This is a genomic window from Scatolibacter rhodanostii (assembly GCF_900197595.1).
In the GTDB taxonomy this organism is placed as follows: Bacteria; Bacillota; Clostridia; order Oscillospirales; family Acutalibacteraceae; genus Scatolibacter; species Scatolibacter rhodanostii.
Map to the genome: position 1 here is coordinate 692059 of NZ_FZLO01000001.1, position 115343 is coordinate 807401.

Annotated in this window: 107 protein-coding genes and 3 tRNA genes (2 of these 110 only partly in view); 44 read left to right on the plus strand and 66 right to left on the minus strand. The window is 39.9% G+C overall.

What is annotated here, in order from left to right:
• The 16 genes from CS931_RS03070 to CS931_RS03145 form a co-directional block, all read right to left on the minus strand.
• Positions 1-975, minus strand: the 5' portion of a protein-coding gene (locus CS931_RS03070) for an aminopeptidase (RefSeq protein WP_242964884.1). It extends 258 nt beyond the left edge of the window; the window shows 975 of its 1233 coding nt (coding positions 1-975); its start codon is at positions 973-975; its stop codon lies off the left edge, out of view.
• A gap of 65 nt (positions 976-1040) precedes the next feature.
• A complete protein-coding gene (gene purE, locus CS931_RS03075; protein ID WP_099204282.1) occupies positions 1041-1541 on the minus strand; it encodes a 5-(carboxyamino)imidazole ribonucleotide mutase in 501 nt (166 codons plus the stop codon).
• A 70-nt stretch (positions 1542-1611) separates the two neighbouring features.
• Positions 1612-1944: a phenylpyruvate tautomerase MIF-related protein gene (locus CS931_RS03080; RefSeq protein ID WP_099204283.1), complete on the minus strand. Its 333-nt coding sequence runs from the start codon at positions 1942-1944 to the stop codon at positions 1612-1614.
• Between the two features lie 289 nt (positions 1945-2233).
• Entirely contained in the window at positions 2234-3577 is a 1344-nt protein-coding gene (gene rimO / locus CS931_RS03085) for a 30S ribosomal protein S12 methylthiotransferase RimO (RefSeq protein ID WP_099204284.1), read from the minus strand.
• Positions 3578-3606: 29 nt separating this feature from the next.
• Entirely contained in the window at positions 3607-4533 is a 927-nt protein-coding gene (locus CS931_RS03090; protein ID WP_099204285.1) for an alpha/beta hydrolase, read from the minus strand.
• 80 nt (positions 4534-4613) lie between these two features.
• Positions 4614-6020: a cysteine--tRNA ligase gene (gene cysS / locus CS931_RS03095; RefSeq protein WP_099204286.1), complete on the minus strand. Its 1407-nt coding sequence runs from the start codon at positions 6018-6020 to the stop codon at positions 4614-4616.
• A gap of 121 nt (positions 6021-6141) precedes the next feature.
• Positions 6142-6810 carry a serine O-acetyltransferase EpsC gene (epsC, locus tag CS931_RS03100; RefSeq protein ID WP_370738175.1) on the minus strand — a complete coding sequence of 223 codons (669 nt, stop codon included), beginning with the start codon at positions 6808-6810 and terminating at the stop codon, positions 6142-6144.
• A 156-nt stretch (positions 6811-6966) separates the two neighbouring features.
• Complete coding sequence (tsaD, locus tag CS931_RS03105) at positions 6967-7974, minus strand: tRNA (adenosine(37)-N6)-threonylcarbamoyltransferase complex transferase subunit TsaD (RefSeq protein ID WP_099204288.1); 1008 nt, start codon at positions 7972-7974, stop codon at positions 6967-6969.
• A gap of 18 nt (positions 7975-7992) precedes the next feature.
• Entirely contained in the window at positions 7993-8454 is a 462-nt protein-coding gene (gene rimI, locus CS931_RS03110) for a ribosomal protein S18-alanine N-acetyltransferase (protein ID WP_099204289.1), read from the minus strand.
• Between the two features lie 15 nt (positions 8455-8469).
• On the minus strand, positions 8470-9009 hold the full coding sequence (locus tag CS931_RS03115) for an arsenate reductase/protein-tyrosine-phosphatase family protein (RefSeq protein WP_099204290.1): 540 nt from the start codon (positions 9007-9009) through the stop codon (positions 8470-8472).
• On the minus strand, positions 8993-11584 hold the full coding sequence (gene polA, locus CS931_RS03120) for a DNA polymerase I (protein ID WP_099204291.1): 2592 nt from the start codon (positions 11582-11584) through the stop codon (positions 8993-8995). Before polA ends, CS931_RS03115 begins: the two co-directional genes overlap by 17 nt.
• 38 nt (positions 11585-11622) lie before the next feature.
• The gene (dusB, locus tag CS931_RS03125) at positions 11623-12594 is read right to left on the minus strand and encodes a tRNA dihydrouridine synthase DusB (protein WP_099204292.1); all 972 of its coding nucleotides are present in this window, start codon (positions 12592-12594) and stop codon (positions 11623-11625) included.
• Between the two features lie 130 nt (positions 12595-12724).
• Positions 12725-13312 (minus strand): uridine kinase family protein, encoded by a 588-nt coding sequence (locus CS931_RS03130; protein ID WP_099204293.1) that lies wholly within the window; start codon positions 13310-13312, stop codon positions 12725-12727.
• Positions 13313-13380: 68 nt separating this feature from the next.
• A complete protein-coding gene (gene xylB / locus CS931_RS03135; protein WP_099204294.1) occupies positions 13381-14904 on the minus strand; it encodes a xylulokinase in 1524 nt (507 codons plus the stop codon).
• Positions 14905-14934: 30 nt separating this feature from the next.
• Entirely contained in the window at positions 14935-15198 is a 264-nt protein-coding gene (locus CS931_RS03140; protein ID WP_099204295.1) for a hypothetical protein, read from the minus strand.
• A gap of 218 nt (positions 15199-15416) precedes the next feature.
• Positions 15417-15770: a winged helix-turn-helix transcriptional regulator gene (locus tag CS931_RS03145; RefSeq protein WP_099204296.1), complete on the minus strand. Its 354-nt coding sequence runs from the start codon at positions 15768-15770 to the stop codon at positions 15417-15419.
• 227 nt (positions 15771-15997) lie between these two features.
• On the opposite strand from CS931_RS03145, the gene CS931_RS03150 reads away from it, so the two are divergent.
• The 6 genes from CS931_RS03150 to CS931_RS03170 all read left to right on the plus strand — a co-directional run bounded on the left by CS931_RS03150 (position 15998) and on the right by CS931_RS03170 (position 20228).
• Positions 15998-18487 (plus strand): heavy metal translocating P-type ATPase, encoded by a 2490-nt coding sequence (locus tag CS931_RS03150; RefSeq protein ID WP_099204297.1) that lies wholly within the window; start codon positions 15998-16000, stop codon positions 18485-18487.
• A gap of 98 nt (positions 18488-18585) precedes the next feature.
• Positions 18586-19089, plus strand: a complete 504-nt coding sequence (locus CS931_RS03155; protein WP_099204298.1) for an RrF2 family transcriptional regulator — start codon at positions 18586-18588, stop codon at positions 19087-19089.
• Positions 19090-19257: 168 nt separating this feature from the next.
• Positions 19258-19333, plus strand: a tRNA-Thr gene (locus CS931_RS03160).
• Between the two features lie 30 nt (positions 19334-19363).
• Positions 19364-19448, plus strand: a tRNA-Tyr gene (locus CS931_RS03165).
• A gap of 260 nt (positions 19449-19708) precedes the next feature.
• Complete coding sequence (locus tag CS931_RS13035; RefSeq protein WP_278277642.1) at positions 19709-19837, plus strand: hypothetical protein; 129 nt, start codon at positions 19709-19711, stop codon at positions 19835-19837.
• Positions 19838-20012: 175 nt separating this feature from the next.
• Positions 20013-20228: a hypothetical protein gene (locus tag CS931_RS03170; RefSeq protein WP_099204299.1), complete on the plus strand. Its 216-nt coding sequence runs from the start codon at positions 20013-20015 to the stop codon at positions 20226-20228.
• Between the two features lie 282 nt (positions 20229-20510).
• Here the strand turns inward: CS931_RS03170 and rpmB are convergent, their stop codons facing one another.
• Entirely contained in the window at positions 20511-20699 is a 189-nt protein-coding gene (gene rpmB, locus CS931_RS03175; protein WP_099204300.1) for a 50S ribosomal protein L28, read from the minus strand.
• Between the two features lie 166 nt (positions 20700-20865).
• Here rpmB and CS931_RS03180 point away from each other — a divergent pair, with 166 nt between their 5' ends.
• The 10 genes from CS931_RS03180 to CS931_RS03225 all read left to right on the plus strand — a co-directional run bounded on the left by CS931_RS03180 (position 20866) and on the right by CS931_RS03225 (position 28268).
• Complete coding sequence (locus tag CS931_RS03180; RefSeq protein ID WP_242964885.1) at positions 20866-21573, plus strand: site-2 protease family protein; 708 nt, start codon at positions 20866-20868, stop codon at positions 21571-21573.
• Positions 21573-22292 carry a segregation and condensation protein A gene (locus CS931_RS03185; RefSeq protein ID WP_099204301.1) on the plus strand — a complete coding sequence of 240 codons (720 nt, stop codon included), beginning with the start codon at positions 21573-21575 and terminating at the stop codon, positions 22290-22292. The genes CS931_RS03180 and CS931_RS03185 overlap by 1 nt, the downstream gene beginning before the upstream one ends.
• On the plus strand, positions 22289-22840 hold the full coding sequence (scpB, locus tag CS931_RS03190) for an SMC-Scp complex subunit ScpB (RefSeq protein ID WP_099204302.1): 552 nt from the start codon (positions 22289-22291) through the stop codon (positions 22838-22840). Before CS931_RS03185 ends, scpB begins: the two co-directional genes overlap by 4 nt.
• Before the next feature lie 14 nt (positions 22841-22854).
• On the plus strand, positions 22855-23523 hold the full coding sequence (locus tag CS931_RS03195) for a hypothetical protein (protein ID WP_099204303.1): 669 nt from the start codon (positions 22855-22857) through the stop codon (positions 23521-23523).
• A gap of 22 nt (positions 23524-23545) precedes the next feature.
• Positions 23546-23944 carry a GerW family sporulation protein gene (ytfJ, locus tag CS931_RS03200; RefSeq protein WP_099204304.1) on the plus strand — a complete coding sequence of 133 codons (399 nt, stop codon included), beginning with the start codon at positions 23546-23548 and terminating at the stop codon, positions 23942-23944.
• Positions 23945-24015: 71 nt separating this feature from the next.
• Positions 24016-25152 carry a D-alanyl-D-alanine carboxypeptidase family protein gene (locus CS931_RS03205; RefSeq protein ID WP_099204305.1) on the plus strand — a complete coding sequence of 379 codons (1137 nt, stop codon included), beginning with the start codon at positions 24016-24018 and terminating at the stop codon, positions 25150-25152.
• 151 nt (positions 25153-25303) lie between these two features.
• Entirely contained in the window at positions 25304-26110 is an 807-nt protein-coding gene (locus tag CS931_RS03210; protein WP_099204306.1) for a pseudouridine synthase, read from the plus strand.
• On the plus strand, positions 26040-26423 hold the full coding sequence (locus CS931_RS03215; protein ID WP_099204307.1) for a hypothetical protein: 384 nt from the start codon (positions 26040-26042) through the stop codon (positions 26421-26423). Before CS931_RS03210 ends, CS931_RS03215 begins: the two co-directional genes overlap by 71 nt.
• A gap of 18 nt (positions 26424-26441) precedes the next feature.
• Positions 26442-27122 (plus strand): YjjG family noncanonical pyrimidine nucleotidase, encoded by a 681-nt coding sequence (locus CS931_RS03220; RefSeq protein ID WP_099204308.1) that lies wholly within the window; start codon positions 26442-26444, stop codon positions 27120-27122.
• Positions 27123-27419: 297 nt separating this feature from the next.
• Entirely contained in the window at positions 27420-28268 is an 849-nt protein-coding gene (locus CS931_RS03225) for a pyridoxamine kinase (RefSeq protein WP_099204309.1), read from the plus strand.
• Positions 28269-28371: 103 nt separating this feature from the next.
• Here the strand turns inward: CS931_RS03225 and CS931_RS03230 are convergent, their stop codons facing one another.
• Together CS931_RS03230 and CS931_RS03235 are read right to left on the minus strand one after the other, a co-directional pair.
• Positions 28372-28812 (minus strand): YaiI/YqxD family protein, encoded by a 441-nt coding sequence (locus CS931_RS03230; RefSeq protein WP_099204310.1) that lies wholly within the window; start codon positions 28810-28812, stop codon positions 28372-28374.
• Positions 28813-28918: 106 nt separating this feature from the next.
• A complete protein-coding gene (locus tag CS931_RS03235) occupies positions 28919-29755 on the minus strand; it encodes a DegV family protein (RefSeq protein ID WP_099204311.1) in 837 nt (278 codons plus the stop codon).
• Between the two features lie 344 nt (positions 29756-30099).
• Between CS931_RS03235 and CS931_RS03240 the strand changes: the two genes are divergently transcribed.
• The 6 genes from CS931_RS03240 (at position 30100) to CS931_RS03265 (ending at position 37883) form a co-directional block, all read left to right on the plus strand.
• Complete coding sequence (locus tag CS931_RS03240) at positions 30100-31686, plus strand: spore germination protein (protein WP_099204312.1); 1587 nt, start codon at positions 30100-30102, stop codon at positions 31684-31686.
• A gap of 38 nt (positions 31687-31724) precedes the next feature.
• On the plus strand, positions 31725-32951 hold the full coding sequence (locus tag CS931_RS03245; RefSeq protein WP_099204313.1) for a Ger(x)C family spore germination protein: 1227 nt from the start codon (positions 31725-31727) through the stop codon (positions 32949-32951).
• Positions 32948-34114 carry a GerAB/ArcD/ProY family transporter gene (locus CS931_RS03250; RefSeq protein ID WP_099204314.1) on the plus strand — a complete coding sequence of 389 codons (1167 nt, stop codon included), beginning with the start codon at positions 32948-32950 and terminating at the stop codon, positions 34112-34114. Before CS931_RS03245 ends, CS931_RS03250 begins: the two co-directional genes overlap by 4 nt.
• The gene (locus tag CS931_RS03255; RefSeq protein WP_099204315.1) at positions 34111-34338 is read left to right on the plus strand and encodes a hypothetical protein; all 228 of its coding nucleotides are present in this window, start codon (positions 34111-34113) and stop codon (positions 34336-34338) included. Before CS931_RS03250 ends, CS931_RS03255 begins: the two co-directional genes overlap by 4 nt.
• A 238-nt stretch (positions 34339-34576) precedes the next feature.
• Positions 34577-36319: an adenine deaminase gene (ade, locus tag CS931_RS03260; RefSeq protein WP_370738176.1), complete on the plus strand. Its 1743-nt coding sequence runs from the start codon at positions 34577-34579 to the stop codon at positions 36317-36319.
• A 157-nt stretch (positions 36320-36476) separates the two neighbouring features.
• Positions 36477-37883: an alanine/glycine:cation symporter family protein gene (locus CS931_RS03265; RefSeq protein WP_099204317.1), complete on the plus strand. Its 1407-nt coding sequence runs from the start codon at positions 36477-36479 to the stop codon at positions 37881-37883.
• A 98-nt stretch (positions 37884-37981) separates the two neighbouring features.
• Here the strand turns inward: CS931_RS03265 and CS931_RS03270 are convergent, their stop codons facing one another.
• The 19 genes from CS931_RS03270 to CS931_RS03365 form a co-directional block, all read right to left on the minus strand.
• Complete coding sequence (locus tag CS931_RS03270) at positions 37982-38578, minus strand: zinc metalloprotease (RefSeq protein WP_099204318.1); 597 nt, start codon at positions 38576-38578, stop codon at positions 37982-37984.
• On the minus strand, positions 38578-38937 hold the full coding sequence (locus CS931_RS03275; RefSeq protein WP_143826223.1) for a hypothetical protein: 360 nt from the start codon (positions 38935-38937) through the stop codon (positions 38578-38580). The genes CS931_RS03270 and CS931_RS03275 overlap by 1 nt, the downstream gene beginning before the upstream one ends.
• On the minus strand, positions 38922-40397 hold the full coding sequence (spoIVA, locus tag CS931_RS03280; protein ID WP_099204320.1) for a stage IV sporulation protein A: 1476 nt from the start codon (positions 40395-40397) through the stop codon (positions 38922-38924). The genes CS931_RS03275 and spoIVA overlap by 16 nt, the downstream gene beginning before the upstream one ends.
• A gap of 37 nt (positions 40398-40434) precedes the next feature.
• Positions 40435-41970 (minus strand): DUF3794 domain-containing protein, encoded by a 1536-nt coding sequence (locus CS931_RS03285; protein ID WP_099204321.1) that lies wholly within the window; start codon positions 41968-41970, stop codon positions 40435-40437.
• 602 nt (positions 41971-42572) lie between these two features.
• Positions 42573-43211 carry a thiamine diphosphokinase gene (locus CS931_RS03295; RefSeq protein ID WP_099204323.1) on the minus strand — a complete coding sequence of 213 codons (639 nt, stop codon included), beginning with the start codon at positions 43209-43211 and terminating at the stop codon, positions 42573-42575.
• Positions 43205-44089: a ribosome small subunit-dependent GTPase A gene (rsgA, locus tag CS931_RS03300; protein WP_200814930.1), complete on the minus strand. Its 885-nt coding sequence runs from the start codon at positions 44087-44089 to the stop codon at positions 43205-43207. Before rsgA ends, CS931_RS03295 begins: the two co-directional genes overlap by 7 nt.
• Before the next feature lie 21 nt (positions 44090-44110).
• On the minus strand, positions 44111-46192 hold the full coding sequence (gene pknB / locus CS931_RS03305; RefSeq protein ID WP_099204324.1) for a Stk1 family PASTA domain-containing Ser/Thr kinase: 2082 nt from the start codon (positions 46190-46192) through the stop codon (positions 44111-44113).
• Positions 46193-46254: 62 nt separating this feature from the next.
• Entirely contained in the window at positions 46255-46983 is a 729-nt protein-coding gene (locus CS931_RS03310; RefSeq protein ID WP_099204325.1) for a Stp1/IreP family PP2C-type Ser/Thr phosphatase, read from the minus strand.
• Positions 46983-48026, minus strand: coding sequence for a dual-specificity RNA methyltransferase RlmN (rlmN, locus tag CS931_RS03315; RefSeq protein WP_242964886.1), 1044 nt, complete (start codon positions 48024-48026; stop codon positions 46983-46985). The genes CS931_RS03310 and rlmN overlap by 1 nt, the downstream gene beginning before the upstream one ends.
• A gap of 16 nt (positions 48027-48042) precedes the next feature.
• Entirely contained in the window at positions 48043-49374 is a 1332-nt protein-coding gene (gene rsmB / locus CS931_RS03320; RefSeq protein ID WP_099204327.1) for a 16S rRNA (cytosine(967)-C(5))-methyltransferase RsmB, read from the minus strand.
• Between the two features lie 40 nt (positions 49375-49414).
• The gene (fmt, locus tag CS931_RS03325; protein WP_370738177.1) at positions 49415-50437 is read right to left on the minus strand and encodes a methionyl-tRNA formyltransferase; all 1023 of its coding nucleotides are present in this window, start codon (positions 50435-50437) and stop codon (positions 49415-49417) included.
• A 42-nt stretch (positions 50438-50479) separates the two neighbouring features.
• Positions 50480-50974: a peptide deformylase gene (def, locus tag CS931_RS03330; RefSeq protein ID WP_099204329.1), complete on the minus strand. Its 495-nt coding sequence runs from the start codon at positions 50972-50974 to the stop codon at positions 50480-50482.
• Between the two features lie 141 nt (positions 50975-51115).
• Complete coding sequence (gene priA / locus CS931_RS03335) at positions 51116-53554, minus strand: replication restart helicase PriA (protein WP_099204330.1); 2439 nt, start codon at positions 53552-53554, stop codon at positions 51116-51118.
• 7 nt (positions 53555-53561) lie between these two features.
• On the minus strand, positions 53562-53774 hold the full coding sequence (locus CS931_RS03340; protein WP_099204331.1) for a DNA-directed RNA polymerase subunit omega: 213 nt from the start codon (positions 53772-53774) through the stop codon (positions 53562-53564).
• A 2-nt stretch (positions 53775-53776) separates the two neighbouring features.
• Positions 53777-54373, minus strand: a complete 597-nt coding sequence (gmk, locus tag CS931_RS03345; RefSeq protein ID WP_099204332.1) for a guanylate kinase — start codon at positions 54371-54373, stop codon at positions 53777-53779.
• Positions 54370-54627: a DUF370 domain-containing protein gene (locus tag CS931_RS03350; RefSeq protein ID WP_099204333.1), complete on the minus strand. Its 258-nt coding sequence runs from the start codon at positions 54625-54627 to the stop codon at positions 54370-54372. The genes gmk and CS931_RS03350 overlap by 4 nt, the downstream gene beginning before the upstream one ends.
• A 79-nt stretch (positions 54628-54706) precedes the next feature.
• Complete coding sequence (locus tag CS931_RS03355; protein ID WP_099204334.1) at positions 54707-55585, minus strand: YicC/YloC family endoribonuclease; 879 nt, start codon at positions 55583-55585, stop codon at positions 54707-54709.
• A gap of 157 nt (positions 55586-55742) precedes the next feature.
• Positions 55743-58106, minus strand: coding sequence for a homocysteine S-methyltransferase family protein (locus CS931_RS03360; protein WP_143826225.1), 2364 nt, complete (start codon positions 58104-58106; stop codon positions 55743-55745).
• The gene (locus CS931_RS03365; RefSeq protein ID WP_099204336.1) at positions 58078-58770 is read right to left on the minus strand and encodes a methionine synthase; all 693 of its coding nucleotides are present in this window, start codon (positions 58768-58770) and stop codon (positions 58078-58080) included. Before CS931_RS03365 ends, CS931_RS03360 begins: the two co-directional genes overlap by 29 nt.
• 327 nt (positions 58771-59097) lie before the next feature.
• Between CS931_RS03365 and CS931_RS03370 the strand changes: the two genes are divergently transcribed.
• The 3 genes from CS931_RS03370 (at position 59098) to CS931_RS03380 (ending at position 61020) form a co-directional block, all read left to right on the plus strand.
• Positions 59098-59565, plus strand: coding sequence for a DUF4430 domain-containing protein (locus CS931_RS03370; RefSeq protein WP_099204337.1), 468 nt, complete (start codon positions 59098-59100; stop codon positions 59563-59565).
• Positions 59562-60071, plus strand: a complete 510-nt coding sequence (locus tag CS931_RS03375; RefSeq protein ID WP_242964887.1) for a hypothetical protein — start codon at positions 59562-59564, stop codon at positions 60069-60071. Before CS931_RS03370 ends, CS931_RS03375 begins: the two co-directional genes overlap by 4 nt.
• A 211-nt stretch (positions 60072-60282) precedes the next feature.
• Positions 60283-61020, plus strand: a complete 738-nt coding sequence (locus CS931_RS03380) for an AAA family ATPase (RefSeq protein WP_099204338.1) — start codon at positions 60283-60285, stop codon at positions 61018-61020.
• A gap of 118 nt (positions 61021-61138) precedes the next feature.
• On the opposite strand, the gene CS931_RS03385 is transcribed toward CS931_RS03380, so the two are convergent.
• From CS931_RS03385 to CS931_RS03420, 8 genes are all read right to left on the minus strand, one after another.
• A complete protein-coding gene (locus CS931_RS03385) occupies positions 61139-62047 on the minus strand; it encodes an SPFH domain-containing protein (RefSeq protein ID WP_099204339.1) in 909 nt (302 codons plus the stop codon).
• A gap of 16 nt (positions 62048-62063) precedes the next feature.
• Positions 62064-62501: an NfeD family protein gene (locus tag CS931_RS03390; RefSeq protein ID WP_099204340.1), complete on the minus strand. Its 438-nt coding sequence runs from the start codon at positions 62499-62501 to the stop codon at positions 62064-62066.
• A gap of 96 nt (positions 62502-62597) precedes the next feature.
• Positions 62598-64751 carry a methyl-accepting chemotaxis protein gene (locus CS931_RS03395; protein ID WP_159459728.1) on the minus strand — a complete coding sequence of 718 codons (2154 nt, stop codon included), beginning with the start codon at positions 64749-64751 and terminating at the stop codon, positions 62598-62600.
• A 216-nt stretch (positions 64752-64967) separates the two neighbouring features.
• On the minus strand, positions 64968-66017 hold the full coding sequence (locus CS931_RS03400) for an ABC transporter permease (RefSeq protein WP_099204342.1): 1050 nt from the start codon (positions 66015-66017) through the stop codon (positions 64968-64970).
• On the minus strand, positions 66014-67669 hold the full coding sequence (locus tag CS931_RS03405) for an HlyD family efflux transporter periplasmic adaptor subunit (protein WP_099204343.1): 1656 nt from the start codon (positions 67667-67669) through the stop codon (positions 66014-66016). Before CS931_RS03405 ends, CS931_RS03400 begins: the two co-directional genes overlap by 4 nt.
• Positions 67670-67676: 7 nt before the next feature.
• Positions 67677-68534 carry a carbohydrate ABC transporter permease gene (locus CS931_RS03410; protein WP_242964888.1) on the minus strand — a complete coding sequence of 286 codons (858 nt, stop codon included), beginning with the start codon at positions 68532-68534 and terminating at the stop codon, positions 67677-67679.
• A gap of 19 nt (positions 68535-68553) precedes the next feature.
• Positions 68554-69432: a carbohydrate ABC transporter permease gene (locus tag CS931_RS03415; protein WP_099204344.1), complete on the minus strand. Its 879-nt coding sequence runs from the start codon at positions 69430-69432 to the stop codon at positions 68554-68556.
• A 155-nt stretch (positions 69433-69587) separates the two neighbouring features.
• The gene (locus CS931_RS03420; RefSeq protein ID WP_099204345.1) at positions 69588-72116 is read right to left on the minus strand and encodes a type 2 periplasmic-binding domain-containing protein; all 2529 of its coding nucleotides are present in this window, start codon (positions 72114-72116) and stop codon (positions 69588-69590) included.
• A 322-nt stretch (positions 72117-72438) separates the two neighbouring features.
• Here CS931_RS03420 and CS931_RS03425 point away from each other — a divergent pair, with 322 nt between their 5' ends.
• From CS931_RS03425 to CS931_RS03440, 4 genes are all read left to right on the plus strand, one after another.
• Positions 72439-73413, plus strand: a complete 975-nt coding sequence (locus CS931_RS03425) for a Gfo/Idh/MocA family protein (protein ID WP_099204346.1) — start codon at positions 72439-72441, stop codon at positions 73411-73413.
• 117 nt (positions 73414-73530) lie between these two features.
• Entirely contained in the window at positions 73531-74181 is a 651-nt protein-coding gene (locus CS931_RS03430) for a response regulator transcription factor (protein ID WP_099204347.1), read from the plus strand.
• 10 nt (positions 74182-74191) lie between these two features.
• Positions 74192-75652 carry a sensor histidine kinase gene (locus CS931_RS03435; RefSeq protein ID WP_099204348.1) on the plus strand — a complete coding sequence of 487 codons (1461 nt, stop codon included), beginning with the start codon at positions 74192-74194 and terminating at the stop codon, positions 75650-75652.
• Positions 75649-76713 (plus strand): hypothetical protein, encoded by a 1065-nt coding sequence (locus CS931_RS03440; protein ID WP_099204349.1) that lies wholly within the window; start codon positions 75649-75651, stop codon positions 76711-76713. Before CS931_RS03435 ends, CS931_RS03440 begins: the two co-directional genes overlap by 4 nt.
• Before the next feature lie 8 nt (positions 76714-76721).
• Here CS931_RS03440 and CS931_RS03445 read toward each other — a convergent pair whose 3' ends face one another.
• Positions 76722-77291, minus strand: a complete 570-nt coding sequence (locus CS931_RS03445; protein ID WP_099204350.1) for a uracil-DNA glycosylase — start codon at positions 77289-77291, stop codon at positions 76722-76724.
• Between the two features lie 194 nt (positions 77292-77485).
• Here CS931_RS03445 and pduL point away from each other — a divergent pair, with 194 nt between their 5' ends.
• Positions 77486-78055 (plus strand): phosphate propanoyltransferase, encoded by a 570-nt coding sequence (pduL, locus tag CS931_RS03450; protein WP_099204351.1) that lies wholly within the window; start codon positions 77486-77488, stop codon positions 78053-78055.
• A 161-nt stretch (positions 78056-78216) separates the two neighbouring features.
• Here the strand turns inward: pduL and CS931_RS03455 are convergent, their stop codons facing one another.
• From CS931_RS03455 to aroE, 15 genes are all read right to left on the minus strand, one after another.
• Complete coding sequence (locus CS931_RS03455; protein WP_159459729.1) at positions 78217-79887, minus strand: type 2 periplasmic-binding domain-containing protein; 1671 nt, start codon at positions 79885-79887, stop codon at positions 78217-78219.
• A gap of 69 nt (positions 79888-79956) precedes the next feature.
• Positions 79957-80853 (minus strand): carbohydrate ABC transporter permease, encoded by an 897-nt coding sequence (locus CS931_RS03460; protein ID WP_200814931.1) that lies wholly within the window; start codon positions 80851-80853, stop codon positions 79957-79959.
• 16 nt (positions 80854-80869) lie between these two features.
• The gene (locus CS931_RS03465) at positions 80870-81817 is read right to left on the minus strand and encodes an ABC transporter permease (RefSeq protein WP_099204353.1); all 948 of its coding nucleotides are present in this window, start codon (positions 81815-81817) and stop codon (positions 80870-80872) included.
• 216 nt (positions 81818-82033) lie between these two features.
• Positions 82034-83059 (minus strand): LacI family DNA-binding transcriptional regulator, encoded by a 1026-nt coding sequence (locus tag CS931_RS03470; RefSeq protein ID WP_143826226.1) that lies wholly within the window; start codon positions 83057-83059, stop codon positions 82034-82036.
• Positions 83060-83211: 152 nt separating this feature from the next.
• Positions 83212-83559 (minus strand): type II toxin-antitoxin system PemK/MazF family toxin, encoded by a 348-nt coding sequence (locus CS931_RS03475; RefSeq protein WP_099204355.1) that lies wholly within the window; start codon positions 83557-83559, stop codon positions 83212-83214.
• A gap of 223 nt (positions 83560-83782) precedes the next feature.
• On the minus strand, positions 83783-87361 hold the full coding sequence (rpoC, locus tag CS931_RS03480) for a DNA-directed RNA polymerase subunit beta' (protein WP_099204356.1): 3579 nt from the start codon (positions 87359-87361) through the stop codon (positions 83783-83785).
• A 13-nt stretch (positions 87362-87374) separates the two neighbouring features.
• Positions 87375-91124, minus strand: a complete 3750-nt coding sequence (rpoB, locus tag CS931_RS03485) for a DNA-directed RNA polymerase subunit beta (RefSeq protein ID WP_099204357.1) — start codon at positions 91122-91124, stop codon at positions 87375-87377.
• A 384-nt stretch (positions 91125-91508) separates the two neighbouring features.
• Positions 91509-91910: an RrF2 family transcriptional regulator gene (locus CS931_RS03495; RefSeq protein ID WP_099204359.1), complete on the minus strand. Its 402-nt coding sequence runs from the start codon at positions 91908-91910 to the stop codon at positions 91509-91511.
• Between the two features lie 17 nt (positions 91911-91927).
• On the minus strand, positions 91928-93016 hold the full coding sequence (gene rpoD / locus CS931_RS03500; RefSeq protein ID WP_099204360.1) for an RNA polymerase sigma factor RpoD: 1089 nt from the start codon (positions 93014-93016) through the stop codon (positions 91928-91930).
• A 2-nt stretch (positions 93017-93018) separates the two neighbouring features.
• On the minus strand, positions 93019-94785 hold the full coding sequence (gene dnaG / locus CS931_RS03505) for a DNA primase (protein WP_099204361.1): 1767 nt from the start codon (positions 94783-94785) through the stop codon (positions 93019-93021).
• Positions 94786-94843: 58 nt separating this feature from the next.
• The gene (locus CS931_RS03510; RefSeq protein ID WP_099204362.1) at positions 94844-95851 is read right to left on the minus strand and encodes a deoxyguanosinetriphosphate triphosphohydrolase; all 1008 of its coding nucleotides are present in this window, start codon (positions 95849-95851) and stop codon (positions 94844-94846) included.
• Between the two features lie 159 nt (positions 95852-96010).
• Entirely contained in the window at positions 96011-96643 is a 633-nt protein-coding gene (locus CS931_RS03515) for a YigZ family protein (RefSeq protein WP_099204363.1), read from the minus strand.
• A 70-nt stretch (positions 96644-96713) separates the two neighbouring features.
• Positions 96714-96926 carry a 50S ribosomal protein L31 gene (rpmE, locus tag CS931_RS03520; RefSeq protein WP_099204364.1) on the minus strand — a complete coding sequence of 71 codons (213 nt, stop codon included), beginning with the start codon at positions 96924-96926 and terminating at the stop codon, positions 96714-96716.
• Between the two features lie 254 nt (positions 96927-97180).
• On the minus strand, positions 97181-97690 hold the full coding sequence (locus CS931_RS03525) for a shikimate kinase (protein WP_099204365.1): 510 nt from the start codon (positions 97688-97690) through the stop codon (positions 97181-97183).
• Between the two features lie 9 nt (positions 97691-97699).
• Positions 97700-98572, minus strand: coding sequence for a shikimate dehydrogenase (gene aroE, locus CS931_RS03530; protein WP_099204366.1), 873 nt, complete (start codon positions 98570-98572; stop codon positions 97700-97702).
• Between the two features lie 245 nt (positions 98573-98817).
• Between aroE and acpP the strand changes: the two genes are divergently transcribed.
• The 5 genes from acpP (at position 98818) to CS931_RS03555 (ending at position 103490) form a co-directional block, all read left to right on the plus strand.
• Positions 98818-99051 (plus strand): acyl carrier protein, encoded by a 234-nt coding sequence (gene acpP, locus CS931_RS03535; protein ID WP_099204367.1) that lies wholly within the window; start codon positions 98818-98820, stop codon positions 99049-99051.
• A 212-nt stretch (positions 99052-99263) separates the two neighbouring features.
• Positions 99264-100703 (plus strand): proline--tRNA ligase, encoded by a 1440-nt coding sequence (proS, locus tag CS931_RS03540; RefSeq protein WP_099204368.1) that lies wholly within the window; start codon positions 99264-99266, stop codon positions 100701-100703.
• On the plus strand, positions 100700-101092 hold the full coding sequence (locus CS931_RS03545; protein ID WP_242964889.1) for a hypothetical protein: 393 nt from the start codon (positions 100700-100702) through the stop codon (positions 101090-101092). The genes proS and CS931_RS03545 overlap by 4 nt, the downstream gene beginning before the upstream one ends.
• Positions 101093-101508: 416 nt before the next feature.
• The gene (locus CS931_RS03550) at positions 101509-102627 is read left to right on the plus strand and encodes a Gfo/Idh/MocA family protein (protein WP_099204369.1); all 1119 of its coding nucleotides are present in this window, start codon (positions 101509-101511) and stop codon (positions 102625-102627) included.
• A gap of 11 nt (positions 102628-102638) precedes the next feature.
• Complete coding sequence (locus tag CS931_RS03555) at positions 102639-103490, plus strand: sugar phosphate isomerase/epimerase family protein (RefSeq protein WP_099204370.1); 852 nt, start codon at positions 102639-102641, stop codon at positions 103488-103490.
• Between the two features lie 147 nt (positions 103491-103637).
• Here CS931_RS03555 and CS931_RS03560 read toward each other — a convergent pair whose 3' ends face one another.
• Together CS931_RS03560 and CS931_RS03565 are read right to left on the minus strand one after the other, a co-directional pair.
• Positions 103638-104075 (minus strand): GNAT family N-acetyltransferase, encoded by a 438-nt coding sequence (locus CS931_RS03560; RefSeq protein WP_099204371.1) that lies wholly within the window; start codon positions 104073-104075, stop codon positions 103638-103640.
• Positions 104076-104102: 27 nt separating this feature from the next.
• Positions 104103-105416, minus strand: a complete 1314-nt coding sequence (locus CS931_RS03565; RefSeq protein ID WP_099204372.1) for a peptidoglycan-binding protein — start codon at positions 105414-105416, stop codon at positions 104103-104105.
• Positions 105417-105849: 433 nt separating this feature from the next.
• Between CS931_RS03565 and CS931_RS03570 the strand changes: the two genes are divergently transcribed.
• The 8 genes from CS931_RS03570 to CS931_RS03605 all read left to right on the plus strand — a co-directional run bounded on the left by CS931_RS03570 (position 105850) and on the right by CS931_RS03605 (position 112146).
• A complete protein-coding gene (locus CS931_RS03570; protein ID WP_099204373.1) occupies positions 105850-107052 on the plus strand; it encodes an ABC transporter substrate-binding protein in 1203 nt (400 codons plus the stop codon).
• A gap of 172 nt (positions 107053-107224) precedes the next feature.
• Positions 107225-108115 (plus strand): branched-chain amino acid ABC transporter permease, encoded by an 891-nt coding sequence (locus tag CS931_RS03575; protein ID WP_099204374.1) that lies wholly within the window; start codon positions 107225-107227, stop codon positions 108113-108115.
• Between the two features lie 3 nt (positions 108116-108118).
• Complete coding sequence (locus CS931_RS03580; RefSeq protein WP_099204375.1) at positions 108119-109093, plus strand: branched-chain amino acid ABC transporter permease; 975 nt, start codon at positions 108119-108121, stop codon at positions 109091-109093.
• A gap of 1 nt (position 109094) precedes the next feature.
• Positions 109095-109853, plus strand: a complete 759-nt coding sequence (locus tag CS931_RS03585) for an ABC transporter ATP-binding protein (RefSeq protein WP_099204376.1) — start codon at positions 109095-109097, stop codon at positions 109851-109853.
• Between the two features lie 15 nt (positions 109854-109868).
• On the plus strand, positions 109869-110576 hold the full coding sequence (locus CS931_RS03590; RefSeq protein WP_099204377.1) for an ABC transporter ATP-binding protein: 708 nt from the start codon (positions 109869-109871) through the stop codon (positions 110574-110576).
• A 125-nt stretch (positions 110577-110701) separates the two neighbouring features.
• On the plus strand, positions 110702-111325 hold the full coding sequence (locus tag CS931_RS03595; protein ID WP_099204378.1) for a cytidylate kinase-like family protein: 624 nt from the start codon (positions 110702-110704) through the stop codon (positions 111323-111325).
• Positions 111326-111493: 168 nt separating this feature from the next.
• Positions 111494-111580, plus strand: a tRNA-Leu gene (locus CS931_RS03600).
• A gap of 113 nt (positions 111581-111693) precedes the next feature.
• On the plus strand, positions 111694-112146 hold the full coding sequence (locus tag CS931_RS03605) for a GNAT family N-acetyltransferase (protein WP_099204379.1): 453 nt from the start codon (positions 111694-111696) through the stop codon (positions 112144-112146).
• A gap of 46 nt (positions 112147-112192) precedes the next feature.
• Here the strand turns inward: CS931_RS03605 and CS931_RS03610 are convergent, their stop codons facing one another.
• Entirely contained in the window at positions 112193-113053 is an 861-nt protein-coding gene (locus tag CS931_RS03610) for an AraC family transcriptional regulator (protein WP_099204380.1), read from the minus strand.
• A 222-nt stretch (positions 113054-113275) separates the two neighbouring features.
• Between CS931_RS03610 and CS931_RS03615 the strand changes: the two genes are divergently transcribed.
• A complete protein-coding gene (locus tag CS931_RS03615) occupies positions 113276-114745 on the plus strand; it encodes an alpha-glucosidase/alpha-galactosidase (RefSeq protein WP_099204381.1) in 1470 nt (489 codons plus the stop codon).
• Positions 114746-114891: 146 nt separating this feature from the next.
• Here CS931_RS03615 and CS931_RS03620 read toward each other — a convergent pair whose 3' ends face one another.
• On the minus strand, positions 114892-115343 hold the 3' portion of the coding sequence (locus tag CS931_RS03620; RefSeq protein ID WP_099204382.1) for a 2-oxoacid:ferredoxin oxidoreductase subunit gamma family protein. The gene runs 85 nt beyond the window's last position; the window shows 452 of its 537 coding nt (coding positions 86-537); its start codon lies off the right edge, out of view; it ends in the stop codon at positions 114892-114894.

Consider the following 115343-nt stretch of genomic DNA (forward strand, 5'->3'; position numbering starts at 1 on the left):
AGGTGAATCATCGGGCACCAACGCAAGCTCGCCAATCATTGCAGAGCCCTCGTCCATGGCAATCATTCTCTCTAAAAGCTCTTGATTTTTTTCAGCCTTGCATGAAACAGCACGTCCATTTTCAAAGGTAATCGAAAAATTCTCAATTAAATTTCCTTGATAAGACAGCGGTACTGTTGCCACTAGCGTTCCTTCACACTTGCCTTTCATGGGCGAAGTAAAGACTTCCTCTGTCGGCATATTGGGATTGAAGAAAATGCCGTTTTTAAGCTCTTCGCCGCCGCCCATCCAGTTGGCTTCTGGAATCAACCAGCATTTAAAATCAGTGCCGTTTTCACACTCATAGTGCAAATAGTCAAATTGATACGAATTCAGCTTTTCATATTTAGTTTTAAGCTTTGCATTGTGCTCATTCCATTCAGCAATAGGATTATTAACCTCGCTTACACGCACACTTTGCAAAATGGCTTCCCACAACTTTTCAACACCAGTGCTAACCCGATCATTGGGAAATACTTTCTTCGCCCACTTTTCAGAAGCAACAGCTACAATTGTCCATTGATGAACATTTTCCATTTGATCTCGATAAAGCTTTGTAATCTTAGATACAGAGGCGTTGGCTTTTTGCATTTTTTCTATATCCAGACCCTTTAAGCCGTCGGGATCAGCAGATTCCAAAATAATTCGTGCTGGAAGTTGATCGACAAAATATTGTAGACGAGCTTCTTCCCAATCTTGCACCTTCGAAAGTGTATCTAAGCTTTCATTTTTGTATTTCAACTTTGTGGAGGGTTGATCCAGCCACATCATCATCACCCAGCCAGCACCTGCTTTATAGGCCTCTTCTTCGACAACACGAGCAAATTCATATTGCTCCACCTGGGCATAAATTAAGCACCCCTGCCCCTTTTGCAGATTCACACCCGAACGAACAATAAGCTGTGCATATTTTTTTAATACCATCTTTTTAATCATGATGACCACCCTTTTCCGTCGATAGGAAGGTTTAATCCTCAATTAATACTATTTTAAACGCTTCCTTATAATTCGGCAATTTTTGCTTGCAATGCTTTATCTTTTTCGATAACAGCATTTTGCATTTCTTCTTTCATTCTGTCCAATTTTTCTGCTAATTCTCCATCAGAAAGTGCCAGCATTTGAGCGGCCAATAAGGCTGCGTTTTCCGCCCCGCCAATTGCCACTGTTGCAACAGGAATTCCAGCCGGCATCTGCACCGTTGCCAAAAGAGCATCCAAACCATCTAAGGTGGAAGACTGGATGGGAATGCCAATTACAGGAAGAGTTGTGTGAGCGGCTAAAACACCGGCAAGATGTGCGGCTTTACCAGCGGCGGCAATAATCACACCAAATCCATTTTTCTTGGCGTTCTTAGAAAACTCGGCCGATAAATCAGGTGTACGGTGTGCTGACATGACATGTACCTCTACCGGAATATCCAAACCTTTTAAACGCTTAACAGCACCTGAAACCACCGGGAAATCACTGTCACTTCCCATAATAACTGCTACTTTCTTACTCATCTCATCTTCCTCCTGTTTCGCTACAAAATATAAAAAATAAAAAACGTGTATGAAAATACACGTCACAATATCATCCCCAACACCAATCGGGAACTTCCTCAAATTTAACATAAGTATTGGCTGCGGGCACATCCATTTCTTGTTGGAATAACTGAATTAACCCACCAGTCAATGCATCATAAGAATCTTTTGACGCCTTTCCAAGTAACATAACATTTACAAAGGCAATTGGTTCTTCATTTTTGCCATTATACCACAGACGACAGCAATCCTTAAATTGAATCATCAAACTGCTTTCTGTTTTGCCTGGAATCAGTGCAATCAGCTGACCGATTTCTTTTTTTAAAATAGTTTCTTTTTCTACTGACAAAGCAGAGCTAAGATTCACATCAATATATGGCATACTGCAACCCTCTTTCTGGCTTTATATGCTGAATTTTATTTGTAAAACTTACAAAGTGCGAGGAGTTCTACAAACAAATCCTTAACAAGTATACACGGTATAGCTAAAAATATCAAGGGATTGCCGATGAGCTTATCGCAAAAAAATATTCCTCAAAGAGACAAAAAGTTGTCAGTTTAGTTCAGAAACCATTTTAAATTAGCAAGTGAAATGCCTTTGCTCTCATTTTATTTTTCTTAAATTAATAAAAAAAGGAGCTAGGAAGATTTCTCCCTACTCCTTTTTTATTTCACTGGATTAATTCGCCAAATAAATCAGCATCTATACATTCATTAATTTGAACTTTTGCAATACTTCCTAGTACTGGCTTTTTATTTTCTACCGTGAAAAATATTTTGCCGTCGATTTCGGGCGCGTCGCGGAAAGAACGGCCAAACCAACATTCAGCATATCGATCAAAACCTTCTACCAAAACATCAAGTTCAGTACCAATCAGTTTCTCGCCATCTTCCTGCAAAATATTCATTTGCTTTTCCATTAGAATTTCTGCTCGGCGCTCTTTTATTTCGGCATCAATTTGGTTGTCCATTTCAGCTGCAGGCGTTCCTTCTTCTTGAGAATACGGGAAGCAGCCCATGCGCTCAAAACGCATTTCTTTCACAAATTCAGAAAGCTCAGCAAAATCCCCCTCCGTTTCCCCGGGGAAACCTACCAAGAAGGTTGTTCTAAGCACAATACCTGGCACTCTTTCTCTGATTTTGCCGACCAACGCTGTTAAATAGGCTCTGTCACCTACTCTGCGCATAGACTTGAGTACCGCACCAGAAGCATGTTGCAACGGAATATCAATGTATTTAACAATCTTTTCTTCCGAAGCCATTACATCTAAAAGCTCGTCTGTGATTGCTTCGGGGTAGCAATAAAGTGTACGTATCCAACGAATACCATCGACTTTGCACAGTTTTTTCAGGAGCTTTGCAAGGCTATATTCTCCATACAAATCTTGCCCATAACGTGTCGTATCTTGCCCAATCAAAATGATTTCTTTTGCTCCGTTTGCCGCAAGTTCTTTGGCTTCTTGTTCAATATCTTCCATTGTTCTGCTACGGAACGGGCCGCGAATCGCTGGAATAGCGCAGAATGCACACTGGTTATTACAACCCTCTGAAATCTTTATGTATGCGAAATAAGAGGGCGTTGACATCAAGGAAAAGTCACGTTCACCGCAAATGGGAAGTTCTGTTTTTTCTGGAAAAGCTTCTGCATAACCGTCTGACAGCATCTCACGAATTACACCGCCAATGCGAGCATTTGCACCGATACCCACAACAGCATCTACTTCAGGGATTTCTTCATGAATCTCTTTTTGATAGCGCTCTGCTAAGCAGCCTGTCACCACAATTTTATGAATTTTACCCTCTTCTTTTAGTCTAGCTAATTCTAAAATTTCGTCAACTGCTTCTTTCTTGGCAGCGTCAATAAAACCACAAGTATTGACAATCGCGACTTGAGCAAGCGCAGCATCTTCTTTAATGATAAAGCCATCTTTGCGCAAGGCAGTTAAAATTGCTTCACCGTCTACCTGATTTTTGGCACAACCCAAATTGACCATACCGACCGTCGTTTTTTTCATCTTCCATTCCCTTTTCTATCTATAAAATTTCACTTGTTAACCGCATATTGATTCACAAAATCTAGAATGGCCTTCTGACAAAGTTCTGTATCTGATAAATAAGATGTAGCATGTGCTGCACCTCGAATAACCAAGAGTTCTTTTGGTGCTTTACAAGCCTTATAATTTTGCATCGTCATAGTAATTGGGACAAAATCGTCTGCATCTCCATGAATAAACAAAATCGGCAGCCTATTCAACTTCATGGCATCTAAAGTAGAATACTCTTTCAAATCAAATTTTGCAAGTCTTTTGGCAAAGAAATTTACGCCGTACACGAAAGGAAAGCACGGCAAGTGCATATCTTTTTTGCCAACTCTTTTTACGATTTCCCATGCTGATGTAAACCCGCAATCAGCAATAATTCCTCTTACATTAGACGGTAAATCTAACCCAGAAGCCATTAGCACAGTCGCAGCCCCCATCGAAATCCCCGACAAAAAGATATCTTGTTCATTACCAAATCTTTTTGCAACATACTCTGCCCACATCTTACAATCAAAACGCTCTTTTACACCAAAAGTGATGTACTTTCCCTCACTTTCGTCATGGCTTCGCTGCATGACAACCAATAAATTGTAGCCTAAACCATTCAGAAACTCAACTTCCGGCACAAAATCCATATCCGAGCGAGAGCGATAACCATGCATAACGATAATTGTGCCTTTTGGGTTTTCAGCAGGAACAAACAAACTGATCAGCTTCAACCCATCGAAGGATGTGCATTCTATTTTTTCTGTTGTGTGATCTCTAAGCCACTTTCGGCAGTCATAAATACGATCCGCATATTTTTTCCAAGTGCCTGCCGGTTCATCTGAAAGCGTATATACTCTCACACAAGCAAAATAGAAAAGGCAATAAGAAACCAAGACAAATAAGAGAAACAAAACTGACAACACGAGGATTGCGGGGATCATTTTATCACCTCAAATTAAATTGAATATCTTATTGATACTATATGCATTTATAGCAGCCAAAATCGCTGTTTGTCATTTTTTTAAGATTGAATTCGCCATTTAATACCGCTGGGTGTATCTTCTAAAACAATTTTTCTCTGCGTCAACTCATCACGGATTGCGTCTGCTGTTGCCCAATCCTTATTTTTGCGAGCCTCATTACGTTTTTGAATCAGTGCTTCAATTTCTTTATCTAGTTCTGATTCATCGCTTTTATAAAGAATACCTAGCGTATCATTTAATTTCAAGAAAAGATTAAGTGCATTTTGGCACAGCTCTTTAGACGGCATCGTGCTCAAATTTAGTTTTGTGTTAATTTCTCTTGCCAACTCAAAAATGGCAGAAACCGCATCGGCTGTGTTCAAATCATCATCCATCGCTGCAATAAATTTATCTTGATAAGAAAGAAGTTGTGCTTCAATTTCTTTTTCGCCATCTTTTAACCCTGACTCTGCTTTTTCAAGCAAGAACAATAGATTATCGCGGCAATTGTAGAGTCTTTCAAGCGAAGCAACTGCTTGTTCAATGCTTTCTACACTATAATTCATGGGTGAACGATAATGAGAAGAAATCATGAGGTAACGAATCGATTCATATCCATATTTATCTGCGACCTCACGCACAGTAAAGAAATTGCCGAGAGATTTGCTCATTTTTTTATTGTCAACGTTTACGTGACCGTTATGCACCCAATAGTTTGCAAGTTCAGCGTCATTGCAGCATTCACTCTGAGCAATTTCATTCTCATGGTGCGGAAAAATTAAATCTTGGCCGCCGCCGTGAATGTCAATTGTCTTGCCAAAATAATGACGAACCATTGCCGAACACTCAATATGCCAACCCGGTCTACCTTTTCCCCATGGTGAATCCCAATAAGGTTCTCCCGGTTTCGCTGATTTCCAGACAGCAAAATCAACAGGTTCTCTCTTTTCTTCGCCTGCCGTAATTCTGGCACCAGCCTTTAGATCTTCTAACGGTTGATGAGAAAGCTTACCATAATATTCATCGTGAGCCGTACTGAAATAGACATCGCCACTCTCTGTAGCATAAGCATAGCCTTTTTCAATTAGTACACTAATAATCTCAATGATTTCTTGAATATTTTCTGTCGCTTTAGGATGAATATCAGCATCTCTTATATTCAATCCATGTGCATCTATAAAGTATTCTTCAATGTATTTGCGAGAAATTGCCAAATAATCTGTTCCCTCTTCATTGGCACGATTGATGATTTTGTCGTCAATATCAGTAAAGTTCTGCGCATAAGTCACTTTTATGCCCCTGAACTCAAAATAGCGGCGCAAAGTATCAAACACGCAAATTTGACGGGCGTTGCCCACATGCATCAAATTATAAACAGTCGGACCACAGGCATAGATAGTCGCTTCACCTGCTTTTAAAGGAACAAATTCTTCTTTTTGTCTGGTTAATGAATTGAAAATTTTCATGGAATATGACGTCCTTTCTTCTGTTAATGTCAAAAGTATTGCACATACATTATCACTATTTTAAATCTAATTTCTCCTTTATTGACAAAAACAAAAGGAATTTATAGTTATAGATAAATATCTATTTATTTCGATTTCGCTCTTCACATTCTTCATGCAGTTTTCTCAGTTTTTTAACTTCTTCGCCCAAGTCTTGCAATTCAACCGAGACTGGGTCAGTAATGTGAATCTGGTCTAACAGACTGGTCTGTAATTTTTCACCATTCACTCTCACTACTTTAGCAGGAACACCTACCGCTGTGGCGTTTTCAGGTACTTCTTCCAATACAACCGCGCCCGCAGCCACTCTAGCATTATCTCCCACTTTAAAAGGACCCAGTACCTTAGCACCTGCACCAATCAACACATTGTTGCCCAGAGTAGGATGACGTTTGCCGCAGTCTTTTCCTGTTCCCCCTAAAGTCACGTTTTGATACAGCGTACAATTGTCACCAATTTCTGTTGTTTCACCAATGACTACGCCCATACCGTGGTCAATAAAAAGTCCTTTGCCAATTGTAGCACCTGGATGAATCTCAATACCTGTTTTTCTGCGAGATCTTTGTGAAATCAATCTAGCTATAAAACGATGATTATGACGATAAAACCAATTAGCCAGCCGATAAGAACGCACCGCTTTAAAGCCTGAATATAAGAAGAAGACTTCTGCACGAGAACGAGCAGCCGGGTCTCTCTCCATAATGGCATCAATTTCTGTTTTTAAGTTTTTAAACATACTAAAACACTCCATGATTACAGGATAGGAATACTGTACTAAAATCTAACACAATCTTATATTTCTTTTCAGCACAGTGAGGTGGCGTATCCTGCTACCATGCAGCGTCCTTGACAAAATTACATCACAAACTCATTTTTCAACGAATTTATCGAAATAGGTTTTATTCTATCATAAAGAGATATCGCGCTGCGCACATGCATTTAAATTCATAGAGGCTATATTTCCCTCTAAAAATTCATAATAACCTTGAGATGCAATCATCGCTGCGTTGTCTCCACAGTATTTTAACTCTGGTACATATAATTTTTTGCCGCTTTGTTCTGTCAGCACCTGTAAATTTCGTCTAAGCAGACGGTTTGCCGATACTCCCCCTGCCACAACCAACTTGCTGCTAGATGTCATTTTAGCTGCTAGCATAAAATGGTCAGTGAGATACTCAACTACCGCTTTACGATAAGAAGCAGCTAAATCAGGTATTGGCAAATTTTCGTTTTTTTGACTAGCTTTGTGCATTAAATTAATAACCGATGTCTTAAGACCGGAGAAACTAAAATCAAGCGGAGCACCATCCACTTTGGGTCGGGGAAAACGAAATGCATTTTCATCTCCATCTTCCGCTATTTTATCCATTTCTACGCCGCCCGGATAAGACATCCCCATACATCGTGCTGCTTTGTCAAAGGCTTCTCCGGCAGCATCATCTCTGGTTTTTCCGATAACTGTCAGCTTTGTATAATCTTCAACTTGTATGATATGACTATGTCCCCCCGAGACCACTAAACATAAAAATGGTGGCTTCAGTTCTTGATGACTGATATAATTGGAAGCAATATGCCCTCTCAGGTGATGAACCGGAATCAGCGGTTTTTCTGCACTCATGGCAAGACCTTTGGCAAAATTCACGCCCACCAGCAAAGCCCCGATAAGTCCGGGGGCATATGTTACGGCAATTGCATCAATTTCGGAAAGTGCCACTCCACTTTCTGAAAGCGCACTTTGAACCACCTGTGAAATCACTTCACTATGTCGGCGAGAAGCGATTTCGGGAACAACGCCCCCATACAATTTATGTTCTTCTACCTGTGAAGCAACTACATTAGAAAGCACTTGCCTACCGTCTTTTACAACAGCAGCTGCCGTTTCATCACAGGAAGTCTCTATGCCCAGTATATACATATGAAAGCCTTTCTGTTTTTAAAATCGTCTTGTCAGAATCAAAGCATCTTCTCTTGGCTGCGTGTAGAAATTCTTGCGTCTGCCTTCTTCGGCAAAACCTAAACGCTTATATAAATCGACCGCTTTATTAGAAAGTCTTACTTCAAGAGAGATAAATTTTCCGCCCCTACGCTTTGCTTCATCTGCCAAATTATTGATAATTGCAGATCCAACTCCTTTATTTCTATGCCGACGATAGACAGCAATATTATCAATATAAAACTCATCTATAGAACAATGCATGCCGCCATAACCTAGTATATTCCCGTCATGCAGTGCTGTGACGAAATAAGCCGAAGCATGATCTACCATGTCATCAAGCGACTTTTTACTCCATGGTTCTGAAAAGCACAGCTTTTCAAGATCAGCCAGTGCTTCTGTATGATCTTTCGTCATTTTTACGATTTCCATGTTCCCTAATTCACTATTTTCGATTTTCATGCAAATTAACCCCTATTAGTCCATATAAGATGATCCAACTGATCCACCTTTTAAAATTAACATTCTCTGAACAACAGTATTATAGAATATTTTCACTTCTTTTTCAAGTTTCTCACGGCATTTTCTATATTCATCCAAATCCTTACCAAAAGGGTCGGGTATGTAAGACGGAATATATATTTTATTTCCCGGCACACCTGCCTTTTCTAAAATGTAGCCGTGTGTACTCGACATCGTGAAGTATAAATCCCAAATTTGTGTGTCGATTGGTTTGATACGTCTGGCTTTATGAGCACTGATATCCATATCAACATCGGCACACGCCAACACTGCATTTTCAGAAACCGGCATATTCTCTACCGCCGATAACCCAGCACTTTGGCAAAAGATTCGCTCCTGCTCTGCGCCATTTTCAATCAATCGACGAAAAATCCCCTCTGCCATGGGGCTTCGGCAAGTGTTTCCTGTGCAAACGAACAGCACTTTTACCACACTTGCCGGCGGCATATATTCTTTTTCCCGTTCTGCGCTTTTCATTTTATGCTTTTGCATCATACCATGTTTCCCCAAAATTAGCTTCAACTTTCAGCGGCACAGCAAGATTCGCCGCTTTTTCCATTTCTTCTTCCAAAATTTTCTTCACAGATTCCTTTTCATCTTCAGAACACTCCACAATCAATTCATCGTGAACCTGCAAGATTAAGCGAGCTTGCAAATTTTCTTTTTCAATTCTCTCTGAAACGCGAATCATCGCAATTTTAATGATGTCAGCTGCCGCACCTTGAATCGGCATATTACGTGCTACTCTTTCGCCAAACGAGCGCATATTAAAATTGCTGCTTTTGATTTCAGGCAGATAACGTCTTCTGCCAAAGAGAGTTTCGACATAGCCTTTTTCTTTTGCTTCTTCCACAACTGCTTTCATATAGTTGTCAACACCAGAATAGTTTTTCAGATATTCTTTAATGTATGCCCCTGCTTCTGCCACCGAAACATGAATATCTTTCGAAAGCGAGAACGCGCCGATTCCATACACAATGCCAAAGTTGACGGCTTTTGCCTTGCTTCTCATCTCTGAGGTGACCAGTTCTTGCGGAAGCCCAAACACTCTGCCCGCCGTTGCCGTGTGAATGTCTCTTTCTTCTCTAAAATCTTCTTGCATTTGAGCGTCATCGGCAACGTGCGCCAACACACGCAGTTCAATCTGAGAATAGTCGGCATCTGCCAAAATCCCATGTTCTGCGGCAAAAAATTTGCGCAGCTCACGACCTACTGCCGTTCTGACGGGGATATTCTGTAAATTGGGTTCAGTAGAGGAAATACGTCCTGTTCTCGTTTCTGTCTGATTAAAGCTGGAGTGAATTCGACCATCTTCATCAATCAGCTTAGTTAGTCCATCGCAATAAGTGGATTTCAGCTTGCTCAACGTGCGGTATTCCAGCACATAATCTACAATAGGGTGCAAACCCCTGATTTCTTCGAGCACTTCTGCATTGGTAGACCAACCCGTTTTAGTCTTCTTGCCATGTGGCAAGGCTAATTTATCTTCACTGAACAAAATCTCTCCGAGCTGTTTTGGCGAATTGATATTAAAATCCATTCCCGCTTCTCTAATGATATTCGTCTGCAAATCTTCAATCTGCACTTGTAAAGTCTGCCCATATTCAGCTATGCCTTGTTTATCTACATAAAAACCAACTATCTCCATTTTGGCAAGCACCAACGCCAGTGGAATTTCAATCTCTTGCAACAGCTTTTCTTGTGCATTTTCTTTGATTTCTGCTTCCAATCGATTGCAAATCTCCGGCAGTGCAACAGCAGACTGCATGCCTTCATCTTCCTGACCACCCATAGAAACCTGATACTCTGCCGCCAAACGAGGTATCTCATACTTGCCTGACGAAGGGTTGATTAGATAGGATGCCAAAGTAGTATCTAACGCAATTTTTTTGACACCATTGATACCCATTTTAAGTGCTGCTTTATGCAACAGTTTTACATCACTGGTGTATTTAGGTATACTGCTAGTGAAAAAGGCTCGAAGAAATGATTCTGACGGAGCAAACTCAAAAAACTCCTTTTCTATAGCAAAAATCATTTTTTCGATCTTTCCTGATTTGTCATATTGTGTATAGAAAACCGCTTTCCCTTCATCAGCACAACGGGCAAGTACAGCACTTCCATCTGCCAGTATTTGAACGGTAATGCTATCAGAAGTGGCCACAGAGTCCCCTCCGCTTTCTTGCAGAGTGGTTTGGTTCGTTTCAATGTTCCATTCTTCAATCAATTTGAATAATTCAAGTTTGGCTAACGCAGCATAAATCTTCGCATGATTAGTCTCACTCTTTTGATACACTTGAATGTCTGTTTCGACAGGTGCATCTTTTCTGATTTCACCCAGCTCATAGCTCAAAAAGGCACTTTCTTTTCCTTCTTCCAACTTCTTTTTCATACCGGCTTTAATAGAGGAATCCTCTATATTGTCATAAACTGCCTTCAATGTTCCAAATTTTTGAATCAGCTCGGCAGCACCTTTTTGCCCAATTCCTGCTACACCGGGAATATTGTCGGATGTGTCTCCTTGAATCGCTTTGATATCAATTAGTTGTCTGGGTTCTACACCGTATTCTTCTTGAATTTTGGCTACATCATACAAAGTAACTTGTGGCTGACCAAATTTAGTCGATGCCAATCGAACTGTGGTGCTGTCTGAAACTAATTGCAAGCTATCCCTGTCTCCCGTTGCAATCATGCAAGAATTGCCGGCTTTCTCACAGGCGGCCGCCAATGTACCTAAGATGTCATCGGCTTCCCAGCCCTCGCAGCTAACGATTTGATACCCCATATCTGTTAGCAGCTCTTTGATAATCGGCATTTGCTGTGCCAATTCTTCCGGCATCCCTTTCCGTTTTCCTTTATATCCTTCAAAACGCTTATGACGAAAGGTAGGCGCCGGCAAATCAAAGGCAATTGCGGTAGCATCAGGCTGTGCTTCGTCCAATAACTTTTTAAACATCCTAAAAAAGCCATGAACGGCATTGGTATACGTGCCGTCTTTTGTGGACAACAATTTCACACCATAAAATGCTCGGTTCACAATGCTGTTTCCATCTAATACCAATAATTTCATGCTTATTTCATCCTTTCGCAGAGCCTAAATCCCATATTTTATTCTTCTTGATTCATTCGATAAACATCATCCAGTAACCGATATAAATCATCAAGTACGCTCAACTCTCCCGCTCGGCGGCGGCATTCCGCTGCCCCTTTCAGACCAAAGAAATACCATGCTACATGCTTTCTGGCTTCACGCATTCCTCGATTTTCACCGTTTCTGCCGCAAAGCGTTTCAATATGTTTCTTTATAACCGCTATTCGCTCATCTAAAGTAGGTTTTACGGCAGGAGTGCCTGCTTTTAGATATTGATTAATATCATCAAATATCCACGGATTCCCCATAGCTGCTCTGCCAACCATAACAAAGTCACAACCGGTGTCTTTCAGCATTTGCGCCGCTTTTTCTCCGCTTGTGACATCTCCGTTTCCGATTACAGGAATTTCAACTGCCTGCTTTACTGCTTTAATACTATTCCAATCAGCTTGACCCGTATACATCTGCATTTTCGTTCTGCCATGAACCGCAATGGCCGCCGCTCCGGCTTGCTCGCAAATCTTTGCCACTGCAGGTGCATTAATTAAGTTTTCATCCCAACCTTTACGGATTTTTACTGTTACAGGCACATCTACAGCCTTATGAATCGCCGCTACAATCTCCCCGCATAACTCGGGATGTTTCATTAAAGCGCTACCGCTGCGATTACCCGCAATTTTTGGCACAGGACACCCCATGTTGATATCAATAGCATCGGGCCTATATTTCATCAACTTTTTTGCTGCCAGAGCCATGGTTTTAGGTTCGTCTCCAAAAATCTGAATTGCAACCGGCCTTGTTTTATCATCTAATTCAGCAATATGAAATGACTTCTTGTCTTCATATTCCAAGGCTTTTGCGCTCACCATTTCTGTCACAGCATAGCCCGCACCCATCTGCATACAAATTTCACGATAAGCAAAATCTGTCACGCCAGCCATAGGCGCCAAAATCGCCTTTCCTTTTAATTTAATCTTTCCTATTTTCATTGTTCCTCGCTTATATTTTACACTTTTCAGCTTGTCTATTTCATAATTAACCACGTTATAGTATAACAGACTTTGATTTAAAAGTCATGAATCACTTTTAAATTTTATTAATTTTTTTCTCATTTACCAGTCAAGAATCTGTCAGAAAACAGAAATCTGCTTTTTCTTGAATGGAAAAAGTCTGGAAGTACATCTCTTCTTTTGGTATCCATTCCGATTCAAAACGACTCCATTTCTCTTGTCCGTTCCGCTTCAGAATTCTTGCTTTTTGAATCTCCGGGTTCACCGTTACAAAAACCATAATATCATAATATTTTTGCAGCTTAGGGTGAAGACAATAGCTTCCCTCAATAATATTCAATCGTTTGGGAGTAACGAGTTTAGCTGCGTTTATTTTCATCACAGAGCAGTCAAAAATCTGATATGAAAATGGGGCTTTATCTCGTAAATGTTCGCCTATTTCCCTTTCCCAACGTTCATAATGAAAATTGCCGCCTATTTCTTGCAAGCGTTCGGCTGTTCTGAGTTCAAGCGGCAAGAAGAAGTCATCCATATGAAAGACATTGCTATCAAATTTAGCAGCCAACAAGCCAGCTAAGGTAGTTTTGCCTGAACCACACCGCCCGTCAATTGCAATGGTTACAGTTTCTTTTTGCTCTAGTTGTGCTTCTATTTCTTTTTCTAGCCCCGAAAAAAAGTCTATTTTTAGATTTTGCATTGTGTAATCAGCCTCCCTTGAAATCAGTAAAACTGCCGTGAATTTGTATCCACGGCAGTTAGTTAAAATTAAATTTTAGAGAGCATTTTAAAGTTGTCTTTCAATGCCGGATAAATCGAACGATATACATCGTAATAAGCTTCATATCGAGGTACATTTTCGTCAATTGGTAACTGTTCCGGATTCGTCTGCACCATGGTTTCACAAGCAGCTTCAACAGATGGATACAAGCCAGCTCCTACACCAGCTAAAATTGCCACACCTAACGCGGGACCCTCTTTTGACTTTACTGTCTTTACAGGACAATTATAAGTATCGGCCAGCATTTGACGCCAGAGCGGAGAAGTTCCACCGCCGCCACAGGCATACATTTCATTCAGCGTGACGCCCATTCCTTTCAGAATCTCCACGCTATCTCTCTGAGAATAACACACGCCTTCCATGACAGCGCGAAGCATATCATATTTGCTGTGCATGGCGGAAAGTCCAAAGAACACACCACGGCAATCAGGGTCAAGGTGAGGGGTTCTTTCTCCCATTAAATAAGGAAGATACAGCAGACGATTACAGCCAATCGGCGAACGTTCTGCCTGCCGATCCATAATGTAATAGGGATCAACGCCCAAACCTTTTGCCGCTTGGATTTCTTCTGTGCAGAAATTATCTCTAAACCATTTTAGCGATAAACCTGCTGCTTGTGTCACACCCATTACGTGCCATGCACCCGGTACAGCACAGCAGAAAGTATGTACTCTGCCTTTGGGGTCAATGGAAATATCACTGGTATGAGCAAATACGACCCCCGAAGTACCAATAGTGGTAAAAGCTTTGCCGTCTGTTACAACTCCAGTACCTACTGCAGCTGCGGCATTGTCGCCTGCACCGCCAACAACAGGCGTACCCGCTTTAAGGGAAGTCAGTTTAGCAGCTTCTTCTGAAATAACACCTGTTACCTCGGGTGATTCATACACTTTCGGCAGCAAGTTTATATCAATATCCAATTTATCCAACACTTCTTGGCTCCATTGGCGCTTCGGCACATCTAAAAGCTGCATGCCTGAAGCATCAGAAACCTCTGTAGCAAAATCTCCTGTCAATTTATAGCGAACATAGTCTTTTGGCAGTAAGATATGGGCGCATTGGCTGTAAATCTGAGGTTCGTTATTGCGCACCCACAAAATTTTAGATGCTGTAAATCCTGTCAAAGCAGGGTTTGCTGTGATTTCAATCAAACGCTCGGCGCCCACTTTTTGTGTGATTTCTTCACACTCGGCTGCTGTTCTTTGGTCACACCAAATAATTGACTTACGAAGAACCTTGCCCTTAGCATCCAGCATGACAAGGCCATGCATTTGACCAGAAATACCAATTCCTTTAATCTCTCCGGCATCTATCCCTGTACGCTTAATAACATCTTGAATCGTATCTGCTGCCGCACGCCACCAATCGTCAGGATCTTGTTCTGCCCAACCGTTCTTTTCCTGATACATAGGGTATTCGATTGTGCTGTTAGCCATGACCGTACCTTCACGGTCAAATAAAACTGTTTTTGTTCCGCTTGTTCCTAAATCAATACCAATTAGATATTCCATTTATTTTCCCTCTCTGCATTTGTTTTCTCGTTAAACTATCTTAGTTGTTATATTTTCGCTCATTCTACGCTTATTGTCAATGCTTTTTGTGTATCTTTCTATTTTATCTCCACCAAACATCAAATTTCGAGACAGTATTTCTCCTGTCTTTTGTTTTCTCCCGCTTAATTTTCTTTCTATATTATTAGCAGGAAAATTATGCAGTAAAATTAGGCATTGGCTGGAAATCTTTCTAAAATACATTGCTATAGCTAATTTATAAATAAACATGAAAAATCCCTGTGTGTAACTCACAGGGACCTTTCGGCAAGGAAAATGAAAATATGTATATTTAGGATCGATGTAATCAATTTTAAGGAAGTTAGCTCTTGGTTAGTTCCAGCTAATTAGTCTTAGCTAACTCGTTGATACGAGTATATCACGCACTAGGTATTACTGTCAAGCTTTTTTACTATATTTTTTCAATTTATAAATTTCCACAAAAGTGTCTCACATATCTCTGTTTTTTTGTTTTAACGTTCCATAGAACAGCAGATGTCAATCTCATTGTCTTGCATATAGGTAGCGCCCCAATCATAGATAGCAATCAAGACAGGCTTGAGGCTTTCACCAAGTGCAGTTAAGGAGTATTCTACTTTAGGCGGTACTACGGGATATACCGTTCTGCAAACCAAACCGTCACTTTCTAACTCACGTAGCTGCTGTGTCAGCATTTTAGGAGTTGCATGTGGAACAAACTTTTGAATTTGTCCGTTTCGCATGGTACCAGACAATAAGTGCCACAAAATGAGAGCCTTGTATTTTCCTCCAATCATTTTTAAACCTACATCAACCGGGCACTCTAATTCTTCAATTTTCCGTTTCATGTTTTCTCCTTTCTTAGCCATACTAAACTTATAGGCTGCTAACTATCACTATTATTTTTTGTAGATAAGCTAACGAACTGCTATACTATCTTTTTGTATAGTATATTACATTATTGTGCATACTTGTAAAATTGTATAGAACTTAATATAATAATAGCAGAGAAAACACTTCTCGTCAAATTCATATTTAAATAATTGATATTATTTTTTGAGGAGGAAACAATATAATGACAAAACAAACTTTTTTAATAGACGGCATGAGTTGTTCTGCTTGTGCACAGCGCATTGAAAAGGCAGTTTCACAGGCAGACGGTATTAAATCTGCCAATGTTAACTTTGCCAGCGAAAAGCTTTATTTTGAATACGACGAAAACGAAGTCAAGCCCCAAGATATTCAAAAGCTGGTAGATAAATTAGGCTATAAATTAGAAGAAGAATCCAACGACGCTCCTGTTTCTGCTAACAACCAAGCTTTTTTTGCGGTAGAAGGAATGACATGTGCCGCTTGTTCACAACGTGTTGAAAAGGCCTTACAGGCTCTTGACGGTGTTACCTCAGCAGCCGTTAATTTGGCTGCCGAAAATGCATTGGTTCATTTTGACCCGCAAAAGATTAAACAGGCAGATTTATTTGACGCCGTGAAAAAGGCAGGTTATAAGCCCGTTGCTGCTAAGGACAGCGCACCAGAAACAAAACAGGCAAAAAAGGAAAAAGAACTGCTTGTGATGCGCACTAAACTAATCATCGCTACTATCTTTTCGATTCCGCTTCTATACATTGCTATGGCTCCTATGATTCCTTTTTTACCTGTCCCTTCTTTTCTTTCTCCTATGCATCATCCCCTGCGATATGGCTGGGTTCAACTTGCACTTGTGATTCCTGTTATTGCCGTAGGGTATCGGTTTTATACTGTGGGTTTTAAAACACTTTGGCAGCGAAGTCCTAATATGGATTCGCTTATCGCTATTGGTACCAGTGCCGCTATGATTTATAGTATCTATGAGTTATTTGTTTTTAGCCAACCTTCTATGGCACATGGTGATACGATGGCTATGCCTGAATTTTACTTTGAATCTGCCGGTGTCATTATCACGCTAATCTTATTTGGCAAATACCTTGAAGCACGTTCTAAAGGTAAAACAAGCGAAGCAATTCAAAAATTAATGGGTCTAGCACCTAAAACTGCTATTGTTCTAAAAAACGGCATTGAATCTGAAGTCCCTATTGCAGAAGTTCAAGTAGGCGATGTCATTGTCGTGAAACCAGGTTCCAGAATTCCGGTAGACGGCACAGTTCTCAGCGGTCAAACTTCTATCGATGAGTCTATGCTGACTGGTGAAAGCATGCCTGTTGATAAAGCAGTGGGTGATGCCGTTTACGCTGCTTCTATTAACGCAAATGGCTCTATTCAATTCACAGCAACTAAAATCGGAAAAGATACTGCTTTGGCGCAAATCATTCAACTTGTCGAACAAGCTCAAGGCTCGAAAGCTCCTATCGCCAAAATGGCTGATATCGTTTCTGGATATTTTGTTCCTATTGTTGTGATTCTTGCCATTGTTGCTGCGGTTATTTGGTTTGCTGTCACTCGTGACATAACTTTTACTCTCAAGATTTTCATCTCTATTCTTGTCATCGCTTGCCCTTGCGCTCTTGGTTTAGCAACACCGACTGCTATTATGGTTGGTACCGGAAAAGGCGCTGAATACGGGATACTCATCAAAGGCGGCGAAGCCCTTGAAACAGCTCACAAAATTAAAACTATTGTTTTTGATAAAACTGGTACAATCACAGAAGGTAAACCACAAGTAACCGACATAATTACTGCTACCGGTATGAGTCAGGATGAACTTCTTCAAATTACAGCTTCGGCTGAAAAAAACTCAGAACATCCCCTCGGAAAAGCCATTGTTGAAAATGCAGAATCCAAAAATCTTTCTATTCTTCCGACAGAGGAATTTCAGGCTTTAACCGGACTTGGTATTCAAACCGTCATCGACGGCAAGACTATTTTAATAGGAAACGCCAAGCTTATGAAAGAATCTGCTGTATCAATTGAAGATTACCAGGAAAAGTCTGACCATTTAGCAAATGAAGGTAAAACCCCCATGTATGTTGCCTCTAACGGAAAATTTGCTGGCATTATTGCCGTGGCAGATGTTGTGAAAGCCAGCAGTCAAAAAGCTATTCGCACGCTAAATGAAATGGGCATTCAAACGGTAATGATTACTGGTGACAACAAAAAAACAGCCGAAGCAATTGCCAGACAAGTCGGTATAACGTCTACTCTATCAGAAGTAATGCCAGAAGATAAAGCTAATGAGGTGAAAAAGCTGCAAGGCAAAGATATGGTTGTTGCCATGGTTGGTGACGGCATAAATGATGCACCCGCTCTTGTGCAGGCCGATGTCGGCATTGCAATTGGCTCTGGCACAGATGTGGCTATAGAATCAGCTGACATCGTTCTTATGAAATCTGATTTGATGGATGTCGTCACCGCTATCAAACTCAGCCATCAAACGATTCGCAATATCAAACAAAATCTATTTTGGGCATTCGGCTACAATACAGTTGGAATTCCTATTGCTGCCGGTCTCCTTTATGCCTTCGGCGGTCCTTTGCTGAACCCGATGTTTGCTGCAGCTGCTATGAGTTTGAGCTCTGTTTCGGTACTCACTAATGCACTACGCTTAAAAAGATTTAAAGCAGAACATTAATATTTTCTTTGCCAATACAATGTTTTATTATAAAAGGAGGGATAGAATTCTATCTCTCCTTTTAATTTGCTATCCTTTTAAAACTTTATCAACTAAAAATGCAATTGACAATTTTTACAAATAAAGATATAATTAATCTCTATATTACTAATTATAATTCATTACTGAATACGCAAAAGGAGCGGTTACAACTGTTACAATTTCAAATTACAACTGATTATGCGATTCGTATTTTATGTTATTTAGCCGCACAAAATAATGCGCTTACGCAGGCTTCTGAATTAGCTGAGCATGCGGGCATCACCTATCCTTATACGATGAAAATTATTCGTCAATTAAAATCTGCCAATATTTTAGAATCCGAACGTGGCCCACAAGGTGGTTATCGAATCCAAAAAAATCCTTCAGAGATCACTCTATATGATGTCATTCGAATTATGGAGGGTGATATTTGTATCAATCGATGTCTGGCAGCAGATGGCTTTTGCAGCCGACAAGCAACCGGTTATTGTCAAGTACATAACGTCATGGAACGTGTACAGATTTCAATGGTGTCTATCCTTAAGGATTATACTCTGACTGACTTTTTAACTTCATTTTAACAAGACAACCGTCTGTGTTCTTTTGCAGACGGTATTTTATTGGAATGATTTGACAAGATATGTTGAATGTTTTTGGTTAAATCACTAATTCGCTCTTTTTTCTCTATTTTTTTAATTTAATTGTTGACATCTTGCTTTGCTTGCGATATAATAATCTAGCGTTAAGACGCTGGTGTAGCTCAGTTGGTAGAGCAGCTGATTTGTAATCAGCAGGTCAGGGGTTCAAGTCCGTTCACCAGCTCCAAAAAGCCTTGTTTTTACAAGGCTCATATTTGGGAGAGTTCCCGAGTGGCCAAAGGGGGCAGACTGTAAATCTGTTGCGTTTCGCTTCGATGGTTCGAATCCGTCCTCTCCCACCAAATAAAAACTGCTTAAGTGTTAAACTTAAGCAGTTTTTATTTGCTTCTTTTTTGTGCTTTGATAATATCTTTTTTTAGTCTGAGTTATCATAAGGATATATTCTTCTACTTTTTCTTTGTCCATAAAAAATTTGTAACTCCTATTATTTTATTAAAATCTCGTCCCTTTTTCTATTAAATTCTACATGTTTTTCGTGTTATAATTTTGATACTTAATCTTTGCAGGAGCAAGTATTAAAATTCAATTAGGAGGCACTGTCATGATGAATGGTCATTTTAAAGATGCAGAGGAATCAAAAGAATTTGAAAAGGAAACTCTGATTAAAAGTACTGAAGAAACAGTTTGTTCTCCCGAATTTCCTGATGGCTGTATTGATGTAGAACAATAACCCTCTCACGTTTTCTGCCTCGTTTTGTACGAGGCTCTTTTTTTGTTACTCGCTTTCCCAAATAAGTCACATTTCAAGTTTAGTTCGACATATTTCGCTGTAAAATAATAATGATTATTGGTACAATACAGATAAACTGTTGAAGAGGGGAAAAATTATAGAAAGGATGTTAAAAATGAAAATTGTCATTGATAAAGAAGAGTTAGAAAAAAAATTAGCACAAGGACCAAAAAATGGATGGCTTGAGTTGTATATTGTTCCCTCGCAGTTTGACGGCGGAACATTAAACCCCGCTCTATTACATATTGGACAGATTGACGATGACGGATTGTATAAAGATTTAGAAAGTATCAGTGAGTTTCGCAAACTACGACTTGTCAACGCTTCTTAATTTAAATAGCTCTCACCTAACCGTGAGAGCTGTTCTATATTATTCCTATTCTTCCGGTGCCATTATAAGCAGCCCGCCATTTACAAAACTTTCTTCTAATACAACATTCATTTTCTTTAAAAAAGGCTTATAATTGTCATAAAGTAATAGAATATCTCTTCCCTATTGATTTAAATCAAAGGTTTACTACCTGTTTTTTGAGCAGATTCTTAAATTTGGGCAAGAAAAAAGAGCCTGACGGCTCCTATATTCTTGAATCTTGAATATTAATATTCGATTTCATCAAACCGCTCTTGTCACCTTACCGGATCTCAAGCAGCGAGTGCAGGCGTATACACGCTTCGGGGTACCGTCCACCACAGCCTTAACACGTTTGATGTTGGGCTTCCACATTCTGTTAGAGCGTTTATGCGAGTGAGAAACCTGTATTCCAAAAGAAACACCTTTACCGCAAATATCACATTTTGCCATATCTGCACCTCCTTAACTCTGAAAGTTCCTCGATTACAACAGACAAAATTATATCAAATCTATTCAGAAAAAGCAAGTTTTTTTTCAAAGTTATTTCTTTTACTTTAAATTAATTGTCTTTTTCTTTAAAGTATATTATAATATTGAGCAAAAGGAGTGTGAAAATGTGCTGATAAATGCTTTAAGAACCGTCTTTTCTGGCGGACATGTAGATATTTCTCAATTGATTGCTTATATTCTTTCTGTTCTATTTATTATTTTTTTAATTCTTCCTCTGCACGAGTATGCGCACGGCTGGACAGCCTATAAACTGGGTGACCCTACAGCTAAGCTAGATGGTCGTCTCACACTGAACCCTCTGGCCAGTTTGGATATACAGGGTGCTTTTTGGCTTATGTTCTTTGGATTTGGCTGGGCAAAACCTGTTCCAGTTGATCCGCGCTATTTTAAAAAACCAAAACGTGATATGGCGATAACTGCTTTAGCAGGTCCGCTTTCCAATGTTATCGCTGGTTTTGTTGGCGCTCTTATTTACTGTGCATTACTTGCTTTCATGCCGGCTAATATTTTAAACGGCACTATCATGAGCTTTGTCATGAGTTTTATTTGGTTTTATATCTCTGTCAACATTTCACTTGCTGTCTTTAATCTGCTGCCCATTCCCCCTCTTGACGGCTCAAAAATTTTGGCAGCTTTTTTGCCCAATCGCATAATGTATTCTTTTCAACGCTACCAAAACATGATTATGATGGCGCTTTTCTTTCTCATGATTACAGGTGCTTTTTCGGGTCCTCTCGGCGTTGCACAGACTTTCTTAACTCGCTTAATTTTAAATTTGGCAGCTGCTCCTTTTAGCCTATTGGGAAAACTCTGATGACGACACAGAATTTGCAATATACAATCGGAGAGTTTCAGGGGCCGCTTGACCTGCTTCTCACGCTGATTACTAAAAATAAGATTAACATCTATGATATTCCTATCACGGAGCTTCTTGCACAGTATATGGAACAAATTGATCTGCTGCAAAGCGAAAACTTAGATATCGCCAGTGAATTTCTTGAAATGGCGGCTCGCCTGGTTCACATTAAAACAGTTTCGCTTTTGCCTAAGCAGGAAGAAGCAGAAGAACTAAAAATGGAGCTCACTGGTCAATTGATTGAATATCAGCAATGCAAGCAAGCAGCAGAAAACCTTGGAGAGATGTTTTCTTATGATTTCGTCATGAGAGAACCCATGAAACTGCCTGTCGATACTTTATTTCAAGGTCACCATACCCCACAAGAGCTTCTATCTGCTTTATGGATGGCGATTGGTAAGGGCAAAAGTCTATTGCCGCCAAAGCCTGAATCTTTTTCGGGCATTGTTTCTCAAAAAATTGTTTCTGTTACTTCTCAGGTCGTATCGGTTCTGCGCAAACTTTGGAAGAACCCTATTCTTAGCTTTCGTGAAATTTTTGCAGAGAAAAAAGAGAAATCTGAACGCGTGGCCGCTTTTTTGGCCATATTAGAGCTTATTAAAGGAAATCGAATTTATATTGAAGGTGCAGATGACAAACCTATCATTAAACTCTCAAACGGAGGTAAACAAAATTGAATCATCAAGAACTCTCAGGTGCTTTAGAAGCTATTTTGTTTGCAGCCGGTGAACCACTTGCAGAAGATAAAATTGCACAGGCGCTTGACTTGTCGCTACCCGCTATTCACACCGCTATTGACTCTCTCAAGAAAAAATATAACTTATCTAGCAGTGGCATTCACATTGTATTGGTTGAAAACAAAGTGCAGATGACCACCAACCCTGCATATATTGAACCGGTTCGGGAGACACTTGCATTAAAGCGTAATGCTCCGCTTTCACAGGCGGCTCTTGAGGTTTTGGCTGTAGTTGCCTATAACCAGCCTGTTACCAAGGCTTTTGTTGAACAAGTGCGCGGAGTGGATTGTTCAGGCGTTGTCGGCAGCTTAATGCAAAAAGGACTTTTAGAGGAACGCGGACGATTAGAGTTGCCGGGTCGCCCTCTTTTATACGGCACAACAGATCATTTTTTGATGAGTCTTGGCATTTCCTCCTTGGAAGATTTACCTGCTCCAACAAACAGTGCAAAGGTAAAATCAGACGATGCTGATCAGCTTGCTTTTTAGAAAGGTGCGATGAGATGACTGCTCTCATAATTATCGGTATTATTCTTCTCATCCTTCTATCCGCTCTTTTTATTCCCATCTATTTACATCTCTCTTTTGACAACACGCTGCATGCGACAGCCCAATTTCTATTCTTTCGCTTTAACCTAACAGATGAGGGTGAAGATGAGAATAAAGAGGATACGACAAAAACGTCCGAAGAAGAAAACAACAAAAAGCCACAACCTTCTCTACTTGACAAAGTGAAACTATTCTTTAAGCGAGAAGGTATTTCAGGTATCTTATCTTTTCTTTCTGAACTGACTAATCTGCTTGTTCATGCAGCCAAAAAAATCTTTTCCCATGTAAAAATCAAGCGCTTCCACTTGCAAATCTGCGTATCCGCTGATGATGCCCATGAAACCGCTTTGCTCTACGGTAAAACGGCGGCCGTTGTTACTGGGGCTTATGCCGCTCTCTTCAACGCAAAAAAATGTAAGCATAAGTCAGCTTCTGTCACTTGCGATTACACAGCAGAAGAAAGCGTCGGCAGTTTTTCTGCTTCTGTTTCAATTCGGGCCATCTTCTTGATTTTGGAAGCGGCCAGACTGCTTATCAAATCGCTGCCATTGATTCGCCGCTTTAATGGCAGCAGCAGAAAAAATAAACCTACAAAGAAAAAGACGATTCAATCTACCAATTGAACTTAGAAAGGTTTGTGATGATATGAGTAACCATCAAGTTAATGATTTATTAAACACCAGCATGGAAAAAATTAAAGGCATGGTTGATGCCAGTACCGTAATAGGAGACCCTATTACTACACCTGACGGCAAAACTACGATTATTCCTGTATCTAAAGTCAGTTATGGTTTTGCTGGCGGCGGTTCAGACTTACCCACAAAGAATCCCCAGCCTGAAGGACTCTTTCTTGGCGGCACCGGAGCGGGCATTACCGTTAGCCCTGTTGCGTTTTTAGCCATCACAGACGGTAATGTTAAGGTTTTGCAAGTTGAGCCGTATTTCAGCTCGCTAGACCGCGCCATTGAGAAAGTACCTGATTTGGTGGACAAACTTACTGCACTCATTAAAAAGCCAAAAGAAGATGAACAGCCTGAAAATTAAATTTTGCTGACTTTTTGTTTCGCATATTATCACTTACCCTCTTCATATATTGTTTTGGGTAGGTGATTTGATTGTATCGATTTAAAAAATGGATTAGCTTAATAGCTTTTTTTGTCTTTCTTATTTCTGTTTCGCTGACGGCTCATGCGGAGCAACCAGACACAGCTCTTGCAAAGCCTACTGTTTCAGCACAGGCGGCTTTACTTTTTGAGCCTACATCTGGTTCTGTACTGTTTGAACAAAGTGCCGATAAACAGCTTCCTATGGCGAGTACCACCAAAATCATGACGGCTTTACTGGCTGTGGAATATGCTGAAGCCAATCAAAACCCGATTGTGACGATTACAGAAGAGATGGTGGCCGTTGAGGGCTCCTCTATGGGTCTTCGTGCAGGGTATCAACTCTCTGTTCTTGATATTGCTGGAGGGATGATGATGTCTTCTGGCAATGACGCAGCCAATTCACTGGCTCTCTTTATCGGCAAGACCAAAGAGAACTTTGCCAATTTGATGAACGACCGCGCCGCCACTATCGGCATGAAGAATACCCATTTTGTCACCCCATCGGGGCTTGACGACGAACAGCATTATACAACTGCTTATGACATGGCTCTTTTAGGGGCAGAAGCGATGAACAATGCCACCTTTTTCAGTATTGTTTCCTCCTCTGCCCTAAAAGTAAACTTTGCTGAACCACAGCAAACAATTCGATATCAGAACCACAATAAGTTGCTAAAGATGTATGATAACTGTCTTGGCATTAAAACAGGGTATACCAAAAAATCAGGTCGCTGTTTAGTTTCTGCTGCTAAAAAAGACGGTGTCATGCTCATTGCGGTAACCTTGAATGCTCCTAATGATTGGAACGACCATAGTTCTCTGTTTGATTATGGCTTTTCACAAGTGGAGCCTGTCAGCTTTGATGAGACGACCTTTCGCACGCAAATTCCAGTTATCGGAGGAACCGATGAAATACTGTGGGTGTCAGGTGGTACTTTAGCTACTGCACTTCCCAAAGACAGCACATCTACTCTCAACAAAGTGATTTGCTTACCCAAATTTGTATATGCACCTGTTGAAGCAGGCGATCAAGTTGGGTCGATTGAATATTATAAAGGTGAACAGAAAGTGGCCAGTGTTCCTATCTTAGCCGATACTTCGGTTGCATATGCTGAAAAACAAACCTTGTGGCAAAAATGGTTTGGATAAGGCACCATGCATTCAATATAAGCCATAAGAGAAGCTCTACTTGCCCTATATTATAATTACACTTCAAAAATTTTGATGCAAATAATTAGGATTGAGAGTAATTGATAAATTCTCAATCAGGAAAATAAAACAAGAGGAATGGTCACAAAACATGGCAGAACAAATTAGACTGCAAAAAGTGCTTGCCGAATGCGGCGTAGCATCCAGAAGAAAATCAGAAGAACTTATTATTACGAAAAGAGTCAGGGTTAACGGCAAGCTTGCTGAAATTGGCGACAAGGTGACCAAAAAAGATGTGATTACGGTTGATGGCGAAGCGATTCAGGCGGTTAAAGAAAAAGTCTATCTTGCTTTGCACAAGCCCCGTGGCTTTGTCACAACAATGCAAGATGAAAAAGGCAGAAAATGTGTAGCATCGCTTGTAGAAAATTTACCAGGGCGAATTTATCCTGTGGGGCGGCTTGACAAGGATTCTGAAGGCTTGCTGCTGATGACCAACGATGGTGATTTTGCCAACAAAATCATGCACCCTGCTAACCATATACCCAAAACTTATCGTGTCACGGTACGCCCCTCTATCAATGAGGACCAGCTCAACAAAATTGCTACCGGTATTATGATTGATAATCAAATGACTTTGCCGGCAAAAGTTAAGGTTTTGCAGGAAGAACCCGGCCGTGTGGTGCTTGAAATCGTTCTGCACGAAGGACGTAACCGTGAAATTCGCAAAATGTGTGAAGCTATTGGTTTAGAAGTTGCTCGCTTAAAAAGAATTACTGTCGGCCCTGTACGGCTTGGCATGCTCCAACAAGGTAGCTATCGCGAACTTACCAAAGAAGAAATGCGAATTTTAGCGGCAGAAGTCAAAAAAGGAGAAAAGAACGCTGATGATAACCATTCTTCCCCTAAAAGACAAACAAAAGGCAGACGATATCCGAGCAAAAAACGACATTCCTAATTCTGCTATTCTTCTTGCCATGCAAGATAAAGAAGAGCTTTTAGGGTTTTCTGCTGTGGAGTTAGAACATTCTACTCTTATTATCTTAAAGCTAAATGCTTTAGAGTATGACTTCGTTCAAAAACCCAATCCAGAGCAAAGCTTTATCCTGGATTCTCTCATTCGTTCATCTGCTTCTTACGGAGAAAATTTTGGTGCTCAAGCTATACAGACAAGCTTTCCTGACTTTTTTGATTTTATGAAAGCACGCGGCTTTTCAGCCGATGAAACGCATACTTATACCGCTATCGGTACTCTTGTAAAATACAAATAATCCTCGGAGGAATATGCTATGGCCTATTCTGTAATACTGTTCGATTTAGATGAAACTCTTCTCGATTTTAACCACGATATTCATGAGGCCTTTTTTGCTATGTGCCATAACTTGAATCTAGCTATTAATGAAGAACTTTTTTCTTCCTATTATGCTATTAATAATGGCTGGTGGAAAAAATTTGAAAAGGGACTTTGCACAAAACCAGAACTCTATCTTGGTCGATTTGAAGAATGGGTTGCTAAGCACAATCTGACAGTTAATCCTGCTATTCTTTCGGAAGCTATCTTTTCTGAACTGGCCAAACAGGCTAAACTTTTTCCGGGTGCTTTCGAACTAGTTGAAAAACTTAGCAAAACACATACTATTTATTTTGCCACCAACGGCAATGTCACTTCTCAGCGTAAACGTCTTGCTATTAGTGGGCTTGACCGTTTCAGCACCCGAATATTCGTTTCCGAAGAAATGGATGCCGCTAAACCAGACAAGCGCTTCTTTGAATTTGCTTTTTCTTACATAAACGCTGACAAGCAAAACTGCATTTTAATCGGTGACTCTCTTTCTTCTGATATGGCTGGTGCAGCTAATTATGGTATTGACAGCATCTGGTATAACCCAAACAAACTAGAGAATCTTTTGTCTTTTTCCCCCACCTTTGAAGCAGCAACTTATGAAGAAATTTTAGCTATTCTTCTTTAAATTTTCTTTTATATATCAACTCAAATCCAATCTATCATTCTGCTAATCAGAATATAGATTGGATTTTAAAATAAAGAAATCACTTTTGCTTATTGACATTTCCCTCTTCGAGCAGTAGAATATAATATCATATTTTGCCTACAGATATGATAGGATATTCTATCTTGATAAACTGCTAGTACAGGATATATTTTCTTTTGTTAATAAACTTATTGGCAAAAGAAAGCCTGTTGGAAACAGTATGTAGGTGAAATACAAACCACCCAAAAACACTGGTCTAGGAAGGATGATATTGATATGAAGCAGAAAAGAGTCGCCGCTATCCATGATATCTCTTGTTTTGGAAAATGTTCTTTAACCGTTGCCTTACCTATCATTTCGGCAGCAGGCATAGAAGTTAGTGCTGTACCCACAGCCGTTCTCTCCACCCATACAGGAGGCTTTGAAGGTTATACTTACAGAGATTTGACCGATGATATTCTGCCAATTGCCAATCACTGGCAGTCATTAGATATTCATTTTGATTCTATTTACACCGGTTTTCTTGGTTCTTTTGAACAAATTAATATTGTCAGCGAAGTCTTCGATAAATTCAAGACAAAAGACAACTTGATTGTGGTTGATCCGGTTATGGCTGATAATGGCGTTCTTTATTCTCTTTTTTCTGAAAAATTTCCTTCTGCGATGAAAAAGCTTTGTGAAAAAGCAGATGTCATTGTCCCTAATATCACAGAAGCTTGCCTTTTATTAGAAGAGCCTTACAATGCGGGACCTTACACCAAAGAATATATTGAAGCTCTTTTGCGCCGACTTGCCGCTCTTGGGCCTCAAAAAGTTATTCTCACCGGCGTCTATTTTGATGAATTGCAGCTAGGAGCCGCCAGCTATGACGCTGAACTCGATAAATTTGATTATGCATTTTCAGACCGAGTTGCCGGCTATTTTCATGGTACAGGTGATGTTTTCGGCAGCGCACTCGTCGGTGCTATCTTGAATGGACATGAACTTGCTGATTCTATTCGTATCGCTGTTGATTATACGGCACAAAGCATTCGACGCACCAAAGAAGCGGGAACCGACATCCGCTTTGGTGTCAACTTTGAGGCCGGTCTGCCTGACTACATCAAGCAATTGCATTTATCCTAATTTTAAAATCCAAATCAAATAAAAAAGCGCCTATCTTGCAAGAAATAATTTGCAAGATAGGTGCTTTTTTATTTGATTTAGTATTGCTTAAATATTGCTGCAATTATAATACTGCCACAGTCAATAGCTGAAAGAGCTTTTCTTCAAAACGCTTATCTTGGTCGCTTGTTCTCTTGGAAAGTCCCTTTAATTTGCCACCTGCGTTTCGGATTTTTCTAGCCGTGTGCCGAGCAAGCAGCAAAGCATCAATATTATCCGCCGTATATTCCATGCCGTCTTGATTGATTACGATGGCTCTTCTTGACAGACACATGGCCGCCAATCCATAGTCTTGTGTTATTACAATATCACCTGTTGACACTCGGTTTACCAACGCAAAATCTACACTATCTGCTCCCTTTGAAAAAGTTAGGGTAGTGGCTCCTTTCTTTTCAAACACGTGTGAAGTGTCACATAAAATTAGACACTCTGTCTTATATCTCCCTGCAACTTCCACGGTAATGTCTACCACAGGACATCCGTCAGCATCAATTAATATTTTCATCTCTCTCCCTTTACTCTTGCCATTTACTAGGGCTTGTTTCTACAATCAGCTTTTATGGGAGACTGATTTCAGAAACAAGCCCTAGCGATTAATTCATTATGTTTTTTTAAAAGGCCATAACAATTCCTTTATTGTCGGCATACATCGAGCTTACGCCCCCCGTTGGCACAACATGAATATTCTTAAAATTGAACTGGCGGCGTATTTGGGCCGCAAGCTTTTTGGCAAGGTCTTCATTATTGCAATGCGAAATTACCAGCGTTTCACCCGTCGTTTCTTTTTGACTATTTTTAATTAAGGATAGCAACTTTTGAAGAATTTGGTTTTCTCCTCTTGCTTTGTCATATAGACGAATTTTTCCATTTCCGTCTGATCCCATAACCAAGCGTAGCCCTAACAAACTCACCAATGTACCCGCTATTTTGCCTAAACGCCCATTTTTTTGCAGATTATCATAGTTCTCAAGAACAAAATAAGTTTTCATCTTATCGATAAATTCATTTGTCTTTTCGATAATTTCATCTTTTTTAAAGTCTTTTTGGATATATTCTTTTAGTTTAATCGCCACAAGAGTTTCACCTGCAGAAGCACTCTTAGAATCAAAAACATGGATATCTTGATTACTAGATTCTTTGGTATAGGATTTAGCTGCTTCTGCACTGGCATAAGAACCTGATAATTCTTTTGATATGGTAATGGCAAAAGAATTGGAATCATCTGCACTATAAGCATCTGCATAACTTCCAGGTGAGGGAGCCGCCGAAGCTACTTTATGTGTATATTCGCTCATTTGCTGCATAAAATCAGGCAAATCAAGCTTTTCGTCGTCTACAAATTCTTTTTCTCCTAGTCTCAAAGTAAGCGGAATCGCTATTGCACCTAATTTTTCTTTTAGTTTCTTTGTTAAATCACAGCAGCTATCCACGATAATTTTATAATTCATAAAATTCTCCTTTTCTATATTTTCCTTTTATGCAATAAGTAACCTAATGGGAAACAGTGATTTGAAATCAATCTTTTTCTATTATCTTCCACTACTGTCATAATACTCATTGTCTCTTCCAAAAAAAGAAGGATGTTAATTTATTATATCGGCATTAAGCGTTTATTTCAACACTTAAAATATGAACGCTTTCTTTTTTGTAAGGTTTTTAAACCAATTATTGAAACAATACCTGTAATTTAATGAATGTCATGAATAATTGTTAGTACACCAGCCAATTATAAGACAATATATTAATTATATAGTGATAGCTATCAGGAGAATCCGACGAAAGGATCATCAAAATGCGGTTTATTTCTCAAATTATACATGTAATAAAGAAAAAACAAGAAAAAGAAATAGAAACAGAAGAAAGAGCAGTTGACACCCATAAAAATCCAAACATTCTCTCAAAATCTTTGAGCAGAAATATCCAATCTGTGCAATCCGTGCTTGTCAATAGTGCTGACCTTGTTCTTCGAGAATTTAGTTTTGGAAAACACCAAGATACAGAAATCAAAGCTGCTTTATTTTTTATAGACGGCATGGTAAACATGCAGATGATTAATGACGGCATTATTAAGCCTCTTATGCATGACAGCCAGTCTTCTCATAAAAAGGGCGTATCTGATATCGCCAGCTTAGAAGAAGTGAAAGAAAAGCTATTGGTCTCTGGCGAAGCTAAAGCTGTTCAGACTTTTAATGATATTGCCTTGGGATGTATATCAGGGAACGCCATCTTACTGGCGGAAGGTTTTGATAAAGGTTTAGAAATCAGCGTGAAAGGTTGGCAGCAAAGAGCTGTAACTGAGCCCACAAGCGAAACCTCTGTTCGTGGACCCAGAGAAGGTTTTACAGAAAACATACGAACAAACACTTCTATGATTCGCAGAAAAATCAAAGACCCTTCTCTCAAAATTAAGGCCTCTACTATTGGTAAACGAACACAAACACTAGTGAATCTGATTTATATTGAAGGGCTTGCCAACCCAGATTTAGTGCATGAAGTTGAATCTCGAATGAGCCAAATTGACATTGATGCCGTATTAGCCACGAGCTACCTAGAACCTTATATTGAAGATGCTCCTGTCAGTGTCTTCCCCACCATTTGGTTTAGTGAAAAACCTGATGCTGTGGCAGGGAAACTATTAGAAGGGCGCGTTGCCATTGCTGTTGACGGGGCGCCTTTTGTAATGTCTATGCCCATGCTATTTATTGAAAACTTTCAAAGTGCTGAGGATTATATCAAGCGAAGCCCGTATTCAACGGCCATGCGAATTCTTCGTTTAATCGCCTTCATGATTAGTGTGTTTATGCCTGCTTTATACATCGCTCTCAGCACTTATCAGCAGGAATTAATTCCGACAACGCTACTTTTTACCATGGCAGCATCTAGCGAAGGTGTTCCTTTTCCTGTTGTGGTAGAAATGGCGCTGATGATGATGATTTTTGAAATCTTGCAAGAAGCCGGTATTCGTATGCCTCGACCTGTTGGTCAAACCATCAGTATTGTTGGTGCTTTAGTTATGGGTGAAGCTGCCGTCCGAGCAGGTTTAGTGGGTGCTCCTGTTGTGATTGTTATTGCCATCACCGCGGTTTCTAGCTTTGCCGTTCCTTTTGCAGCAGACGCTGTTTCACTCACAAGGTGGTTTTTGCTGATTATGGCAAGCGTAATGGGAACTTACGGCATTACTTTAGGTGGATTTATCTTGCTCGTCCATCTTGTTTCCATTCGTTCCTTTGGTTCTCCCTATCTTGCCCCTTTGGCACCTTTCCAAAATGCAGGAATAAAAGATAGTTTTGTGCGAGTGCCTTTAGATGACATGACAAAACGTCCACAATCACTAAAACCACAAGACGTTGTCAGGCAGGCTTCTCCCCCTTCAAAATAATTTTTGTTACTCATCATTTAGCAAAGGAGAATCTAAACTTGAAAAAGCTAGCTTGTTCCTATCGTATCAAGCGTTTTTACCAAACAGGAACGAAGAATCGATATATGAAACTATTTTTACTTTCTTTCTCACTTGTTTTATGCCTTTCTTCCTGTTGGAGCCAACGCGATATCTCTTCTTTATCTATTGTTATCGGCACAGCATTGGATGCAACTGATAATCCAGAAGAGCTTTCTTTGACTGCGCAAGTGGTGAAACCTACCGAAATTGGTTCTAATTCCGGTGGTGAAAGCAGCTCTGGTGGCGGGCAAGCTTATGTCAATATTACGCAATCGGCTAATAGTATGCTTCCCTCTGTACGAGCTATGACACACTCGCAAAGCCGCAAACTTTATTTTGCACACAATGAAATTCTTATTTTCAGCGATGAACTTGCCAAAACTAATATACTCGACCCTATGGACCCCTTTACTCGTGATTATGAGACACGTATGGATGTTCAAATGATGATTTCAAGAGGTAAAGCTGCCGAGATATTAGACCAAAACAATGAACTAGAAAAACTACCTGCACTTTACATTTCCGGTATGATTAAGAATCAAAAATATAATTCTGAGACGGTTATTGTCACTCTTCGTGATTTTCTTATTGCCACTTTAAGTGAATCAGCTGCTCCCATAGCACCTATAATAGAAATTTTTGAAGAAGACGATGGAAATAAATTGCTCAGGCTCGACGGTACTGCTGTTTTTCAAGATGGAAAGATGATAGGCGAACTTGACCAAAAAGAAACAAAGGGATTACTATTTGTGCTAAACCAATCCAGCGCCGGTGTGAATACGCTTGAAACTCCCGCTGGGCAAGTTGTTTTAGAAACATTGTCTACAAAAACCAAATTAGTTCCTGTATTGGCTGAAGATGGCAACATACGAATGAAAGTCCAAATTAAAGAAAATGTTATCTTGCAAAGCAATGAAACCAGAGAAGATATGACTACCTTAGAAAACATAAAAATGTTAGAAGAACTATTGGCTGAAACAACTCGTGCCAGTATTGATGCCGCTGTAAAAAAAGCACATCTGCTTTCTGCTGATATTTTTAAATTTGGCGAAGCAATTTATATCAAATATCCAAAAATATGGAAAGAAATGAAAGACCAGTGGGATGTGAAATTCTCTGAAGTTGGTGTGGATGTTGAAATTGACACGCATGTACATGCTTCAGGAGGATTAACCAAACCTATTCTTCCTGGAGGTTACTCATGAAATTAGAAAGAGATAGTATTTCTCCTAATCAATTTATGTTTTCAATTATTTGCTTTATGCATGCCATTGTCTTGCGCTCTGGGTTCATTATTAGCATTACCCGTCAAGATTCTTGGATTATGTCTATTACGGGCTTTATATTCTCCCTATTACCCTTGGGTGTTTATGTTGCTCTGATGAAAAATTACCCTAATAAAAATTTGATTGAAATTAACCAAGCTGTTTTCGGAAAAATTGTCGGAAACTTGATTTCTTTGTTTTATCTATTCTTTTTTTTATCTCTTGCCGCACTCAATACCCATGATTTGGGGCATTTTGTTCTTAGCTATATGCTCCCTGAAACCCCTGTAGCTATCATTGTCCTATTTTTTTTAGGCGCCTGTTTTTACTCTTTGAAAAAAGGGGTAAAAAACATCATGCATTTATCCACACTCATTGCTTTTGTCACTTTAATTGCTATGATTATAAATTCGGTTTTAATTGCCAAAGACACTCATTTTGAATTTATTTTTCCGCTGTTGCAATTAGAACCTGAAAAATATGTGCAAGGTACAGTTTCTATCGGGGCTGTAGTAATGGGAGAAGTATTAGTTTTCACCATGCTTACACCCATGTTAAAAAACGGTAAAAAAGTCGGCAAATCTCTTTTCTTTGGCATGCTTATCTCCACTTTTTCTTCTGTTGTGGTTATGATTCGCAACATTCTTACTTTAGGACCTTTGGTTACTGTTGTAACCCTTCCTACTTTTGAATCTATCCGCAATGTTAGCCTTGCAGATATTTTTACTCGTTTAGAAAGTATTTATGCCATTCTCCTTGTGATTTTGTTTGTTGTTAGGGTAAGTATTTTAATCTATGTTTCTGTTCTGGCTATGACTCAGATTTTTTCCAAAGAATCTCCCATTGTACCTGAACTCGCTTATGAAAACTCACCCCGAGAAAAAAAGAAACACCAAAATCAGCCACCTTTTTTACTACTGACTACCGCATTGACCTTTTTTTATTCTCTGATTGTTTTTGAATCTCCTATCGAAAATAGCCATTGGGGTGCTACGGTTGCGCCTTTCTTTTCCTTAACTTTTGAACTCTTATTGCCTGCTATAACATTGGTAGCGGCTATTTTCAGAAAGATTGTCAGCAAGAAAAAAGAGGTAAACGCATGAACCTGTTTATCATTTTAGCTGTTTTTACAGGAATTGCTGCCTACGACCTTCCTCCTGTCATAAAGAATAAACAATGGCGCAATCTAGCTCTTTATATTGTTTTCTTTTTATTCATTCTACTAATCGGCATACTCATGTCTCTGGATGTCACTATCCCAAGTCCTATCAAAGCGATACAAAATTTCTATCAAAATGTTTTGCATCTCGCTTTCAAAGTTTCTTAATTATCTGGTTTTCCAAAAGACAGAATAGATTTGCTTATGGGCATCTCTATTCTGTCTTTTTAGGGATAATGCCAAAATTCTAATGCTTATTTATTTTCACTTTATTTTTTTCTGCAAATACAGTATAATAGACCATAAATTCTTTTGATGATGGCAAAACAAAAGTGCAGTAGCTCCTTTTTATAGGTGGCTAACTGCACTTTCTGTAAAAATTGTTTATTCTTAAATATATTGTGAGGTGTTCCTATTGGAAAAAGAAAAGTTAAAAAGATTAATTGATGTATCAGCCGGAAGAGTGCCGGCCGACACAGTCATAAAAAATTGTAAGATTGTTGATGTCTATAACGCTACGATTATAGAAGGCGATATTGCTATTTATGATGATCTCATTGCTGGCATCGGAGAGTATAACGGCACCAAAGAATGGGACGCCCAAGGCAAATATGCTTCTCCGGGATTAATTGACAGCCATGTCCATATAGAATCTTCCTATGTCAGCCCTGAAGAATTTGGACGTATGGTAATTCCTCATGGTACAACTACCATTATTGCCGACGCGCATGAAATTGCAAATGTGCATGGAATTACGGGATTGGAATATATGATTGATGCCGGCAAAAAAACCAAGCTTGCTATCAAGTGGATGTTGCCCTCTTGTGTACCGGCCACACCATTTGAGCATGCCGGTGCTGTGATTGATGCCAAAGCAATGAACGCTCCTCTTTCCAGCGGGAACTTTCTTGGTCTCGGTGAATTTATGGATTTTCCCGGTGTTATTCACGCTGATGATGCCGTCGTGGACAAGCTCATCGCTGCCAAAAATCATGGCATCCCTATAGACGGCCACTCTCCTGCCATTGTTAAAAACGACTTAAACGCTTATGTTGCTGCCGGCATTCACACTGACCATGAATGTTCCGCCAAAGAAGAAATGCTCAGTAAAATTGCTCGAGGTATGTATGCCCTTATGCGAGAAGGCTCAGCGTGCCACGACTTACGAAAGCTGCTAAAGGGAGTTACCTCTGCCAATAGCCGACGCTGTTTGCTTTGTACAGATGATTGTCAACCTAAAACAATTATGGAATTAGGGCATTTAGAAAATCATCTTAGAATTTGTGTAGAAGAAGGATTATCGGGTATCACTGCTATTCAAATGGCTAGTCTAAACGCTGCTGAATGCTATGGACTTGCCGATCGAGGTGCCATTGCTCCCGGGCTACGTGCTGATATCGTCTTATTTGACGACTTACAGCAATTTCATACCCAACAAGTTTGGATTGCCGGAAAACTTACTGCTGAAAACGGTGCTTATTTGCCCTCTTTTGAGCGTCATTCTATTTCATCGGTGCAAGGAGCTCTGCATATCGGTGATTTTAGCAAAGAAAAATTGGCACTCACCATTCATGCTGAAAAAGCTCATGCCATTGAAATTCTTTCTGGCGGCGTGGTCACTCGAAAAAAAATAGTCGACGTACACCGCAACGAACAAGATGAATTTGTTTATCAGCCGGAGCAAGATTTGGTCAAGATAGTTGTCATCGAACGTCATCATGATACCGGTTATGCTTCTGCGGGCTTACTGAGTGGATATGGTATTAAACACGGGGCAATTGCCATCTCAATTGCCCATGATTCACACAATGTCATTACTACGGGTGTAAATGACGAGGATATGGCTTTTGCTGTAGAGCAGCTTGCGCTGCAAGAGGGTGGTGTTATTCTCGTAAAAGACGGCAAAATTCTGGAAAGTATGCCTCTGCCCATTGCCGGACTAATGAGCAACCAAAGTGGTGAATGGGTTGACCGCAAATTGCAGGCCATTCATGAAGCTGCTCATCGTGTACTGGGCGTGAATCGAGATGTTGAACCCATTATGACACTTTGTTTCATGTCTTTGCCTGTTATCCCTGAACTTAAATTGACTGACAGCGGTCTTTTTGATGTTACTCAATTCAAGTTCATTCCGATTGAAGCTGATTGAATCTGAAATTGCCATAGTAATGATCTGTTTTTTGCCTATTTCATAAAGCTAAATGAATATTGTTATAAATTCAACTGATAATCCCACAATCTTTTTACTTTTTGCTGCACTTATGCTATACTAATATTTTAGTTCATTTTAACCGAGGAGGAATTATATGGTCAACCTAATCACTTGGCTAAACAACAACATTATTTGGGGAATTCCCATGCTTGTGCTCATGCTTGGCACCGGCATCCTATTAACAGTTCGTACCAAAGGCGTTATTTTCACACGCTTTGGCACTGTTATGGGCAACACACTTAAAACCATTTTCAAACCCCAACAAGACGATTCTGAAGGCACGATTACCCCTTTTCAGGCAGTTTGCACCGCATTGGCAGCGACTGTTGGAACAGGTAATATCGTTGGAATTGCCCTTGCCATTAGTGTCGGCGGTCCGGGCGCTATTTTTTGGATGTGGGTCTGTGCTATTTTGGGAATGGTTACCAAATTCTGTGAAACCACTTTGGCTGTTGCCTATCGTGAGAAAAACGAACAAGGACAATTTGTCGGAGGCCCCATGTACTACATAAGCAAAGGTCTAGGATGGAAAAAATCTGCGGTTGCTTTTTGTATCTTTGCCGTTATCGCTTCTTTTGGTGTTGGTAATATGGTGCAGGCAAATGCGGTTTCAGGCGGTTTAGAATCAGCTTTTTCAATCCCAACTTTTGTGACGGGCATCGTTTTGGCACTACTGGTCGCTTTGGTGATTATCGGCGGAATTCAGCGCATTTCAGCGATTGCTGAAAGACTGGTTCCGTTTATGGCCATTATGTATATTCTTGCCGCTGTTGTCGTGCTGGTCATCAATGCAGAGAAAATCCCTGCTGCCTTTGGCATGATTTTTAAAGATGCTTTTACCGGAACAGCAGCGATAGGAGGCTTTGCCGGTTCTACCATGATGTATGCTGCTCGTATCGGCGTTGCTCGTGGCGTGTTCACCAATGAGGCTGGTTTGGGCAGTGCTCCCATTGCGCATGCTTGTGCCAAAACTGATCATCCAGCCCGACAAGGCTGCTGGGGCGCTTTCGAAGTGTTTTTTGACACCATTGTTATGTGCACCGTCACTGCACTTGTCATTCTCACTAGTGGTCTATGGACCAACAGCGACATGAACAGCTCTGCCATGTCTTTAGCCGCTTTCGGCAATGCTATTCCTGGCGGTGAATATGTTGTTTCTATCGGGCTTGTCCTCTTTGCCTTTGCTACTATCATTGCTTGGTATTACTATGCAGAAAAAGCACTTGAATATATTGCTGGGAAGAAAGCCGTACGAATCTATCAAGCTGTATTTGTTCTTTTGGTATTTGTGGGCTGCGTATCTGAAATCAAATTAGTTTGGGAACTGGCTGATTTGTTCAACGGGCTTATGGCAATTCCAAACTTAATTGCTTTAGTTGCCCTTAGTGCTACCATTGTTAAACTCACTAAAGATTTCTTTGATGACCCCAAAACCATTCGTCCAAACACAACTTCTTTTCATTCATTTCTAAAATTTAAGAAATCAAGTAAAAAAAAATAAGCTTTTTTGCTTTATTATAGCCATAACAAAGAACCTGCTTTCTATAAGCAGGTTCTTTTAGTTTAACCCAATTCCTAAAGACAGTTGAGAAAGATGTGTTAGGCCATGAACAAATCCTTTTTTACGACTAAATAAATCATTAGATAAACACTGAGTGCAAGTAAAGAAAAATTATTACGGCTTTGCAGCAGCATTATAAAACCAAACACCAACATCGGAAAGAGGAATAAAAGTGATATTACGAAGGTGATTTTTCGTGCTTTCTCTGCCCCACACTGTAATGAGAAGAAAGCTCTCAGTGCCAATCCTCCGTCCAATGGCTCGATAGGGAGCAGATGCACGATTCCTAGCGCAAAACTGATAAATGCCCATTCCTGCTGCTGAAATAGAAGCGAAATCCCCCCTATCAATAAATTCATGAGTGGCCCTGCCAGCGATATCTTGATGTTATCTTTATAGGCAAGATTGCTGCCAAACGGAAGCTGAATGCGCAAACCCAAACCTGACACCACAATCAAACTTGGTGCTTTTTTTAGATGAAACATCATGCCCAAGTGGGCAAATTCATGAAGCAAAACAGATATCATCAAAAAGACACCATGTTTAATCCCGGCAAATAAACTCAAAAAAGCAAGCAATACAAAAATCGAAAAATGGATTTTAACTCTGCAATGACGTATATGTAATTCAAACATTAAATTTTCTCCAAAACCTGATTATTATTTTCAGGAACGGAACTTTCAGGAGTGGATTCGGGTTTTGATTCATTTTTTTCAAATGCCGGCAGCTCTATTTCTTGACTGGCTTCCGTTTGATACCACTCTACCACCTGTGTATATCGCCCTGTATCAAAAAACTTAAAATAAAGAAGGGTAAGCACAATAAAGGCGCAGGCAGTGATTTGCATAATCGGCACAAAGCTATATTTTTTTTCAGTGTCTTCCTCATCTTCATCCCAACCGTCGTATTTTTCCTCAAGGCTTTCTTCTGATTCTTCACCAAAAGAATCAATTTCAGCCAAATCGTCTTTGTTTAACATTATAAAATGATACAAATCAGACCACTGCAGCCTTCATTGATTACCCTTTCTAAAGTTTCACGAACTTTATCACGCGCGCTGTCTGGCATTCTGTAAAGCTTATTGTGCATGCCTTCATTAACCAATGAATGAAGCGACTTGCCAAAGATATTAGAATCCCAAATTTCAGTTGGATTCTCTTCAAACTCTTTCAGCAAGTACATCACCAGTTCTTCTGACTGCTGCTCAGAGCCCACAATAGGCGCAATTTCTGTGTTAATTTCAGTTCGCATCATATGAATAGACGGTGCTGTTGCTTTTAGACGAATACCGTACTTACCATTTTGCTTGATGATCTCTGGCTCCTCTAAGGATAGTTCTTCTGTTTCCGGCAGGACAATGCCATATCCGGTATTCATTACATCTTCATAAGCCTGTTCAAGCTTTTGGAATTTCTTCTTTACTGCTGCCATTTCAATCAACTTTTCAAGTATTTCAGACTCGCTGGCAATCTCAAGGTTCGTCTGCTCACTCAAAATTTTGTAGAACAGGTTATGGTCTACCCCTACATCGGCTATGCTTTTACCATTGCCTAAGTTAATATTTTCTACTGCGATGCTTTTGATATAATCACATTTTTTGAGTGACTCAAGCATTGGTTTAACTTCTCTCATCTTGGTGATGTCATAAGAACTCCTGACACTTTCCAGAACAGAAGAGAACAGCCAATGAGAACTATCCAAAGAAGTTACCCAACCGGGCAATTTGAGCTCAACTTCTCGAACGGGGAATTCATAGAGAAGATTACCAATAATACCTTTTACATCTTCTTCGCTAACATCAAGGCAGTTAATGGGAATAACCGGAACCTCGTATTTTTGAGAAAGATTGTTTGCCAATGCCTTTGCTTCTTTGGTTCCTGGTTCAACGCAGTTTAAGAGCATGACATAAGGCCGCCCTGTGGCATCCAGCTCTTTGGTGACTCTCTCTTCCGCTTCTTCATATTCTTCACGCGGAATTTCGCTGATACTGCCGTCTGTTGTGATGACCAATCCAATAGTCGAATGCTCTGTAATGACTTTTTTTGTACCAATTTCGGCCGCCATATCAAAAGGAATATCTTCTTCAAACCACGGTGTTTTTACCATGCGAGGCTGGTCTTCTTCAATATAGCCAAGCGAACTTGGGACAATATAGCCTACACAGTCAATCATGCGAACTTTAAATTCAGCTTCGCCGTCCAGTTTTACTGAAACAGCATTTTCCGGGATAAACTTTGGCTCTGTCGTCATAATGGTTCTCCCAGAGGAAGACTGCGGCAGTTCGTCAATCGCTCTATCACGCTGAGAACCATCCGGAATGTTTGGAATCACGACTGTATCCATAAATTTCTTGATAAAGGTTGATTTTCCGCTTCTAACAGGCCCTACTACACCAATGTAAATTTCGCCGTTGGTTCGTTTTTCTATGTCTTTATAGACGTTAAATTCTTCCATAAATTTCTTTCCTTTCACACTTTTAATGGCGTCGTGCCTAGCGATTACAAATAATGATAGGGCCTGATTTATTTACCTTCTCGTCACTGATGTTATTCTGGGCACGAATATCAGAAATCAAGGCACGATGTTCTTTGGCAATATCCCAAAGCTCTTCACCCTCATAGGCATAATATACAAGAAGTTTTGAATCCGCTGCAGGTAGCTCTGCTTCTTCATCAATTTCAGCAGAAACAAGCTGTTTGCTGGCAAATCGAGAATATAACAGTGAATTAACGGCTGTTTCAACGGCTACTTCTACCGTGCTTTTATCAAGAATACGATATTCCCATATTTCTGTACGAGATTTGCTGTCGCTTTTCTTGATTCGTTCATCACTCAAATCAGAATTATGGTTGAAATCAAATCCTTTTTCAGTGTACATAATTCGGTCTTGTGTATTGGCATAAAGCATACAAATATTATATTTGACACGATGATTCATCTTGCCCTTATCGCAGTAAGAATTTGTTTCAGCGGCTTCTGTCCAAATATCAATAATCTTTTGAATTTCTTCTCCGCTAACGGTTAAGAGACATTTGTTTTTCAGCGTTTCTTCATTCGTGCCGTAAATTTGCATAAAGTTGTTCTGCGCATAATGAAGCTCAGCCGGACGATTGACAGAATAAGCATCGTCAATGACATCTACCTCGTAAGGCTTATACACAAAACCGACCACAAACAAGCGGGCAAATACATCCACCCCAGTATTTTCTCCTACTGTGTCTTCTTTAGGTTGGATACTGCTTTCTCCGCAAATAATATTTACGTCACAAATACAGTTTTCATCAGCACCCGTGCAATCAATCATCTGATCAAAATCAATGCTTGCCGTCATTTTTTCAGCTGTTACACCGTCCACAAAGCTGTTATAGAGGAATGATAAATCTACGGCACCGCTGACATTCAATCTGTCATCTTTGGCTTCAACATCCATTAGGCGAACCGCAATATCGCGGCGCAAAATGTTTTCAATGGGTGGCTTACCACTCTTTAACGGCACGAAATCTTCAAAAGTAAATTGATGACCTACTGCATTAACTGCTTTAGAGGCATTGAGAGTCTGTGTTCTTTTCTCAATGTTTTCGTCATTGACCTCAACAGTGATAAAATCTTTTTTCTGCACAACAGCCAGAACATTTAATCCCAACGTAATATGTAAGTCGACTTTTCTGGCACTGACTGCTCGACAAGTCATATGCTGCACAGTAGGTCTAACACACGCAACCGCGCGTTCGCTGGTACTTTTACTTGGAATTGTGGCGCTAAAAGGTTTTGCAAAGTCACAGCATTTGATTCCTTCACCACGAGAATCCAAATACATAATTCGGATATCGCAGATTCCGTCACAAGTAATGCTTTCGTTTCCTACCACATAGGATGAGATTTCTGGCACTGCTCTGCACTTCAAAATTCGCTGCACATCTGCACAATAGTCTGGAAGATTGTAATCGGTATCAAGCGGGACTTCAAAGTTGCCATCAAAAATGGGTTCAAAGTAATCATAAGGCTCGGTCTTAGTTTTGGCCTGCATATAGAATCCTCTCCTTTTTAGTTCTTACCAATATGTATGCACCAAATTGGAAAGTATTCAAAAAAATGCTGCCAGAATTAATTTCTGGCAGCATTTTTGCTGTAGTATGCAATCAATCTATTTTAACCCAAAGTACCTTACTGCTGAACAATCACTTTGGTTACCTTGGTTTCCCTATGATTCTAGCTTTTTATCAACATCGGGAATTATGTTTTATAGCGTTTATTCAGTGACTTTTTTGATACCAAAAACTTTTCTAAGAACAACCCCTACAAACCCTTTTGTCTTATCAACTATAACTACCTTCATACGAATCACCTATGTCCTTTCTAATTGTGTCAAAAAACAGATTAACAACTAGCAGACACTATTGCTCATCAAACCGAAACCTAATGCAACAAGGATAATTCCGGCAATAAAAAGCGTTAGTCCTGTGGGGCAAAAAGCTGAAATTGTCATGCCCAGACCAAAGCAAATCGTGCACATATATCTGGTTCTGCGATTTTGAAAACATGATAAATTAAACTTATTTCTCCCCATATTGCAACCCGTCTTTCTCTCACTATGTTTTGCTTTATTATATACACAGGTGAGAAAAAATGTTACTCTTCATAAAGCATAACAATTGCAGTTCCATTATGTACCACAATTTTTGCGGTATCCTCTACAATCCGATTGCTCACGCCCATAAGTGTGCCGCCGCAAGAAAGAGTTTGTCCTGTTAATGGGTATTTCACGCCATAATAAGTTACATTACAGGTAGCGCCCGCAAAGGGAAAAACAGAAAGAGTAGAACCTTTTGAATCTGTAATCGTCAGCCTACTATTTTTCAAAACAATGATTTTTGTTTTTTCGTCTGCCAAAATTCCTTTTGCCCCGCAGTTGGTAATATATTTTAGCACCTCAAGACTGGCAAAAGAATGGTCAAACCGAGCACCGCCAAGACAACCAATTAAAACAAAATCATTAAATCCGGCTCCCAAAGCTTTCATCACAGCATACATTGTATCGGTGACATCCTTGTCGACAGGAAGAGTGATTTTTCGCACCGAATCGGGCACAGCAATCTTAAGGGAATCAAAGTCCCCCACAACCAAATCTGGCTCAATATCAAATTTTTGGGCGGTTGCATAACCACCGTCAGCACAGATTACAAAATAATCGTCGGGGTTAAATTCCCGAAAAATTTTGGCACTGCGAAACGGCACGGCACCGATTACCATACACTTTTTGTTTACCATGGTTTATTGTCCTTTATCTCTTGATAGATAACTTTATAGCTTTGATGTCTTGAAACGCTAATGTTACCTTCCTCCACTGCTTGCAAAATGGTGCAGCCTTTCTCGCAGGTATGAGAGCAAGAAGTAAACTTGCATTGTCCAAAATATTCTTCAAATTCTCGAAACCCGTGAAAGAGCTCGTCCAAACTAGTCATATCATATTTTGCCACATCAAATGTCGAAAAGCCAGGAGTATCTGCCACATAGCTGTTTTCTTCAATTTTATACAACTCAACCTGCCGTGTTGTATGCCGGCCTCGACCCAGTTTACGGCTAATTTCGCCGGTTTCTAAATAAAAAGCTGGAAAAAGTGCGTTTAACAGTGTCGATTTTCCCACTCCAGAGTTTCCGGTTAGAGCAGATATTTTTCCTTTTAATCGCTCATGAATTTCATTCAAACCCTGGTTTTCTAAAGCAGACACAACAAGACAAGGCACTCCTGCCTTGTCATAAATCTTTTTCAGTTCAGTTAATTTATCTTCACCCTCACACAAATCATTTTTTGTGATGACAATGATAGGTTCAATTTGATTCATTTCAGCAGCTGCTATGGTCTTATCGATCATTAGCGTATCTGGTGACGGGTCGACCAAAGACACAATAATAAATAGATTATCAATATTGGCAACTGCCGGTCTAACCAATGAATTTTTCCTAGGCAGAATCTCATCGATTACGCCCGTTTGGTCTTCTTCGGTTAAAATTTTTACATGGTCACCGGCGCAAGGAGAAATACCCGTTTTTCGAAATTTCCCTCTGACAGAGCATTCATAAATACCCTCTACTGTCTCTATATAATAAAAACCACCAATACCTTTTAAAATCAATCCTTCTATCATAGGCTGAACCATGCTCTCTTTTTATCCATTTATTCCTGTTCCCCCATGACCTGCGGTATCACCCTGATTGCCTGAGCCTTGAGATGACTGTGAAGGAGTCTCTGTAGGTGTCGGCACAAAGCTATATGTGTCAACTGTTTCTACTGTCATTGTATCATAATGAAAATTTAATTCCATATACGTCTGATCATTTAGTCTGACAGAAATTCGGTCAATTGTCCCTGATTTTCCTGTGAAGTTCAAGGTGTACTGGCCTTTCATGGCAAGATTTACGCCGCTCTCTTCTGTTTGTAATGTACCATTTTGATACACTCTCAATGTGACGTCTTCATCAACATTAGGGAGCCCAATTGAATAGCTAATTTGTTTTGGTTTTCCTTTACCCGAGCTAATTACCAAGTCAACTTTTGAACCTTCAGTGATAGATTGACCAGATTCAGGGCTTACGCTGATAACAATACCTTCATCTGCTTCGCTAGCATCATCCATGGTTCTTTCACCAACAGTTAGTTCTGCGCTCTCTATTGCAGCTACGGCTTGATCAACTGTCATGCCCACTAAATCTGCTGGAACAGGAACCTGTCTTTGTGATTTCCCTTTACTGACGTAAAGTATAACCGTTGAGCCTGGCGAAACATTCGAATGAAGTACAGGCTCTGTACGGATAACATAACCCTCTTCAATATTATCATCTGGTATACTCTGAATTTTCGTTTTTAGCCCTAAATCGACAAGCTGATTAATTGCATCTGTTTGCTCAGCACCTGTCAAATCAGGAACTGTAACCGGTTGTTCTTCCCCTTTATTGATCGTCAAAGTGACTTCTCTGCCTTTTTTTACGGTCATCCCACTAGGCGGATCTTGCTTTAGCACTACACCTGCCTCTTTATCCGGATTATTACCTGATTCAAGCTTGAAGGTGTAATTGCTATAAAGGGTATTTCCGCTGATTTCTGTCTCATAGTTTTTATTGACAAAATCGGGTAGTACCAGCGTGTCATCTTCTTTTTGCTCCATTTGTCTAAAGGTCTGAATTGCATAATTAATGCCAAATGCAGCTCCTGCCAGCAAAATAGCCGCGAGAATCCCCACGATAATCATACTGCCATTTCTGCGGCGTTTTGATTTCACTAACTCTTCTTCATATTCATAATGATCATCATAGTCAGGTGTCGTTGCCCCTACTGTGGCATAATCGCTAACATTAGGCTCAGGTTTACGATTATAATCAGCAGGCATTTGCAATGTTTCGTAACGAAACACAATTTGAGGATTTAAGCGGAATTTTTCAATATCCTCAAGCATTTCACGGCAAGAAGTAAATCGATTGGCTGCATTCTTTTCCATTGCATGCATAACAATCTGTTCTAATCCGACAGGGATAGACGGGTTAATTTCACGAGGAGAAACAGGTTTTGCCTGCAACTGCATCAAAGCGACAGAAACAGCACTGTCTGCCACAAAAGGCAATTTCCCTGTCAGCATTTCGTACATCATGACACCTGTTGAATATATATCTGCACGGTCAGTGATATAACCACCCTGCGCTTGTTCAGGAGAAATATAGTGTACAGAGCCTATCGCTACATCTGTAGTCATCGTCTGCGTTTCGCTTTGCAAGAAACGAGCAATGCCAAAATCAGTCACTTTAATCGTTCCGTTACTCATAAGAATAACGTTTTGAGGTTTTATATCTCGATGAATAATCCCTTTCTCATGCGCACATTCGAGTGCTGTGAGAATTTGATTCATGAAATGAATAGCCTCTTGCCAGCGTATGGTACCCTGTTGTTCAATATATTGCTTTAGCGTAATACCATCTAAATATTCCATGACAATATATTGGATTTTATCTCCAAAGCTAACATCAAATATTTTAACTATATTATCACAAGATAAAAGAGCAATGGCTTTTGATTCATTACGAAAACGACGCAAAAAATCGCTATTACTCGAAAATTCTTCTTTTAAAATTTTGATGGCGACCCAGCGGTCATCCAGTTTATCATAAGCCAAATAGACAAAGGCCATTCCGCCTACACCCACTAGTTCATGAATTTCATATCGTCCGTCAAGACGTTTTCCTATATATTTATCCTGCATTTACTTTCTACCTTTCTGTGCTTTCATTCAAAGGTTTTTTACGTTCACTATTTTAACATCTATTAGGCAAAAATCACTGTAGCGCTGATGTTATCTGCTCCACCGGCTTCTACGGCATAGTCAATTAATTTTTGAATTAAGCCGCCGTCTTTATAATCATTAATATAAGTAGAAAGCGTATCATCATCCACATAATTTGTCAAGCCATCTGTGCAGGCAATTACACAATCTCCTTCTTTGATTGTATGACTGCTATAATCGCACTCTACATCATCTTTCACGCCAATGGCACGAGTGATTATGTTTCTTTTAGGGTGCACTCTCGCTTCTTCTTGCGTAATTTGGCCTAAATCGACAAGGCTCTGCACATAGGAATGGTCTTTTGTAAGCTTAATCAGCTTATCTCCGCTTTTAAGATAAGCACGGCTATCTCCAACATGCACCGTATGCAGCGTATGTTTGTCTACCACCAAGATAACCGCTGTTGTCCCCATACCTGCAAGCTCTGGCATCTCAACAGATGTCTTATATACGGCATGATTTGCTTTCTGCACAGCAGCATTTAAAAAAGCACGCATATCTTTGGGTTTGTTTGCTTTTTCCGATAAATTTTCCAATTCATCCCGAATTGATTTCAGCGCAAGAGAGCTGGCCACACTACCTCCGCTCACGCCGCCCATGCCATCGCAAACGATTCCCCATACAAGGTTCTCTTGCAGGGCACCGCACGCACATGCATCTTGATTAGACTGCCGAACCGTTCCTATGTCTGTTCCACATTCAACCTTCATCAATTGCACTCCTCCTTGTCAAACTTTCCCCTCAACTGCCCACAAGAGGCATCTATATCTGCACCAAGCGTTCGTCTAACCGTTGCTGAAATACCCGAGGATTCTAAAATCCTCACAAAACGCTTTTGTCTGGCAATTGAACTCTTTTGAAATCCAGTTTCTGTCACAGGATTAACCGGTATCAAGTTCACATGAGCAATAATTCCCTTTAGTCTTTGTGAAAGCTCTCTGGCTGCCTCGTCAGAATCATTCACACCATCAATCATGGCATATTCAAAAGAGATTCTGCGGCTAGTTTGATTTGTATAATAACGGCAAGCTTTTAAAAGCTCACTTATATTCCATTTTTTGTTGATTGGCATCGTTTGTCCACGAATTTCGTCATTGGGGGCGTGCAATGAAATAGAAAGCGTCAGCTGCAACTTTCGCTCTGCTAAATCATAGATTTTATCGACAATACCACAAGTAGAAAGTGAAATGTGACGCATGCCAATATTCATACCATTGTCGCCGGAAACAAGCTCCAAAAAACGCAGAACATTCTCATAGTTATCAAGTGGTTCTCCCATTCCCATCAGCACGATGTTGCTGACACGAACCGATTCATCCTTTTGTGCCATCTGAATTTGGGCCAGCATTTCAGACGCCGAAAGATTGCGAAAAAAACCACCTTTGCCTGTCGCACAAAAAGTACATCCCATTTTACACCCAACTTGGGTAGAAATGCAAATCGAATATCCATGATGATATTGCATGAGAACAGCTTCTATATATTCTCCGTCATGCAACTTGAATAAATATTTAGCAGTTCCATCTATTTTAGATTTTTGTTTGCGGACAATCTCCACATTTCTGATGACAAAAATTTCATCCAGCTGCTCTTGCAATTTTTTACCGATATTGGTCATATCCGCAAAACTTTCAGCTGATTTTTGATGAAGCCACTCATAAATTTGCTTTGCTCTAAATTTAGGCAATTTCATCTCTATTATTTTTTCTGTCAGTTCTTTTTCATTCCATGATTTAATATCTATCTTTTCCAAAAAAAAACTCCTAAACCTACACTCTTTCAAAAAGAGCAATAAAAAATCCATCTGATGCCCCTGCAAATGGCATAAGTGTTGCCATGCCCTGTTGCTCTTCTCTTGCTCTTGTAATTCCTGTTGGCAGTTCAAATTCATGTGCCTTAAAGGCAGAATTTTCTGCCAAAAAGCGATTGGCAACCGCTTCATTTTCTGCCGGATTTAGGGTACAAGTCGAATAAAGAAGTTTTCCGCCTTGTTTCACAAGCTTGGAAGCGTTTTGCAGAATTTGATATTGAATCTGAGGCAAATTGTTAATACTGGCAAGCGATTTATAGCGAATCTCTGGCTTTTTGCGAATAACACCGTAACCGGAACAAGGTACATCACACAAAACCTTATCAAAGTCAGGCTGTAGTTCCCATTTTTCCGTAGCGTCATGCCGTTCAGCTTGAATCACAGACAAGCCAAGACGTTCCGCACCTGCCTGTACCATTTTAACTCTACCCTTATATAAATCAAAGGCATAAAGCTGGCCTTGGTTTCGCATCATCTCTGCCATGGTGAAAGCCTTACCGCCTGGGGCACTACAACAATCAAGCACTTTGTCGCCCGCCTTTGGCGCTAAAATGTGACAAGCAATTTGAGAAGACAGATCTTGCACATGAAACCATCCATTCTGAAATTCTTCCCAGTTTGGTATAGCCCCTTCCCCATCTACAATAAGCATATCAGGCAGAAGTTCAGACTTTATTAATTCTACCTCATGTTTCTTAAAGGATTCTGAAATTTCATTTAAAGATGTTTTAACATTATTCACTCGGATAAAAATTTCACTTTTTTGCGAGAACGATTCCAACAGCTTTGTCGTGATTTCTTTTCCATACGCTTTCTGCCAGTGAATAATCAATTCAGCCGGAATTGAATATTGTACCGAAAGACTCTGCACATCTTTCCCTTGCGGCAACTGGATTGAAGCTTTTTGGCGCAAAAGGGAGCGAAGAACAGCATTAACAAAACCCGAAAGCGGTGCTTTTCCAAAGCTTTTCATCAATTCAACCGCTTCATTGACCGCTGCTGAATCAGGTATTTTGTCCATAAATATCATCTGATAGGCCGCACTGCGCAGAACTGCTTCTGCCAAGGTATCAATCTTCTGCGTTGGATTTTTAAGAGCGAAAGACAGATAGAAATCAAGTGTAATCTGTTTTTCAATGGTGCCGTAGAAAATAGCGGCTGCCAGACGTTTGTCCCTACTATCCAATTCATATTCGCGCAGTACCTTGTCTATGACAATATTTGAATATCCCTCATTCTCTTTCACTTGCAGCAAAGCTTGCACCACTGCTCTTCTTGCCGAATGTTCCATCTTTACCCCTGTTTTCTAAGAAAATATACTTAAACTGTCTTTACCCTTTATTCCCAAAATAACTATTGGAATCAATCGGATGACCCAAAAGATAACTTTTGCCATTCATTCGCTTTCCGTTTTCCGGTTGAATTTCGGTTAGTTTTAACGCTCCGCTTCCACAATAGACTACAAATTCTCCGCCTACAGCTTCCGCTTTTCCGCTTTCGCCATGAAGAGACAGCACTTCTGCTCTATGAATTTTGATTTTTTTATCGTCATAAAACGAGAACGCAGACGGCCATGGGTTCAATCCTCGAATCTGATTATGAATTTCATCAGCCGATTTACGCCAATCTATTTCACTTTCTTCTTTTGAAAGCATTGCCGCATGAGTGGCTTCTTCTGCATTTTGGGGCGTGCGAGCCAACTTTCCCTCTTGTATATCTTGCAAAGTTTCTACTAAAAGCTCGGCACCAATCATCTTTAAGCGATCAAACAATTCACCAGATGTTTCTTCTGCACCAATTTCTGTTTCGCGCATAGAGATAATATCGCCGGTATCAAGCCCTTCTGCCATATACATAATGGTGACACCTGTTGTTTTTTCGCCCTCCAGTACAGCACGCTGAATCGGAGCTGCGCCACGGTATTTGGGCAGCAATGAGCCATGCACATTGATACATCCCATAGGTGGAATATCCAATATTTCTTTAGGTAAAAGTTTACCGTACGCAGCAACCACAATCACATCGGGTTTCATATCACGAATTTGCTCCTGCACTTCAGGCTTTCTCAAAGAAGCCGACTGGCATACTTGAATATCACAAAGCAAAGCTGCCTCTTTCACAGGAGGAAATTGCATTTTATGCCCTCTACCCTTAGGTTTGTCCGGCTGACAAAAAACAGCGCAAACTTCATGACCGCTTTCCACCAACTTTTGAAAAGATGGCACGGCAAAATCAGGCGTACCCATAAAAATAATTCTCATCGTTCTCACATCCTCGTTTAACACATAATGAAACCCTACTATTCCTCGTAGCAGGTTCCCACGTCCAAGCTTTCTTGCCTTGGTTTTAATCAATCATGTGCCTTTATTTCAAGTTTAAAGTCAAGTCAGCAGACATCAATCATCAATCTCGTATTCGCCGCTTTCCAATTCTTCTTCTGTTAGCATACGGCTGACCTTTGTGTCATAGGTTATGCCATGCAAGTGGTCGATTTCATGAGAAAAAGCTCTTGCCGCAAAGCCTTCAGCTGTTTTTTCAAAGTAGTTACCGTTTCTGTCCTGCGCTCTTACGGTTACTTTCATGGGGCGCTTTACAAGACCAAATTGCCCGGGGAATGACAAACATCCCTCTGCGCCGTTCTGACAGCCCTCTTCCTCTAAAATCACAGGGTTAATCAGCTCGATGACAGGTTCATCTTCTTCTACGTCAATAATGCAAACCTGACGCAACACGCCGACCTGTACAGCTGCCAAGCCAGCACCTTTAGCCTCCGTAAGTGTATCTTTCATGTCTTCTAACAACTGATGCAATCTATCATCAAATTTCTCAACCAAGCGGCTCTTTTTCTTTAAAATCGGATCGCCGTCTTGTACAATATTACGAATTGCCATTTTACATTCCATCCTTTCTCATTCATCACCTGACAACATATAAATAGCACAGCTGCTATTTATATTCTTTACTAAAATTCTTATATTTTGTAGAAGTAAAACCTACATTTTGTTTGCTTATTCATGCTTTTACCAAGCCTATTATAACACATGATAAGGGTTGGTAGCAGCATAAACAGTCACTCCAGTATTTTTTTTATCCAACGCAAAATTTTTGAGTAGATTTGTCATCATTTCTCTGAATTTTACTGTGTTTTTACATTTAATCAGAATTTTATACCGATACTTTTCACTGACTTTTGCCACAGCAGCTGGCGCCGGCTGCAGTACCCGCAGTGGTAAAGAAGGGTATTGTTCTTTCGCCAACTCGCTTAGTGTCTGTAAAAAGCGTTGTGCTGCTTGTCTAACTCTTTTTTCATTGATACCCGTAAAACCCGTTACGCAAATATCTACAAAAGGTGGATACAAGAGCGCTTTACGAAATGCAATTTCCGCTTCATAAAAGCCTTCGTAATCTTGCTGTGCCGCCAAAGCAAGATATTCGTTTTCAGGGTAATAAGTTTGGATCAGTGCTTCGCCTTTGCTGCTACGACGCCCGGCTCTGCCAACAACTTGTGTGAGCAAGTCAAACGTTTGCTCATTACTGCGGAAATCATCGCTAAAAAGCATTAAATCAGCCGAAAGTACACCCACTAACGTGACATTCTCAAAGTCAAGTCCTTTTGCCACCATTTGTGTACCGACCATAACATCATAATCGCCTTTGCGAAATTCATCCAATTTATTTTCAAGGCTATATTTGCCTGCTGTAGAATCCGTATCAATACGTAATATTTTGGCATCAGGCAGGCACTTTGCTAGCTCTTCTTCTGCTTTTTGTGTACCCGAACCCCTAAACTGCACATACTCACTGCCACAACTTGGGCAGATATCTTTAAACTTGACAGAATATCCACAATAGTGGCACATTAGCCGACCATTCGCCGCGTGATAAGTAAGAGAAATGCTGCAATGCGGACATGATGCCACCTCGCCGCATTCTTTACAGGCTATAAAAGTATGATAACCACGTCGATTTAAAAGGATAATCGATTGCTTATGCTTATCAAAGTTTTCTTGCAGACAAGCGGATAAAGTAGGGCTTATTAAAGTACCTGCTGTAGCCATTTCTTCTTTGTTCAAATCAATTAAAGCCACCTCTGGCATTTCAGCTTCACCAAAACGAGAAGTGAGCTTATAAAGAGAAAAACGACCGGTTTGGGTAGCGTAATACGACTCAATCGAGGGTGTCGCAGAGGAAAACAAGCACAGACCTTTATTTTCAGCACAGCGCTTAATGGCTACTTCCCTAGCATCATATCTGGGTGCCGATTCTGACTTATACGTGTGCTCCTGCTCCTCGTCCATGACGATTAACCCTAGATTTTGAATTGGAGCAAACACAGCGGAGCGTGTTCCTACGACAATTTTCGCCTCACCACGCTTAACACGTTTCCATTCATCTAGCCTCTCTCCCAAAGAGAGCTTGCTGTGAAAAACAGCTACTGCCTCCCCAAAAAGAGCCGAAAACTGGCGAATTGTTTGTGTCGTCAACGAAATTTCAGGTACCATGACAATGATTCCCCGACCCATTGCATATACATGCTGCATAAGCTTCATAAAAACAGAGGTTTTTCCGCTCCCTGTTACCCCATAAAGCAACGCACAAGCACTTTTCTCTTTGTCAAATTCAGATTTTAGCCCATCATAAGCCTGCTGTTGTTCTGGTGACAAACAAATGTCGCTGTTAATTTGTTCGCATTCACCCATTTCAGGACGACGATACACCTCATATCCAAAACGTTCTGCTGCCCCTTTTTCTGCCAAAGCTTTCAGAACAGCCATGCTTGCTCCTGTAAAGTAGCAAATCTCTTTTTCTGAAACCGTCCCTACCTCTAAAAGCGTTTGATACAGCTCTGCTTGACGCGGCGACAATTTACCTGAAAAATCAGGGACAGCACGCACCATCTTTGAAAAGGCATCTTTAATTTTAGTGGACGCCTTATTTACCCTTAAGATAATACCTTTTTGCAATAAATCTACAAATTCAGGGCAACTCTCTGTGATGCCTAGTGTTTTAGCCACCACATCAAACGGCACCGATTTCACAGTTTCATATAAAAGGGAAAGAACTTGCTTCTGTATACCGCTGTAATTTTCAAGATTCTCAAAGCCGTCTTTTAAAATATAGCTATTTTTCAGACGGTAGCCAAACCCGGCAGGAATCATCAATTTGGCAGCCTCAAATAATGTGCAGAAATATCGTTCCCGAAGCCAAAAGACAAGCTGAATCATTTCTGCATCCAATACAGGCACTTTATCAAGTAGCTGTAGAATGGATTTCATCGCTGCATTCGGTTTTTCTTCAGCATTTTCAGAAACAGAAAGCACCAAACCCACGCGTCCTATATTTCCTCGCCCAAAAGGCACAAGAACTCGCACGCCAAGCTTTATTTCTGCCTCTAGCTCATGGGGAACAGAATAGGTAAACGGCTTGTCAAAATGATATAGTGTGTTCTCAACAGCTGTTTCAACCCACATGGATTAATTACAGCTTACCATGCAAAATTTCCGGCTCTACAATGTCATATTTTCCGGCAACGAAATCTTGCACAGCTAAATCAACTGGCTTTTCAATCATATCTTCGCCTTTGGCTTCTAGTTCTTCTGTAATTTGACGAGCGCGTTTCGCCACGGCAATCACCAAAGAATAGTAGCTTTCGTGAGGGGTTGTGATGATATTTTCAGAAGGTCTTAGCATAATTACATTACTCCTTTAATGAGGTCATTTTTATTTTTTTTAAGGGTTTCTGCTGTCATAATAGCTTTAAGCTCAGCGACAGCATCTTCTAAATGATCGTTTACAATCGCATAATCACAATTTTGGGAATAAGGAATTTCTAGTTTTGCCGTTTCCAGTCTTCCTTTGATTACTTCTTCCGATTCTGTTCCACGGTCACGAAGTCTTTTTTCTAAAATCTCCATAGAGGGAGGTAAAACAAACACAGAAACTGAATCTGGCAAAAGTTTTTTAACCTGTGCCGCACCCTGCACTTCAATCTCTACAATGACATCAAAGCCTTCTTCTGCCCACTTTTCAAGCGGTGCTTTCGGAGTGCCATAGTAATTGCCGCAATATTCGGCGTGTTCTAACATTTCATCATTCTTGACCATTACTTCAAATTCTTCACGGCTGACAAACCAATAGTGCTCACCATGATTTTCGCCTGGTCTCGGTGCTCTGGTGGTAGCAGAAACAGATAAACGTGCCTCTGCGCTTTGCCCCATGACTTGCTGTATAATACTACCCTTACCGCTTCCCGATGGGGCGAGTACTACAAATACAACACCTTTTTTCATTCCTTTGCCTCCGCTTGCTCTGTTTCATTTACTTTTTCTGCAATCTTTTCAGGCACTAAAGCTGAAATAATGACTGCTGTGCTATCCGTTATAATAACAGATTTTGTTTTGCGCCCAAAAGTAGCATCAATTAAGGTGTGGCGCTCTTTGGCTTCTTGTATCATGCGCTTAATCGGTGCTGATTCTGGACTGACAACCGCCACTATTTTTTCTTCTGAAACCTGGTTTCCAAATCCAATATTCACCAGTTTCATATATTTCACCTCTTTTAGTCCAGTATCCCAAGCTAACTAAACCTTAATGCCGCTGGTTTCTTGCTAAAACAGCAAGCATTTATTCTATATTCTGCACTTGCTCCCGAATTTTTTCAATCTCGGCTTTGATTTCTACAATCATATAAGCAATTTCAGAATTCATTGATTTAGAAGCTATCGTGTTGGCTTCGCGGTTCATTTCTTGCACTAAGAAATCAATTTTTCTGCCAACTGGGGCATCAGATTCAACCATATTTTCCAACTGCTTAAAATGGCTTTTTAAGCGAACCGTTTCTTCATCTACGGCTACTTTATCTGCAAACAAAGCAGCTTCTGTCAAAATTCTCTGCTCATCAATTTGTTTGTCTTGCAGAACTTCCTCTAACTTCAGGCGCAAACGCTCTTCATATTTTTGCACTGTCTTGGGCGAAGTTTTTTCAATTTCGCTGACAATTTCAATAATATGAGCTGCACGCATGAGCATATCCGCTTTCAGTCGTTCTCCTTCTGTTTCACGCATGAGAACAAATGCATCTACAGCTTTTTCCACGATTTGTTTAACTGACGCAACAACCTCATCTTCATCTTCCGGAGTTTTGTTTAAAGTCAAAATATCAGCATATTTAGATAGCAGTGTTAGCGAAATGTCTTCTGTAATCTCATAGGTTTCTTTAATTTCTTGAAAAGCGTCGACATAGCCCTTTACCAGTGTATGGTTCACAAGCACTTTTGCATCGTTGCTTTCCAGTGTTTCAATTTGAACATACACGTCGATTTTCCCACGAGAGACACGACTTTGCAAATAGGTTTTAATCGGGTCTTCTAAAAATAGATAGCCCCTTGTAATACGCTGTGAAATTTCGAGAAATTTGTGATTGACTGCTTTAATTTCTACTGTGATATGTCTGCCTGAAATGATTTCTTCATGCCTGCCGTACCCTGTCATACTTTTCAGCATTTCATCAGTCCTAACTTTTTATTTCGGCTTTTCTGTCAAAAAGCGATTTTGTCGAGCCTAATAACCCTCTTGACATACTATATTATTTTAACATTATCACTTCTCAATTGCAACTAGATAGCAGAAATTCTGTTTGCTTTTCGTAAAAAATATATTCTTATCCGAATAATCGGTTGGCAATTTCTACTGAATCCATTGCGTTTCTGGCGTAAAAATCGGCACCCACAAATTCGGCATATTCTTCGTTCAAAACAGCGCCGCCAACCATGATTTTGCAATCAAGCTTTTTCTCATGAATCATCTCAATGGTTTTTTTCATATTTTGCACAGTTGTGGTCATCAATGCACTGAGTCCCACTAATTTAATCTCGTGCTTTTGAATCATCTGAACGATTGTTTCGGCTGGTACATCCTTACCTAAATCAAAAATTTCATAGCCGTAATTTTCCAGAATCATTGCCACAATATTTTTACCGATATCATGGATATCGCCTTCTACTGTTGCCAGCAGTATTTTGGCTTTATATTCCGGCTTTTCGCCTGCCTTTTCCATATGATTCTTAATGACTTTAAACCCGGCTTTCACACTTTCTGCCGACTGCATCAGCTGCGGCAAAAACATTTTTTGCGTTTCAAATCGCTCGCCCACGATATTCAGTGCCGGAACAAACTCGTTGTCGATAATGGACAGTGCTGTTGCCCCTGAAGACAAAAGATTTCTTACCTGTGCAGCAGCTTCCTCTTTTCTCCCTTGCAAAATCAACTCTTGTAAGCTTACGTTGGTCTTGTCTACATTTTGTGCGGTGGGTTGTGCACTCGTTTGATGATACTGCTCAATGAAAAACCTTGCGCCACTGTCTTGGTTATTGAGCACACGGAAAGAGTCAACCACACGGCGATAATCTTCTGACAAAGGGTTTAAAATCGGCGCATCTAATCCTGCCCCAAATGCTGCCGCCAAAAAAGTAGCATTGACAATATTTCTTGATGGGAGTCCAAACGAAATGTTACTCACACCCAAAACAGTCTTTAGACCTAATCTGCTCTTGACAAGCTTTATGGCATTGAGTGTTTCCATGACCTGTTCTTGTTGTGCCGAAGCCGTCAACACAAGGCAGTCAATGAGCACATTTTCTTTGCGAATTCCATATTTAAGCGCTTCGGCAAGGATTTTTTCAGCAATCGCAAAACGTCCCTCTGCTGTGTCAGGAATTCCACTTTCATCCAGTGTCAAACCAATAACGGCAGCTCCGTATTTTTTGACAATAGGCAATACTGCTTTTAAATTTTCTTTCTTGCCATTCACTGAATTGATAAGCGGTTTTCCATTATAAATGCGCACGCCGGCTTCAATCGCCGCAATATCAGAGCTATCAATTTGCAAAGGCAGATCGGTCACACTCTGAATCTCACGAATGACTTCTACCTGCATAGCGGGTTCATCAATATCAGGCAAACCCACATTAACATCAAGAATATCACTTCCCGCGTCAGTTTGGTTAATTGCTTCTCCGATAATATATTCCAAATTATGATTCAGCAGTGCTTCTTTTAGCTTTTTCTTGCCAGTGGGATTGATTCTTTCTCCAATCACAGAAACTCGTTTATCAAGCACTACCGTTTTTGTAGAAGACGTAATTGCTGTGATATTTTTTGGTGTAACAGCAACTGTTTTAATCTGTTTTCTCATTATGTCTAACTGCGCAATAAATTCGGGCGTTGTTCCGCAGCATCCACCGATAATCCGAACCCCTTTTTGCAACATTTCTTTTGAATAGTCACGAAATTCTTCAGGCGTGATTTTGTAAACTGTTTCTCCGCAGCAAATTTCAGGCAGTCCGGCATTGCCTTGCACCATAACAGGAACATGGCAATAGGTCAGCATTTCTTCTACAATAGGCATCAATTCTTTCGGGCCAAGCGAGCAGTTCACGCCCAAGGCATCGACACCTAAATCTTCTAAAGCCACTACTGCTGTCAACGGATCCGTGCCCATAAAAGTTCTGCCGTCCTCTTGAAACGTCAGCGTGCAAAACACGGGTAACTTGGTGTTTTCTTTTACTGCCAAAATAGCAATTTTAGCTTCTAACAAATCAGAAATTGTCTCAATGATGACACAATCGGCACCGCTTTTTTCTGCCTGTACTGCCTGCGCTTTAAAAATGTCATAAGCCTCTTGCCACGAGAAAGTTCCCAACGGCTCAATCATTTGTCCGAGAGGACCGATATCCATGGCCGTGTATCTGGCTCCGCTCTCTTTTACCAAACGAATGCCGGCTTCAATCGCTGACAGATATTCGCTTTCCTCCATTTTGAGCGGGTTAGCTTGAAAGGTGTTTGCTGTGATTACATCAGCACCCGCTTTGACATAATCCTCATGAATGCTTCGCACAATATCAGGGTGACTGATATTGTAGCGTTCCGGCAGTTCACCTGTCGGCAAGCCTCTCTGTTGCAGCATTGTACCTAATCCACCGTCAAACAACAGAATATTATTTTTCATCTCGTTTAAAACGCCCACAGGGAAATCCGTCCTTTCGTCTTTGACAATTTTCTTTTAAAGAGCAAATACTGCAAGAATCTGCCTGCTCTCTTTTTTCTACAAATAATCCAAAAATGGATGTAATCGATTTTCTGGGAATCATAATATGATTAGCGTTACAGGTCAAACCAATCTTGCGCTGTGCATCTAGCAGAGACAAAATCTGCGGTTGAAGAGAAAGCGGCAAATCACCATACCCAACCCCATAGCCGAAATTTGGAATCCACTGGGTAAGTCCTTCTTTTTTGATAATCTCCTGCAAAACCTGATCAGAATATTTCTCAATAATCTCTGTGCAAACAGCTTCTAAGACAAGGGTTTTGGTTAACTGTGCACGCGCATAGCGTTTAATTACCAGTTCCGCTTCTATACCCAGTGTCAGCGCCAGTACAATGGTTTTTTCAGCACCATCTAAGTGATTGACAATATCTTTACCGGGTAAAATAAATCCATCTCCAAGCAAAACTATTCCATGTTCATTTTTCTCTATATCAAATACTCGATAAACAAATCTCGGACGTAGTTTATTAAAAAGTTCTCTTTTGCACTCTTCTATCAACTCTTGAATTGACTTTGTTTCTGAATCTGCCGGCATACTAAGATACCGCATAATTTCATTGTGGTCTAAATTAAGTGGTTCCATTCGTTTGTCCTTCCTAATTTTGCTAAATTTGCAGTAGACTATAAGATTAACCAATTCAAAAGTAGAATAAAAGACAGAAATAATCTATATGTACTGAATAATTTTGACACCTAGTAAATGCTGATTTAAGCAATTGTGTCTTACAATTTAAACCTAAATCTTGTGCTTCATTTTATCACTGTGTTGCTGTTAAGTCAACGTATATCCCCTCTTTTTCCCATTGTCCCATTCATAAAACCTATGGCTTTCCATAGATTAATCACTGCTTGTCTTTCCTTAATAATTAGTATAAAATGAATTATATTATTGCATATAAGGAGCATTTTCATGAAAAAACATTCACACATTCTTCGCTATTTATCAACCGCTTTCTTTGCGCTGCTGCTCACAATTGGTTTAGCTGGTTGCCAAAACCAACAAACAGCGTCCACAAAGCCAGATTCTTCTTCGGTCTCTAGCAGTGTTTCTCTTGCCAGTGAAAAAGCCAATGAAGCTGCAAAAATCAACCTAGATTTTCGCGTTGTCGGGAAAGACGGCAAGGAAGAAACTTTTGCGATAACTTCAGAAAAAACAAACCTAAAAGAAATATTGGACGAGCAAAACCTAATTGAAGGCTCTGATTCTTCTTATGGTTTTTTTGTTACTACCGTAAACGGTGAAACCGCTGATGATGCTAATCAGGAATGGTGGTGTCTGACCAAAAACGGAGAATTGTGGAATTACGGTGTTTCTGACACCGAGGTAGCTGACGGCGATAAATTTGAATTCACACTAACTGTAGGTTATGACCAGTGAAAGAAAAATTGCGCTCTATGACCGCTATTGCTGTTATGGGCGTCATTCTGCACATCTCTAAAGAAGTAATCGCCTTTTTGCCAAATATCGAGCTCGTTTCATTGCTAACCATACTTTTTACGTTAGTTTTTGGTAGAAAAGTATTTGGCGCATTGGGGATATTCGTTCTATTACAAGGTATTAGCTATGGTTTTGGTACTTGGTGGCTTTCTTATCTTTATATTTGGCCGCTACTAGCTGTTTTAACCTATCTATTTCGTTGGATTAAACCAGCTTGGGGTTGGGCACTTTTTTCAGGCCTATTCGGTCTTGCTTTCGGTGCTCTTTGCTCACTTATTTATTTGTTTATTGCCAGCCCCACTTACGCTTTCTCTTATTTTTTGAGTGGTATTAAATTCGATTTATTGCATTGTGGCGGCAATTTTTTATTAGCTTTTTTACTCTTTAAACGTCTGAAATCAGTTTTAGAAATGATTGAGAAACGACTTCATTCCTCAAACTATTAGCTCTACAAACTATTAGCTCTACAAATTATAAATTCAAGCGCCGGAGCAGTATTAGCTGCGCCGACGCTTTTTTCTTTGTGGATATTTTATATGAAATTGACTTTGTCTTCAAACGTCGATATAATTTGTTTAAGAGCTTCACTCTAAAAAACAAACTATCCAAAACAAAAGCTTTCTGGCTACAATAGTTATCTTGAAAGGTGAGACACTTATGTATTACATTCAATCTATTACGAAACAAGAAGATGTATGGCAAAAGTCAGAAAGTTATGTTAAAAACATATCCGCCTTGGCAAATTTTGAGCAGCTTTCATTTAACTCTCCTATTACCTTTTTTGTGGGCGAAAATGGCAGCGGCAAATCAACTCTCTTAGAAGCAATTGCCGTTAAATATGGATTCAACCCAGAGGGCGGTTCTAAGAATTATAGCTTTGCCACGAAAGATACCCACTCGCCACTTTCACAAATGCTTGATTTGGCAAAGACACCCAAGCGAGCAAAAGATGGCTTTTTTCTTCGAGCAGAGAGTTTTTATAACACAGCCTCTTATATGGAGGAAATTGACCATGACGGCCTATCTGCCTCTTATCTTGAATCTTATTTTGATGGCAAAAGTCTTCACGAACAATCACATGGTGAAAGTTTTTTGTCCATTATTGAAAACCGTTTTTGGGGAAATGGAATCTATATTTTAGACGAACCTGAAGCTGCTCTTTCACCATCTCGTCAGCTAACATTAATGTCACATATTGCCCGATTGATTAAGCAAAACTCTCAATTTATTATAGCCACCCATTCACCCATTCTTTTGGCTTTTCCTGGCGCGATTATTTATAGCTTTGACAACAAAACCATCACTCCTATTTCTTATAAAGAGACGGAACATTATCAAATTACACATAACTTTTTGAACCACCCTGAAAGAATGCTTGACATACTCTTAAACTAAATTTCGTCCTGAAACCTATGAATATTGGCGTTAGTTTTGTGAATTAACCTTTTGTTAGAGAAACATAATTAAAAAGAGCATATCGACAAATTGTCGGCATGCTCTTTTTGCATCCATCTTATCTTTTTGCTTTTTCATCTGCACTGTCTGTTACTAACTCTTTTAAAGAAGTTGCCAAACCGGCCAATGACTGAATTTCTGACGGAATAATAATTTTTGTTGCTTTACCGTCAGCTGCTGCTGCAAAAGCTTCTAGTGACTTAAGGCGAATGACTGATTCTGATGGTGTTGATTCATTAATGAAACGGATACCATCTGCCATCGCTTTTTGCACGGTAATAATGGCTTGTGCTTCACCTTCTGCTTCACGAATCTTGGTTTCTCTCACTGCGTCTGCACGCAAAATAGCAGATTCTTTATGTCCTTCTGCAATCAAAACAGCACTGCGTTTTTCACCTTCAGCATCCAAAATCTTTGCACGACGCTCACGCTCTGCCTTCATCTGTTTTTCCATCGCATCTTGAATTTCTGCCGGTGGAATAATGTTTTTAAGCTCCACACGGTTTACCTTAATGCCCCATGGGTCAGTAGCTTCATCCAAAATAGCACGAATTTTATGGTTAATGACATCACGGGAAGTCAATGTGTGGTCAAGCTCCATATCACCAATGATATTTCTCAGCGTAGTAGCTGAAAGATTCTCAATGGCAGATGTTGGACGCTCAACACCATATGTATATAGTTTTGGATCTGTAATTTGAAAGTATACCACCGTATCAATTTGCATGGTAACGTTATCTTTTGTGATAACCGGTTGGGGTGGAAAATCCATAACTTGTTCTTTTAAAGAAACCTGTTTTGAAATTCTATCGATAAAAGGGATTTTAACGTGCAATCCTGTCTCCCATGTCATGTGATAAGCACCTAACCTTTCAATAACATAGGCATAGGACTGCGGCACAATTTTAATATTAGAAACAATGACCAATAAAACAATAATTGCTAATACTCCAAAAACAATCAACATACTATTTCCTCCTAATTTATATTTGTATCTGTCTAACGATTAGTTTAACACCCTCAATAGCAAGGACTTCAACTTCTGTTCCTTCTGATATTCCTTGTTCGTCTTCAGAACGTGCAGTCCATGTTATGCCTTTGACACTAACTTGACCAATTCCTGTTACATTGTCAATTTCTCGGGTTACCATAGCTTTTTCACCAATGAAACGGTCAGCATTGGTTCTTACCCTTTTCACTTCTAATTTTTTCTTGACAATCGGTCTTGTAAAGAATATACAAAGCAAAGAGATTATGGTTGCAATGACAACTTGCCCTGTTACCGGCACATGAAGCAGACTGGCAATTAGGCCACCCAAACCGCCGAAAACAAACCAAATGGATATCAGTTGGCTGCTTGCCGATTCTGCAATTACAGAAAGCACAATGAGACCTAGCCAAAGATATACAGCATTATCCATATACTCACCTCCATTATTTTTACATCAAGTATATCTATTCAAAGTATAGCATTTTTATAACCTATTGACAACAGCTTTTGATAGTATTTTCAATCTTTAATACTTTCCCGTGTCCTGCATAAGATTAACGCTGTCCTCAATTCCTTCCCTAGGCGAGACTTCTCCAGTTGCTTCTCTAGCTATAAAATGCTCTTGTGAGTCAGAGAGCTCAAACTTGCTAATTTCATATTGCAAAGTCTGCGCCTGTGCGGCTAATTCTTCACTGGCAGCAGAGCTTTCTTCTGCTGTGGCAGCATTGGTCTGCACTACCGACGAAACTTGCGTTAGGCCTTCATTAATTTGTTCAATTGAGAAAGCTTGCCCGCTGGTGGCTGCTTCAATTTCACGAATAGATTCTACGGCTAATTCTGCTTTTTCTGAGGCTTTTATTAAGCGTTTCAACGTATCCGCCGCTATTTGTTCGCCTTGTGCCACCGTGACTACTGATTTTTCAATTAATTCAGCTGTTTGCTTGGCTGCATCTCCTGATTTTGCCGCTAAATTGCGCACTTCATCTGCTACAACAGCAAAACCTTTTCCGGCACTGCCGGCACGTGCTGCTTCAACAGCTGCATTCAGCGCCAAAATATTGGTCTGGAACGCAATGTCTTCTACCAATTTGGTAATTTTAGAAATCTGCTGAGAAGTTTCACTGATTTCTCGCATAGAAGTATTCAGACGCTGCATATGTTCATTACCATCTGCGATATTTTTTCCGGCTTGTTCAACATATTCGACAGATTTCTGTACATTTGCCGTACTTTGTTCTGCCTGCTGAGAGACACTCGCAATGGCCGCTGTCAATTCTTCTACTGTTGCCGCTTGTTCGGTTGAACCGGAAGACAGTGCCTGTGCCGCTGAGGAAACCTGATCTGCTCCGATACTAACCTGATTGGCCACTCGATTAATTTCACTAAGCGTGCTATTGAGAGAAGCAGAAATATTGATAAATGCCGTTTTAATCACGGCAAATTCACCGACATAATTTTCTTGCAGAGAGATACGCATATCTCCATTGGCCATTGTGTCTAATGTGCGAGCTGTTTCACTAATATACGCAACATATCGATTTAACTGCACAACGGTTCGATTAATAGCCTCTGCCATTCGTCCCGTTTCATCTTTAGTCGTAATTTCGGCAGAAACATTCAAATCGCCGTCTGCAATTTGATTCGCCGTGTGAGTCAATGCTTTAATCGGTGACACAATGCTTCTTGCAATCCCGATAATCATGATAGAAATAAAAACAATCGCCAAAATAAAGGTGAGTAAAATAACAAATTGAATGCTTCTGAATTCTTGATAGAATTCGGTATCGGGCAAAGCGGTGGTAACGACCCAATTTAACCCCTCTATGGCAGAAACATTACCGTGGATAGCTTGTCCTTCTGCTGAAAAAGAAATGTTACCTGTGGTTTGATTTAAAATAGCCTGTTTAATATTTTCTGACAAATCTGTTTCAGAGACATTTTTGCCAACATAGTCCCCATTAGGATGAGAAATAATAAGTCCTTCTTTTGTAGCTAAAATTAAATACCCTGTCTCGCCTATCTTCTGGGAGCGAATAATAGTATCCAATTGGTCTAATGTAAGATCCAACCCCACAGCGCCCTCAATTTCATCAGAACCGTTCTTGCGCACCGGTGCAGCAATGGTAACCACTTGCTTTTGCGTATTAATATCTTCATAAGGTTCTGTGATAGTTAACGCATTATTTTGATTCATTTGAATAAACCAAGGGCGTTCTGTGGTCTTATACTCTTTGTTATTGCCACCATTGGTATTTACACTTTGTTCCGCATCCACATCTGCCATAAAAATAGAAAGAATGTTGGGGTCATCGCCACGCACATTCATAACAGTTTGCATCATTTGGTCATATTCGGCATGCTTGTCCATTGTGTTTCTCTTGGTAGACTGTGCCATAATTTCTTGCAAATAAGCACTATCTGCAATTTGGTCTGCCATGCCTTCATATTCTTTGAAAAAGACATTAATTTGATTGGCCACAGATTCAGATTGCGAGGTTAAATTCGTGTCAGATATCTTCTCTACAGAATTACTGATGATTGCGCCAAGAATAAGGCCGACTATCAGATAGGAGCAGAGAACCGGAATCCCTATATATACAAGTATTTTTGATAAAAGATTTTTAAATCCTTTTGCCTTCTTAACAGGTTTTGTATCAGTCTGATTTAGCTTTCTCGCCATCTCTTTTCCCCTTTTCTTTGTCAGCTTAACATTAAGCAAAATGCACACAATTAAATGGTGGTTTATCATCCATCACTAGAAAATTAACCCACCATTTTTTGACAAAATATGATAAATTTATTATAATCTGCCCGCCTTCCCTTGTCAATCGAATTTCAAACTTTTTTTCAATATAGAAAAAAACAGCAGATAATAAGCTCTGCTGTTTTTTGATATTTATATCTCATTTGCTAAATACAATTCAGGTTTTTTTGGTTTTGAAACAGTCTTACTCCAAACTTTTTTCCACAGAAGTATTTCTGCCGTAAATGTTATCACTAGAAATACCATGCTTTTTATGATTGACATTTTAGCTACCAAATCTTTATCCTGCGGAACTAACAGAAACCAGCTTACAATATATTCTTGCAAGGTTTCAAACAGCTTCACCCAAAAAGCAAAATCACTCCATTTAGTCGGCAAAAGCCACAGTGGAAACTTTGACAAAACCCATGGCAAGGACAATGCCAAGATCAAGAAAAACAAAAAGACACCGACATTTTTTACAACAGAATGTTGTGGTAACTGGCGGTTAATAGCAAAACATATCAGAAAAATGCCCACAACAATAGGCAGATAGGCAAATAAATTAAGCAGCATGACCATGCCGTTTCCATCTATAATGTGTACCTCAGATGATAGACCTATTTTCTGCGCCGCCAACACTATTTCTTCACGCGTCAGCTTATTTTCAGTATCTCTTATTTCTATATTTTTCCACTTCATTTCAGTGTTGGAATTCCCCGCAATTACCGTTTCTTCTTTACTTTGAAAGACTCCTGAAATCGTGTACTCTTTCTCTCCAATCTGAAAGCTTTCTCCCAAAACATCTTCGCTGCCCCAAAGAGTAAAAGCAAGCTGATTAGAAATCGCTGCGCGGTTAACATCCATTTCTCCGGGGTATCCCCCCATAAGAAATTCAGCTGGAAAAACAAGCGTGGGGTCACCGTCATAGTAAATAATCTTTTGTGTTGAAGCTGTTCTGAATGTCGTCATTGTTTCTCTCTGTTCTGTCCAGAAAGTGGGCCAAATGATGTTGTCAGCCTGCTCTGCAAAAGCACGCCTGCTCTGCAAAACTTGTTCTGCAGAAATTTCTTCTTGGCTACGCAAAGACCATCCCGGATAAACCTGTTTTAGCTCCTGTATATTTCTTAGACTAAGTACCATTCCGGCAAAATACAGAAACGAAAAAAGGACAATTAATGCGCTTTTTTTCCATAATCTCATTCTTCCATCACCCGCACTCTATCACCCGCTGCAATGGGTTTTGTACTGGTTACCACAATAGAAGCTTCCCACGGAATATTGCCTTCAACAGCTGCTTTTTCTGCTGTTTTAGCCGGCACCGTAACCGGATATTTTACCAACACGTTTTCAACTCCCAAGATGGTTGTGCGCTCTTCCATGGCTAAAATAAAGAAGCCATCTGAGTCAGAACGTACAGCTGCCAAAGGCAAACAGCTATCATATGTCTTTTTGCTTTGCAGCGCTTTCACACCCAAGCTTTGTCCGCTCTTCCATTTGCCCTCAGGAAGTTTAATCTTTGCTGTAGCCATGCCTGTTTCATCAGGTTGCGAAATAGAGATAATCTCACCTTGCAAAGCTTCTTCTGAATAATAGGAATCTGTCGTAACCTGAATTTCTACTGTCGCTTTGGGTGACAGCTTTTTGGCATCTGCTTTGGTAAATTGGGCTTCTGCCTCAAAACTTCCGGCAAGATTAGAAACTTGCAAGATAGTTTCGGCAGAGGTAACTGTACCTTCTGCCGGCAAAGTTTTTACTTCGCCATCTTGTGTGGTGGTAATGACACCTTTTGCATCAGCGATAGTTTGTAACCCTGCAATCTGTTCTTTTAATTTATCAATCTCTTTTTGTGTAGTTTCAACCGTGAGCTTCTTTTTCTGATCTTCAATATTTTTTTGATTTTGTGTTTGTGTATCTGCTTTTTGTGCGTTGGTCAGCGCTTGTCTAGCATCTTCAATCTGACGATCTGCACTTTTGATTTGCTCTTGACTTTGTTCTTTAGCTCCCGTCAAAGCCTGTTCTGCTCCAACAACGGCTTGTTCTGCCTGTCTGATTGCTTCTTCATATCCTGCCATATTTTCCACAGGAGATGAAGTTTCTTCAGGAATACTGGTATCGTCTGGTGAAGAGGTAGGCGCAGACTGATTTTTTGATTCTGCTGCGGCCTCTACTACTCTATTTTGTGCTTGTTGCCATGCCTCTCTGGCCGCTGCCAATTCAGCATTTGCATTGTCTAACGCTGTCTGCGCTTGCTGTACTGTTTGCGCTGCAGAATTCTTGACACTTTGATAATCTTCTTGTAAGCGACTCAAAGCCTTTTGCGCCATCTCTACTTGCGATTCTGATTCGACAGCAGGCAATTTCGATTCGTTTAAGTCTATTTCCTTAGAAGAGAGCTGACTTTTCAATTCATCCAGTTTTTCTGTTAACGTCTTTGTATCTACTTCCAAGAGAGAATCTCCAGCCTTTACGCTTTGACCCACCGTCGCTAGTAGTCTCGATACGGTTAGTCCTTCGGGCATTGTGATGTCAATGCTGTCTGAAGCTTTAACGTTTGCTGTTGCTGAAATAGCTTCTACAATTTCTGCACGTGATGGTTTTTCAGTTTGCACCCTGGCATAGGTGGCCCCTGAAATTCCTCTTGCTGCCACTGTCAAAATTAGCATCACAGCAAAGAAAACTACAATGTGTTTTCCGGCTCTTCTCTGGTTTTCATCTGTCATTTTCGGCAAATATTCTCGCCAATTTTTAAGCTTGCTTTCCTTATTTTGTACAATCATATTGCCTTCTGGCTGTCCTTCGCTTCTCATCCGTTCTGCTCTATGTTTTTGCTGTCTTCTTATCTCAAATTTCATATCTTCTTTACTCCTTAACCCCGGCTGATTGTATGCCAAGTACCAAATATTTCTGTCCAAACAAAAAGATGAGTGCCGCAGGAAGCAGCATAATCAATGATGAAACCATCGCTACGCCTAATTTCTCTTCGGCAATACGTGGCAAATAAAGCGAGAGCGGCCACAAACTAGGCGTTTTAAGAAATAGCATAGGCTGTTCGATAGCATTCCATGTATCCAAAAATCCCATAACAAGCGCCGAGAGAATGCCCGGAACACCAAGCGGCAGGCCGATACTGATAAACGTTCTGACATATCCCGCTCCGTCGACATCCGCAGCTTCAATAATGGAGCGGTGCACTGAATCAAATCCCTTTGTCATAATAAAAACCGGAAAAGCCGAAAAGGCAAACGGCAAAATCACAGCCCAGATGGTGTCCATTAAATGCAAGCTGTTAATCGTTAAGTAATTGGGAACCATCGTCACCTGAAATGGCAAAAGCATTAAAGATATGTAGAAAGCAAGAAGTGCTTTGCGTCCCCGAAATCGAAATCGAGAAAGTGCCCATGCAGCAGGAGTACCAAACAAAAGCTGTCCCAATACAGATGGCACCACTAATTTAAAGCTGTTCCAAAACATGACAAAAAACTGTGGTGTATCCAGCAAAAGTTCCGTTAGCGGCTGCAATGTTGGATATGACGGTAAAAGAGGCCATGAAGCCATCCCTTCTCTTCCTGAAATAACAGGTCCAATTGTATGGTTGAGCTCATCTTTTGCCATTAACGAACCGCTGAAAATAGACCATACCGCCCAAATTGTCGGGAAAAGTCCGATTAGCAAAAGAAGCGTAATCAATATTTTTTTTGTTTTTTGGGGTTTAGACACGACTTCTACCTCTCTACTTTTAATCTTCTGCCTGTAAAAATTTTTGGATAAGCATGATAATCACCAACAATACTAGACAAAGCAACACCGCTGCCGCACAAAGTCTGCTGATATCCATATTCACAAACCAGTTATTGAACAAATGCTGCAACAAATAAATGCTATCATGCGGATAAGAACCAGCAACCAAATAAGCTTCTCTAAAAACTTTAAAGCTATTTAGCAGTGAAATAATCGCAACCATTCCCAAAGTTGGAATCAGCGATGGAATGGTAATGTACCGGAAACACTGCCATGCCCCTGCCCCATCCACATTGGCAGCTTCATACATGCTTTCTGATATACCATCGAGCCCTGCTAACCACAAAACCATATCATAGCCGACGTTTTTCCACACGTAAGTTCCGACAAGCACCCAAAAAGCAGCTCCGCTATTCATAAAGCTGACACTCTCTGCTCCACTTTGAACCAGCATAGTATTGATAATGCCCTTGTCATGAAAAAGCAGCTGCCACAAAAGCACCATACTGGCAACAGGAATGGACATGGGCAGCAAATAAAGCGTCTTAATGCGCCTGCCCTTTGGGTGAATTTGTCTCATTAACAAAGCCAATATTAGACTGAGCAATAGCAAAATAGGAATGCAAATTCCAATAAACTTTGCTGTATTGACAGACGCCAGCTGAAAAGAATCATTTGAAATAACCGATTGATATTGGGCAAATCCCGCAAAATTTTGACCCACTACATCAAAGAAACTTCTGCGTACCGTGTCAAAAAATGGGAATACAAAAAACAGGCAAATGCCTGTCATACTAGGCAGCAAGAAGAAAAATGCTGCTTTTGCATCTTTATATTTCACTTTCTCTCTTGGAACATTCTTTTTTAGAATCTTCATGTTTTGCCTACTTTATGCTTTTATTTCTAGATAAAACCAGGGATAATATTCCATGCAATCAAAACAGAGTGACAAAGCAGAATATAACTACTCCGCTTTGTCTCTATTTATCATGTAAAGGTTTTACACTTGCTACAAATCCTCAGGAGGAAGAGTTACTGTGCTTTTTCTCCCAAATAAATCTTTGTTAAATCGTGAATTTTGGAAATCGCTTCTTCTTCACTGATTTTTCCTCTGGAATAATCCAAAACTGGCTCCCAAGCTTGTTTTCTAATTACATTATCGGTAATAAGAGGTGTTGTAAGCTTAGCAGTGATGCCATCCATGTCAATCGTCGCGCCAAAAGTCACTTTATATTCTTCTGCATTTTGTGGATATTGTTCCAGCATTTTTTCATAATCTGCTTTTGTTTTTTCAATTAATGCCGGGATTGCGGATTTCACAATTGGCAATGAATTTCTCGCCAACTTAGCCTGCATAGAAGTAGAAAGTGAGAACTGTACAAATTCAGTTGCCAAATCTTGATGTTTACTTTGTGAACTAACCCCCAGAATATTCCCAGGATTCCATGTGCCATTTGCTTTTACAGAGGGAACAGACAAAAATTGCTCGTCAGGATGAGCCTTTGGTTGTTCGTTATTTTCCCATGTCATTATGCCGTTTCCTATTTCATCTAGCTGATAGAGTTGTGTAACTCCCGCAATCTTTGCTTTTGATATCTTGCTGGCATACTGAGATTCTGAAATACTCTCAAGGTATCCGCTTCCCAATTTGAAGCTGCGATCAAAGTATTCAAATGGGTCATAGCCCTCTTCTTTTATGCTTTCTGCCGATTCAAAAATTTTATTTTTTTCTGCCAGTAATTTTACTTCTGCCATAAATGTTTTTAGGTTTTCTTCATTAATCTTTGAATCTTCAATAATTGCCAATTCGTTCACTGACCATAGTGTGTCATAGGCTGACTGAAAATCATAAAGAGCGAGAACCGGTTGTTTTTCGGGTAAGAGATTGTAGCTTTCCTGCCACATTTTTTCTTCTGTTTCTGAAGTCGCTTGCGTCTTAGATGGATCTAAATAAGCATCAGGATTAGCATAAAAATCTTCCATGCTAAAGGCAGCAGAATTTTGTAAAAGAGTCATCCATTTTTCATATGTATCCGCTTTTATAATCTCTTGGTCATCTGTGACAAGGGTATAGAAAGAAAAAGTGGTTGGTACATAAAACAGTCCTTTTTCTGTCTTCATTTGCTCCCCAAAGGTTCCATACATATCGGATGTATCTACTTTACCATCTAAATTCAGAAGCAATCCTTCTTTAGCGTATTTGCTGATAGGCGTTCCATCCAACAGCAAAATATCGGGGGCTTCTCCCGTCAACAATCGAGTGTTTAGCTGTTTAATCGCTTCGTCTATATTCGCACTGCTGTCAGACATACCTGTATCAACGATTCCTGTTTCGATATTAATGTCTGCTTCTGGGTGCTGTTGTAAAAACGCAGAAGTCAAGTATTGAAGGTTATTGGTACTGCTGTAATCTGAGTCTGTTAAGGTCCAAATGGTCAATACCGCATTGGGATTATAAGAGGCTTCAGGGTCATAATAATAGCGCCATAGTTCTTGTGCTGAATCTCCATATCCGTAACTTAAAAACTCCTCATCACTCAAAGCCATGAAAGTAGACGCATAATAATCAGGATTACCCAATGGCAGTTTTGAACCTTTTGCTTTTAACTTTAACTCGCTGCTTTCTTTGTCTATTTCATAAATGCCGTCATTGTTAGCAATATAAATTTTACCTGTATCCGAAATAGCAATCTTCGAATTGTAAGAATTGCTCCCTGATAAAGTAGTTGCTAGTCTTTTTGATTCTGCGCCACTCTGAAGATTAGCTACTACAAGCTCTGCTGTCTCATTTAAAGCAGATAGATAATATAAATTTTCCTTATCCGTTACGATGTCTGCGTTGCCGTATGTCAAATCCTCTGGCAAGTCATATAGCTTTTCACCTGTCTCAGGATTGAAGACAGCGTTTACACTCGTACCTCCATCTACTTGGCTGTAGCCGTTTTCTTCAAACTGTTCGTATACGGCTCCATGCACAAATTGAATGTAAAGCTTATCTGGTGCTAATGAAATCATTTTGTTTAGTTCAATGCTTTCGCCGGCTTGGTTAAGCTCATCAATTTGTTTGATTACAAGATCAGAAATTGTTCCATCTGTTGTAATCTTTTTCAACTGCAATTTCCAATTTTCTTTTTTAGTGTATGTATTCGAGCTCTCTCCAAAAACAGAATAAACCACACCATTTTCGTCAATGGTCGGCATATTCAGTGTCTCTGCATCTGAGATTGCTTTTATATCATCCGATTCGGGAACAAATTGTTTTCCCGGTCCGTCTGACTTTTGCCAGGTTTCTGCATTATCGGCACTTTCAATTTTTTGAGTCATTGAATAGTCATATGCTACAATTTTTCCATCTGTAAGCTTTTTAAAGGCTGACATAGAATTCATAAAGCTTAACTCTTCGGGGGTTACGTTTTTTCCCACATAGGCACCTTTTTCCCAACCTTCTGTGGAAGTTTTGGTGGCTGAAGCACCGTCTTTACCGGAATTTTCACTAGAACAGCCGGATAAGAGTAAAGCGGTCGCCAACACTCCGCTCAATATGCGCTTAAATTTTGTCATAATTTCCTCCTGAGTATAAATTCATAGTTTAATTACATCATGAAATTATTACAGAATTATTAAGAAGTTCTTACTATCTCTGTAATTTAAATTCATAAAGTAAAGCCTATCTTCTACAAAAAACATGTATTTCTATTAAATTTTGTTTCTCAAATAAAGACGAATTTTAAACTTTTACCCCAAAATGCCTGTTTAAGTATTGAATCATTTTTTTATTGCCGAGTTATAAACAAAATCACTTTTATAAAACTTTTTAAGGTTGTAAAAGCCTTTCTTGCATGTTAAAATAAAAGCAATTTAATAGCTTAGGAGGAGTTATCAAATGTTAAAAGTTGCAATGCTTAGCAAATGGCATGTTCACGCAAAAGATTATGCCCAGGTAGTTCAAGAAAGTGATTTGGCCGAAATCACTGCGGTTTGGGACGATAACGCAGAAAGAGGATTGGCATGGAGCAAAGAATTAAATTGCCAGTTTTACGAAGATTTAGATGAGCTATTAGCCGATTCATCTATTGATGCTGTTATCTGTGATACCCCAACCACACAGCATTTTGAAGTGATTTCAAAAGCTGTAAAGGCCGGCAAGCACATTTTTACAGAAAAAGTGTTGGCTGCTACGGTAGAAGAATGCGAAAAACTGACAGAAATGATTGAAAAAGCTGGAATCACCTTTACAATCTCTTATCCACTGCGCAGTCATCCAATTGAACTGTTTGCAAAAGAGAAAATTGACAATGGTGAATTTGGCAAAATCAACCTTATTCGTTTTCGCCGCGCACACAATGGTACAACCGCTAACTGGTTACCCAATTACTGGTATAATGAAGAAGAAGCTGGCGGCGGTGCTTTGATGGATCTTGGTTGCCACCCTATGTACTTAGCAGATTGGTTATTAACCAAACCAAAACATATTTCTGCTTTCTTGTCCTCTCCTTTTGGAACAAAAGTTGACGAAATGGCAGCTGTTACAATTGAATCTGAAGATGGTGCGGTATTTGTCGGTGAAACCTCTTTTGTTTCTTTTTTCTCACCAGATACTTTAGAAATTTACGGTTCAGATGCTACTTTAATTGCCATTGGCGATGATGTGAAATATGCATCCAAAGAAATTGGCTATACTTTTGTTACACCTAAACTGCCTGCTGCCCGCCCACTGCCCATTGAACTATTCTTGAAAGCATGTGTCGACGGAACAGGAACACCCAAGGGCTTTACAGCTGCGGATGGAACAGCTCTGACAAAATTGATTCAAAACGCTTATCTTTCAAATGAAAAGAAGCAAACCATTACTCTATAAAAAAGCGGCATAGCGGTGTACTTTACACCGCTATCTGTTTTTTCTTTCGTATTATAGGAGCATTTGTTAACAACTTGGTAATATCTGTTATTTATCATAAGTCTGGAGGTGTTTATTATGGCAAAAATTTTGGTTGCTGAAGATGAAGAAAAAATCAACGAACTCATCTGCAAAAATTTACAGCTGGTTGGGCACAAAGTTGAATCTGCCTTAAATGGCGAAATCGCACTTTCCTTAATTGAAAATAACGATTATGACCTAGCGCTTTTAGATGTGATGATGCCAGGACTCTCTGGCTTTGAAATTGCGCAAAAAAAGCAAAAAGATGTCCCGATTATTTTTGTCACAGCTAAAGATGGTCTTTCTAGCCGCCTATCAGGGCTAAACCTAGGTGCAGATGATTATATCACCAAGCCTTTTGAGATTTTAGAGCTAATTGCCCGCGTTAAAGCGGTTTTGCGCCGCACTCATAAGCAAGAAACCAGCTTTCAGCTTGGAGATGTGCTAGTTGAATTTGACGTGCACCGAGTCCGCAAAAACGGAGAAGATATCACACTCACACCTAAAGAATTTGAACTGTTAGAGACACTTGTAGTCAATCGAAATCTTGCCCTTTCACGTGACAAGCTATTGGACTTGATTTGGGGATATGATTTTGACGGCGATATTCGAACAGTTGACGTACATATACAGCGTTTGAGAAGTAAACTTGAGTTAAAAAACGAAATTGCAACCGTTTATAAGTTAGGTTATCGGCTAAACGCTTAAGCAGGTAATTATGAAACTACGATTTTGGCAAAAAACATATCTTTTGACACTGCTGCTTTTTGTTCTCTTCTTTTGCGGCGGTGTTTTTCTTATGGCCTTTTCTAATCAGCAAAAATTCATTTCTAAAGAAAAAGAATCGGCACTGTCTCAACAAGCCTATCGAGTTGATTCGATTAAAAATGATATGGGACAAATTCAAGCAGGACGTATGGTCACGCTAGCAGACGTTTTTACCACCTACAGCGATTATTATCAGCAAGAGGATACTCTTACTGAATTTCGCAGCTTAGATGATGAGGGCAACACTCTTGTTTTAGCCAGTTCTATTCCACAAGAATTGACTGCCAAATTTGACGCTGTGGTACAAAATCAACTGTCTCCTACGCAAGACAGCGGTAATGTTCTTCTCACTGAGAACGGTTATTTTTTCTGCATATCTTCTCCCCTAGATGACTCTCACTATTTTATTACCGTAATTGATTTTTCTCCTTTGTTTGCTGAGCTTCGTTCACAGCGCGTTTTCTACACCTTGCTTTGTTCCTGTATTTCTGTGTTATTGGCTGTCGTCTTATTCTTTGTACTCCGACGCATTTCTTACCCTCTACAGAGACTTTCTGCCACAGCTGATAAAATTGCAGGAGGTGCTTTATCTGTACGAGCAGAAGTCAAAGGTCATGATGAGATCAGCGAATTGGCTTCTAGTTTTAACAACATGGCAGAATCGGTTGTTTCAAAAATGGAAGCTCTTGAGATTGCAGCCGAGCAAAAAGAGCGCATTTCTGACAATCTTTCTCATGAAATTAGAACCCCGCTCACTGCAATTCAAGGGTATGCTGAATATATGATTCTTGCCAATATTACAGAAGAAGAACGTGAAAAAGCGCTGGGCTATATCATTGAAGAAAGCCAGCGCTTGCAAAAAATATCCGATCGTATGCTAAAACTATCTGTCATGCGGCGTGAAGAGGTAGAACTTCTGCCACTTTCAATTGTACCCATTTTTGAACACGTCGCTTTGACTATTTCTGCCAAGGCTGCTAAGCAAAAACTGCGTTTTCAAATTGAAAGAGTGCCTGATATCACCATTAACGGTGATGAAATCTTATTAGAAAGTCTATTTACCAATATTGCCGACAACGCCCTCAAAGCGTGTCGTAACACAGATGATTTTGTTTCTATCTCTTTTCGTGTTCTGCCTGAAGAGTTATGTGTCGTCATACAGGATACAGGCGGCGGTATGACAGAAGAAGAAGTAAAGAAGCTCGGTGAGCCTTTTTACCGCCCTGACAAAGCACGAAGCCGAAAAGCCGGTGGTGCAGGTCTTGGTATCACACTTTGCTGCCAAATCGCTCTTTTACACAAAGCAAAGTTGGTTTATTTTTCTAAGCTGGATGTCGGCACAGAAGTGCATATTAGTTTTCCATTAATCGAACCCCTACCTTTAACGCGCGAAATGGAGGTGATATCATGATGAAGATGAAAAACACCAAAGGTTATTTCCGCACCATTTTAAGCGCGGTTGTGTTAATTGCAGTGGCCCTTTTCAGTTTATGTGGCGGTTTACTCTTCACACAAAATCGTACCCTTGGAAAAATGGAAGATAACACGGTACCTAATTTGCCTGATTTACCCGAATTATCAAGCGAATTTGCAAATACAATTGTCATCAAAGAACCTTTCAACGATTTGGCTCCTCAATTTATTTCAGAACAGCTTGCCATGACGACTGCCAATGAAATCTGCAATACTATTTTTAGAGAAGAAATTACTGGCAATGCGATTCTCAGTTTAGATCACACAATCACCGGAGAAGAAAATGAAATTTTCTTCTGGCAGGGCGCAGCTGTTACAAAAAACGATGGCATATTCCTTTTTTCAATTGGTGCCGATGATGGGCAAATCTTATATGCAAAAATATCACGCCCTAATAAGGATGATAATAGCGAACTTATAAGTCTGATGGAGAAAATGGATTACACCTCCGTACAGATAAGTAAAATTAACTATTACAAAAAAATAAATGATTCATCCTCCACTGAATCCGCCCCCTCTATGGCGTCACAAATACTAGAAGAAGAAGGATATTACTATGATGAAGGAATCTCCTATTCTTTCGAAGAATATGTCAAAAACAGAGAAGCTCAATTAATGCAAGAAACCTCATACAACATTGAAAATTTTTCCAACCAATACGAGAAAGCTTTCCTGTCAGCTTATTCACTCATTAAAAACAATATTATTCCCAGTAATTCGACAAAATCTTTAAAAGACTCTTTAGCTTTTTTATATGTGGCTCCAAGCTATTACGATGAAAATAGTGAGGTAATGGTCGCTTGGTCTAATGCAGGTTTTTTGTTATCTGACGATAGCATGCTACTACTAGATATATCCGATTCTGGTCAATTAGATTCTTTTCAATATTATCCGCAAAATTATCCCTCGTTATATGAATGGCTTGAAAAGAAATTACCTCTAGGCTCTATTTTTTATCCCGAAGACTATAGCACTTTTGGGTATTATGTGTCCTTTTAACTACTACCTTACGATTCCAATCCTAATTCGTCTATCTTCTGACGAAGCTTTAAAAAATCCTCAAAAGCACCTGGTTTATTGTTTGGATTGCGCAAAAGAGCCGCAGGATGCAAAGTACCCATAAAGAGTGTGCCATTTTTTTCAAAGAAAATGCCATGCTCTTTTGTTATTTTGATGTCCTCTTTAATCAACTTAGCCGCAGCAATTCTGCCCAAACACACAACAATTTTAGGACGAATCAACGCAAACTGATTTCTAAGCCATTCTGTACAAGCCTTTTGTTCTTCTGGCAACGGATCACGATTTTTGGGCGGACGGCATTTGACAATATTGGCAATATAGATGTTCTTTTTGCGGTCTAAATCAACCGCTGCTAACATTTTATCTAACAGCTGGCCACCTCGCCCAACAAATGGCTCTCCTTGTAAATCTTCATTCTCACCAGGGCCTTCTCCCACAAACAAAACTTTTGCTTTCGGGTTGCCAACGCCAAACACTACATTTGTTCGGGTCTCACATAGACCGCATTTACGGCAAGATTTGCAGTCACTTTCTAACTCATCCCAATTTGTATACATATAATCTCCTTTTTTGGATATTCATAAATCAAACGAATAAAATTTCAATTTTTGGATTTTAGGAACTAAATATTACTGATTTATACTATTTTATCATATTTTTAAAAAGAAAACACGTATCAGGTTGAAAAATAATGAAAATGGGAGTAATATTATATATGAAATGAATGGTAGCGCAAGGAGGAAATTTATTAATGAAAGTTATGGTAGAAACATCTGCACGTCATGCTCACCTTTCTAATGAGCATTTGGCTATTTTATTTGGCGAAGGGGCAACTCTAACTAACAAAAAAGATTTATCTCAACCCGGACAATACGCCTGCGAAGAAAAAGTTGAGGTAGTTGGACCAAAAGGTTCTATTGTTTTGACGATTCTTGGACCCACAAGATCTGAAACTCAAGTTGAATTGGCCGCCACAGAAGCTAGAAAACTTGGCCTTAAAGCTCCTGTTCGTGAGTCCGGTGATTTAGTTGGTTCTGCCGGTTGCACAATTAAAGGACCAAAAGGCGAAATTGTAATTGATAAAGGTGTTATTATTGCCAAGCGTCATATTCATATGCGCCCTGAAGATGCTGAAGCTTGTGGTGTAAAAGACAAACAAATCGTCTCTGTTAAAGTTGGCGAGAACGGTGGACGTTCATTGATTTTTGGTGATGTCGTTTGCCGCGTAAACTCTTCTTATGCCTTAGCTATGCATGTTGACACAGATGAGTCTAATGCTGCTGGTCTTTCCGGCGCAGTTGACGGAGAAATTATTGTTTGATAATGCCATTAATAAAAAAGAACCGAAAAGAGTTTAGCTCTCTTTTCGGTTCTTTTTTATATTTTTATAATTATATCCCAAAGAGCAAATTGAGGGAAAGATTACTCTTCCCCTCAATTTTATTTATCTTTTACCTGTTTGATTGCTCATCAAGGTAAAGATTATTTTTGGTTAACTTTGTTTGTCATGTAGTTATCCAAGGATTCTTTTTCTGCATTATAAACTGTCTGAGCTTCGGTCAAAACATTCTCTAAGCCCAAAGAATTCAATGTAGTAATGTAAGCATCCCATGTATCAACAGATTCTGAACCTGCGACAACGCCCCAGAGATATCTGTTCTTTTCATCTTCAACATCAGTTTTGCTCTCGACCCATGCTGTCAAAGAAGCTGGGTTTTTCCACTCTACGATAGTAGCAGCGAAGTCACGGCTATTTTTAGCAGCGTTTTCAAACAAAGCAGTTGTTTCAGGTGTGTTAACAATCAAAGCATCATCTTTACGGTTGAAGAGGTTGTTAAGCAAATCAAGTCCGATATTCTGAGACTGATTCTCTTCTGAACCAAGAGCTACGATAGGATTGTAAATGCCATCATCAATTGTGTAATCTGTGCCTTCTATACCGAAAACTCTTTCTGTATAGTTTTCTGGGCTTGACATATCATCCCAAATGGCATAAATTCTTTCTGGATCTTTTGCATTCTTTGTGATACCGAAGTAAGCCCATGCACCACTGGTAGCAGGATCTTCTTGTGGGTTTTTGTTTTCGCCGGTTACCATCTCAATCGGAGCCCACTTAGCATCAGGATTTGCTGCATAGAAAGCTTTCATGATTGGGTCATTCGGGTTGTTCCAAGTAATCCAGCTGTAAGTTACACCAAAACCGCCTTTAGCCATTTCTTCGTCACGGTTTGTGTCTTGTGTAATGTTAGGAGTGATATAGCCCTTTGCATACAAATCAGCAACATCAGCAACCCATTTTTTAGTATTATCTTTAGCAGGACCATATCCAATATTGCCATCAGCATCTACAACAAATTTGTCATAGTGAGTGTCGCCGTAAGATTGAATCCAAGGCCAGAAGGAACGGAAATCATATCCGTCGCCGCCAAGGCCATAAGTATCTTTTTTGCCGTTGCCATCAGGATCATTCTCTGTGAATGCCTGCATAACAGCTTCTAGCTCTTCAACTGTGGTAGGAACTTCTAAGCCTAGTTTATCTAACCAGTCTTGGCGAATCCACAATGTTTCGCATGAAGGCTCTGCAACGTCACCAGGGATACGGTAAACTGCACCGTCATCTTCTGTAGCATAATACAGAGATTTGGGGTCCATTGTGTTGTAGTAATCACGCATATTGGTGTATGTGTTCATGTATGTTGAAACGTCAGTCAAGAGACCAGCGTCTTTCCACTGCAAGAACTCATTGTCCATGCTCCACCACCACATAACATCAGGTGTTTCTTCTCCGCTAGCCATCAGCAAGCTAATTTTAGCTTGGCCGTCTGACCAACCAGGAAGAACAACCAAATTGATATTTACGTTGTATTTCTCTTCCAGCATTTTTTCAATACGGCTGTCAGACTGTGTGTAACCAGTCATAACGGCAACTGAAAGATCCATAGTATCTTCATAGGCTGTAGGATCAACTTTAGCACCTTCTGTTTCAGGTGCATCAGTTTTGCTTTCGTCTGTTGTTGAAGATGAGCTTTCTGCAACTTTAGATGAAGCTTCGCTTTTGCTGCTAGTGTCTCCTTTTGAGCCACAAGCGCTAAGAGCAGTCATGGTCATCACAAGGGCAAGAAGCAGACTAAATAACTTTACGGTCTTTTTCATTTGCAATATTTCCTCCTTAAGAAAATCTTTTATAGTTATCAGCGAATCGCTGATATACTCCATCTGATATTAGCCTTTAACGCCGCCAATCATAACACCTTTAACAAAGTATTTTTGAACAAACGGATAAACAATCAAAATTGGTACTGTCGCCACGATAATAGAGGCAGCTTTAATGGTTTCGGCATTTGTGTTGGTTTGTGCTCTCACATTAACGCCTGCACTCTGCATAGCTTGCTGTGTATTTGTCAGCATATTTCTCAGCACAGCTTGCAGCGACCATTTATCAGTAGCTTGAATATACAGCACGGTAGACATATAATCATTCCAGTAGGTAACAGCAGTGAAAAGAGCAATAGTTGCAATTGTTGCTTTTGACAACGGGATAATAATTTGGAAGAATATAATCAAATCATTTGCACCATCAATTCGTGCAGATTCTTCTAAACTCTCGGGAATGGCTGAGAAGAAACTTCTCATAATAATGCAGTTATAGGCACTAACCATTAACGGAAAAATCAATGCCCATATATTGTCATACAGACCAAGATTTTTAATAAGCAAATAGTTTGGAATCATTCCAGCATTGAAAATCATCGTAAACAAAACTAGAAACATAAATAATTTGCCGCCGCGCAATCTCTTTTTGCTAAGAGGATAAGCTGTCATAGCCGTCAGCAATGTACCAAGAATTGTACCCACCAAAGTAACAACAATTGTCACAAAAAAGCCGCTAAAAATGTCAGGACTCTTAAAAACAGATTTATATGTGTCTAAATTGAATCCCTTTGGGTATAAAAACAGACCACCGCGCAAAGCTGCATCTGTTGAACTAAAAGAGACCATCAACACGTGCCAAAACGGATATAGCACTAACAGACAAAGTACGACAAAAAATGCGTAATTAAAGATAGTAAATATTCTTTCACCTGTCGAAATATTTATAGAATTTTTCTTTGTTTTCATTTTCATGCTCACTTTCTTACCAAATTGAATCGTTGCCACTCTTCTTTGCAGCAAAGTTAACGCTGTAAATCAGAATCAAGGCTACCAGTGATTTAAACATACCTGCTGCCGTTGTAAAAGAATAGTCCGTTTTTTGAATACCCATTCGATAAACATAAGTATCAATAATATCGGCAACGTCATAGACAAGTGCAGAATAGAGCATGAAAATTTGGTCAAAACCTGCATTAAGTATGTTATTACAATTCAAAATCAAAGTGATAATAATCGTTGGCATAATAGCCGGAAGAGTAATATGAAGCATTTGTTTAAAACGTTTTGCTCCATCAATAGAAGCAGCTTCATAAAGCTGAGGATCGACACTTGAAAGAGCCGCCATATAAATGATAGTACCCCAACCCATATTCTTATAAACATCTGAAACAACAAGCATGGGCACAAAAGAGGATGTATCCGTTAACACTTGCATATCTTTACCTGTAAATACTTTTAAAACACCGGTAAGCAAACCTGTGCTTGGGTCTAACAGATTCATAACAATACCTGCCATGATAACCCAAGAAATAAAGTAAGGTAAATATAATAGAGTTTGTGAAATTTTCTTAAATTTCAAACTCTTCATTTCATTCATCATCAATGCCAAAATAATTGGAAGTGGAAAGCCAATAAGCATTTTCAACACACTGATTACCAATGTATTCTTTAAAACTTTTAGGAAAGCAGGTTTGGTAAACAATTTTACAAATTGATCAAACCCAACCCATGTACTTTTATCCGGAGCAAATGGATTATAATTCATAAATGCAATTTTTAAATCAGTCATCGGAATGTATTTAAAAACCAAAAAAAAGATTGCACCAGGAAGTAAAAGTAAATATAACCACTTATTTTGCACAATACTTTTACCTAATGTAACCCAATAACCGCTTTTTTTAGATTTGCCTCGAAGCGCTTCGCTCGCCATCAAACTTCCTCCTTGAATTATCAATTCACTAATTACAAAAGAAAATATGCACTTTATTTAGTGCTATTTATTTTACTTTTGCATTATCTGAAATACATGATAGCACTTTAGATGTACATTGTCAATATAAATTGGCTTTTTTCATATTTAAAAATAGACAAAAAAACAAGTGTTCTTGAGTATAAAATCAAGAACACTTTAAAACTATATTATAACCTATTGAAGAATTAGTGCAGATTTTCTAAGAATGACTTCTGTAGATACATAAACGGTTTCAAAAGGCATACCAGGGTTCTTTAATCTCCAAAAAATCTGCTGTGCAAGTCTTCTGCCTAATTGATAATTATCTATTTTCACAGTAGAAAGTGGTGGATTAACAATTTTTGACTGATTTTCGTCATCAAACCCAGTCACTGCCAAATCTTTTGAAATTTCAATGCCATGCATTTGGGCATACATATAGAAATTGAAAGCAATCTTGTCATTTGCACAAACTAAAGCCTCCGGCAAAGTGAAATTCTCTAAAACATCTAGCATCTCTCGATCATAATAATAATGAAATTCTGTTGGCCCACATAAACACATTTTTTTATCAATTGGCAAGTGATGCGCTTTCATGGCCGCTTCAAAGCCTTTCCAACGTTCATACACAGATTGACAATATGTAATGTCACCAATAAAGCCGATCTTTTTGCATCCATTCTCAATCAAAGCTGATGTCAGTTTATAAATACTCTGAAATCCATCTAAAATAAAAATATCTTTTTTAAGTAAATAATCTCTAGGGGCATCCAAATAAACACAAGGAATTCCTGTCTGATTGATTTCTTCGATAAATTTTTGCCGAAAAACAGATAAGCAAATCACTCCTGTTGTAAAAGACGGATCCAAGTTTTGTGGCAAAGAAAGATTTTTTTCTTCTTCTTCACTGACAAAATTTACTTGGCATATTCCGTTATTCTTTCGAATCTCGTCACAAATTCCCATAACAATTCGATTCCAAAAATCAGAAGTTTTTTTAGAAATTAATACCATAAAATTGCGCTGTGTAGAAAAAGATGAAATTTTGATCTCTTTTAGGGCCTCAGTGCTTAGCTTTGAGTATTTCATCTTATAGGCAGTACGAATTACCTTTGTCTTTGTTTCATACGAAACCGATTCATCTAAATTCAGCGCTTTCGCAACAGTATTTCTGGATAGACCTGTTTCCCTCGCAATATCTAAAATGGAAACCTTTTTCAAGTTTATCTCCCCTGTCTCTTTATATCTTTTAATTATACCTATTAATTTCTCTTTCTGCAACCAAATAATTTCGTTAGAATTACCGTATTTATTCTTAATAAACTATTAAAAAAAGAGATTTCTTGCTTAAAATAGGCAAGAAATCCCTTTTTTTAATTATGAAGCCCAAAACTTACTGAAATTGCTTGGTTCACTTTGTTCATTGCTCCATCGTCCAGAGAACCCATTTTCTCTTTTAATCGATGCTTATCAATCGTTCGTACTTGTTCGAGCAACACAACCGAATCTTTCATAAGACCCGTATTTCCAGCATTAATTTCAATGTGTGTCGGAAGATTTGTTTTATCCCGCTGGCTTGTAATAGCGGCTGCTATCACAGTGGGACTAAATTTATTTCCTACATCATTTTGAACAATAAGTACCGGTCGCACTCCGCCTTGCTCAGAACCAACTACAGGACTCAAATCCGCATAGTAGATATCTCCACGTTTTATGTTCACGGTTTTCACTCTCCGTTATAAAATCTTTGTTATTATTCTCTGCCCTTTTGCAGAAATTTAATCATATACCGCATAAAAATTTTAATATCCTTATACCATTTTATAACGAATCGCTGTTTTTGTGATTAAAATGGAGCTTCTTTTAAAAAAAGTTGTCCCGCAAACAAAAAACTGCCTGCAGGGTTAGCTGCAAGCAGTTTCGTATTGTTATATTGCCATCATGTTATGAAACAATTCCTTCATCAGAAAAAGCATTGAATTCTGAATTATCTGTCTTTTTCTCTGCTGCACCAGCTTTTTCAATGGCAACGTCAGAGTAACACTGCATTCCCGTACCAGCAGGAACAAGCTTACCAATAATAACATTTTCTTTTAGACCAATTAGATGATCTACTTTGCCCTTAATGGCTGCATCTGTTAACACTCTGGTTGTTTCTTGGAAAGAAGCCGCTGACAAGAACGAATCTGTTGCCAGAGAAGCTTTTGTGATACCAAGCAGCATTGGGGTGTACACAGCTTCTTGAATACCTTCTTCTCCATTATTAATTCTATCCGCAATTGCCAAATTCTCATGGAACACTTCGTTTCGATCGGCCAACGAGCTAACAAGAAAATCGGTGCTGCCAGAATCTTCGATTCTAACCTTACGCATCATTTGGCGAACAATGATTTCAATGTGCTTATCATTGATATCAACACCCTGCATACGATAAACACGCTGCACTTCTTGAATCAAGTAGTCTTGAACAGCCTGCACACCTCTAACTGCCAAAATATCATGCGGGTTGACAGAACCTTCAGTAATCAGCGTTCCTTTTTCGATGAAATCTCCCTCTTTAACTGTTACATGAGAGCCATAAGCAATCAGATAAGAACGAGAGTCACCGTCTTCATTGTTTGTAACCACAACATGACGATTTTTCTTGATTTCTTGGAAAGAAACAGTACCTGAAATTTCACTAAGAATAGCCACACGTTTTGGTTTTCTGCCTTCAAAGAGTTCTTCAATACGCGGCAAACCTTGTGTGATATCTTCGGCACTCGCAACACCGCCGGTGTGGAACGTTCTCATTGTCAGCTGTGTACCAGGTTCACCGATAGATTGAGCCGCAATAATACCAACTGCCTCACCAACTGTAACGGCTTTACCGTTAGCAAGAGAAGCACCGTAGCATTTTTTGCAAACGCCATTTTTAGCACGGCAATTCAAAATAGAACGAATCTCAATTTTCTCGACACCACGTCCGATAATGGCATCCGCATCCGCATCATCCATCATCTTATCTTTTGAAACGATGACATTGTTATTTTCGTCACAGAAATCATAAACCAAGTAACGTCCTATTAAACGCTCTTTCATCGGCTCAATAGACTCTTTACCCGAACGAATATCAAAGACTTCAATACCCTGTGTAGAATGACAATCATCCTCACGGATAATAACATCTTGCGCAACGTCAACCAAACGTCTGGTCAAGTAACCAGAGTCAGCGGTTCTCAAAGCAGTATCAGCCAGACCTTTACGAGCACCACGAGAAGAAATGAAGTATTCCAAAATGTTAAGGCCTTCACGATAGTTAGCCTTAATCGGAATTTCAATTGTTCTACCAGATGTATTCGCAATCAATCCACGCATACCGGCAAGCTGTCGAATCTGGCTCATCGTACCACGAGCACCTGAATCAGCCATCATATAAATCGGGTTATAACGGTCAAGACCTTTTTGCAGAGCCACTGTTACTTCATTGGTGGTAACAGACCAAGTATCCAAAACCATTCTATAACGTTCAGATTCTGAGATAAAGCCGTCACGATAGTCAGCCGCAATATTATTAATCGAAGCTTCAGCTTGTGCAATCAATGTCTTTTTCTCTTCCGGAATGGTTGCATCACAAACCGCAACGGTAATACCGCTGATTGTAGAATATTTGTAGCCCTGTGCCTTAATATTATCCAACACTTCAGCTGTGTGCTCTGTACCATGCACTTTAATACATCTTTCAACGATTTGTCCAAGCTGTTTTTTACCAGCCAAGAACTCAATCTCAAATTTGAGTGCATTTTCAGGTGTACTTCTATCTACATAACCCAAATCCTGTGGGACCGGATTGTTAAATATAATTCTACCAACTGTTGTTTCTGTCAGACCAGTTAAAGGTTCACCGTTGAATTCTACGGTTCTGCGCACTTTAATTTTAGCGTGCAATCCTACTTCTTTTGCATCATAGGCCATAAGAGCTTCGTTGATGTCACGGAAGCATTTACCGTCACCCAATTCGCCATCTTTATCCAGTGTCAGGTAGTAAGAACCCAGCACCATATCCTGTGTTGGAACAGCAACAGGACGACCGTCAGACGGTTTCAAAAGGTTGTTAGCAGCCAACATCAAGAATCTAGCTTCTGCCTGTGCTTCTGCAGATAGCGGAACGTGAACAGCCATCTGATCACCGTCAAAGTCAGCATTATAAGCCGTACAAACCAATGGATGAAGCTTCATAGCACGGCCTTCAACCAAGACCGGTTCAAAAGCTTGAATGCCCAGTCTATGCAGTGTAGGCGCACGGTTTAATAGAACCGGGTGATTTTTAATGACAACTTCAAGAGCATCCCAAACTTCTGGTCTAGCTCTTTCAACAGACTTTCTAGCAGCTTTAATGTTACCAACTGCATTGGTTTCGACCAAGCGTTTCATAACAAACGGCTTGAAAAGTTCCAAAGCCATTTCTTTAGGCAAACCGCACTGATACATTTTGAGTTCTGGACCAACAACGATAACCGAACGACCAGAGTAGTCAACACGTTTTCCCAACAAGTTCTGACGGAAACGACCCTGTTTACCTTTAAGCATATCAGAAAGAGATTTAAGGGGGCGGTTATTCGGTCCTGTAACCGGACGGCCACGTCTGCCGTTATCAATCAAAGCATCTACTGATTCTTGCAACATTCTCTTTTCATTACGAACAATGATATCAGGTGCACCAAGTTCAATCAATCTTTTTAGACGATTGTTACGATTGATAACACGGCGATATAAATCATTCAAGTCACTGGTAGCAAAACGTCCACCATCCAGTTGTACCATAGGACGAATTTCCGGGGGAATAACCGGAACTGCATCCATAATCATCCAAGAAGGCTTATTGCCTGACTGACGGAAAGCTTCTGCCACTTCAAGACGTTTAAGAAGTCTGACTCTTTTTTGTCCGCTGGCAACTTCCAATTCTTCTTTTAGACGAATAGATTCTTTTTCAACATCAATTTCTTCTAAAAGCTTTTTGATAGATTCAGCGCCCATGCCGGCATCAAAATCATCGTCATATTTTTCACGCAGATCACGATATTCTTTTTCTGTAAGTGTCTGCATTTTAGAAAGCTCTTTTACATTACCTGGGTCAGTAACGATATAAAGGGCAAAATAAAGAACCTTTTCAAGCACTCTTGGAGACAAATCCAAAATCAAGCTCATTCTTGAGGGAAGTCCCTTAAAGTACCAAATATGCGAAACCGGAGCCGCCAACTGAATGTGTCCCATGCGCTCACGACGAACCTTGCTGCGAGTAACTTCAACACCGCAGCGGTCGCAGATTTTGCCTTTATAACGAATTCTTTTATACTTTCCGCAATGACATTCCCAGTCTTTCTGCGGGCCAAAAATACGCTCACAGAAAAGTCCGTCTTTTTCGGGTTTCAACGTTCTGTAGTTGATCGTTTCAGGTTTTTTAACCTCACCATATGACCATTCACAAATCTTATCGGGAGAGGCTAAACCAATTTTTATCGACTCAAAAGTATTAAATTCCACACGCACGTCCCCCTTAAATATCTAAATCTTTATCATCATCGTCTTCATCTGTTTCGTCTTTACCAAGCACATCAGCGAAGATATCATCCAAAGACTCTGAATCGTCTTCATAAGAATCGTCTTCCTCTTCCATGTCTGCATCCTGCAAATCTTCTGCATCTTCTACATTATATCCATCAAGATTATCTGCTACATTTTGTTCTTCAAAATGATTGAAGCCCATATCATCATCGTCGTCAAAATTCTGGCGCAAATCAATTTCTTCATCATCTTTATTCAGAACTTTAATGTCAAGTCCCAAAGACTGCAGTTCTTTAATCAAAACTTTAAAGGATTCAGGAATACCTGGCTTCGGAATATTTTGACCTTTGACAATAGACTCATATGTCTTAACACGTCCAACCACGTCATCCGACTTTACAGTCAAAATTTCCTGCAAGGTGTAAGCCGCACCATAAGCTTCCAGTGCCCAAACTTCCATCTCCCCAAAACGCTGCCCACCAAATTGAGCTTTACCACCCAAAGGCTGCTGTGTAACAAGAGAGTATGGTCCCGTAGAACGAGCATGAATCTTATCATCAACCAAGTGATGCAATTTGAGGTAGTACATATAGCCAACGGTAATCGGGTTATCAAAATATTCACCGGTACGACCATCACGAAGCATAAATTTGCCGTCTTCTCGCAGTCCACCAGCTTTAAAGCATTCTACAATGTCCTCTTCATGTGCACCATCGAAAACAGGAGTCATAATCTTCCAGCCCAAAGTGCTGGCAGCCATACCAAGGTGAACTTCCAAAACCTGTCCGATATTCATACGAGAAGGCACGCCCAAGGGGTTTAGTACGATATCAAGCGGTGTTCCGTTCGGTAAGAAAGGCATTTCTTCTACCGGCAAAATTCTGGAGACAACACCCTTATTTCCGTGACGTCCAGCCATTTTATCACCGACAGAAATCTTTCTCTTCTGTGCAATATAACAGCGAACCACTTTGTTAACGCCGGGGCTTAACTCGTCATTGCTATTTTCACGAGTGAACACTTTTACATCCACGACAATGCCATATTCACCATGTGGTACTCTTAGGGAAGTATCACGTACTTCTCTTGCTTTTTCGCCAAAGATAGCACGAAGCAATCTTTCTTCTGCAGTCAGCTCTGTTTCACCCTTAGGAGTAACTTTACCAACCAAAATATCTCCGGCACGAACATCAGCACCGACACGAATAATACCTCTCTCGTCCAAATCCTTCAAAAGATCTTCGTTAACGTTCGGGATATCTCTTGTAATTTCTTCCGGTCCTAGCTTTGTATCGCGGGCTTCCATCTCATATTCTTCAATATGAATAGAGGTATAAACATCATCGCGCACAATTTTTTCATTAAGAAGAACCGCATCTTCGTAGTTATAACCTTCCCATGTCATGAAGCCAATCAGTGCATTTTTACCCAAACTGATTTCGCCGTTCTTGATGGCAGGGCCGTCTGCGATAATATCGCCTTCCTGCACTCTCTCGCCCACTTCGACAATAGGGTTTTGGTTGATACAGGTGCTCTGGTTAGAACGCATAAATTTAATAATTTCATAGGTGTCAATCTGTCCGTTATCGGCTGTTACGCGAACTTTATCAGCGCTGACTGATTTAACAACACCCGCTCTTTTAGCAAGCACACATACACCGGAGTCAACACCTGCTTTATATTCCATACCGGTTCCGACAATCGGAGCCTGTGTTTTAAGCAGCGGTACAGCCTGACGTTGCATGTTAGAACCCATCAAAGCTCGGTTCGTATCATCGTTTTCCAAGAAAGGAATCATTGCTGTTGCAACAGACACAACCATTCTCGGGCTGATATCCATAAATTCGGCACGAGCGGCTTCTACTTCTACGAACTCATCACGATAACGTCCGGCAACACGTTCATTGACAAAACGGCCTTCTTCATCAAGCGGCTCATTCGCCTGTGCTACAACATATTCATCTTCGATGTCAGCTGTCATATAGACAACTTCGTCTGTAACTTTACCGGTTTCTTTATCTACACGACGGTAAGGTGCTTCGATGAAGCCATATTCATTAATTTTAGCAAAGGTTGCCAAATAAGAAATCAAACCAATGTTAGGACCTTCAGGCGTTTCAACAGGACACATACGGCCGTAGTGTGTATAGTGAACGTCACGAACCTCGAAACTCGCACGGTCACGAGACAACCCGCCCGGGCCAAGTGCAGAAAGTCTTCTCTTATGTGTCAGCTCTGCTAACGGATTGGTCTGGTCCATGAACTGAGAAAGCGGTGAAGAACCAAAGAATTCTTTGATTGCCGCCACAACAGGACGAATATTAATTAGCGAATGTGGTGTCAATGTTTCTGGATCTTGTGCCTGCAAAGTCATTCTTTCACGAATAACTCTCTCCAAACGGGAAAAACCAATTCTAAACTGGTTTTGCAACAGTTCACCAACAGAACGAATTCTTCTGTTGCCCAAGTGGTCGATATCATCTTTTTTACCAACGCCCTGCGCTAAGCAGTTCATATGGTTAATGGTAGCAAAAATATCGTCTACTGTAATATGATTCGGAATCAAATCTGCTTTTCTAGCGCGCACAGCGTCTTTCAATTCCTCTTCATTTTGGCAGCTTTCCAAAATTTCAGCCAAAACTTTAAAGCAAACTCTTTCATTGATACCACATTCTGCTTTGGCATCAAAATCAACGTATTTGGAAATATCTACCATGCCGTTAGAGATAATCTTAACTTCCTTGCCCTCTAAGTTAATGATAGCAAGCATAACACCTGTATCATCAATCTCTTCAGCACGCTCACGACTAATAATTTCACCGGCATCTGCCAAAAGCTCCCCTGTAAAGGGGCTGACAAGCGGTTGAGCGAGAGTATGACCAGTCAAACGGTCAGCAAGTGACAGTTTTTTATTGTATTTGTGACGTCCCACGCGAGACATATCATATCTTCTTGGATCAAAAAACAGATTATTCAAGTGTGCCTGTGAACTTTCTACGGTAGGCGGCTCACTCGGACGCAGCTTGCGATAGATTTCAATCAGCGCATCTTCTGTTGTTTTAGTGGTATCTTTTTCAATACTGGCATAGATTCTGTCATCCTCGCCAAAGAAATCGATAATCTCTTGATCAGAACCAAGACCTAAGCAACGGATTAAGACAGTAATCGGAACTTTACGGTTTTTGTCAATACGAACGTAGAATATGTCGTTGACATCATTTTCGTATTCCAGCCATGCTCCTCGGTTTGGAATAATGGTAGCGCTAAACAACTCTTTTCCTGATTTGTCATGCTCCATTTTGTAGTAGACGCCAGGAGAACGAACAAGCTGAGAAACAATAACACGTTCTGCACCATTAATAACAAAAGTGCCGCTCGGTGTCATCAATGGGAAATCGCCCATAAAAACTTCTGATTCCTTGATTTCTCCCGTCTCTTTGTTCAGAAGGCGAGCCTTGACTTTCAGCGCAGAAGAATACGTAGCATCACGTTCCTTACATTCTGAAACACTGTAATTGGGCATTTCTTCAAGCTGATAATCCACAAAGTCTAAAACCAGCGTATTGTTGAAGTCGGTAATTCCCGAAACATCATCAAAAACCTCTTTTAAACCTTCCTTGAGAAACCACGCATATGAGTTTTTCTGAATTTCAATCAGGTTTGGCATCTCCAAAACCTCATCAATTTTCCCGAAACTCATTCGAGTATTTTTGCCCAACTGAACCGGTTTAACATTCACCACTAGTCAGCCACTCCAATCTAATTTTATTCCTAATTCAAGCACAAAAAAGCAAAAGCAATCATATTATATTATAAACACAGATGCATAACGGCGCAGTCTGTATAAAAATATTACGACAAAAAAATCAAAATTTTTGCGATATACTTGATTATTTTGACAACGCATGCTATACTTTAAAAGTATCACAGGATGCAACAACCCCATGATGATGCAGTATATTATTTTATATCTTTTCTGTATATTTGTCAAGACTTTTTAAAAAGATTCTTATTTTCTTTTTATTTGCGCTTTTATATGCTTCCGACTTCTAACAAACAAAACGGCAGTCCTCAACTGGATTGCCGTTTATTTTTTTATCTCTGCTTATCACTGTTAGAATTTTATTTAAGAATTTTCCTCTAAACCGCACAGTATTGCAAAGTTATAAGAATCTAGTTTTTGACGAACTTCTGATGAAATTTGGCTATATATCGAATGCAAATGGCAGCTGGTACGTCCGCAATTATAAGCACTACTGCCACACTTGCTGAACATCATATAAGTACCGTCAACGGCTTCAATTACCTGCCTAAGCGTAATTTCTTTGGGCGGTTTGGCCAATTTATAACCACCCTTTGCTCCTTTAAAAGAACAGGCAATGCCGCTCTCCACAAGCTTTCTAAGTATTTTCAGCAAAAAGCGAGGTGGAATTTCTGTATTGGCAGAAATTGTTTTCGCATCTACTTTGCTATTGTTTTCTGTCAGATATTCAACTACTCTAACAGCATAATCTGCTTCTAAAGTCATATCAAAAAGCCTTTCTGTTAGTCGAGAAAGTCCTTCAGTTTTTTACTGCGGCTAGGATGACGAAGCTTGCGCAGCGCCTTAGCCTCAATTTGGCGGATTCTTTCTCTTGTGACGTTAAACTCTTTGCCAACCTCTTCTAGCGTACGCGAACGGCCATCTTCTAAGCCGAATCTGAGTCGTAGCACTTTCTCTTCGCGAGGGGTAAGTGTGTCTAAAACATCTCCCAACGTTTCTTTTAATAACGTATGCGAAGCGGCATCAGCGGGGGCTGGCGCATCATCATCGGGAATAAAGTCGCCAAGGTGGCTGTCTTCTTCTTCACCGATTGGTGTTTCAAGCGAAACTGGTTCTTGCGCGACACGCATAATCTCGCGAACCTTTTCAACTGGCATATCAATTTCTTCTGCTACTTCTTCTGCACTTGGCTCTCTGCCATTTGCGTGCAAAAGCTGGCTTGAAATTTTCTTTACTTTATTGATTGTTTCAACCATATGAACCGGAATACGAATTGTTCTCGCCTGATCAGCGATCGCTCTGGTAATTGCCTGACGAATCCACCATGTGGCATACGTTGAAAATTTGAATCCTTTTTTATAGTCAAACTTTTCTACCGCTTTAATTAATCCCAAATTGCCTTCTTGAATCAAATCCAAGAACTGCATGCCTCTGCCAAGATAACGTTTAGCGATACTAACAACTAAACGCAAGTTTGCTTCAGAAAGACGTTTTTTGGCAAATTCATTGCCTTCATTAATCGCAATAGCAAGCTGAATTTCTTCATCTGGTGTTAAAAGCGGCACTCTGCCGATTTCTTTTAAATACACCTTAACAGGGTCGTCAATGGAAACACCATCAGCTCCAATACCAGGCTCAAGTGTTTCGTCAGCTCCCTTAGTCGTTAGCGTTGCTTCTATATGAATATCATCAAAATCATCGACGACTTCAACACCTTGAGAATCTAACGTATCATAGAACTTTTCTATATATTCGGGGTCAAATTCCAACTCGCCCAGTGCATCCAAAATTTCTTTTGTAGTCAGCTGACCTTTGGATTTTCCCAATTCTATTAAGTCTCTAATTACTGTCTTTTTATCTAGAGTTGCCATTATTATTCCCCCAGCTTTTCTTTCTTTAATCTTTTCATCATTTCCGCGAGTTCTTCCTTAGACATATCTTTTGCTTGCTGCGGATTGACGTGCAGTTTGGCATTTTGCAGCATTTCAATCATTGTCTGCACATCCTCTCGTGTAGAAGGTACTTCACTCCTACTGTTCACGATTCTCGAAAGCTCCGCCATTTCATTCGTGGTCAAATCTTGCGAAAAATCCATCAAAGAAATTTCGTTCTGTATAGTTTTGCCCAATAAAAGTTTATATACTCTGCGATTATATGCCGTTACAAACTTTTCCGACGGTATTTTTGCCGCCACATATTGAATCTCATCCGGATTTTTGAATAGATACGCTAAAATGCCCTCTTCAGCATTGGCAATTTTATAATTCTGCCGCTTTTCTGTATTCACAATAGAGGTATTAGCGCTCATCTGATTCAATTTTTTCCGTTCTTCCCTGCGTTTGCTGTTTTCTTCTTTTTTCTCTGTTTGCTCCATGAGCTGTTTGACAGATTCAAAGCTAACTTCCATGGTCTGTGCAATTTGTTTGGCATAAATTTCAGCTTTCATAATATCGCCGCTTTTGCCAAGCATATCGATTGCTTCTTCAATAAAACCCGACTTGCCCTCGACGGTTTCAGTATCATATTTTATACGAATCTTTGTGAGTTTATACTCGATGTCGTTCGGGGCGGTGTCTAAAAGTTTCTGAAAACGAAGCATTCCGTCGTTGGGATAGGATTTCATGAATTCGTCGGGATCTTTGTTGCCGGGAACAGCCAGTACCCGAATTTTAAGCCCCGTCGCTTTTAAAATAGGAATCGCCCTCATCGCAGCACGCTGCCCTGCTTCATCGGAATCGTAACAAATGACCGCTTCATCGGCATATTTGGCAATCACTCTTGCCTGCTCGCCTGTAAACGAAGTGCCTAGAGAAGCCACTGCATTTGTGAACCCTGCTCTATGTAAGGCAATAACATCCATATAGCCTTCTGCCAAGATAATCTGCCTTTTGTTGGCATTCTTGGCAATATTCATAGCAAAAAGGCCACTGCTTTTATGATAAACCGGTGTATCAGATGTATTGATATACTTCGGTTTTTCATCGGTAAGAATCCGCCCTCCAAAGGCAATGACATTTCCACGCAAGTCAATAATAGGGAACATCACCCGCCCTCGAAAACGGTCATAAGAATTTCCGTTTCGTGAAATGCCACTGACATTCGCCTGTGTCATTTCGTCTTTTGTATAACCGAGATTTTTTAAATGATTAACAAGAGCGAAGCCGCCTTCAGGCGCATAGCCAATTCCAAACCGGCGAATTGTTTTGCTGTCCATTCCCCTATTTTTTAGATAGTCAAGACCCGGTTTGCCGTCAGTTGAAAGTAGCGTTTCGTGAAAGAACCGAGCCGTCGCACGATTGATTTCTAAAATTCTGGTACGAAGCTTAGATAAACCATCGTCTATGCCATCCTCCGGCAAATTTAATCCGGCACGCTGTGCTAGAAAGCGAACCGCTTCCATATAGTCTAAATTTTCAATCTTCATGACAAATGTAATCACATCACCGCCAGCTTGACAGCCAAAGCAGTAAAAAGAGCCGTTGTCTGTGTAAATATTAAACGAAGGTGTCTTTTCATTATGAAAGGGACAAAGCCCGACCATATTCTTCCCTTTTCGTTTTAAATTCACATACGAGGAGGCTATATCAGGCAAATCGCTTCTCATTTTTAGTTCTTGTAAAAAATAATCTGGCAGTGCCACTGCAATTCACCTCGCTCGAAAACATATTGCCACACGAACCATCTCTAAATAAAAGGCTTTAAATGTCCCAGCCTTTTGGAATAAACAATCTCTTATACATTTCTACTGCAAAGTGATCAGTCATGCCTGAAACATAATCGGCGGAAGCCACTTCAAATCCCTCTTCTTCACCGATTTTTTGCAAATAAAGAGGCAAATTTTCTGGTTGCTGAAAATACTCCCATAAGCTTTCTATTATATGGGGCACTTTCTTCTCTTCTCGCTTTGCATAGTCATTCAGATAAACCGATTGATACATGAAGCGGTGTAGTTCTTGATAAGCTTCCCATACATCATCACTCATGCGAATTACTTCTGATGTGCTATTTTCCACTACTGAACAAACCAACGTTGTGATTCTTTCAGACTTATTGTTCCCTAAAACCACTCTGACAATTTCAGGAATTACATCTTCTGCCAATACACCAGCACGAACTGCATCATCAATATCATGGTTCATATAAGCAATGCGGTCGGCATAGCGAATCAACTTGCCCTCGAGCGTTTCTGCTTCTTGACCAGTCGTATGGCATAAAATACCGTCTACCACTTCATGAGTAAGATTTAAACCTTCGCCGTCTTTTTCCAATTTTTCCACTACCCGAACACTTTGACGGTAATGCTTGAATCCCCCGGATAGCAGTTCATTTAACGCTCGCTCCCCCGCATGACCAAAAGGAGTATGACCCAAGTCATGTCCTAAAGCAATTGCCTCAGTCAAATCCTCATTCAAACGCATAGCTTTTGCAATGGTGCGTGCAATTTGCGCTACTTCTAATGTATGTGTCAGTCTTGTACGGTAATGATCACCCTCAGGCGCCAAGAAAACCTGCGTTTTATGCTTTAATCGGCGAAAAGATTTGCAATGGATAATGCGGTCACGGTCACGCTGATAGTCTGTACGCAAATCAGTTTTTTCGCTGACAGGTGGTTCAGGGTTCTTTCGCCCTTTACTCTGTGACGAAAAGGCAGCATAAGGAGATAGGAATAAAGATTCAAGCTGTTCTGTTTTTTCTCTAATCGTCATATAGCCCCTCCTATAATCCAACTCTACCTATTCATATACAATACAAATAATAAAAATTCGTTTTTATCATTCTACCATGAACAAAAAACACTTGACAAGTCTAAAAGCACTACATTCTCTTAAAATTTCTGTTTTTCAGGCAATAAACACCCCAAATGTTTATTCCGCCACCAAAAACGGAAAATATTTTTTGCCTTGTTGTTCAATATGAGCTTGTCCACCAGAATTATCGGCTATTTTTTGCTGCAATAGCGGAAGATTCTCCGGCTCGATATGAAACTTGATTTCTACATTTTCAAGGAACAAGGTATCATCAATCCACCCCATACACTCAGGCACCAGCGAATTGAGTCTGCCATATAAAGTGTAATCACATTGAATAGACAGCAAAAGACATTCTTTCATTCGAATTTTTTCTGCTGCCTTCATCGCAATAGAAGCTGTATGCGAATACGCGCGAATCAGTCCGCCGCCGCCCAAAAGAGTACCGCCGAAATAACGTGTTGCCACGATTACAGCATCTGTCACCTCAGCTTTTTTCATGGCTTCCAAAACCGGAATGCCTGCTGTGCCCTGCGGTTCTCCGTCATCCGAAAAGCGCATTAAGCCACTCTCACGCAAAATATAAGCATATACGTTGTGAGTGGCATCATAATGTTTCTTTTTTATTTCTGTAATAAAGGTTAACGCCTCGTCTTCTGTCTTAACCGGTTTGGCATAACCAATAAAACGTGATTTCTTTTCAATAAAGAAATCAGAATTTTCGTTTTGAAGCGTTACATACTCAGACATATTCCACCATAAACCGCCGTACAATAAAAATTAAAGCGATGCCACAAAGCACCGCCCAATTTTCCAGAAATTACTTTTCTTGCCCTGCTGAGCCATAACGTTTCTTAAACATATCCACACGACCGCTTGTGTCAATGAGTTTCTGTTTTCCTGTGAAGAAAGGATGGCACTTGGAACAAATTTCAACGCGGATATCTCCTTTAGTAGAGCGTGTTGTGAATTCGTTGCCGCAAGCGCATTTAACGGTAGCTTCCTTATAATCAGGATGAATGTTCTGTTTCAAATCTGTCACCTCTTTCGGTTCTATCTCGAAAGCTGATTGTCAGCCTAACATCTTAGTACATGCTATTCTAGCACACCTCAAAATAAATTGCAAGGATAAAATTAAAAAATCATATAGAATTCAGACATTCAAACAAATTTCATGAATTCTCCCGCTTATCCAACCTTTTCAGTCGGCAAGATACGCTTTTACTTTCACATCTTGCTTACTAGCTAAATACTGAAAGAAAATTCATATAAATCAAGACTGTTAACTTACAACTCAAAATCCTCTATAATTTTTTTTGCCAGTAAATCAGCCGGCAAACTAGCATCTATATTTTGATTTGCCGCTTTCTTATATTGATTAATTCGCTCTTCATAAAGTGCGGCAATAATCTCTTTTCTGTTCGGCTTTTGCAAAAGAGGGCGTTTCTTATCGTTTTTTAGGCGCTCTTGCAACACCTCCAAAGGTACATCCAAAAAAAGAATGATTGCTCCGCTTTCTTGAAAAATTTGTACATTTTCAGCGCGCAAAACTGTCCCACCGCCGCAAGCAATCACCATGTTTTTCTTCGCAGAAATTTCGCTGACTACTTCCGCTTCCATTTCTCGAAAACGCTGCTCACCTAGTTGCTTGAAAATCGCAGTAATCTTCATACGATATTTTTTTTCAAGATAAATATCTGTATCACAAAAGTTCATTTTTGTTTGCTTGGCAAGCAACTTGCCAATACTCGTTTTCCCGCATCCCATAAATCCACATAAAACAATATTTTTACTCAAATTCTTCCCCTACTTGTTGTAAAAAATCCGATTCATTTCTTTGGCTGCCTCTTCGCATAGTTTTCGAATTTGTTCATCTTCAAAAGCCGTGCCGTACCACCACGTATGCGCGGCGACAGCTTGCCTAACCAACATGTCAATTCCACGAACAGTGGGAATTCCTTTTGCCTCTGCTTGTTTGAGCAAAAACGTTTTTTCAGGATTAAACACTGCATCAAAAACAGCAGTACAATTTTGAAGCACAGCTTCCGTTAAAGGACTGTTGTCCAAATGAGGATACATGCCCACATTGGTGGCATTAATGACAACATCAAAATGTCCAGCACTTTCTAACTTTTCATAGGGCAGACAAGTTATCTTCCCCTTACCAGTTCCTCTTCTTGCTGCAAACGCTTCAATTTCTTGTGCAATCTTCTGCGCCTTTTCTTCAGAGCTTTTACGATGTGCCAAGACAATGTCAAAGTTCACATTCGTGTATGCCGTTTCAAACGCAATGGCCCGAGCCGTTCCGCCATTACCTAAAATCAAATTGCGTCCTGCAATGTTGATACCGGCACTCTCAATTGCGCCCAAACAACCTGCTCCATCAGTGATGTAACCCTTCATTTTCCCATCTATAATCTGAACGGTATTGACAGAGCCGAAAAGAGCCGCCTTATCATCCAGTTCATCCAAAAAAGGGATTATCGCTTCTTTATATGGAATTGTCACATTAAAAACATCAAACGTCTTGAGTTGGTTTATCTTTTCAGGTAGAGAATCAATATCTAACACTGCATATTGCATGGGTATCCCTGCAATAGAAAAAAGTCTTTCATGGATAAAGGGTGACATTGTATGGCGTATCGGATGCCCGATTACAGCCGCTTTTTGAGTTTGCATCGTAAGCCCTCCGCCTATTCTCTTACTGCTTTAAATCTGCAATAAAAGAATTTTTTAAATTTTTGTATTGACAAACCATGCAGTAGTCAATAAAATGTATTTGAACGACACGGCATGTGCCGAAAATATTTTCCGTCATTGTTATAAATTCTATCATAACTGCGAAAATTTGTCCATATAATACGGATAAGAAATGCAGACTTCGGAAAACAGTCTTTCACAACATATATTAGGAGGATATTCAAATGGTATTAGAAAAAGTTAAAGCAATTTTGAGCGAACAGTTCGATGTAGAGGAAGATACTATCACTGCTGATTCCACTCTGGCTGACGATTTAGGTGCTGATTCTCTCGACGTTGTCGACTTGCTTATGACTATCGAAGATGAGTTTGAAGTTGAAGTTCCGGACACGGAAGTTGAAAACATCAAAACTGTCGGCGATCTCGTTTCTTACATTGAAGGTCATCAGTCTATCTAAGAACGTAATGTCCAGTTTGTTTTTATAATTTTGACACCTTTCCGCGCTTTTGGGCGTCGGTTGTGTTTGGTTTTGTTTTTCACAGCAAACCTTTCACATAGCGAGGGTGTCTTTTTTCTTGCAAAAAAATGAACAGCGGTATATAATAAACCGAATACATACCACCTATTAGGTGGTTTATAACGATATAGTTTCAAGAAAGGGTTGTTTTTATGGCAGAGCAAAAAAAGATGGTCAATGATATCACCTCTATGGACGTTGACTTCTCTAAATGGTACACCGACATTGTCAAAAAGGCCGAGCTGATGGACTATTCCAGCGTGAAAGGATGTATGATTCTCCAGCCATATGGCTATGCTATTTGGGAAAACATACAAAGTGACCTTGATAAGCGCTTTAAAGAAACTGGCGTACAAAATGTCTATATGCCTCTTCTTATTCCAGAAAGCTTACTTCAAAAAGAAAAAGACCATGTTGCCGGATTCGCCCCTGAAGTGGCTTGGGTCACTCATGGCGGAGCTGAAAAATTATCAGAAAGACTCTGCATCAGACCAACCAGTGAAGTTCTTTTCTGCGAACACTACGAAAAAATCATTAAATCCTATCGTGATTTGCCTAAGCTTTATAATCAGTGGTGCTCGGTTCTGCGCTGGGAAAAAACCACTCGTCCGTTCTTGCGTTCTTCCGAATTCCTCTGGCAAGAAGGTCACACCATGCACGAAACTGCTGAAGAAGCACAGGAAGAAACATTGCGTATGCTTCATGTTTATAATGACTTCTTCCGTGAAACACTGGCAATCCCTGCTGTTATCGGCAAAAAAACCGAAAAAGAGAAATTTGCCGGTGCCGTTTCCACCTATACAATTGAACCTATGATGCACAACGGTGTTGCTCTGCAAGGCGGAACTTCTCACTATTTCGGTGATGGCTTCGCTAAGAGCTTTGGCATTACTTTCACTGGTCGTGACAACACACAGCAGCACCCTCACCAGACTTCATGGGGCGTTTCAACCCGTATGATTGGTGCGGTGATTATGGTTCACGGCGACAACAACGGGCTTGTTATGCCTCCGAAAATTGCTCCTATTCAGCTTGCTATTGTTCCTGTCGCTCAGCACAAAGAAGGTGTTTTGGAGAAAGCGAACGAGCTCTATTCACAGCTTGCTAAAAACTTCCGTGTGAAGCTTGACGACAGTGATAACAGCCCTGGTTGGAAATTTGCACAATATGAAATGCAAGGTGTTCCGCTTCGTTTGGAAATCGGTCCAAAAGACATTGAAAAAAATCAATGCGTGTTGGTCCGCCGTGATAACAGAGAAAAAATCTTTGTTTCTTTAGATAACCTTGAAGAAGAAATTAACAAAGCCTTGCAAGCTGTGCATGATGCGCTCTATCAGCGTGCACTTGAAAACCTGCAAAGCAAGACTTTTATCGCCAAAAACCACGAAGAATTTTTGAATACTGCTGAAAATAAACCCGGCTTTATCAAGGCTATGTGGTGCGGTGACAGCGCTTGTGAAGATAAGTTAAAAGATGAAACAGGCGGTGTTAAATCTCGCTGTATTCCATTTGAAGAGGAACATTTGGCAGACACCTGCGTCTGCTGCGGCAAACCTGCTAAACACATGGTTTATTGGGGAAAACAGTATTGATAGCAAGAACAACCAGCCTCAAAAAATGCTTATTTGCTAGCAATATAATATTATTGGCTTGGTTTTTCTTGGATATGACAGGGGTTACTGTAGGCAGTTTTAATCTTGTAGAGTCTGCTTGGAAAGAGGACGGAATATTTTTTACTATTTATGCAGGCATTCTTTTTCTGTTCATAAAAAAAGAAAAAATAGGAAAATACTTTTTATCGGGTTGGCTAACCATGTGGATGGCAACACAATTTTTTTCACATTGGTTTTACACGATATTTGGTGCTAGCGAAAAGAAATTAACAGCGTATAATCAACTTTTTGGCGGTACCTACCGTTTCCTCCCTGCTTCTGATTCTCTACTAATTCCCGATTTTTATCATATTATCTTACATTTTTAAATTTTATTTGCCTTAATTAGCTCTATTGTTTATCTTATTCAATCTTGCAAAAAGTCGGCATGACATTAGCCATAAAACAATTTACAGAGAAACAGCAGAATCATTCTGTTGTTTCTTTTTTGCTTATCTCTCAAAGTCATTTTATCAATTCCTATAATTTTTTTATCTACTGCGCTATTGCTATCTTGATAAAATCAATTCCGGCAAATTTTCTTTTTCACTATAATTCATCTTCCCTTATATACTTTTAGAAAAAGCCTTTCACACTTAACCCTCTATTTACGTTTTACCTAAAAATGCGTCGAAAACTTTTCTGACCAGTTGTGCTTTTTCCCTTTACTTTTTCTAGAGTTTGTACTAAAATGTAAGCGATATACAAAAACATGCCTCGGGCATGAATTATAGGAGGAGTACCAATGGCTAAACTAAAAATTGGTTTCATCGGATGCGGCGGAATCGCCAACGGAAAACATTTTCCGGGTATGAAACAACAAGAGGAATTCGTGGATATGGTTGCATTCTGTGACTTAATCCCTGAAAGAGCAGAAAAAGCAGCAAAAGAATATGGCACAGAAGATGCTAAAGTCTACACAGATTATCATGAACTGCTGGCAGACCCATCTATCGATGCTGTACATGTTTTAACCCCAAACATCGCTCACTGCGAAATCACTGTTGCTGCTCTAGAAGCTGGCAAAAATGTTCTTTGTGAGAAACCAATGGCTGCTACTGAAGCAGACGCTAAAAAAATGTTAGAAGCTAGAGATAAATCTGGCAAACTTTTGACCATCGGTTATCAGTATCGCCATTTCCCCATCAACCAAATTGCTAAAAAAGTAATTGATGATGGACATCTAGGTGACATCTATTATGCAGAAGCTACATACCTTCGCCGCAGAGGCGTTCCTACATGGGGTGTGTTCACTGACAAATCTAAACAAGGCGGCGGCCCATTGATTGATATCGGTACCCATGCTCTTGATTACGCTTTGTTTGCTATGAACAACTATGAGCCTGAATATGTTGTTGGAACTGCTTTTGAGAAACTTGGCCGTTTGCTAGATGGCGAACATCAAGGTCAAACTCATAACGGCAGCCCTAACTACTGGAATAACGAAACTTTTGAAGTAGAAGATTCCGCTGTTGGCCATATCAAAATGAAAAACGGTGCTGTTATCAATCTTCGTGCTTCTTGGGCCATTAACATGGCTGAAGGTGCTGGCGCAAATAACGAAGCAACTGCTTTGTTCGTCGGTACAAAAGGCGGCGTTGACACTATTGATCAGGTTGTGCGTTTGAACCACGTTGTTGCCGGACAACAGTCTGTCACTCAGGTTGGTCAAAAAATCGCTCCTTATATTCCTGGCTATAGCCAAGGCCCAGCCCCTGTTTCTTTAGAAGCTGAATATTGGGTTAAAGCGCTGAGAGGCGAGTCTGATCTATTTGTTACAGCAGACCAAGCTTATGTCGTCACAAAAATTCTTGATGGCATTTATGAATCTTCCAAAACAGGCAAGCCCGTCTATTTTGATTGAGGGTGCGGCTTATGAATCAGATTCATGTACAATTATATTCTTTCGGTTGGGACAGCCCTTTAAATGTTATCGATCGCATTCGAGCTGCCGCTGAAATCGGTTTTACTGGTGTTGAGTTCGCCGGTGGGTACGATGATATTCCTGCAGAAGAAATTAAAAAAGTTTTAGATGAAACTGGATTAAAAGCTACTTCTGCTCACGTTGGTTTGGACAAAATGGAAAGAGACATTCCATACCTTGCTAAACTAGGCGTGAAATATGTCATTTGCCCTGGTGCTCCTTTTAATACTGCTGAAGAAGCAAAAGAAGTGGCTGATGATTTAAATCGATTGGGCAAGCTTGCTGCACAGTACGGCATTAAAACAGGATTTCATAACCACACCAATGAATTTTACAAAGTCGATGGCAAATATCTCATGGATCATCTCATCGAGAACAGTGACCCAGACTATGTTGAATTTGAAATTGATTGCGGTTGGGCATCTGCAGCAGGATTAAATCCTGTTGACTATATTAATGCACACGCTGGCAGAATTTGTGCCATTCATATCAAAGAGAACGGTGATGTGATTGGTGCTGAAAAGCCAAGCTCTCGTCATGAAAAAGGTGACAATCATAAATTTGAGCTAGATGAAGACGGTAAGCCAATTATTCCGCCTGAATTCCTCAAAATGATGGAAGAACGCGACAAGCTTAACTGTGCACAAGGTCAAGGTATTGTTGACTGGAAAGCCGTTAAAGCAGCTGCGGATAACCAAAAAGATGATGTTATCTATGTAGTTGAGCGTGAAGCTAACTATGGCGATATGGATAGAATTTCTTGCTTAAAAGAAGATATTGCTTGGATTCGTGAGAATCTGTAAGTGCAGTAAATAGAATCACAAATAAAAGAAGAATGGTCTGACATATTGTCAAGACCATTCTTCTTTTATTTTAGCAACAAATTAAAAAGTCTAACACGGTAATAGTTTTTTAATCAAAGAAGCTAGAGATTGCTGAAAAGTATTCTGCTAAAACTTCTTAATAAAATTAAGCTGTTCTTTTTTATTCTCATAGCCGCAAGTCATATAAAACTGGTGAGCTTTTGTTCTGGTGCTGCCAGATACCAACCTGACCCCTGCACAGCCACAATTTTTTGCCCAGCTTTCAATCGCCCCAAGCAATTTTGTGCCGATACCTTGTTGTTTAAATTGTTTTTTAACGGCAATTCCCATAATATTTTTGAGAGAATCCGAGTAAATTAAGTCGTGACTATTTGCATGAATGTAGCCAACAATCTCACCTTCACTGATTGCAACTAATATACAGTGAGATGTGTCCGCCAGTAATATCTGCATTCTCTGCCGTGTCTTTTCTAAATCATAGGTATATCCCATTTCATCACAGTTCAATTGATAAATGGCTTCACTATCTTCCAGAGTAGCACCGCGAATCAAAATATCACCCATCGTATTTCACTCCATTATGCTAACAAGTTATTCAGCCTCTGCATCTGCTGAAGCTGTACTTTCGCTTGTCGATTCATTCGAATTCGGCACAGCGCTTTCTGAAAACAATTTTTGCTGTGTCTCATTGTCAGCTACACCTGTAACCGGAAGAGAATTGGCTTTTTGAAAAGCTCCTACCGCTTCTTTTGTATAATCGCCATAAGTTCCGTCAAAACTGACTGTCAAATAATGAAGTTCTGAAAGGCGATTTTGCATGGCAAGCACTTCATCTTGCTTATCTGTGGCATTGGCATCTAGTGTTTCATAAGTTTTTTGTGATTGACTGGATAATGTTTCTGCTGCTTTCTTTTCAATATCTTTTGTAGGATCTGTTACCTCAGCAGATTGTTCATCAGAAAGCTCTGGGAATGCATATTCGGCCATATCCGTAGTAACCGTAATAATGCTTCTACCCTGCCACTGCAATAAAATAGGATCAATCTCAAATACTCTTCCGGATTTTACTGCTGATAAAGAAGAAAAATCTGCATTTGATTTCATCTGTTCTTTTAGACCGGGAGCACAAAAAATCACTTCAGGATTTGAGGTCTTTATCACTTGCAAGTTATAAGGAACCTCTGTTTTATTTTCGCCCCATTTATAGGAGCTTTGATCAGCGCCTTGAGAAGGGAAAATGTTGGTCAATCCAGCGTACTCCATTGTTAAAGACGCAAAATCAGTACCATAAACTACGTTACCTTTTAAATCATAGACATAAGCGGCTTTGGTGAAAGTCTGCTCACTCGTCAAACGTTGGATACTATCTAATATAACGAAGATTTTTTTTGCCTGCTCCACACCCAAGTCATATCCTGCACCACCGCCGGCAAATACAGAAGACATCTGTCCATACATTCTTTCATAGTCTTCGCGTCCGGTTGCCGGTGCAATCTCAACAATAGGAGCATTTACTCCGTCGAGCGCCGTACGCTGTTCGTCTGTTAAGGTTTCTGTCAAAATCAAATCCGGTTGCACGGCATTAATCGCCTCTGCGTCGGTCTCTCCCACTTTCACAAGTTCTGTCAGCTCAACCTGCGTGGCCTGATCTGTTACAGCTGCCAGTTGATCTTCATTGCCTAAAGCAATAATAACATCAGCTAAGCTAGCAGAAAGCACCACTGCTTTTTGCGGAGCTGCGTTAATTTGAGTTTGCCCGATTACTACTGGAAACTCTCCCTGTGTCTGTGTCTTTGTACTTATCTGCTTGATAATATCTTTACATCCGCTCAGCGTAACCACGCTCATCACCAAACAAAGCGCTAACACCAGTTTTTTATAAACATTTCTCATTTGCTTTTTCATGATAAAAGTACATCCTTTTACAAAATAATTAAAAACGCTTTTCTATCTGACATTTTACCTCGTTATTGTCCGTTATGTCAACCTTTTCACAGGAAATCAATTAACAACTCTTTTATTCTATGTCTTAAACGCTCTCTGATCACCTCTTATTGCTCGGCTTTGCTCCTGTTTGCCGATTTAATGTGATAAACTAAAAATAATTATGATAAATCGCACAATAACTGTTATTGCTTCAAAGTAATAATAAGCTAATGTGACGAAAATGCAAAAAAAGATGAAAAAAAAAACCAAACCACGTGCATTTGTAGTATAATAACTCACAAGATGTATCTATATTATCTCTCTTTAGTTTAATTTTAGACTTTTTATGAAGTGAGAGATATCTGCATGGTAAAGATACAGCCACAACTTTACTTTTAGGAGGCAAACTAATATGAAAAAGATGATAAGCACTACTTTAGCAACTTTGACATTGGTCGCTGCATTAGCATCTTGCGGCAACAATGCAAACACATCAGGCGCCAAAGAGTCAGAAACCGGTTCGTCTGATGCCAAAACATCTGACGTTAGCACTTCTTCTGCCACAGACGTTTTTAAAGTGGGAGCAATTGGACCTCTAACTGGACCTGCTGCTGCCTATGGAATTTCTGTTAAACAGGGTGCACAAATTGCAATCGATGAAATCAATGCTGCAGGCGGTGTTACTGTCGGCGACAAAACATATAGTTTTGAAATGATTTTTGAAGATGATGAAGCAACAGAAGATAAGGCTATTCAAGCTTATAATACCGTTATGGATAAAGGCATTAATGTCTTGATGGGTGCCGTTACCTCTGGTTCTAGTATTGCCATTGCCGACTTGACAAAGGCTGACGGAATTATGCAGCTTACCCCTTCTGCTTCTGCTGAGAATGCCATTAAAAACGACAATGCTTTCCGCATTTGTTTCTCTGACCCTGAACAGGGCGTTGCTATGGCAGACTATATGATAGACACTCTTGGCAAAACAAAAGTTGCTGTTATCTATAATAATGCTGATGAATATTCTACTGGCTTAGGTCAAGCTTTTGAAGAAGAAGTTGCTGCAAAAGGCGGCACCGTCGTTACTTCTGAAGCTTTTGCAACCGGTGATATGGATTTTAGCAGCCAGTTGACCAAAATTAAGGGTACAGATGCTGAAATCATCTATATTCCTGCTTACTATCAAGATGCCACTTATATTACAAAACAAGCAAAAGAAATGGGCATTACACTTCCCTTCATCGGTTCTGATGGCTGGGATGGTGTCTTAGGAACTGTTACTGATACAACTACTGTAGAAGGTGCTATTTTCTCCGCTCCGTTCTCTGCTTCTGTTGAAGATGATCATGTTAAAACTTTTGTAGATGCTTATAAAAAAGCCTATAGCGATGCTGTTCCAGATCAATTTGCTGCTGACGGTTACGATTCTATCTACACCTTTAAAGCTGCAATGGAAAAAGCCTCTTCTATTGAAAGTGCTGATTTAATAGCAGCCATGACAGAAATTACTGTTAACGGTTTAACTGGTGATAACATCACTTTTGATGCTTCCGGTGCTGCTAAAAAAGAAGTTCGCTATGTTAAAATTACCGACGGAGCTTATGCATACGCGTAAAAAATAAATGCCGTGCAGAAGGAAAAGCGCCTTGACCGCGCCGGCCGAGCGCCAAGGAGGCAGTTTTCTGCCTCCTTTTTCCTTTTACATGATTCTTTATCTACCTTTCATCCTTTTCTATTATTATTAAATATATATTTCTTTTGGGGAAATTATTAAATGAGGTGTAACAATGGATATTTTCAGCAGCTTAGCAGAACAGCTGATTAATGGTCTGCGCACAGGCTCAATTTATGCGCTGATTGCTCTGGGGTATACCATGGTTTATGGCATTGCGAAAATGATCAATTTCGCTCATGGCGATATCATCATGGTTGGTGCCTATCTGCTATTTTTGTTAGGGGTTGGCAAATTAGGATTACCCACTCCTGTTGTCATTCTACTGGCTATTATACTTTGTGCCGTTTTAGGCATGTTAATTGAAAAAATTGCATATAAACCATTGAGAAACGCACCACCGCTTGCAGTTCTCATTACCGCCATTGGTGTCAGCTATTTTTTACAGAATTTTGTACTTATCTCAATGGGTGCCACACCAATTCCTTTTGCCTCCATGATTAAGGTGCCTTCACTTACTCTTGGTACAATTACTGTTTCTGGAATCACGCTGGCTACTCTTGTCGTTACTTTTGTTTGCATGGCTGGTCTGATATTTTTTGTTCAGCGTACTAAAACTGGTGCAGCCATGCGTGCTGTTTCAGAAGACCGCGGTGCTGCTGAGCTTATGGGTATCAACGTAAACAAAACGATTTCACTTACCTTTGCCATTGGTTCAGGTCTTGCTGCTGTTGCTGGTTTACTTTTTATCAGTCAATATGAATCTTTGCAGCCTACGCTCGGTGCACTACCTGGTATCAAAGCATTTGTGGCAGCTGTGCTAGGCGGCATAGGCTCTATTCCGGGTGCTATCGCCGGCGGTATTATTCTTGGCATTATTGAGAGCTTAACAAAAGCTTATATTTCTACCCAGCTTTCAGATGCCATTTCGTTTTCGGTCCTCGTACTAGTTCTGTTGATTCGTCCTGCTGGCATTATGGGCAAGATGAAGAATGAGAAGGTGTAGCCCATGAAAAGAAAACTAATCTCTAAAAAGAATATTATTTCCGTGGCAATCATTGCTGTTCTTTATATCTTGATTCAGGTATTAATCAACGGTGGCTATCTATCCAGACAAATGATGTCTGTTATTATTCCCTTATGCTATAACGTGATTATGGCGGTATCTTTGAGTTTAATTGTTGGTGTACTCGGTGAACTATCTCTAGGGCACGCTGCATTTATGTCAATAGGGGCCTATAGCAGTGCTCTTTTTACTACAAAATTTGAGTTACCTGAGTTCATTGCTTTACCTCTTGCGCTTATTATCGGTGGCCTATGTGCTGCTGCTTTGGGCTTTATCATCGGTATTCCTGTTCTGCGTTTGAAGGGTGACTATTTGGCCATTGTTACTTTGGGATTTGGTGAAATTATTAAGTCTATCTTCAATTTTTTGCCCATTACAGGTGGTTCAAAAGGCCTCTCTGGTATTCCTATTTACACCTCTTATCGCAATTTTGGCCTTGTATTTTTAATAACAGCCGTCATTGTGTTGCTGATCAAAAACTTGCTTGATTCTCGCCATGGCAGAGTCTTTGCTGCTATCCGTGATAATTCGATTGCGGCGCAGGCTACCGGCATTCCTGTTGGAACTTATAAAACAATGGCATTTGTGATTGCTGCTTTCTTTGCAGGCATAGCCGGTGTTTTATATGCTCATAACGTTGGAATCTTAAAGCCAGGTAATTTTGATTACAATATGTCAATTGAAATTTTAGTTATGGTTGTTTTGGGCGGCATGGGTTCAATTGGTGGCAGTATTATTGCAGCTGTGATTCTCACCCTCTTGCCAGAGCTTCTGCGTTCTTTCGCAGATTACCGTATGTTATTGTATGCTATCGTGCTGATTGCTCTCATGCTTTTCAATAATTCTAGCTTAAAGAAAAAACTGATTGAAAAGAGACAGATGAGCAGACAAGAAAAATCAGAAAAGGAGGGCGAATGACATGCCAATTCTTGAAGTAACTGGTTTGGGCATTTCTTTTGGTGGTCTTAGGGCTGTTGATGACCTTAACATGACCATTGAAAAAGGCTCTCTTGTTGGTTTGATTGGTCCTAATGGAGCTGGAAAAACGACTGTTTTCAATATGCTCACTGGTGTTTATCGCCCCACTGACGGCGGTATTCGGCTTGACGGTGAAAATTTAATCGGCAAAAAGCCCGATGAGATTTCTGCTGCGGGCATTGCTCGTACGTTTCAAAATATTAGATTGTTTTCTAAAATGACAGTGCTTGACAATGTAAAAGTGGGTTTGCATAATCATATTAAATATCCTTTATTTGGTAGCTTGTTTCATGCCGGCTCTTATGCTAAAAAAGAAAAAGAAATGGATGAAAAGGCTCTGGAAATTCTTAAGGTTTTTGACCTTGACAGCAACAGTGATTTGAAAGCAGCCAATTTGCCTTATGGTAAGCAAAGAAAGCTTGAAATTGCTCGCGCTTTGGCAACAGCGCCAAAACTATTGCTATTAGATGAACCGGCTGCCGGTATGAACCCCAATGAAACAGCTGAACTCATGGAGACAATCCAGTTGGTTCGCGAAAAATTTGGTGTTACTATCTTGCTGATTGAACATGATATGAAACTGGTTTCAGGTATTTGCGAGTACATTTATGTACTAAACTTTGGTCGTGAGCTGGCTCAAGGAACACCGAAAGAGGTTCTGAATAACCAAGAAGTTATCACAGCTTATCTGGGAGAATAGAGGAGGGAAACGACTATGTCTATGCTAGAAGTTACAGATTTAAATGTCTACTATGGTATGATTCACGCAATTCGTGACGTTTCCTTTACCGTCGAACAAGGAGAAGTCATTGCTCTGATCGGCGCAAACGGGGCTGGCAAAACCACTATCTTGCACACTGTCACTCGTTTGCTTGCCTCAAAATCAGGTTCTGTTCAATTTGAGGGAAAAGACATTACCCATGCACCTGCGCATTCTATTGTTCGGCTAGGTATGAGTCATGTGCCCGAAGGCCGTCGAGTTTTTGCCGATTTGTCTGTGTATGAAAACCTAAAGCTCGGTGCTTATACTCGTTCAAAAGCTGAAACAGAAGAAAGCTTACAAGATGTTTACAAGCGCTTTCCTCGCCTTGAAGAGAGAAAATCGCAGCTTTCTGGTACACTTTCAGGTGGTGAGCAACAAATGCTTGCTATGGGCCGGGCCTTGATGTCTCGCCCTAAAATCATTTTGATGGATGAACCGTCTATGGGTCTATCTCCCCTGTTTGTAAATGAAATTTTCAATATAATTCAAGAAGTGAGCGCTTCGGGCACCACGGTTCTCTTGGTAGAGCAAAATGCAAAAAAAGCTCTTTCAATCGCTGACCGTGCTTATGTACTTGAGACTGGAAAAATCATTAAAAGCGGAGCCGCATCTGACTTAATTCATGATGAAGACATTAAAAAGGCTTATTTAGGCGAATAAACCAGTACGACAAAGTTTTTTCAAAGTTGCTTCTTCATTACTCTTAATTTATTTTGCAGTATAATAACTTTAAAACGGATTTATACGTCTTTTGGTATAAATCTTGGAAAGGATATGAAGATTCTATGCAGCAGTTTATTATTACCATTGCCAGACAATATGGTTCCGGCGGAAGAACGGTCGGACATATGCTTGCAGAACGACTGAACATTCCTTATTATGGGCGTGAAATTATTACTATGGCCTCTGAGGACAGCGGTATCAATCAAGAACTCTTTTCAGACGAAAGATTGAAGCCAGGCTTTTTCCGTTATCTGATGCGCCGGTATCAAGACCGTACTCCGGCTACTCCTGAAAATACTCGATTTATTGAAAGCGATAATCTCTACAGCTATCAAGCTAAAATTATCCGTCAACTTGCTGAACAAGGTCCTTGCATTTTAATTGGTCGCTGTGCTGATTATATTCTGCGTGAAAGGCCTGACGTGATTCGAGTTATGATTCATGCACCAACTGAATTTTGTGTGCAACAGGCAGCAAAACTCAACTCCTTACCAGATGCTGAATTACGCCGCAAAATTGCGCAAACAGACGACTATCGTAGCAAGTTTTATGAATATTATACCGGTCAAGATTGGTTGAATGCGCAAAATTACGACCTTGCCTTAAATAGTGCTGTTTTAGGTTTTGAAGGTACTGCCGATGCAATTGAAGCTTATTTAGCAGTTCGGAAAAAAACAAACATATAATTAATGGCTCCGGTTTAATTCTAGCTGATAAGGATTGAACCGGAGTTTTATCGTTGTTATCTGACGTTATTGACTTCAAAATGGTTATTTATAGATTTATTGAAAAAAACAAATTTTATAGTTGCTTTTTTCCACATCCTGTAGTATAATAAATAACGTTGTAAACATGCCGGTGTGATGGAATTGGCAGACGTGCTGGACTCAAAATCCAGTGGTAGCGATACCGTGCCGGTTCGAGTCCGGCCACCGGCACCAACTTGATTAGGCTGAAACAAATGCAAATGTATTTGTTTCAGCCTAATTGTTTATCTTTCAGTTTCAAAGGGAATTTTGATTTCTACACATATATAACAGAAAGGTGACGACTAATGAAGTTACTAACAATTAGAATTGCCACTGAACAAGATAAATATGATATCATTAAACTATCACAAAAATGGGAGTCAGAAAATATAACCTATGGTTATATTGCAAATACGTATGAGGCACTTCGTAAATACACCATTTGGAGTGCTCTATATGATGATTGTGTAATTGGCTTTCTGATGGGTCACCACACAAATTCAGAGGACTGGTGCATCATCCCCAAAGATAATGCAATTTTTTGTATTGAAGATTTTTATATCCTTCCTGAATTTAGAGATAAAGGGATAGGGCAAATTTTATTTGATTTTGTTGAGAAAGCTTTAAAAGACAGTCAAATAGACTATATACTTTTGAATACTGCTACAAAAGACTACGCAAGAATACAAAATTTTTACACTGAAAAACTAGACATAAAAGTTTGGACGACGACCTTATTTAAAAATCTAGGTAACTAAAATAAACTTTTTCTAGCTTCTCAATAACATTCTCCTTCTCAACAAATCATTCGTATATGACACGAAAAGTTTCTGTATCGGCAGGGTATATTCTATCCTGCTTTTTTCTATATTGCCCAGGACTAATTCCCAGCTTACCGGAGAAAGCATAACCAAACTGTTGTCGGCTGTTATAGCCACAAGCAAAAGCAATTTCTGTAATCGTCTGTTTTGTGTTTTGCAGCAGGAAACATGCTTTTTCTAATCGCAGAGCATGCACTGCATCTATAATACTATGCCCCGTATGTTGCGTAAATAGGACGTGCAGATAAGCACTGCTAAGCCCGACAGCTTCTGCTACCTCTTGCACCCGAATATCCTCTTCAAAATGCGCTTGTAAGTATTCTTTCGCTAGGCGAATATAACGTATGCCTGTTGGCGCATTTTCACGACACTTGGAAAGAATGATTAAGAGTCTATAAAAAAGTAGTTCTGACAAGAATGACATACCACCAGACTCTAGTTCCTTAATCAACTCATTTAAAGCCGTGCTGGCATGTGCAGTATCGTGCAGCAAAACATAAGGGCGTTTCTCTGTTAAAAAATCTTGAAAATCAGGACTTTTCTCCATGAGTAAGCGTAAGTCCATACCTGACCTATAAGGAAGACAAGCAAATTCTAAGTTTAAAAGCTGGCACCCACTCCCCTCAACCAACAATCTGTGAGGAATGTCTTGATCAATAAAAATCAATTGCTTCTCTCGAAGAAGAATTTCATCTTTACCTAAGAATATCTTGCAACTTCCTCTGATAACACACATAATTTCACAGCGCGCATGCACGTGTACTTCCATATCAAAATGCTGCCATTGTAATGCATAGTACGCTTCAATTTGTGCATATCGATTGGAAAGGGAATAAATACTCATAATGATTTGTTACCTCATTAATATAATAAGATTTTAACCTTTTGATTTTATAATCCTACAGTTTCTATTTTAAAATATACTCTATCAGCAGTATACTTTAAAATAAAAAACAATACAAGAATTTCTTGCATTTTACAAGTTTGCGCTGCAATTTATTCCGCTTGTTTCTTTTGTTTGAGCTATACTAAATTAAAAATCTTGCTGAGTGGAGGAAAAATTGAAATGAGTTTTAAACTTGCCATTATTGGTGCAGGAAGTTTGGTTTTTGCCAGAACTTTATTCACCGACATTATGTCCGTGCCGGAATTCAGAAATATTGAAATTGCTTTTACAGATATTAATCAAGACAATCTAGACAAAGTCACTCATCTTTGTCAACGTGATTTAGAGGCAAATGGTATCAAAACCAAAATTCAGTCTACACTAGATCGCCGAGAAGCCTTTAAAGATGCCAAATACATCATCAACTGTGTGCGAATTGGTGTGTTAGAGGGTTTTGAGACAGATGTTGAAATTCCCCTAAAATATGGCGTTGATCAGTGTGTTGGTGATACCCTCTGCACTGGTGGAATTATGTATGGACAGCGTACCATTTGGGAGCTTCTAAATTTCTGCAAAGACATTCGAGAAGTGGCTGCACCGAATGCTATTCTTTTGAACTATTCTAACCCCAATGCGATGGTTACTTGGGCTTGTAACAAATACGGCGGTGTTCCTACCATTGGGCTATGTCATGGTGAAATTCACGGCGAACATCAAATTGCCGAAGTATTAAAAATTCCCCACGAAGAGCTTGATTTTATCTGTGCCGGCATCAATCATCAAACGTGGTATATCTCTGTTAAGCACCATGGCGCAGAAATGCTAGAAAGAATTCGTAATGAATTTGATAGCGTAGAACGATTCCAAAAAGAAGAAAAGGTTCGTATCGATATCTTAAAACGTTTTGGCTATTATTCCACAGAATCTAACGGGCATTTATCCGAATATGTTTCATGGTATCGCAAACGCCCGCAAGATATTGAAAAATGGATTGACACCTCCAGCTGGATTCATGGCGAAACTGGCGGATATCTCCGTGTAACAAGAGAAGAACGCGATTGGTTTTTGACGGATTATCCAAAAATTGCTGCTGAACCTCCTAAGAAATACGATGGTAGCTGTCGTGGAAAAGAGCACGGCTCTTATATTATGGAAGCTTTAGAAACAGGAAGAACCTACCGTGGACATTTTAACGTAATGAATAATGGTTGTATCACTAATTTGCCCGATGAATCTGTGGTAGAAGTACCTTGCTATGTAGACGGCAACGGGATTTCTGTGCCAAAAGTAGGCGACTTGCCCTTAGGTTGTGCTGCTGTCTGTTCACAATCTATTTGGGTGCAGAAGCTGGCTGTAGAAGCCGCTGTTGCCGGTGATGTACAGCTATTAAAGCAAGCTGCTTTAATGGATCCGCTAACAGGTGCCGTATGCGATCCACCTGAAATTTGGCAAATGATTGACGAAATGCTGATTGCACAGGAAGAATGGTTGCCACAGTATAAAGAGGCGATTGCACAGGCAAAAGAAAACTTCGCAAAAGGAAATCTGATTCCGACGAAAGAAGATTATCGTGGTGCCGTGCGCATCCGCCAAAAAACGGTGGAAGAAGTGGCCCAAGAGCACGAAAAGCGCAACATTACCGCACAATAATAACCTAAAAAACAAAAATAAAAACAGAGAGAACTTTGAGATGAGTTCCCTCTGTTTTTGTATTTAGTACAATGCAACGCCAAAGCAAGTATCTTATTGCACTTTAACTTTTATTTAGGTATTCGTTAAGAGATTCTGCTACCTATTTATGCAAAGCAAGCGCCTAATCGAGCGGCTTGTTTGTTCATATCCAGCATTTTTTCTTTGCTCTTTGGTACACAATATTCAATGGCTTTATCGAGCATTTCCATAGAAGCAAATTTCATCTCATGAAAGAGTTTGCCGACTAGCACGATATTGGCAAGTCCTGATATGTTGTTTTTTTCTGCAATTTCAGAAGCCGGCACATAAAAAACATTGAGATCATCTCTCTCTACCTTTTTGTCAATGAGTGAGCTGTCTATGACTACTGTACCTCCGCTTTCTACATCGGCAATGAATTTATCAAAAGAAGGCAAATTCATGACAACAAAAACGTTGGGATTCGGCACATTCGGTGCGCCGATTTCTTCATCTGAAATACAAACGGTACAATTGGCTGTGCCTCCACGCATTTCAGGCCCATAAGAAGGTAGCCATGAAATCTCTTTATTCATTA

Bases quoted from the DNA above. Each gene is read 5' to 3' on its own strand.
- purE (WP_099204282.1), bottom strand. From the start codon at position 1,541: ATGAGTAAGAAAGTAGCAGTTATTATGGGAAGTGACAGTGATTTCCCG.
- CS931_RS03080 (WP_099204283.1), bottom strand. From the start codon at position 1,944: ATGCCATATATTGATGTGAATCTTAGCTCTGCTTTGTCAGTAGAAAAA.
- rimO (WP_099204284.1), bottom strand. From the start codon at position 3,577: ATGAAAAAAACGACGGTCGGTATGGTCAATTTGGGTTGTGCCAAAAAT.
- CS931_RS03090 (WP_099204285.1), bottom strand. From the start codon at position 4,533: ATGATCCCCGCAATCCTCGTGTTGTCAGTTTTGTTTCTCTTATTTGTC.
- cysS (WP_099204286.1), bottom strand. From the start codon at position 6,020: ATGAAAATTTTCAATTCATTAACCAGACAAAAAGAAGAATTTGTTCCT.
- epsC (WP_370738175.1), bottom strand. From the start codon at position 6,810: ATGGAGTGTTTTAGTATGTTTAAAAACTTAAAAACAGAAATTGATGCC.
- tsaD (WP_099204288.1), bottom strand. From the start codon at position 7,974: ATGTATATACTGGGCATAGAGACTTCCTGTGATGAAACGGCAGCTGCT.
- rimI (WP_099204289.1), bottom strand. From the start codon at position 8,454: ATGAAAATCGAAAATAGTGAATTAGGGAACATGGAAATCGTAAAAATG.
- CS931_RS03115 (WP_099204290.1), bottom strand. From the start codon at position 9,009: ATGATGCAAAAGCATAAAATGAAAAGCGCAGAACGGGAAAAAGAATAT.
- polA (WP_099204291.1), bottom strand. From the start codon at position 11,584: ATGAAATTATTGGTATTAGATGGAAACAGCATTGTGAACCGAGCATTT.
- dusB (WP_099204292.1), bottom strand. From the start codon at position 12,594: ATGAAAATAGGAAAGATTAAATTAAAAGGAAAGGCGATTTTGGCGCCT.
- CS931_RS03130 (WP_099204293.1), bottom strand. From the start codon at position 13,312: ATGCAAAATCTAAAAATAGACTTTTTTTCGGGGCTAGAAAAAGAAATA.
- xylB (WP_099204294.1), bottom strand. From the start codon at position 14,904: ATGGAATATCTAATTGGTATTGATTTAGGAACAAGCGGAACAAAAACA.
- CS931_RS03145 (WP_099204296.1), bottom strand. From the start codon at position 15,770: ATGAAACGGAAAATTGAAGAATTAGAGTGCCCGGTTGATGTAGGTTTA.
- CS931_RS03150 (WP_099204297.1), top strand. From the start codon at position 15,998: ATGACAAAACAAACTTTTTTAATAGACGGCATGAGTTGTTCTGCTTGT.
- CS931_RS03155 (WP_099204298.1), top strand. From the start codon at position 18,586: ATGCAATTGACAATTTTTACAAATAAAGATATAATTAATCTCTATATT.
- CS931_RS13035 (WP_278277642.1), top strand. From the start codon at position 19,709: ATGATGAATGGTCATTTTAAAGATGCAGAGGAATCAAAAGAATTTGAA.
- CS931_RS03170 (WP_099204299.1), top strand. From the start codon at position 20,013: ATGAAAATTGTCATTGATAAAGAAGAGTTAGAAAAAAAATTAGCACAA.
- rpmB (WP_099204300.1), bottom strand. From the start codon at position 20,699: ATGGCAAAATGTGATATTTGCGGTAAAGGTGTTTCTTTTGGAATACAG.
- CS931_RS03185 (WP_099204301.1), top strand. From the start codon at position 21,573: ATGACGACACAGAATTTGCAATATACAATCGGAGAGTTTCAGGGGCCG.
- CS931_RS03195 (WP_099204303.1), top strand. From the start codon at position 22,855: ATGACTGCTCTCATAATTATCGGTATTATTCTTCTCATCCTTCTATCC.
- ytfJ (WP_099204304.1), top strand. From the start codon at position 23,546: ATGAGTAACCATCAAGTTAATGATTTATTAAACACCAGCATGGAAAAA.
- CS931_RS03210 (WP_099204306.1), top strand. From the start codon at position 25,304: ATGGCAGAACAAATTAGACTGCAAAAAGTGCTTGCCGAATGCGGCGTA.
- CS931_RS03215 (WP_099204307.1), top strand. From the start codon at position 26,040: ATGATAACCATTCTTCCCCTAAAAGACAAACAAAAGGCAGACGATATC.
- CS931_RS03220 (WP_099204308.1), top strand. From the start codon at position 26,442: ATGGCCTATTCTGTAATACTGTTCGATTTAGATGAAACTCTTCTCGAT.
- CS931_RS03225 (WP_099204309.1), top strand. From the start codon at position 27,420: ATGAAGCAGAAAAGAGTCGCCGCTATCCATGATATCTCTTGTTTTGGA.
- CS931_RS03230 (WP_099204310.1), bottom strand. From the start codon at position 28,812: ATGAAAATATTAATTGATGCTGACGGATGTCCTGTGGTAGACATTACC.
- CS931_RS03235 (WP_099204311.1), bottom strand. From the start codon at position 29,755: ATGAATTATAAAATTATCGTGGATAGCTGCTGTGATTTAACAAAGAAA.
- CS931_RS03240 (WP_099204312.1), top strand. From the start codon at position 30,100: ATGCGGTTTATTTCTCAAATTATACATGTAATAAAGAAAAAACAAGAA.
- CS931_RS03250 (WP_099204314.1), top strand. From the start codon at position 32,948: ATGAAATTAGAAAGAGATAGTATTTCTCCTAATCAATTTATGTTTTCA.
- CS931_RS03255 (WP_099204315.1), top strand. From the start codon at position 34,111: ATGAACCTGTTTATCATTTTAGCTGTTTTTACAGGAATTGCTGCCTAC.
- CS931_RS03265 (WP_099204317.1), top strand. From the start codon at position 36,477: ATGGTCAACCTAATCACTTGGCTAAACAACAACATTATTTGGGGAATT.
- CS931_RS03270 (WP_099204318.1), bottom strand. From the start codon at position 38,578: ATGTTTGAATTACATATACGTCATTGCAGAGTTAAAATCCATTTTTCG.
- spoIVA (WP_099204320.1), bottom strand. From the start codon at position 40,397: ATGGAAGAATTTAACGTCTATAAAGACATAGAAAAACGAACCAACGGC.
- CS931_RS03285 (WP_099204321.1), bottom strand. From the start codon at position 41,970: ATGCAGGCCAAAACTAAGACCGAGCCTTATGATTACTTTGAACCCATT.
- CS931_RS03295 (WP_099204323.1), bottom strand. From the start codon at position 43,211: ATGGTAAACAAAAAGTGTATGGTAATCGGTGCCGTGCCGTTTCGCAGT.
- rsgA (WP_200814930.1), bottom strand. From the start codon at position 44,089: ATGATAGAAGGATTGATTTTAAAAGGTATTGGTGGTTTTTATTATATA.
- pknB (WP_099204324.1), bottom strand. From the start codon at position 46,192: ATGCAGGATAAATATATAGGAAAACGTCTTGACGGACGATATGAAATT.
- CS931_RS03310 (WP_099204325.1), bottom strand. From the start codon at position 46,983: ATGAAGGTTGAATGTGGAACAGACATAGGAACGGTTCGGCAGTCTAAT.
- rsmB (WP_099204327.1), bottom strand. From the start codon at position 49,374: ATGGAACATTCGGCAAGAAGAGCAGTGGTGCAAGCTTTGCTGCAAGTG.
- def (WP_099204329.1), bottom strand. From the start codon at position 50,974: ATGGCAATTCGTAATATTGTACAAGACGGCGATCCGATTTTAAAGAAA.
- priA (WP_099204330.1), bottom strand. From the start codon at position 53,554: ATGTGGGTTGAAACAGCTGTTGAGAACACACTATATCATTTTGACAAG.
- CS931_RS03340 (WP_099204331.1), bottom strand. From the start codon at position 53,774: ATGCTAAGACCTTCTGAAAATATCATCACAACCCCTCACGAAAGCTAC.
- gmk (WP_099204332.1), bottom strand. From the start codon at position 54,373: ATGAAAAAAGGTGTTGTATTTGTAGTACTCGCCCCATCGGGAAGCGGT.
- CS931_RS03350 (WP_099204333.1), bottom strand. From the start codon at position 54,627: ATGAAACTGGTGAATATTGGATTTGGAAACCAGGTTTCAGAAGAAAAA.
- CS931_RS03355 (WP_099204334.1), bottom strand. From the start codon at position 55,585: ATGCTGAAAAGTATGACAGGGTACGGCAGGCATGAAGAAATCATTTCA.
- CS931_RS03365 (WP_099204336.1), bottom strand. From the start codon at position 58,770: ATGGAACCACTTAATTTAGACCACAATGAAATTATGCGGTATCTTAGT.
- CS931_RS03370 (WP_099204337.1), top strand. From the start codon at position 59,098: ATGAAAAAACATTCACACATTCTTCGCTATTTATCAACCGCTTTCTTT.
- CS931_RS03380 (WP_099204338.1), top strand. From the start codon at position 60,283: ATGTATTACATTCAATCTATTACGAAACAAGAAGATGTATGGCAAAAG.
- CS931_RS03385 (WP_099204339.1), bottom strand. From the start codon at position 62,047: ATGTTGATTGTTTTTGGAGTATTAGCAATTATTGTTTTATTGGTCATT.
- CS931_RS03390 (WP_099204340.1), bottom strand. From the start codon at position 62,501: ATGGATAATGCTGTATATCTTTGGCTAGGTCTCATTGTGCTTTCTGTA.
- CS931_RS03395 (WP_159459728.1), bottom strand. From the start codon at position 64,751: ATGGCGAGAAAGCTAAATCAGACTGATACAAAACCTGTTAAGAAGGCA.
- CS931_RS03400 (WP_099204342.1), bottom strand. From the start codon at position 66,017: ATGAGATTATGGAAAAAAAGCGCATTAATTGTCCTTTTTTCGTTTCTG.
- CS931_RS03405 (WP_099204343.1), bottom strand. From the start codon at position 67,669: ATGAAATTTGAGATAAGAAGACAGCAAAAACATAGAGCAGAACGGATG.
- CS931_RS03415 (WP_099204344.1), bottom strand. From the start codon at position 69,432: ATGAAGATTCTAAAAAAGAATGTTCCAAGAGAGAAAGTGAAATATAAA.
- CS931_RS03420 (WP_099204345.1), bottom strand. From the start codon at position 72,116: ATGACAAAATTTAAGCGCATATTGAGCGGAGTGTTGGCGACCGCTTTA.
- CS931_RS03425 (WP_099204346.1), top strand. From the start codon at position 72,439: ATGTTAAAAGTTGCAATGCTTAGCAAATGGCATGTTCACGCAAAAGAT.
- CS931_RS03430 (WP_099204347.1), top strand. From the start codon at position 73,531: ATGGCAAAAATTTTGGTTGCTGAAGATGAAGAAAAAATCAACGAACTC.
- CS931_RS03435 (WP_099204348.1), top strand. From the start codon at position 74,192: ATGAAACTACGATTTTGGCAAAAAACATATCTTTTGACACTGCTGCTT.
- CS931_RS03440 (WP_099204349.1), top strand. From the start codon at position 75,649: ATGATGAAGATGAAAAACACCAAAGGTTATTTCCGCACCATTTTAAGC.
- CS931_RS03445 (WP_099204350.1), bottom strand. From the start codon at position 77,291: ATGTATACAAATTGGGATGAGTTAGAAAGTGACTGCAAATCTTGCCGT.
- pduL (WP_099204351.1), top strand. From the start codon at position 77,486: ATGAAAGTTATGGTAGAAACATCTGCACGTCATGCTCACCTTTCTAAT.
- CS931_RS03455 (WP_159459729.1), bottom strand. From the start codon at position 79,887: ATGAAAAAGACCGTAAAGTTATTTAGTCTGCTTCTTGCCCTTGTGATG.
- CS931_RS03460 (WP_200814931.1), bottom strand. From the start codon at position 80,853: ATGAAAACAAAGAAAAATTCTATAAATATTTCGACAGGTGAAAGAATA.
- CS931_RS03465 (WP_099204353.1), bottom strand. From the start codon at position 81,817: ATGGCGAGCGAAGCGCTTCGAGGCAAATCTAAAAAAAGCGGTTATTGG.
- CS931_RS03495 (WP_099204359.1), bottom strand. From the start codon at position 91,910: ATGACTTTAGAAGCAGATTATGCTGTTAGAGTAGTTGAATATCTGACA.
- rpoD (WP_099204360.1), bottom strand. From the start codon at position 93,016: ATGGCAACTCTAGATAAAAAGACAGTAATTAGAGACTTAATAGAATTG.
- CS931_RS03510 (WP_099204362.1), bottom strand. From the start codon at position 95,851: ATGACGATTAGAGAAAAAACAGAACAGCTTGAATCTTTATTCCTATCT.
- CS931_RS03515 (WP_099204363.1), bottom strand. From the start codon at position 96,643: ATGTCTGAGTATGTAACGCTTCAAAACGAAAATTCTGATTTCTTTATT.
- aroE (WP_099204366.1), bottom strand. From the start codon at position 98,572: ATGCAAACTCAAAAAGCGGCTGTAATCGGGCATCCGATACGCCATACA.
- acpP (WP_099204367.1), top strand. From the start codon at position 98,818: ATGGTATTAGAAAAAGTTAAAGCAATTTTGAGCGAACAGTTCGATGTA.
- proS (WP_099204368.1), top strand. From the start codon at position 99,264: ATGGCAGAGCAAAAAAAGATGGTCAATGATATCACCTCTATGGACGTT.
- CS931_RS03550 (WP_099204369.1), top strand. From the start codon at position 101,509: ATGGCTAAACTAAAAATTGGTTTCATCGGATGCGGCGGAATCGCCAAC.
- CS931_RS03555 (WP_099204370.1), top strand. From the start codon at position 102,639: ATGAATCAGATTCATGTACAATTATATTCTTTCGGTTGGGACAGCCCT.
- CS931_RS03560 (WP_099204371.1), bottom strand. From the start codon at position 104,075: ATGGGTGATATTTTGATTCGCGGTGCTACTCTGGAAGATAGTGAAGCC.
- CS931_RS03565 (WP_099204372.1), bottom strand. From the start codon at position 105,416: ATGAAAAAGCAAATGAGAAATGTTTATAAAAAACTGGTGTTAGCGCTT.
- CS931_RS03570 (WP_099204373.1), top strand. From the start codon at position 105,850: ATGAAAAAGATGATAAGCACTACTTTAGCAACTTTGACATTGGTCGCT.
- CS931_RS03575 (WP_099204374.1), top strand. From the start codon at position 107,225: ATGGATATTTTCAGCAGCTTAGCAGAACAGCTGATTAATGGTCTGCGC.
- CS931_RS03580 (WP_099204375.1), top strand. From the start codon at position 108,119: ATGAAAAGAAAACTAATCTCTAAAAAGAATATTATTTCCGTGGCAATC.
- CS931_RS03585 (WP_099204376.1), top strand. From the start codon at position 109,095: ATGCCAATTCTTGAAGTAACTGGTTTGGGCATTTCTTTTGGTGGTCTT.
- CS931_RS03590 (WP_099204377.1), top strand. From the start codon at position 109,869: ATGTCTATGCTAGAAGTTACAGATTTAAATGTCTACTATGGTATGATT.
- CS931_RS03595 (WP_099204378.1), top strand. From the start codon at position 110,702: ATGCAGCAGTTTATTATTACCATTGCCAGACAATATGGTTCCGGCGGA.
- CS931_RS03605 (WP_099204379.1), top strand. From the start codon at position 111,694: ATGAAGTTACTAACAATTAGAATTGCCACTGAACAAGATAAATATGAT.
- CS931_RS03610 (WP_099204380.1), bottom strand. From the start codon at position 113,053: ATGAGTATTTATTCCCTTTCCAATCGATATGCACAAATTGAAGCGTAC.
- CS931_RS03615 (WP_099204381.1), top strand. From the start codon at position 113,276: ATGAGTTTTAAACTTGCCATTATTGGTGCAGGAAGTTTGGTTTTTGCC.